At 72.4% G+C, this 114,300-nt stretch carries 102 protein-coding genes, 1 tRNA gene and 2 pseudogenes (2 of these 105 only partly in view); 50 read left to right on the top strand and 55 right to left on the bottom strand.

Annotated elements, in window-relative coordinates:
- Positions 1-352 carry the 5' portion of a tetratricopeptide repeat protein gene (locus IF655_RS01030; RefSeq protein ID WP_307814833.1) on the bottom strand. 2,066 nt of this gene lie to the left of the window's left edge, so only the first 352 of its 2,418 coding nucleotides appear in the window; it begins with the start codon at positions 350-352; its stop codon lies off the left edge, out of view.
- A gap of 192 nt (positions 353-544) precedes the next feature.
- Here IF655_RS01030 and IF655_RS01035 point away from each other — a divergent pair, with 192 nt between their 5' ends.
- The 3 genes from IF655_RS01035 to IF655_RS01045 all read left to right on the top strand — a co-directional run bounded on the left by IF655_RS01035 (position 545) and on the right by IF655_RS01045 (position 5,365).
- On the top strand, positions 545-3,616 hold the full coding sequence (locus IF655_RS01035; protein ID WP_199581478.1) for a tetratricopeptide repeat protein: 3,072 nt from the start codon (positions 545-547) through the stop codon (positions 3,614-3,616).
- A gap of 318 nt (positions 3,617-3,934) precedes the next feature.
- Entirely contained in the window at positions 3,935-4,384 is a 450-nt protein-coding gene (locus IF655_RS01040) for a hypothetical protein (protein ID WP_199581479.1), read from the top strand.
- 195 nt (positions 4,385-4,579) lie between these two features.
- Entirely contained in the window at positions 4,580-5,365 is a 786-nt protein-coding gene (locus IF655_RS01045; protein ID WP_277952643.1) for a putative protein N(5)-glutamine methyltransferase, read from the top strand.
- 221 nt (positions 5,366-5,586) lie between these two features.
- Here IF655_RS01045 and IF655_RS01050 read toward each other — a convergent pair whose 3' ends face one another.
- Both IF655_RS01050 and IF655_RS01055 read right to left on the bottom strand, forming a co-directional pair.
- Positions 5,587-6,339, bottom strand: coding sequence for a hypothetical protein (locus IF655_RS01050; protein ID WP_199581480.1), 753 nt, complete (start codon positions 6,337-6,339; stop codon positions 5,587-5,589).
- A 116-nt stretch (positions 6,340-6,455) separates the two neighbouring features.
- The gene (locus tag IF655_RS01055) at positions 6,456-6,755 is read right to left on the bottom strand and encodes a hypothetical protein (RefSeq protein ID WP_199581481.1); all 300 of its coding nucleotides are present in this window, start codon (positions 6,753-6,755) and stop codon (positions 6,456-6,458) included.
- A 214-nt stretch (positions 6,756-6,969) separates the two neighbouring features.
- Between IF655_RS01055 and IF655_RS01060 the strand changes: the two genes are divergently transcribed.
- The 7 genes from IF655_RS01060 to IF655_RS01090 all read left to right on the top strand — a co-directional run bounded on the left by IF655_RS01060 (position 6,970) and on the right by IF655_RS01090 (position 14,606).
- Positions 6,970-8,538, top strand: a complete 1,569-nt coding sequence (locus tag IF655_RS01060) for an XRE family transcriptional regulator (protein ID WP_242488480.1) — start codon at positions 6,970-6,972, stop codon at positions 8,536-8,538.
- Between the two features lie 443 nt (positions 8,539-8,981).
- Positions 8,982-9,770 (top strand): ABC transporter permease, encoded by a 789-nt coding sequence (locus IF655_RS01065; protein WP_307814841.1) that lies wholly within the window; start codon positions 8,982-8,984, stop codon positions 9,768-9,770.
- Positions 9,771-9,826: 56 nt separating this feature from the next.
- Positions 9,827-10,876, top strand: coding sequence for an ABC transporter substrate-binding protein (locus IF655_RS01070; RefSeq protein ID WP_199581482.1), 1,050 nt, complete (start codon positions 9,827-9,829; stop codon positions 10,874-10,876).
- Positions 10,863-11,672 carry an ABC transporter ATP-binding protein gene (locus tag IF655_RS01075; RefSeq protein ID WP_199581483.1) on the top strand — a complete coding sequence of 270 codons (810 nt, stop codon included), beginning with the start codon at positions 10,863-10,865 and terminating at the stop codon, positions 11,670-11,672. Before IF655_RS01070 ends, IF655_RS01075 begins: the two co-directional genes overlap by 14 nt.
- A gap of 81 nt (positions 11,673-11,753) precedes the next feature.
- On the top strand, positions 11,754-12,671 hold the full coding sequence (locus tag IF655_RS01080) for a TauD/TfdA family dioxygenase (RefSeq protein WP_199581484.1): 918 nt from the start codon (positions 11,754-11,756) through the stop codon (positions 12,669-12,671).
- 123 nt (positions 12,672-12,794) lie between these two features.
- Positions 12,795-13,541: a GltA gene (locus tag IF655_RS01085; RefSeq protein ID WP_199581485.1), complete on the top strand. Its 747-nt coding sequence runs from the start codon at positions 12,795-12,797 to the stop codon at positions 13,539-13,541.
- 75 nt (positions 13,542-13,616) lie between these two features.
- Positions 13,617-14,606 carry an NAD(P)-dependent oxidoreductase gene (locus tag IF655_RS01090; RefSeq protein WP_199581486.1) on the top strand — a complete coding sequence of 330 codons (990 nt, stop codon included), beginning with the start codon at positions 13,617-13,619 and terminating at the stop codon, positions 14,604-14,606.
- A 2-nt stretch (positions 14,607-14,608) separates the two neighbouring features.
- Here the strand turns inward: IF655_RS01090 and IF655_RS01095 are convergent, their stop codons facing one another.
- Together IF655_RS01095 and IF655_RS01100 are read right to left on the bottom strand one after the other, a co-directional pair.
- Positions 14,609-15,721, bottom strand: coding sequence for a sensor histidine kinase KdpD (locus IF655_RS01095; protein ID WP_199581487.1), 1,113 nt, complete (start codon positions 15,719-15,721; stop codon positions 14,609-14,611).
- Between the two features lies 1 nt (position 15,722).
- Positions 15,723-16,673 carry a response regulator transcription factor gene (locus IF655_RS01100; RefSeq protein ID WP_199581488.1) on the bottom strand — a complete coding sequence of 317 codons (951 nt, stop codon included), beginning with the start codon at positions 16,671-16,673 and terminating at the stop codon, positions 15,723-15,725.
- A 105-nt stretch (positions 16,674-16,778) separates the two neighbouring features.
- Here IF655_RS01100 and IF655_RS01105 point away from each other — a divergent pair, with 105 nt between their 5' ends.
- From IF655_RS01105 to IF655_RS31720, 3 genes and pseudogenes are all read left to right on the top strand, one after another.
- Positions 16,779-17,483: a glycosyltransferase family 2 protein gene (locus IF655_RS01105; protein ID WP_199581489.1), complete on the top strand. Its 705-nt coding sequence runs from the start codon at positions 16,779-16,781 to the stop codon at positions 17,481-17,483.
- Positions 17,480-18,097 carry a DUF2064 domain-containing protein gene (locus IF655_RS01110; protein WP_199581490.1) on the top strand — a complete coding sequence of 206 codons (618 nt, stop codon included), beginning with the start codon at positions 17,480-17,482 and terminating at the stop codon, positions 18,095-18,097. Before IF655_RS01105 ends, IF655_RS01110 begins: the two co-directional genes overlap by 4 nt.
- Positions 18,094-18,531: pseudogene (locus IF655_RS31720) on the top strand (methyltransferase domain-containing protein); the annotation flags it as partial. The gene IF655_RS01110 and the pseudogene IF655_RS31720, both read left to right, overlap by 4 nt.
- Positions 18,532-18,710: 179 nt before the next feature.
- Here IF655_RS31720 and IF655_RS31725 read toward each other — a convergent pair.
- The gene (locus IF655_RS31725; RefSeq protein WP_374100154.1) at positions 18,711-19,184 is read right to left on the bottom strand and encodes a hypothetical protein; all 474 of its coding nucleotides are present in this window, start codon (positions 19,182-19,184) and stop codon (positions 18,711-18,713) included.
- Positions 19,184-20,560 carry a molybdopterin-dependent oxidoreductase gene (locus IF655_RS01120; protein ID WP_374100155.1) on the bottom strand — a complete coding sequence of 459 codons (1,377 nt, stop codon included), beginning with the start codon at positions 20,558-20,560 and terminating at the stop codon, positions 19,184-19,186. The genes IF655_RS31725 and IF655_RS01120 overlap by 1 nt, the downstream gene beginning before the upstream one ends.
- Before the next feature lie 65 nt (positions 20,561-20,625).
- Between IF655_RS01120 and IF655_RS01125 the strand changes: the two genes are divergently transcribed.
- Positions 20,626-21,975, top strand: a complete 1,350-nt coding sequence (locus IF655_RS01125) for a hypothetical protein (protein ID WP_199581493.1) — start codon at positions 20,626-20,628, stop codon at positions 21,973-21,975.
- Position 21,976: 1 nt separating this feature from the next.
- On the opposite strand, the gene murJ is transcribed toward IF655_RS01125, so the two are convergent.
- The 8 genes from murJ to IF655_RS01165 form a co-directional block, all read right to left on the bottom strand.
- Entirely contained in the window at positions 21,977-23,785 is a 1,809-nt protein-coding gene (gene murJ / locus IF655_RS01130) for a murein biosynthesis integral membrane protein MurJ (protein ID WP_307814834.1), read from the bottom strand.
- Positions 23,786-24,011: 226 nt separating this feature from the next.
- Positions 24,012-25,064, bottom strand: coding sequence for an LAETG motif-containing sortase-dependent surface protein (locus tag IF655_RS01135; protein ID WP_199581494.1), 1,053 nt, complete (start codon positions 25,062-25,064; stop codon positions 24,012-24,014).
- 101 nt (positions 25,065-25,165) lie between these two features.
- A complete protein-coding gene (locus tag IF655_RS01140) occupies positions 25,166-27,070 on the bottom strand; it encodes a hypothetical protein (protein ID WP_199581495.1) in 1,905 nt (634 codons plus the stop codon).
- 194 nt (positions 27,071-27,264) lie between these two features.
- Positions 27,265-27,414, bottom strand: coding sequence for a hypothetical protein (locus IF655_RS01145; RefSeq protein WP_199581496.1), 150 nt, complete (start codon positions 27,412-27,414; stop codon positions 27,265-27,267).
- Between the two features lie 23 nt (positions 27,415-27,437).
- Positions 27,438-28,388, bottom strand: coding sequence for an MIP/aquaporin family protein (locus IF655_RS01150; protein WP_199581497.1), 951 nt, complete (start codon positions 28,386-28,388; stop codon positions 27,438-27,440).
- A 104-nt stretch (positions 28,389-28,492) separates the two neighbouring features.
- Complete coding sequence (locus tag IF655_RS01155) at positions 28,493-29,194, bottom strand: DUF4328 domain-containing protein (protein ID WP_307814835.1); 702 nt, start codon at positions 29,192-29,194, stop codon at positions 28,493-28,495.
- Between the two features lie 52 nt (positions 29,195-29,246).
- Positions 29,247-29,672, bottom strand: coding sequence for a hypothetical protein (locus tag IF655_RS01160; protein WP_199581498.1), 426 nt, complete (start codon positions 29,670-29,672; stop codon positions 29,247-29,249).
- 162 nt (positions 29,673-29,834) lie between these two features.
- A complete protein-coding gene (locus IF655_RS01165; RefSeq protein WP_199581499.1) occupies positions 29,835-30,521 on the bottom strand; it encodes a DUF6445 family protein in 687 nt (228 codons plus the stop codon).
- Between the two features lie 195 nt (positions 30,522-30,716).
- Between IF655_RS01165 and IF655_RS01170 the strand changes: the two genes are divergently transcribed.
- Positions 30,717-31,529, top strand: a complete 813-nt coding sequence (locus IF655_RS01170) for a DUF4142 domain-containing protein (protein WP_199581500.1) — start codon at positions 30,717-30,719, stop codon at positions 31,527-31,529.
- On the opposite strand, the gene IF655_RS01175 is transcribed toward IF655_RS01170, so the two are convergent.
- Positions 31,526-33,184 (bottom strand): alpha-amylase family glycosyl hydrolase, encoded by a 1,659-nt coding sequence (locus IF655_RS01175; protein WP_199581501.1) that lies wholly within the window; start codon positions 33,182-33,184, stop codon positions 31,526-31,528. The two genes, IF655_RS01170 and IF655_RS01175, sit on opposite strands and share 4 nt — an antisense overlap.
- Positions 33,185-33,444: 260 nt before the next feature.
- On the opposite strand from IF655_RS01175, the gene IF655_RS01180 reads away from it, so the two are divergent.
- Positions 33,445-34,419 (top strand): LAETG motif-containing sortase-dependent surface protein, encoded by a 975-nt coding sequence (locus tag IF655_RS01180; protein WP_199581502.1) that lies wholly within the window; start codon positions 33,445-33,447, stop codon positions 34,417-34,419.
- A 503-nt stretch (positions 34,420-34,922) separates the two neighbouring features.
- Here the strand turns inward: IF655_RS01180 and IF655_RS01185 are convergent.
- Positions 34,923-35,891, bottom strand: coding sequence for a nucleoside hydrolase (locus IF655_RS01185; protein ID WP_199581503.1), 969 nt, complete (start codon positions 35,889-35,891; stop codon positions 34,923-34,925).
- Between the two features lie 154 nt (positions 35,892-36,045).
- On the opposite strand from IF655_RS01185, the gene IF655_RS01190 reads away from it, so the two are divergent.
- The gene (locus IF655_RS01190) at positions 36,046-36,858 is read left to right on the top strand and encodes a hypothetical protein (RefSeq protein WP_199581504.1); all 813 of its coding nucleotides are present in this window, start codon (positions 36,046-36,048) and stop codon (positions 36,856-36,858) included.
- Positions 36,859-36,864: 6 nt separating this feature from the next.
- On the opposite strand, the gene IF655_RS01195 is transcribed toward IF655_RS01190, so the two are convergent.
- Positions 36,865-38,019, bottom strand: coding sequence for a tetratricopeptide repeat protein (locus IF655_RS01195; RefSeq protein ID WP_199581505.1), 1,155 nt, complete (start codon positions 38,017-38,019; stop codon positions 36,865-36,867).
- 111 nt (positions 38,020-38,130) lie between these two features.
- Between IF655_RS01195 and IF655_RS01200 the strand changes: the two genes are divergently transcribed.
- Both IF655_RS01200 and IF655_RS01205 read left to right on the top strand, forming a co-directional pair.
- Entirely contained in the window at positions 38,131-38,337 is a 207-nt protein-coding gene (locus tag IF655_RS01200; protein ID WP_199581506.1) for a hypothetical protein, read from the top strand.
- A 292-nt stretch (positions 38,338-38,629) separates the two neighbouring features.
- A complete protein-coding gene (locus IF655_RS01205; protein ID WP_199581507.1) occupies positions 38,630-40,204 on the top strand; it encodes an LCP family protein in 1,575 nt (524 codons plus the stop codon).
- On the opposite strand, the gene IF655_RS01210 is transcribed toward IF655_RS01205, so the two are convergent.
- Both IF655_RS01210 and IF655_RS01215 read right to left on the bottom strand, forming a co-directional pair.
- The gene (locus IF655_RS01210) at positions 40,194-41,267 is read right to left on the bottom strand and encodes a hypothetical protein (protein ID WP_199581508.1); all 1,074 of its coding nucleotides are present in this window, start codon (positions 41,265-41,267) and stop codon (positions 40,194-40,196) included. The two genes, IF655_RS01205 and IF655_RS01210, sit on opposite strands and share 11 nt — an antisense overlap.
- Positions 41,268-41,401: 134 nt before the next feature.
- Positions 41,402-42,574 carry a PP2C family protein-serine/threonine phosphatase gene (locus tag IF655_RS01215; protein ID WP_199581509.1) on the bottom strand — a complete coding sequence of 391 codons (1,173 nt, stop codon included), beginning with the start codon at positions 42,572-42,574 and terminating at the stop codon, positions 41,402-41,404.
- A gap of 218 nt (positions 42,575-42,792) precedes the next feature.
- On the opposite strand from IF655_RS01215, the gene IF655_RS01220 reads away from it, so the two are divergent.
- The 3 genes from IF655_RS01220 (at position 42,793) to IF655_RS01230 (ending at position 45,087) form a co-directional block, all read left to right on the top strand.
- On the top strand, positions 42,793-43,281 hold the full coding sequence (locus IF655_RS01220; RefSeq protein WP_199581510.1) for a hypothetical protein: 489 nt from the start codon (positions 42,793-42,795) through the stop codon (positions 43,279-43,281).
- 228 nt (positions 43,282-43,509) lie between these two features.
- The gene (locus IF655_RS01225; RefSeq protein WP_307814836.1) at positions 43,510-44,460 is read left to right on the top strand and encodes a hypothetical protein; all 951 of its coding nucleotides are present in this window, start codon (positions 43,510-43,512) and stop codon (positions 44,458-44,460) included.
- A gap of 117 nt (positions 44,461-44,577) precedes the next feature.
- Positions 44,578-45,087: a hypothetical protein gene (locus IF655_RS01230; protein ID WP_199581511.1), complete on the top strand. Its 510-nt coding sequence runs from the start codon at positions 44,578-44,580 to the stop codon at positions 45,085-45,087.
- Here the strand turns inward: IF655_RS01230 and IF655_RS01235 are convergent.
- The gene (locus IF655_RS01235) at positions 45,047-46,432 is read right to left on the bottom strand and encodes a PLP-dependent aminotransferase family protein (protein ID WP_199581512.1); all 1,386 of its coding nucleotides are present in this window, start codon (positions 46,430-46,432) and stop codon (positions 45,047-45,049) included. The genes IF655_RS01230 and IF655_RS01235 overlap by 41 nt on opposite strands.
- An 89-nt stretch (positions 46,433-46,521) precedes the next feature.
- Between IF655_RS01235 and IF655_RS01240 the strand changes: the two genes are divergently transcribed.
- The 7 genes and pseudogenes from IF655_RS01240 to IF655_RS01265 all read left to right on the top strand — a co-directional run bounded on the left by IF655_RS01240 (position 46,522) and on the right by IF655_RS01265 (position 54,952).
- Positions 46,522-47,310, top strand: a complete 789-nt coding sequence (locus IF655_RS01240; RefSeq protein ID WP_199581513.1) for an alpha/beta fold hydrolase — start codon at positions 46,522-46,524, stop codon at positions 47,308-47,310.
- Positions 47,311-47,413: 103 nt separating this feature from the next.
- Complete coding sequence (locus tag IF655_RS01245; protein ID WP_199581514.1) at positions 47,414-49,348, top strand: FUSC family protein; 1,935 nt, start codon at positions 47,414-47,416, stop codon at positions 49,346-49,348.
- A 101-nt stretch (positions 49,349-49,449) separates the two neighbouring features.
- The gene (locus IF655_RS01250) at positions 49,450-51,576 is read left to right on the top strand and encodes a VWA domain-containing protein (RefSeq protein ID WP_199581515.1); all 2,127 of its coding nucleotides are present in this window, start codon (positions 49,450-49,452) and stop codon (positions 51,574-51,576) included.
- 127 nt (positions 51,577-51,703) lie between these two features.
- Positions 51,704-53,419, top strand: coding sequence for a methionine--tRNA ligase (gene metG / locus IF655_RS01255; RefSeq protein ID WP_199581516.1), 1,716 nt, complete (start codon positions 51,704-51,706; stop codon positions 53,417-53,419).
- Positions 53,420-53,477: 58 nt separating this feature from the next.
- A pseudogene (locus tag IF655_RS30950) lies at positions 53,478-53,684 on the top strand (hypothetical protein); the annotation flags it as partial.
- A gap of 76 nt (positions 53,685-53,760) precedes the next feature.
- A complete protein-coding gene (locus IF655_RS01260; RefSeq protein ID WP_199581517.1) occupies positions 53,761-54,171 on the top strand; it encodes a hypothetical protein in 411 nt (136 codons plus the stop codon).
- A 100-nt stretch (positions 54,172-54,271) separates the two neighbouring features.
- Positions 54,272-54,952 (top strand): hypothetical protein, encoded by a 681-nt coding sequence (locus tag IF655_RS01265; protein WP_199581518.1) that lies wholly within the window; start codon positions 54,272-54,274, stop codon positions 54,950-54,952.
- Between the two features lie 51 nt (positions 54,953-55,003).
- Here the strand turns inward: IF655_RS01265 and aspS are convergent, their stop codons facing one another.
- Entirely contained in the window at positions 55,004-56,767 is a 1,764-nt protein-coding gene (gene aspS / locus IF655_RS01270) for an aspartate--tRNA ligase (RefSeq protein WP_199581519.1), read from the bottom strand.
- 173 nt (positions 56,768-56,940) lie between these two features.
- Here aspS and IF655_RS01275 point away from each other — a divergent pair, with 173 nt between their 5' ends.
- Positions 56,941-59,145: a SpoIIE family protein phosphatase gene (locus IF655_RS01275; RefSeq protein ID WP_199581520.1), complete on the top strand. Its 2,205-nt coding sequence runs from the start codon at positions 56,941-56,943 to the stop codon at positions 59,143-59,145.
- Here IF655_RS01275 and IF655_RS01280 read toward each other — a convergent pair.
- From IF655_RS01280 to IF655_RS01295, 4 genes are all read right to left on the bottom strand, one after another.
- On the bottom strand, positions 59,142-60,176 hold the full coding sequence (locus IF655_RS01280) for an AI-2E family transporter (protein ID WP_199581521.1): 1,035 nt from the start codon (positions 60,174-60,176) through the stop codon (positions 59,142-59,144). The genes IF655_RS01275 and IF655_RS01280 overlap by 4 nt on opposite strands.
- 181 nt (positions 60,177-60,357) lie before the next feature.
- On the bottom strand, positions 60,358-61,335 hold the full coding sequence (locus tag IF655_RS01285; RefSeq protein WP_199581522.1) for a pirin family protein: 978 nt from the start codon (positions 61,333-61,335) through the stop codon (positions 60,358-60,360).
- A 113-nt stretch (positions 61,336-61,448) separates the two neighbouring features.
- Positions 61,449-61,925 (bottom strand): SseB family protein, encoded by a 477-nt coding sequence (locus IF655_RS01290; protein ID WP_018547734.1) that lies wholly within the window; start codon positions 61,923-61,925, stop codon positions 61,449-61,451.
- Positions 61,926-61,961: 36 nt separating this feature from the next.
- Positions 61,962-62,162 (bottom strand): hypothetical protein, encoded by a 201-nt coding sequence (locus IF655_RS01295; RefSeq protein ID WP_242488481.1) that lies wholly within the window; start codon positions 62,160-62,162, stop codon positions 61,962-61,964.
- Between the two features lie 124 nt (positions 62,163-62,286).
- Between IF655_RS01295 and IF655_RS01300 the strand changes: the two genes are divergently transcribed.
- The 3 genes from IF655_RS01300 to IF655_RS01310 all read left to right on the top strand — a co-directional run bounded on the left by IF655_RS01300 (position 62,287) and on the right by IF655_RS01310 (position 65,836).
- Positions 62,287-64,113: an acyl-CoA dehydrogenase gene (locus IF655_RS01300; protein ID WP_199581523.1), complete on the top strand. Its 1,827-nt coding sequence runs from the start codon at positions 62,287-62,289 to the stop codon at positions 64,111-64,113.
- An 87-nt stretch (positions 64,114-64,200) separates the two neighbouring features.
- Entirely contained in the window at positions 64,201-65,511 is a 1,311-nt protein-coding gene (locus IF655_RS01305; protein ID WP_199581524.1) for a M18 family aminopeptidase, read from the top strand.
- 67 nt (positions 65,512-65,578) lie between these two features.
- Positions 65,579-65,836, top strand: a complete 258-nt coding sequence (locus tag IF655_RS01310; protein WP_199581525.1) for a DUF6458 family protein — start codon at positions 65,579-65,581, stop codon at positions 65,834-65,836.
- A 42-nt stretch (positions 65,837-65,878) separates the two neighbouring features.
- On the opposite strand, the gene IF655_RS01315 is transcribed toward IF655_RS01310, so the two are convergent.
- The 3 genes from IF655_RS01315 to IF655_RS01325 all read right to left on the bottom strand — a co-directional run bounded on the left by IF655_RS01315 (position 65,879) and on the right by IF655_RS01325 (position 68,721).
- The gene (locus IF655_RS01315; protein ID WP_199581526.1) at positions 65,879-67,699 is read right to left on the bottom strand and encodes a thioredoxin-like domain-containing protein; all 1,821 of its coding nucleotides are present in this window, start codon (positions 67,697-67,699) and stop codon (positions 65,879-65,881) included.
- A gap of 102 nt (positions 67,700-67,801) precedes the next feature.
- Complete coding sequence (locus IF655_RS01320; protein ID WP_199581527.1) at positions 67,802-68,302, bottom strand: NUDIX hydrolase; 501 nt, start codon at positions 68,300-68,302, stop codon at positions 67,802-67,804.
- A gap of 23 nt (positions 68,303-68,325) precedes the next feature.
- Positions 68,326-68,721, bottom strand: coding sequence for a cupin domain-containing protein (locus IF655_RS01325; RefSeq protein WP_199581528.1), 396 nt, complete (start codon positions 68,719-68,721; stop codon positions 68,326-68,328).
- 51 nt (positions 68,722-68,772) lie between these two features.
- Between IF655_RS01325 and IF655_RS01330 the strand changes: the two genes are divergently transcribed.
- A complete protein-coding gene (locus IF655_RS01330) occupies positions 68,773-69,825 on the top strand; it encodes a GlxA family transcriptional regulator (RefSeq protein WP_199581529.1) in 1,053 nt (350 codons plus the stop codon).
- Complete coding sequence (locus IF655_RS01335; RefSeq protein WP_199581530.1) at positions 69,822-70,316, top strand: LURP-one-related/scramblase family protein; 495 nt, start codon at positions 69,822-69,824, stop codon at positions 70,314-70,316. Before IF655_RS01330 ends, IF655_RS01335 begins: the two co-directional genes overlap by 4 nt.
- Positions 70,317-70,338: 22 nt before the next feature.
- Here IF655_RS01335 and IF655_RS01340 read toward each other — a convergent pair whose 3' ends face one another.
- Complete coding sequence (locus IF655_RS01340) at positions 70,339-71,133, bottom strand: carbon-nitrogen family hydrolase (RefSeq protein ID WP_199581531.1); 795 nt, start codon at positions 71,131-71,133, stop codon at positions 70,339-70,341.
- A gap of 217 nt (positions 71,134-71,350) precedes the next feature.
- Between IF655_RS01340 and IF655_RS01345 the strand changes: the two genes are divergently transcribed.
- The gene (locus IF655_RS01345; protein WP_199581532.1) at positions 71,351-72,175 is read left to right on the top strand and encodes a maleylpyruvate isomerase family mycothiol-dependent enzyme; all 825 of its coding nucleotides are present in this window, start codon (positions 71,351-71,353) and stop codon (positions 72,173-72,175) included.
- 547 nt (positions 72,176-72,722) lie between these two features.
- On the opposite strand, the gene IF655_RS01350 is transcribed toward IF655_RS01345, so the two are convergent.
- Together IF655_RS01350 and IF655_RS01355 are read right to left on the bottom strand one after the other, a co-directional pair.
- Positions 72,723-74,039 (bottom strand): nitrate/nitrite transporter, encoded by a 1,317-nt coding sequence (locus IF655_RS01350; protein ID WP_199581533.1) that lies wholly within the window; start codon positions 74,037-74,039, stop codon positions 72,723-72,725.
- Positions 74,036-74,686 carry a GntR family transcriptional regulator gene (locus tag IF655_RS01355; RefSeq protein ID WP_199581534.1) on the bottom strand — a complete coding sequence of 217 codons (651 nt, stop codon included), beginning with the start codon at positions 74,684-74,686 and terminating at the stop codon, positions 74,036-74,038. The genes IF655_RS01350 and IF655_RS01355 overlap by 4 nt, the downstream gene beginning before the upstream one ends.
- Before the next feature lie 211 nt (positions 74,687-74,897).
- Between IF655_RS01355 and IF655_RS01360 the strand changes: the two genes are divergently transcribed.
- Both IF655_RS01360 and IF655_RS01365 read left to right on the top strand, forming a co-directional pair.
- Positions 74,898-75,794, top strand: a complete 897-nt coding sequence (locus IF655_RS01360) for a D-alanyl-D-alanine carboxypeptidase family protein (RefSeq protein ID WP_199581535.1) — start codon at positions 74,898-74,900, stop codon at positions 75,792-75,794.
- A gap of 208 nt (positions 75,795-76,002) precedes the next feature.
- Positions 76,003-76,950 (top strand): Bro-N domain-containing protein, encoded by a 948-nt coding sequence (locus tag IF655_RS01365; protein ID WP_199581536.1) that lies wholly within the window; start codon positions 76,003-76,005, stop codon positions 76,948-76,950.
- Between the two features lie 73 nt (positions 76,951-77,023).
- On the opposite strand, the gene IF655_RS01370 is transcribed toward IF655_RS01365, so the two are convergent.
- The 3 genes from IF655_RS01370 to pdhA (IF655_RS01380) are packed head-to-tail and all read right to left on the bottom strand — an operon-like array spanning position 77,024 to position 80,631.
- Positions 77,024-78,430, bottom strand: coding sequence for a dihydrolipoamide acetyltransferase family protein (locus IF655_RS01370; RefSeq protein ID WP_199581537.1), 1,407 nt, complete (start codon positions 78,428-78,430; stop codon positions 77,024-77,026).
- Between the two features lie 10 nt (positions 78,431-78,440).
- Positions 78,441-79,418, bottom strand: coding sequence for an alpha-ketoacid dehydrogenase subunit beta (locus tag IF655_RS01375; protein WP_199581538.1), 978 nt, complete (start codon positions 79,416-79,418; stop codon positions 78,441-78,443).
- Position 79,419: 1 nt separating this feature from the next.
- Positions 79,420-80,631 carry a pyruvate dehydrogenase (acetyl-transferring) E1 component subunit alpha gene (gene pdhA / locus IF655_RS01380; RefSeq protein ID WP_199581539.1) on the bottom strand — a complete coding sequence of 404 codons (1,212 nt, stop codon included), beginning with the start codon at positions 80,629-80,631 and terminating at the stop codon, positions 79,420-79,422.
- Between the two features lie 601 nt (positions 80,632-81,232).
- Here pdhA (IF655_RS01380) and IF655_RS01385 point away from each other — a divergent pair.
- Positions 81,233-82,249, top strand: a complete 1,017-nt coding sequence (locus tag IF655_RS01385; RefSeq protein WP_199581540.1) for a phosphotransferase — start codon at positions 81,233-81,235, stop codon at positions 82,247-82,249.
- A gap of 147 nt (positions 82,250-82,396) precedes the next feature.
- Here IF655_RS01385 and IF655_RS01390 read toward each other — a convergent pair whose 3' ends face one another.
- Positions 82,397-84,082: a protein kinase gene (locus IF655_RS01390; RefSeq protein WP_199581541.1), complete on the bottom strand. Its 1,686-nt coding sequence runs from the start codon at positions 84,080-84,082 to the stop codon at positions 82,397-82,399.
- Between the two features lie 357 nt (positions 84,083-84,439).
- On the opposite strand from IF655_RS01390, the gene IF655_RS01395 reads away from it, so the two are divergent.
- Positions 84,440-86,023 (top strand): protein kinase, encoded by a 1,584-nt coding sequence (locus IF655_RS01395; protein ID WP_199581542.1) that lies wholly within the window; start codon positions 84,440-84,442, stop codon positions 86,021-86,023.
- A gap of 122 nt (positions 86,024-86,145) precedes the next feature.
- Here the strand turns inward: IF655_RS01395 and IF655_RS01400 are convergent, their stop codons facing one another.
- Positions 86,146-86,682, bottom strand: coding sequence for a bacterial proteasome activator family protein (locus tag IF655_RS01400; protein WP_199581543.1), 537 nt, complete (start codon positions 86,680-86,682; stop codon positions 86,146-86,148).
- Between the two features lie 232 nt (positions 86,683-86,914).
- Between IF655_RS01400 and IF655_RS01405 the strand changes: the two genes are divergently transcribed.
- Complete coding sequence (locus tag IF655_RS01405) at positions 86,915-87,490, top strand: hypothetical protein (protein ID WP_199581544.1); 576 nt, start codon at positions 86,915-86,917, stop codon at positions 87,488-87,490.
- Positions 87,491-87,497: 7 nt separating this feature from the next.
- On the opposite strand, the gene IF655_RS01410 is transcribed toward IF655_RS01405, so the two are convergent.
- From IF655_RS01410 to pdhA (IF655_RS01440), 7 genes are all read right to left on the bottom strand, one after another.
- On the bottom strand, positions 87,498-88,478 hold the full coding sequence (locus IF655_RS01410; protein WP_199581545.1) for an NAD(P)H-quinone oxidoreductase: 981 nt from the start codon (positions 88,476-88,478) through the stop codon (positions 87,498-87,500).
- A 113-nt stretch (positions 88,479-88,591) separates the two neighbouring features.
- Entirely contained in the window at positions 88,592-89,689 is a 1,098-nt protein-coding gene (locus IF655_RS01415; protein WP_199581546.1) for a TrkA family potassium uptake protein, read from the bottom strand.
- Positions 89,686-91,077 (bottom strand): molybdopterin molybdotransferase MoeA, encoded by a 1,392-nt coding sequence (locus IF655_RS01420; protein ID WP_199581547.1) that lies wholly within the window; start codon positions 91,075-91,077, stop codon positions 89,686-89,688. The genes IF655_RS01415 and IF655_RS01420 overlap by 4 nt, the downstream gene beginning before the upstream one ends.
- Positions 91,074-92,000: an NTP transferase domain-containing protein gene (locus tag IF655_RS01425; RefSeq protein ID WP_374100156.1), complete on the bottom strand. Its 927-nt coding sequence runs from the start codon at positions 91,998-92,000 to the stop codon at positions 91,074-91,076. Before IF655_RS01425 ends, IF655_RS01420 begins: the two co-directional genes overlap by 4 nt.
- A gap of 112 nt (positions 92,001-92,112) precedes the next feature.
- A complete protein-coding gene (locus IF655_RS01430; RefSeq protein ID WP_199581548.1) occupies positions 92,113-93,600 on the bottom strand; it encodes a 2-oxo acid dehydrogenase subunit E2 in 1,488 nt (495 codons plus the stop codon).
- Positions 93,600-94,604: an alpha-ketoacid dehydrogenase subunit beta gene (locus IF655_RS01435; protein ID WP_199581549.1), complete on the bottom strand. Its 1,005-nt coding sequence runs from the start codon at positions 94,602-94,604 to the stop codon at positions 93,600-93,602. The genes IF655_RS01430 and IF655_RS01435 overlap by 1 nt, the downstream gene beginning before the upstream one ends.
- Positions 94,601-95,746, bottom strand: a complete 1,146-nt coding sequence (gene pdhA, locus IF655_RS01440; RefSeq protein ID WP_199581550.1) for a pyruvate dehydrogenase (acetyl-transferring) E1 component subunit alpha — start codon at positions 95,744-95,746, stop codon at positions 94,601-94,603. Before pdhA (IF655_RS01440) ends, IF655_RS01435 begins: the two co-directional genes overlap by 4 nt.
- A 175-nt stretch (positions 95,747-95,921) precedes the next feature.
- Here pdhA (IF655_RS01440) and IF655_RS01445 point away from each other — a divergent pair, with 175 nt between their 5' ends.
- Complete coding sequence (locus IF655_RS01445; protein ID WP_374100157.1) at positions 95,922-96,422, top strand: Lrp/AsnC family transcriptional regulator; 501 nt, start codon at positions 95,922-95,924, stop codon at positions 96,420-96,422.
- 75 nt (positions 96,423-96,497) lie between these two features.
- On the opposite strand, the gene IF655_RS01450 is transcribed toward IF655_RS01445, so the two are convergent.
- A complete protein-coding gene (locus IF655_RS01450; protein ID WP_199581551.1) occupies positions 96,498-97,085 on the bottom strand; it encodes a TetR/AcrR family transcriptional regulator in 588 nt (195 codons plus the stop codon).
- Positions 97,082-98,596 (bottom strand): 3-hydroxyacyl-CoA dehydrogenase, encoded by a 1,515-nt coding sequence (locus IF655_RS01455; RefSeq protein ID WP_199581552.1) that lies wholly within the window; start codon positions 98,594-98,596, stop codon positions 97,082-97,084. The genes IF655_RS01450 and IF655_RS01455 overlap by 4 nt, the downstream gene beginning before the upstream one ends.
- A 186-nt stretch (positions 98,597-98,782) precedes the next feature.
- Here IF655_RS01455 and paaN point away from each other — a divergent pair, with 186 nt between their 5' ends.
- Positions 98,783-100,474: a phenylacetic acid degradation protein PaaN gene (paaN, locus tag IF655_RS01460; RefSeq protein WP_199581553.1), complete on the top strand. Its 1,692-nt coding sequence runs from the start codon at positions 98,783-98,785 to the stop codon at positions 100,472-100,474.
- A gap of 34 nt (positions 100,475-100,508) precedes the next feature.
- On the opposite strand, the gene IF655_RS01465 is transcribed toward paaN, so the two are convergent.
- Genes IF655_RS01465 through IF655_RS01475 form a run of 3 tightly spaced genes read right to left on the bottom strand, consistent with a single transcriptional unit; the run spans position 100,509 to position 103,443 of the window.
- On the bottom strand, positions 100,509-101,267 hold the full coding sequence (locus tag IF655_RS01465; protein ID WP_199581554.1) for an RNA methyltransferase: 759 nt from the start codon (positions 101,265-101,267) through the stop codon (positions 100,509-100,511).
- Entirely contained in the window at positions 101,264-102,478 is a 1,215-nt protein-coding gene (locus IF655_RS01470; RefSeq protein WP_199581555.1) for an HTTM domain-containing protein, read from the bottom strand. The genes IF655_RS01465 and IF655_RS01470 overlap by 4 nt, the downstream gene beginning before the upstream one ends.
- Positions 102,475-103,443, bottom strand: a complete 969-nt coding sequence (locus tag IF655_RS01475; protein WP_199581556.1) for a DUF5819 family protein — start codon at positions 103,441-103,443, stop codon at positions 102,475-102,477. Before IF655_RS01475 ends, IF655_RS01470 begins: the two co-directional genes overlap by 4 nt.
- A 422-nt stretch (positions 103,444-103,865) precedes the next feature.
- On the opposite strand from IF655_RS01475, the gene paaA reads away from it, so the two are divergent.
- From paaA to paaE, 5 genes are read left to right on the top strand one after another with little or no spacing between them, the layout of a single operon-like run.
- Positions 103,866-104,885: a 1,2-phenylacetyl-CoA epoxidase subunit PaaA gene (gene paaA / locus IF655_RS01480; RefSeq protein ID WP_199581557.1), complete on the top strand. Its 1,020-nt coding sequence runs from the start codon at positions 103,866-103,868 to the stop codon at positions 104,883-104,885.
- The gene (gene paaB, locus IF655_RS01485) at positions 104,882-105,169 is read left to right on the top strand and encodes a 1,2-phenylacetyl-CoA epoxidase subunit PaaB (RefSeq protein ID WP_161179987.1); all 288 of its coding nucleotides are present in this window, start codon (positions 104,882-104,884) and stop codon (positions 105,167-105,169) included. Before paaA ends, paaB begins: the two co-directional genes overlap by 4 nt.
- Positions 105,166-105,885, top strand: a complete 720-nt coding sequence (gene paaC, locus IF655_RS01490) for a 1,2-phenylacetyl-CoA epoxidase subunit PaaC (RefSeq protein WP_199581558.1) — start codon at positions 105,166-105,168, stop codon at positions 105,883-105,885. The genes paaB and paaC overlap by 4 nt, the downstream gene beginning before the upstream one ends.
- Complete coding sequence (paaD, locus tag IF655_RS01495; RefSeq protein ID WP_199581559.1) at positions 105,879-106,424, top strand: 1,2-phenylacetyl-CoA epoxidase subunit PaaD; 546 nt, start codon at positions 105,879-105,881, stop codon at positions 106,422-106,424. Before paaC ends, paaD begins: the two co-directional genes overlap by 7 nt.
- Complete coding sequence (gene paaE / locus IF655_RS01500) at positions 106,424-107,488, top strand: 1,2-phenylacetyl-CoA epoxidase subunit PaaE (RefSeq protein ID WP_199581560.1); 1,065 nt, start codon at positions 106,424-106,426, stop codon at positions 107,486-107,488. Before paaD ends, paaE begins: the two co-directional genes overlap by 1 nt.
- A 43-nt stretch (positions 107,489-107,531) precedes the next feature.
- On the opposite strand, the gene IF655_RS01505 is transcribed toward paaE, so the two are convergent.
- The 5 genes from IF655_RS01505 to IF655_RS01525 form a co-directional block, all read right to left on the bottom strand.
- Positions 107,532-107,861 (bottom strand): rhodanese-like domain-containing protein, encoded by a 330-nt coding sequence (locus IF655_RS01505; RefSeq protein WP_199581855.1) that lies wholly within the window; start codon positions 107,859-107,861, stop codon positions 107,532-107,534.
- A gap of 73 nt (positions 107,862-107,934) precedes the next feature.
- Positions 107,935-108,747, bottom strand: coding sequence for a hypothetical protein (locus tag IF655_RS01510; protein WP_199581561.1), 813 nt, complete (start codon positions 108,745-108,747; stop codon positions 107,935-107,937).
- Between the two features lie 130 nt (positions 108,748-108,877).
- A complete protein-coding gene (locus IF655_RS01515; protein WP_199581562.1) occupies positions 108,878-109,342 on the bottom strand; it encodes a hypothetical protein in 465 nt (154 codons plus the stop codon).
- 37 nt (positions 109,343-109,379) lie between these two features.
- Positions 109,380-110,795 carry a DUF2252 domain-containing protein gene (locus IF655_RS01520; protein WP_374100159.1) on the bottom strand — a complete coding sequence of 472 codons (1,416 nt, stop codon included), beginning with the start codon at positions 110,793-110,795 and terminating at the stop codon, positions 109,380-109,382.
- A gap of 215 nt (positions 110,796-111,010) precedes the next feature.
- Positions 111,011-112,489 carry an MATE family efflux transporter gene (locus tag IF655_RS01525; protein WP_199581564.1) on the bottom strand — a complete coding sequence of 493 codons (1,479 nt, stop codon included), beginning with the start codon at positions 112,487-112,489 and terminating at the stop codon, positions 111,011-111,013.
- 132 nt (positions 112,490-112,621) lie between these two features.
- On the opposite strand from IF655_RS01525, the gene IF655_RS01530 reads away from it, so the two are divergent.
- The gene (locus tag IF655_RS01530) at positions 112,622-113,155 is read left to right on the top strand and encodes a PadR family transcriptional regulator (protein WP_199581565.1); all 534 of its coding nucleotides are present in this window, start codon (positions 112,622-112,624) and stop codon (positions 113,153-113,155) included.
- A gap of 206 nt (positions 113,156-113,361) precedes the next feature.
- Here IF655_RS01530 and IF655_RS01535 read toward each other — a convergent pair.
- Positions 113,362-113,445: transfer RNA gene (locus IF655_RS01535), tRNA-Leu, on the bottom strand.
- A gap of 497 nt (positions 113,446-113,942) precedes the next feature.
- Between IF655_RS01535 and IF655_RS01540 the strand changes: the two genes are divergently transcribed.
- Positions 113,943-114,300, top strand: partial view of a DUF3662 and FHA domain-containing protein gene (locus tag IF655_RS01540; RefSeq protein WP_199581566.1) — the 5' end (the start) only. It continues 491 nt past the right edge of the window; only the first 358 of its 849 coding nucleotides appear in the window; it begins with the start codon at positions 113,943-113,945; its stop codon lies off the right edge, out of view.

Genomic DNA, 114,300 nt, shown 5'->3' on the forward strand with positions numbered 1-114,300 from the left:
GGATGTCGCGGGACTGCACGCTGGGCCCGTGGAGTGATGCCTGATCGCCGATGGTGTTCAGGGTGCCGGTGGACTGCGCGGCACGGGTATCGGGACGCGTCGCATGGCGAGCGAGCCAGTCCGTCACCGCGGTGTCCGTCTCGGTGTCGCACAAGGCCAGCACATGCAGAAGACGAGCCAGTTGACACCACGCGGGTGATGCTCCGACCGGACCGACGTCCTGAGGCGGCCAGAGACCCGCCAGCCTCGCGTCCGAACGGCCGGCGATCCGTACGACGTGAGCCAGCTCTTGCCACGCGGCGGACCGCGGATCATCCGCGCATGCGGCCATGGCCGACAGCAGTGCGTCCACCCTGTCCGGTTCCGGAGTGCACACGGCGCCTTCCCTTTCCCGGGCGACCTCACCGCGGACAGTAGACGAAAGAAACAGCTCGTTTATCGGTCAATTTCGCGATTGCGCAGCCCACATATAGCCAGCATAAACAGGTTCATGACACGCTCGAATGCCCGGCCAGCACAGGCCCTACCGGCGGGAGGAACGCTGGTGGACTTCGAGATCAGGCTCTCAGGATCGGTCGACATACGGGTCGCCGGCCGGCGAAGTCATCTTGGCTCCACCAAGACGCGGCTGGCGCTGGCCGCCCTGGCCTGGGACGCGGGCCGGACCGTGAGTGTGGACAGCCTGATCCACCGCATCTGGGACGAACATCCGCCGGTCAAGGCCCGGGAAGCGCTGCATGTCCATGTGTCGCGGATTCGCCGGGCCCTGCGCATCGCCCTGGGCGAGGCCCCGACGATCGTCAGCCGGACGAACTCCTACGTGCTGCATGTGGACCCCGACCGAGTGGATCTGCGGGCCTACACGAGCTGTGTCGATCAGGCGCGTGCGCTGAAGGGCAGCGCCGACGACGAAGCCGCGTTCCGATTACTCGGCCGGGCGGACGCTCTCTGGCGCGGCGAACCGCTTGCCGGGATCTCCGGCTCCTGGCCCGACCATCTCCGCTCCACCGTCGCGGAGACCAGCCTCATCGCCGCCATGACCCGTGCGGAACTCCTCATGGACGCGGGCAGATTCACGGAAGCCGTACCGGTCCTCGTTCCGCTGACCGCCGGCCACCCCGCCGACGAGGCGCTGGCCGCGCTCCTGGCCGTAGCTCTCCACGGCAGCAGCCGGACGGCCGACGCCACCCGGCTGCTGCAACGCACGCGGCAGCGCGTCATCCGGGACATCGGCCTGGACGCCGGGCACCGGCTCCACCGGATCCAGGAAGGGATCCTGTCCGGCTCGACGGCGGCGGCACTGCACGAGCTGGGCACCGGCAGGAAGGCCGCCGCCCGGCCGCGGCGCGCGGTGCCGGACAACCTGCCGCGCGACGTTCCCTGGATCGGCCGACGGGACGAATTGCGACGGCTCGGCTCGGCGTTGTCCGAAGGCGGTGGCGGCTCGGGGGCGGTGGTCACCGTCGAGGCGATCGAGGGGATGGGCGGGGTCGGCAAGACCTCCCTGGCCGTGCATCTCGCGCATCAGATGCGCGACCGCTACCCGGACGGCTGCTGCTTCGTCCGTCTGGGCGACCACTCACCCGACCGTGCGAGTACCTCCCCCGACCGCGCGCTCACCACGCTGCTGCGCTTACTGGGCGTCGACGGCAAGGAGCTGCCGCACGACACGGACGAACTGATCGCGCTGTGGCGCTCCATGGCCCGGAACCGGCGGATGCTGGTGATCCTGGACGACGCCGCGGACTCCGACCAGGTCCGACCGCTGCTGCCCGGGGATTCCCCGACGGCCGTGGTGGTGACCAGCAGAAGGCGGCTTCCCGGGATGCCGGGCGTCAGACCGCTCACGCTCGGCGTGCTCCCTCGCGACGACGCGATCGCACTGTTCGTGCGGCGGCTGGGGACACGCAGCCGGACCAAGGAATCGGAGATCGCGGACATCGTCCGTATCTGCGGACACTTGCCCCTGGCGATCGAGATAGCCGCCAGCCGTCTGCTCGCGCGGCCGTCCTGGACCACAACCGATCTGCTGGACCGACTGGCCGCCGACGGTGCGCACGTGGCTGAACTCCGCGACGGCGAAAGGACGATGGAGCATGTCTTCGCTCTGTCGTACCGGGCGCTGACCGACGAGCAGCAACTGGTCTTCCGGCGACTCGGCCTGCACGTCGGAACGGAATTCGGCCCCCATGCGGTGGCGGCGCTGACCGGCCTGTCGCCTCGCGCAGCCGAACGAATCCTGGAGGAACTTCTCACCCAGCACCTGGTTTCGGAGCCTTCCCCCCATCGTTTCACCATGCACGATCTTTTGCGGAGATACGCAAGATCGCTGATCGATAACGACAGAATCGAACCAGCGGAACAGGCCCGGGCGGCCACGGAGCGCATGACGGACTTTTACGTGCGGGCAGCGGACCGCGCCGACCGTCTGGCGCACCCGTACCGCTCACGCATGACCTTGGACTCGACCCCCCTCAGCGCGCTCCCCGAGATCGCCGACGCCCGCGCCGCGGAACACTGGCTGAGCATCGAGGGTGCCAACCTTCTGGATACGCTGGGATGGATAACTCAGAACGGTTCTGAACGGCAACTTGCAGTCTGTATACATGTTTTGACCGAGTTCCTCGACATGCAAGGACATCTCGCCATGGCGGAGCCTCTCCTGCGACGGGCCGCCGACCACTGGAGCACGACCCACGACCGTACGGCCCAGGTCAAAGCCCTGCTCGACCTCAGCATCGCGCGGAGCCACCGCTCCCGCTACGAGGAGGCGATCGCGGCCGCGCGCGAGGCACTGGAGCTGGCGCGCTCCCTGTCGGACCCGGAACTGGAGAGCGAATGCGTGCACCAGCTCTCCATCCCGCTCTGGCAGACAGGGCAGTACGCGCTCGTCCAATCTCTCCAGAAGACGTTATTGAATTCCCTGTCGCAAACAGGCGAAGAGTTACACATGGCGCGCAGCTACAACTTCCTGGGCATCACACATCTGCACCTCGCCGACAATGACGCGGCACTGGAATTCTTCACCATCGCCCTGGAGAAGTTCACGGGCGTCAATAATGAGCGCGGAATATTCAACACCCTGAACAATCTGGGGGAACTCTCCACACGACTGGGAGATCTCGAAGCCGCCGAGCGCGCCTACCGGAAAGCGATTTCCATCGCTTCGGAGAGGTCCGACAAAAGGGAGTGCGCCACGCTGCAGATGAATTTGGCGAACGCCCTCGTCGGTCTTGGCAGATCAGATGAAGCTCTCGCTCTCCTCGAAGATAGCCTCGAGGTCCTGCGCGCGGTGGGGGATGCACGGGGTGAGGCCATCGCCCTCAACGGGATGGGCCGGGCGCACCGCGCGGCAGGACGCAGCGAGCAGGCTCTGCCGCTGCACATCGCGGCACTCTCCGTGGCCCGGCGCATCAACGCCGTCGGCGAGGTGGCCGAGATCGCGTACGACGCGGCGCAGGCCGAGCGGGACACCGGCCGGGTGGAACAAGCCGTGGTGCATTCGACGGAAAGCTGGACAATCAGCACGGCTATTGGAGCCGCAGCCGAGGCGGAGCGCGCCTTGCGGATGCTGACTGCTCTGCGCGAAGCGCCGGAACGACGGCACGGCAGTTGAGAGCCCATTATCGACTGGCTGTAGATTCTACGCGCGTGGGTCGCTCCTGACGGGAGCCTGGTGTACAAACGATCACCACAGAGCTGATCACTGGCGTCTCGGCGCCTCTTCAGCCACACCCACCCAGAAATGCCGACCAGTCACCTAGGGAAAAATGCGCACCATATCCGAGATCGCCACCTTTACCTGCATGGCTTTTCTCTTCACAGATTACCTTTCGCCAATTATTTCCCTCGCATAGCTTCGGTGGCCAGTAGCGAAATGTCCGTGGGCGGCTCGCTACTGGCCCCTGCCCAAGCAACGGACTGCTCTGAGAACATGGCTTTCGTCAACAGGGCTTGGCGGCAGGGGGCGGGCGTGGAGGCGATCTCGGCAGGGCTGCTCGTGGCCATGGCAACCGGAGCGGCCGGTGCGGCGGGGCAGCAACTCTGGGCAGCGTTGACCGACCTGCTACGGCGACAGCCCCGGGCAGGGACGGCAGCGGGCGCGGACCCGCTCCCCACCGGTGAAGCAGAACTGGCCGCCTTGAGTGAGGCGTCCCATGACATCGAACGTGCCCGCGCACTGAGCGAGGCGATGCGTCAACGCGCCGCGCACGACGCTCAGTTCCGCTCCGGCCTGATCCAGTGGCAGCGGTCGGCCGAAGCCCTGCGCCCCGCCGACGGCGCGGTGACCAACACCATCAGCGGTGGCAACCAGAAGGGTCCGGTTCTGCAAGGGCGCGACTTCTTCGGGGTCACCTTCACCGATCGCGGCGAGGGCGAGTAGCCCCAGGGGAACGTCGTTATAGTGGGCGCGCGTATGCGTCGGCACGGGGTCGGCGGCGGTCCGAGGAGGTGAGTCCCATCAACGCGGTGATGGTCGGGATTCCCTGCTGGAGGGCTCGTCGTGGACGACACGTTGTTGGATGCCGCTCGCGCGGCTGCTGATGCTTCTTCTTTTTCCGTAGGTTCTGCCTCTGCTCTGTCCTCCGTCGCCTCGCGGCTGCGTGCCGCCGGGTGTGTGTTCGTGGAGGAGGAGGCGCGGATGATTCTCGACGCCGTCGAGCCTGGTGCGTCCGGTGGTCTCGTCGAGGGCATGGTCGAGCGGCGGTGTGCCGGGGAACCGCTGGAACACGTCGTGGGGTGGGCCGCGTTCGGGGGGCTGCGGATCGCCGTCGGTCCGGGGGTGTTCGTGCCGCGGCGGCGTACCGAGTTCCTGCTGGAGCAGGCGCTGCGGGTCGGGCGGGACGCGGGGGTGGTCGTGGACCTGTGCTGCGGGGCGGCGCCGCTGGCCACCGCGCTGGCCGTGCGGCTGCCGCGCGCCGAGCTGCACGCCGCCGACATCGATCCGGCGCAGACGGCGTACGCGCGCCGCAATCTCGCGCTCTTCGCGGATCGGGCGTCCGTCCACGAGGGCGACCTCTACGACGCGCTGCCGTCCGCCCTGCTCGGTCGCGTCGAGCTGCTCGTGGCCAACGCGCCCTACGTTCCCTGCGACGCCCTCGCCACGCTGCCTGCCGAGGCCCGGGACCATGAGCCGGTGCGGAGTCTGGACGGCGGGACTGATGGGCTGGCCGTGCAACGGCGGGTCGCGGAGGGGGCGTTGGAGTGGCTGGCGCCCGGTGCGCATCTGCTCGTGGAGACCAGTGCTCGTCAGGCGCCGCTCACGCGCGGGGTGTTCGCCGGGGCGGGGCTTGACGCGTGGGTGGTGGAGTGCGAGGAGCGGGAGGCGAGTGTGGTGGTGGCGCGGCGGCGATCCGCCCGCTGACGGTCGGGGCGCGGCGTGACGGTCGGGGGAGCGGCGTGACCGTGGGGGGAGCGGCGCGTGGTGGCGGTGCTCCCCCGTGGCTCCGCCGTGGTCCACCCGTGGTCCCCGTGGCTCCGCCGTGGTCCACCCGTGGTCCCCGTGGTTCCGCCGTGGCTTCCGCCGGTTCCGCCGTGGCTCCTCCTGGTTTCGCCGGGTGCGCGCCGCTCCCCCTGTCTGTGGGGTCAGGTCAACTGAGGCAGCCGGGTGAGGTGGTCGGCTGTCAGGTAGTCGCGCACGTGGGGGGCGCGGGCGGTCGTGAGCGCCCAGGACGTGACGGTGGGGCGGGCCCGGTGGGTGGCGGTGCGGGGGTCGTCGAGCCATACGAGGCAGGAGCTGACGAGGCTGCGGTAGTTCGTGCGGGCGGCGTTGTCCTGCGCCAGGTCGGTGCCGTACCCCGGAGCCTGGGTGTGGGCCAGGGTGACCCAGGGGTCCAGGGCGGTCAGGGCGATGTCGGGGTCGCCGCTGCGCAGGGCGCCGAGGACGAGCAGGTGGCGGAACGAGCCCTCGGTGAGGAAGCGGTCCTCCTTCATCTCCCCGCGGAGGCGGGCGTCCGCCTCGGTCAGGAAAGCGAGGGCGGTGGCCCGGTCGCGGCGCATCAGGTGGTCCTCGAACGTCCAGCACATCAGGTGCAGCCGGACCATCGGCGCGAGGTACTTGTCCCCCTCCTCCTCCGCCCGCTCCAACAGGGCGTCGAGTTCCGCCCGGCGCTCGTCGTGCTGCCAGGGCCAGGCGTGGCGGGGGTGGGTGCCGCTGCCGCACAGGTCGCAGCGGCGCGGGATCGACGGCCTCGGGTCCGGGAAATACCCCGCGCCCTCGCACTCCGGGTCGTCGCAGGACCAGCCGGTCGCCAGGGCGCCGGGGGGTGCCTGGTAACCGTCCAGGGTGGGCGGGAGCTGTCCCGGTCCGACGCCGAAGAGTCTGCGGAGGATGTCCATGGGTTCCCCTGGGTGCGTGCGTGCGGACGTGCCTGGGTGGTGCGGACGTGTGCGGGCGGGCGTGTGTGCGGGCGTGTGTGTGCGGGCGTCCGTCGGGGGTCCGCTCGCGCGGGCGGTCAGCGCGTGGCGGCGCGGTCGCGGGCGGCGCGTTCGGCCGGGGTCAGCCGGGTGACGCGGCCGGAGCGGCTCTCGGCGCGGACGCCCCAGGGCGAGGAGGGCTGGCCGTTGAGCAGCCAGACGATCAGCGTGACCTCCCAGAGGAACGCCTTGCCGATGCTCACCGCCGTCCACTCCGGGCTGATCAGCAGCAGCCGGGGCGGTACCCCGTGCCAGAAGGAACCGCCGGCCCGCGCGTTGAAGGTCCACATCGCGACGGCGAACCCGAGAAAGTGCGCCAGTACGAGCACCGATCCCATCGGTTTTCCTCCCCTTGTCCCGCCCGCCCCCAGGTCGTCGTCGCGGCGGGTGCCTCCTTCGTACCGCCCGGCCCGCGCCCGGTACCGGGGCGTTGCACAGCTCGCCGGGTGCTGCAATACGCGCGCCCGGCAGGCGGGACCTGGAGTAGCGCCGGTCGGCAAAGGTTCGTCGTCCCTGGTCCGTTGTGGCCGTACTCCTGCCAAACTGTCCGACATGAGCACGCTGGGGGGCGGGAGCACGGCGGGGGTGCCGGGGCGCCGGATGCGGGTCGCGTGGCTGTTGCGGGTGAACCGCCTGCTCGGGCAGGACACCGCCCTGCGGTCGCTGCCGGGCTTCGCGGCGGCGTTCCGGGGCGGGGCGTACGCGCGCGAGGTGAGCGTCAGCACCGTCTCGCGGTGGGAGACGGGGGTGACTCCGGTCCCCTGGGCGGCCGTCCGGCGGTACGAGGAGTTACTGGGGCTGCCCCGCAACCTGCTCACCGCCACCGCGCGCACCGTCTGGCGCTATCTCGCCCCCGGTCCCGTCCTCGACACCGCGCCCGCCGGACCCGCCGCCCGCGACCTGGAGGACCTGCTGGAGCAGGCGGTGTCCGACGACGTGATGAGCGGCGACGACTGGGACCAGTTGGCCGAGGGGATCTGCGTACGGCCGGACGTGGTGCTGATGCCGTCCGGGACCTGGTACCGGCTCGCGGAGCGGCTCGTCGAGGAGATGGTGATCGCGGACGGGCTGCCGTGGCTGCTGCGCTTCGAGTCCCTGAACCGGCTGCTGAACCATCCGCGCGGCGCCCGTACGGTCATCGCGGCGTGCGCGGAACTCGCCGCCGGAAGAGCGCGGTTGACGGCGGTCGAGATCGTCTGCGCGCTGGACAACTGCGGGCACCCGGACGCCGCCGCCCGGGTCCTGAGCGAACTCACCTCCCCGAGCGGGCGGCTGGCGCACCGCGGCGCCGTGATGGCCTGCTTCCGCAAGGTCAGCTACCGGCACTTCGACCCCGGGCAGGTACGGCTGCTGACCCGCGCGCTGCGCGACATCGAGGACTCCGGACCGGTCGGTGACCAGGTCGAGCCGCTGCGCCGCCATGTCGCCGCGGCGCACCCGGAACACCACCGGGCGCTGCTGGGCCGGACCCCCGCGCGGGCTGCCCCGCCGGGCGCCGTACCGGCGTCGCTGGAGGCGGCGGTGCGGCGGGTGACGGCGCGGGTGCGGTCCGTCGAGCCGGACGGGGCGGGCGGCACCGGCGTGCTGTCCGCGCTGGTCGGGGAGGCGCTGACCAGCCCCGTCTTCGACGTACGGCTCTACGCCGCGTTCCTCCTCGCGGCCACCCCCTACCGCGCCGCGCTGGCCGACGCGTGCGCCGCCGAGCTGGCGCGGCCCGCGGCGATCCGGGACGAGGAGGTCGCGGTGCCGCTCCTCGAAGCGCTGCGCGTGGTCGGCGACCAACGGCACCGGGCGCTGCTCCAGACGCTGGCGGTGCGTCCGGGTGTGCCGCGCGGCACCGCGTACGCCGCCGTGCGCGCCCTCGGCCATGTCGCCGCCGGACACGCCACCGACGCCTTCCTGCGCGAGGCGGTCGCCCTCCACCAGGCCACCTGGCTGCGCGGGCGCGACCCGGTGACCGCCGCCACCCTGGTCAGCCTGGTCTACGCCCTCGGCATGGGCGCCCGCGACGACCTCCTGACCGAGGTCCGTGTCCGGCCCGACACCCTTCCGGAGGCGCGGACGGCGGCGGACCGGTGGCTGGGGATCGCGGGGCATCTGCGGGCGAGCGCGCTGCTCTGACGTGGGACGTGTCCGCCAGAGGACGCCGGTCATGTCCACAGAGTGGGCGCGCTGTTGATGGGCGGGGGCGGCTGCTGTACAAATGGGCGCCATGAATCACGAGCCGTTGGTGCGACGCCTGGTCATCGACCTGTGCCGACGCCCGGCCGCGTGTTGTCGCTGAACCCGCCTCCCCGACGCGGATGTCCCTGATTCCCGCGTAGTCGGCGTTCTTCTCCTTTCCTTTCCTTGCCGTTGAGCGGCCCGTCTCCGTGCGGGTGCCGTCCGGCTCTGTTCCGTTGATGTCCCGTTGATCTCCAGCGCCGGTGACCGGTGCCGTGTGGAGGTTTCCCGTGTCCACTTCCCTGTCCGACGCCGTCCCCGTCGGGACACCCGACGCGTCCGGCGGCGCATCCGGCGCACCTGGCGTACCCGGCGCTCCCGGTGGCGGGCGGGCGCGTGCCGTGTGGCCGCGCCTGCGGCGGCTCGCGCTGCCGGTCGGTTCGCTGGTGCTGTTCCTCGTCCTGTGGCAGGCGGTGGCGGCGACCGGGACCTGGAGCGAGACGCTGGTTCCGCCGCCCGCGAAGGTGTGGGACGCGTTCGTCGACGTCTCCACCACGCACGACGGCACGCGCGGCTACAACGGCACCACGCTCATCGAGCACCTCGGCATCAGCCTGCGGCGCATCGCGCTGGGCGCCGGGCTCGGCATCGTCGCCGGAGTGGTCTTCGGGCTGCTCATGGGCACCGTCGGACCGCTGCGCGCGCTGTTCGAGCCCTGGATCACCTTCCTGCGCACGCTGCCGCCGCTCGCGTACTTCTCGCTGCTCATCATCTGGCTGGGCATCGACGAGGAACCCAAGATCACGCTGCTCGCGGTCGCCGCGTTCCCACCGGTCGCGGTGTCCACCACGGCGGCCGTCGCGGCCGTACCGCGCGCGCTCGTGGAAGCCGCCCGCGCGCTCGGCGCCTCGCGGTGGGACGTGGTCAAGGACGTGATCGTGCCCTCCGCGCTGCCGGAGACCTTCACCGGCGTCCGGCTGGCGGTCGGCGTCGCCTACTCCTCGCTCGTCGCCGCCGAACTGGTCAACGGACTGCCCGGGATCGGCGGCATGGTCAAGGACGCCGCCAACTACAACAACACCCCCGTCGTGCTCGTCGGCATCATCACCATCGGGGTGTCCGGGCTGCTCATCGACACCCTGCTGCTCCGACTGGAACGCGCCGTCATGCCGTGGCGCGGGCGGGACTGAGCCCCTCTCCTTCTCCTCCGATCCGCTGTCCCCTCCCCGTCAGAAACGGTCGTCCCATGGCGTCTTCCCTCTCCCGCCCCTCCCGTCGGCTGCTCCTCGCCGGTGCGCTCGGCACCGCCGCCCTCGCCGTCACCGGCTGCTCCTCGTCCAGTGACGCCTCTTCGGGGAAGAGCAAGCGGCTGCGCATCGGCTACTTCGCCTTCCCCAGCGGCGATCTGCTGGTCAAGCACAGAAAGCTGCTGGACAAGGCGCTGCCCGACTACTCGGTGAGCTGGGTCAAGTTCGACTCGGGCGCGAGCGTCAACCAGGCGTTCCTCGGCAAGTCCCTGGACATCGCGGCGCTCGGCTCCAGCCCCTTCGCGCGCGGGATATCGGGGAGTTCGCCGATCCCCTACAAGGTCGCGTTCGTGCTCGACGTGGCCGGGGAGAACGAGGCGCTGGTCGCGCGCAGGAAGCTCGGCATCAAGGACGTGGCGGGGCTCAAGGGGCACACCGTGGCGACACCGTTCGCCTCCACCTCGCACTACAGCCTGCTCGCCGCGCTGGACAAGGCGGGGCTCAAGGCGTCCGACGTGAAGCTGGTCGACCTCCAGCCGCAGGCGATCCTCGCCGCCTGGCAGCGCGGGGACATCGACGCCGCGTACGTCTGGCTGCCGACGCTGGACGAGCTGCGCAAGACCGGCACCCAGCTCACCAGCAGCAAGGAGATCGGCGCCGGGGGCAAGCCCACGCTCGACCTCGCCGTGGTGTCGGACGACCTGATCGCCAAGGACCCGAAGGTGATCGACGCCTGGCGCAAGGCGGAGGCGGAGGCGCTGCGGCTGCTCAAGTCCGATCCGGACGGCGCGGTCGAGGACGTCGCCGCCGAGCTGGGCATCAGCACCGCCGACGCCAAGGCGCAACTCTCCCAGGGCGTGTTCCTCACCCCGGAGCAGGTCGCGTCCGCCGACTGGCTCGGCACCGAGGACCACCCCGGCAAGCTGCTCGACTACGTCATCGACACCGGCCGGTTCCTGGCCGGACAGAAGCAGATCGACGCCGCCCCCACCGAGCGCGCCGTCCGCTCCGCCTTCTATCTGAAGGGACTGCCCGATGGCCTCAAGTGAGCTGACCGAGAACGACGTCCGCACCGAGGCGACGGAGGCGGTACTGCTGGAGAGGGTCAGCCATCGCTACGGCCAGGGGCGCGACGCCTTCACCGCCGTCGGACCCGTCGATCTCACCGTGCCCGCCGGGGAGTTCCTGGTGCTGGTCGGCGCCTCCGGCTGCGGCAAGAGCACGCTGCTGCGGCTGATCGCCGGGTTCGAGCAGCCCACCGACGGCTCGGTGCGGGTGGCGGGCGCCGCGCCCCGCCCCGGGCACGCGGCGGGCGTGGTGTTCCAGACGCCCCGGCTGTTCCCCTGGCGCACCGTCGGCGGCAACGTCGACCTGGCGCTGCGCTACGCGGGCGTCGAGCGGGAGCGCCGGGCCGAGCGGCGCGCGGAGCTGCTGGAGCGGGTCGGGCTCGGCGGCACCGAGCGACGGCGGGTGTGGGAGATCTCCGGCGGGCAGCGCCAGCGCGTCGCCATCGCCCGCGCGCTCGCCGCCGAGCACCCGCTGTTCCTCCTCGACGAGCCGTTCGCCGCGCTGGACGCGCTGACCCGGGAACGACTCCAGGAGGACGTGCGCGAGGTGACCGCCCGCACCGGGCGGACCACCGTGTTCGTGACCCACTCCGCCGACGAGGCGGTGTTCCTCGGCTCCCGCATCGTCGTGCTGTCCAAGAGCCCCGGGACCGTCGCCCTGGACCTGCCGGTGCCGCTCCCGCGCGCGGGGGTGGACGCCGACGCGCTGCGCGAGTCACGGGAGTTCGCCGAGCTGCGCGCGCGGGTCTCGCACGCCGTCAAGTCCGCCGCCGCCTGATCCCGACCGCACGGAGACCCGGGAGCCGTGCGTCACGGCAGCCCTCCGGAACCCCTCTGAACCTCAGGAAGGAAGCCCCCGTTGAGCATCACCAGCGACCGCTCCCCCGCCACCGCCGTCCAGCTTCCGCTGACCAAGCTCGGTCCGAGCTTCGGCGCCGAGATCGACGGCATCGACCTGGCCCGTCTCACCGACGACGAGGTGACCGCCGTCCGCGCGGCCCTGGTCGAGCACAAGGTGCTCTTCGTCAGCGGCCAGAACCTCGACGACGCCCAGCAGATCGAGTTCGGCCGGCGCCTCGGTGAGGTCACCGCCGGGCACCCGGTGCACGACTCCGGTGACGTGGCGCCGGAGGTGTACGCCCTGGACAGCCAGGACAACGGCTTCTCCGACGTGTGGCACACCGACGTCACCTTCGTCCGGCGCCCGCCCGCGATCTCCATCCTGCGCGCGGTCGTCCTGCCGCCGCACGGCGGCGACACCACGTGGGCGGACAGCCAGTTGGCGTACGAATCGCTGTCGCCTGGCCTGCGCGCCCACCTCGACACCCTCACCGCCGTGCACGACGGCAACCGCGCCTTCGGCTACTACCTGGCCCAGCGACGGCAGGGTCAGGGCAACCTCTGGGACGGCGAGGTCGTCACCGAACTCGTCCCCGTGGAGCACCCGGTGGTGCGCGTCCACCCCGAGAGCGGGCGCAAGGGTCTGTTCGTGAACCCGGGTTTCACCTCGCACATCGCCGGGGTCTCCGAGTACGAGAGCCGGGGGCTGCTGGACATCCTCTACGCCCACCTCACCAAGCCCGAGCACATCGTGCGGCACCGCTGGCGGGCGGGCGACGTGGCGCTGTGGGACAACCGCAGCACGGCGCACTACGCCAACCGCGACTACGGCGACCAGCACCGGGTGATGCACCGGATCACGCTGGCCGGGGATGTGCCGTTCGGTGTTTCACGTGAAACCTTGTCCGTTTCACGTGAAACATCCCCGCTCGGCTGACCGCCGCTTCGGAGGGCACGATGGGGTCGGCGGAACCGCTGCGGTTCCGCCGACGTCGTCCGTAGAGCCGTAGGCCCACCAGGCCGTCGCGCCACCGAGCCCGCCGAAGGGAAGCGCCGTTCCATGCCGACGCTCACCGTGCTGACGCCCGTCCACGACGGCGGGGACGCCTATCTGCGCGAGCTGCACGACTGTCTGGCCGGGCAGCTACTGCCCGGGGGCTGGCGTCTCCAGTGGGTGCTCCAGGAGGACGGACGCACCGGCACCCCGCTCGCCGCCGTGCCGGACGCGCCCTGGATCTCGAAGGGCACCGGTCGCCAGGGCGGCGCCGCCCGCGCCCGCACCCTCGGTCTGGCCCGCGCCACCGGCGCCCTGCTGCGCTGCGTCGACGCCGACGACCTGCTGCCCGACCCCGGCGCCCTCGCCCGCGACATCGAGGTCCTCACCGACCACCCCGCCTACGGCTGGACCGTCGCCCCCTGTCTGGACCTGTTCCCCGACGGCAGTCTGGTCCCGGGTCCGTACGACCCGCCGCCCGGTGCGCTGCCCGCCCGCGCGCTCCTCGACGGTGCCAAGCGCGGCGAGATGCCGGTGGTGGGCACGACGCTCACCGCCCGTACCGCCCTGGTCCGGCTGCTCGGCGGCTGGCCCGCGCTGCCCGCCTTCGAGGACGGCGCCCTGGTGCTCAACTGCGAGGCGGTGAGCCCCGGCTGGATGCAGTCCGCGCCCGGCACCCTCTACCGCAAGCACCCCACCCAGCACACCGCGACCGCCGACTTCCGCGACGAGGAGGAGGCGCGGCTGCGCGTGGAGATCGCCGTCGAGCGGGCGGAGGCGCTGCACGCCTCGGGGTGGCGGTGGACGCCCTGAGCCGCGGTCTTACGGAGTCGTGACGTGCGGGCGTCACGACGGGAGCGGAGCGGTGCGCGGGCCTAGCGTGACCGTATGCGTGTACTGGTCACCGGCGGTGCCGGGTTCATCGGGTCCCATGTCGTGGACGCCCTGCGGGCGCGCGGGCACGAACCGGTGGTGTACGACGTGCGGGACGACCCCGCCGCCGACGTCCGCGACCCCAAGGCGGTGTCCCGGGCGCTGACCGGCGTGGACGCGGTCTGCCACCAGGCGGCGCGGGTGGGTCTGGGCGACGGGGTGTCCGACGCGGCGGAGTACGTCTCCCGCAACGACCTCGGCACCGCCGTGCTGCTCGCCGCGATGGCCGCGGCGGGCGTGGACCGGCTGGTGCTCGCCGGGTCGATGGTGGTGTACGGCGAGGGACGGTACGCCTGCCCGGTCCACGGTGACGTACGTCCCGGTCCGCGCGCGGAGGGCGATCTGGCGGCGGGGCGCTTCGAGCCGCCGTGCCCGCGCTGCGGCGAGGCGCTGCTGCCCGGACTCGTCGGTGAGGACACCCCGGCCGATCCGCGCAATGTGTACGCCGCGACCAAGCTGGCCCAGGAGCACCTGGCCGCCGCGTGGACCCGCGCCACGGGCGGTACCGCCTTCTCGCTGCGGTACCACAACGTCTACGGACCCCGGATGCCCCGCGACACCCCCTACGCCGGGGTCGCCGCGTTCTTCCGCTCGGCGCTGGAGCGCGGTCAGGCGCCGCGTGTCTTCGAGGACGGGGGACAGCGGCGCGACTTCGTGCATGTGCGGGACGTGGCCGCCGCCAACGTGACCGCGCTGGAGGCGCCGGAGCGGCCGGGCACGCTGAGCGCGTACAACACCGGCAGCGGTGAGCCGCGTACGGTCGGCGGGCTGGCGCGGGCGCTGGCCGCGGCGTACGGCGGTCCCGAGCCGGTGGTCACCGGCGAGTACCGGCTCGGGGACGTACGGCATGTCACCGCCGACTCCTCGCGGCTGCGGGCGGAGCTGGGCTGGAAGCCGGAGGTCGGGTTCGCGGAGGGGATGGCGGAGTTCGCGCACGCCCGCTGACCTCAGTGGGCCGGGGCGGGCAACGTCACCTCGAAGCGGCAGCCGCCGGGGATGTTCCGGACGCTCGCCCGGCCCTGATGAGCCTCCACGATGCCCCGCACGATGGCGAGCCCGAGCCCCGCGCCCGCCGGAGGTGTCCGCGCGTCGGTGCCGCGCCAGCCGGTGTCGAAGACGCGCGGCAGGTCCGCCTCGGGGATGCCGCCGCAGCCGTCGGTCACGGTGAGCACCACACCCTCGGGGTCCCGGCGGGCGGCGACGGCCACCGTGCCGTCGGCGGGGGTGCGGCGGATGGCGTTGACGAGCAGGTTGGCCAGGACACGGCTCATCTCCTTGCCGTCCACCTCGACCGGCACCGGCTGCACCCCGTCACCCACAAGGCGTACCCCGTGCTCGCGGGCGAGCGGACCGACGCCGTCGAGGGCGTCGCCGACCAGGTCGTACAGCGAGACCCGCGCCGGGTTGAGGGGGAGCGTCCCGGCGTGGATGCGGGACAGCTCGAAGAGGTCGCCGACCATGTCGTTGAGGCGTTCCACCTCGGTGCGGATCTGGCGGAGGTAGCGGGCGGGGTCGGCGGCGACGCCGTCCTCCAGCGCCTCCGACATGGCGCGCAGTCCGGCGAGCGGGGTGCGCAGATCGTGCGAGATCCAGGCGACCAGCTCGCGCCGGGACGCCTCCAGGGCGCGCTCGCGTTCGCGGGAGGCGGCGAGCCGGGCGCTGGTGGCGGCGAGTTCGCGGCTCAGCTCGTCGAGTTCGGCGGTGGCCGGGGCGGCGGGCGCGGCGAAGGCGCCGTCGTCCCCGAAGTTGCGCGCCGCGTCGGTCAGTTCCCGGCTGCGCGCCACCACCCGGCGACCGAGCAGCAGGGCGGTGAGCAGGGAGACGACGGCGGCCATCGCGACGACGGTGGTGACCACCCTGAGGTCGTGCGGGGACAGGAACATCGCCCAGGCCACCGCCATGGTGCCCGCCAGCATCGCGAACACCCCGACGCCCGCCACCACGGCGAGGGACGCGGTCAGCGAACGGCGCCGGACCAGCCGCAGCACGCCCGCCCCGGCGAGACCGGTGGCCGCGGCGGCGAGGAAGGCGTAGAGGGCGATGAGGAGCATGTCGCGCATGTCAGCCCTCCTCGCGAGCGGCGGACCCTGCGACACCCGGACCGGACCCGTCGGCGCCCGGACCCGACTCGTCGACGCCCCGACCGGACCCGTGGACGCCCGGACCCGACTCGTCGACGCCCCGACCGGACCCGTGGACGCCCGGACCCCACGCGTCGGCGCCCCGACCGGACCCGTCGGCGGTCGGGTCCTCCGGCTCGCCGGACCCGACCGGCTCGAACCGGTACCCCACCCCCCACACCGTCCGGATGAGCCGGGGGTTCGCCGGATCGTCCTCGACCTTGCCCCGCAGCCGCCGGACGTGGACGGTGACGGTCGACAGGTCGCCGAAGTCCCAGCCCCACACCTCGCGCATCAGCTCCTCGCGGCCGAAGGCGCGCCCGGGGTGGCGCAGGAAGAAGGCGAGGAGGTCGAATTCGCGCAGGGTGAGCGCGAGTTCCGTGCCGTCCTTGGTGGCGCGGCGGGCGGCCGGGTCGACGGCGAGTCCGGCCGAGGCGAGCGGGGCGGGCGCGGGCACGGCGGTGGGCGCGGGGCGGGTGCGGCGCAGGACCGATTCCACCCGGAGCACCAGCTCGCGGGGGCTGAACGGCTTGGTGACGTAGTCGTCCGCGCCGACCTCCAGACCGAGGACGCGGTCGTCCTCGTCACCGCGCGCGGTGAGCATGATGACCGGCACCGGACCGCGTTCGCGCAGCTTCGCGCACACCTCCAGTCCGTCCATGCCGGGCAGCATCAGGTCCAGGACCACGAGGTCGGGACGGTGGGCGGCGGCGCGGGCGAGGGCGGCGGGACCGTCGTCGGCGCGGTCCACCAGGTGTCCGGCGCGGACCAGGTAGCCGGTGACGATCTCCGCGACGGTCGGGTCGTCGTCGACGACCAGGATCCGTCCGGTGGCCTCGGGCGGTCGCGTGGCGGCGGGTCCGGGGCGGTGGGCAGGGTACGGCTGCTGCATGTCCTCCAGCCTCGCACCGCGCCGCCGGACGGGGCGCGGTGCGGTCCCGACGTCCGCGTTTCGTAAGGAGCCGAAGTCCCCTTTGCCCCGGTTCGGGTTCGTAGGGTGAAAGCCGTGACCAACTCCCCCTCCCGTCCCGGCGTGGACGTCGTGCTGCCCTGTCTCGACGAGGCCGGGGCGCTGCCCTGGGTGCTGGAGCGCGTCCCGGCGGGCTGGCGCGCGCTCGTCGTGGACAACGGCTCCACCGACGGCTCCGGCGACATCGCCCGCTCCCTCGGTGCCACGGTCGTCCGCGAGGAGCGGCGCGGTTTCGGCGCCGCCTGCCACGCCGGGCTGCTCGCGGCCACCGCCGACGTCGTCTGCTTCTGCGACTGCGACGCCTCCCTGGACCCCGCTCTGCTGGTGCCCTTCGTCGAGGAGGTACGGACCGGGCGGGCCGACCTGGTGCTCGGCAGGCGGCGCCCGCAGGGGCGGGGCGCGTGGCCCGCGCACGCCCGCGCCGGGAACCTCGCACTCTCGCTGCTGCTGCGCCGCCGTACCGGACTCGCCCTGCGCGACCTCGGTCCGGTGCGCGCCGCCCGCCGCGAGGCGCTGCTCGGGCTCGACCTCACCGACCGGCGCAGCGGCTACCCACTGCAGATGGTGGTGCGCGCCGCCGACGCGGGCTGGCGGGTCACCGAGCACGACGTGCCGTATCTGCCGCGCACCGGCGCCTCCAAGGTGACGGGCACCTGGCGCGGAACCTGGCACGCGGTACGGGACATGAGCCGCGTGCTGCGCGAGACCCCGGCGGCGGGAGGAGAGCGGTGACCACGCTGCTCGTCATCGCCAAGGAGCCGCGACCCGGGCGGGTCAAAACGCGGCTCACCCCGCCGTTCTCGCCCGCGCAGGCGGCGGCGCTCGCCGAGGCGGCGCTCGCGGACACGCTGCGCGCGGTGGCGGCGACGCCCGCCGTACGACGGCTGCTGGTGCTGGACGGCCGTCCCGGACCCTGGCTGCCGGACGGCTTCGAGGTGGTGCCGCAGTGCGCGGGCGGTCTCGACGAGCGGCTCGCGGACGCCTTCGCCCGCTGCGCGGGACCCGCGCTGCTGATCGGCATGGACACCCCGCAGGTCACCCCGGAGCTGCTGACCGTGGGCTTCGCGGACTGCGACGCGTGGTTCGGACCCGCCGAGGACGGCGGCTTCTGGGCCCTCGGACTCGCCCGTCCCGAACCCGCGCTGCTGCGGGGCGTGCCCATGTCGGTGCCGGAGACCGGTGCCGTGCAGCGCGAGCGGCTGCACGCCGCCGGGCTGCGGGTACGGGAGCTGCCCCGGCTGCGGGACGTGGACACCGCCGACGACGCCCGCGCGGTCGCCGCCCTCGCCCCGCACGGCGCCTTCGCGGCGCGGCTCGCGGACTGTACGCGCGGCGGTGCGTCATGAGCGCCACGACCGCGCCGCCCGCCTGGGCCGCCTCCGACCCGTACGCCACCGCGCTGCGCACCGGCCGGGGTCCGCTGTTCCTGCGCCGGGACGACGGCTGGCTGCTGCCGCTGGAGGTCGAGCGCTGGTGCGCGGACGCCGACGCGGTCGACCGTGCCGTACTGGACCGCTGCGAGGGTCCGGTGCTCGACATCGGCTGCGGTCCGGGACGGCTGGTCGCGGAACTCGTCGCGCGCGGTCTCCACGTGCTCGGCGTCGACGTGAGCGCGGCTGCCGTGGCCCGCACGCACCGGCTCGGCGGACGCGCCCTGCGCCGCTCGGTGTTCGACCCGCTGCCCGGCGAGGGCGGCTGGGGCACAGTCCTGCTGATGGACGGCAACGTGGGGATCGGCGGCGATGTGGCCGCCCTGCTGCGGCGGACCGGCGAACTGCTGCGACCGGACGGCTTGCTGATCGCCGAGACGAGCCCCGCCGAGGTCGACGAGCGCGCCCTGGTGCGGGTGGTGGACCTGGTCCACGGCCGGTCACCGGTGGGCGAGCCGTTCCCCTGGGCGCGGATCGGCGCCCCGGCGCTGCTGCGGCTCGCGCGGGGCGCCGGGTGGCGGGCGGAGGCTCAGTGGGCGGCGGGCGAGCGGTGCTTCGTCGCCCTGCGCAGGTGGAGGACGCACACCAGCGCCGAGCCGCCGAAGAGGGCGGCGGTGATCAGCAGCCAGCGGGTGAGGAAGCCGTCCGGGTCGAGCCCGGTGGCCGAGCGGTAGCGGTCGGCGGACAGACCGAGGATCAGCGGCGCCCACACCAGCAGCAGCAAGCCCGACAGCAGCGCGGGCACGCGGACGTACGGCACGAGCGAGCGCCGCCCCGCCGCACCGCACCCCGCCACCAGCGCGCGGTCCAGCGCCGAGTACAGCGGCAGCAGCACCAGGTCGTGCAGCAGAGCCGCGCCGACGATCCACAGGACGACGCCGAGCCAGTCACCGGCGAGCAGCCGGATCCCCGCGTAGACGGCGAGCGCGAACGAGCAGCCGAGCAGCAGCAGTTCCAGCGGGCTGCCGACGGGGAAACGCAACCGGGCCATCGGTCGGGGCATCACAGGTCTCCGAAGGTCAGCCGGGCCACCCACTTGGTGTTGTGCACGCCGGGCAGCGCGGGCACGATGATCCGCGCCGGATAGCCGTGGTCGAGGGACAGCGGCTCGCCGTTGACGTACAGGGCGAGCAGGGAGCGCGGGTCGGACACCTGGTTGGCGCGCAGCGCCGCGCGGCGGAAGGCGCCGTGCCGTTGCAGCGACTCCACGAGCAGGTCCACCGCCCCCGTGTCGTACCCGGCGAGCGCGGCGAGGTCCCGCAGCCGGACCCCGCGCCACCACTGGTCGGCGGTGGACCAGCCCTCGACGCAGGCGATGGGCAGCGAGGAGCTGTGCTGGGGCAGGCGGAGCAGATCGGCGCGGCCGAGCCGTACGGTCCCGGCCGGCCCGGTGACGACCAGCCGCCAGGCGTCCGCGCTCGTCTCGGACTCGGTGATCCCGGCGTAGGCGGCCGTCTTGTTGATCTGGAAGCCGTTCGGTCCGCCGCCCGGGTCGGCGCCGCCGTGCGGCGCGAGCAGCGCGGTACGGCGCAGGGGACCGCCCAGGCTCTGCCCGACCGTGGTCAGGAACAGCAGCAGCGAGGACGCGCCGACCAGGCGCAGCGCGCCCCGGCGCGAGACGGTGGGCTCGGCGGGACGGGCGGAGGCGAGACCCGCCTCGTCGGCAGGGTGCGCGGAGACCACGCCCGCCGCGTCGGTGGGACGCGCGGAGACCACCCCCGCCTCGTCAGCCGGACGCCCCGCAGCCACCCGCTCCCCCTCGCGCGGCGACCGCACCGCCCGCAGCGACCGCACCGACCGCACCGCCACCGGCGTCTTCAGCGCCGCGTGGACGACGAAGGCGGACAGGAACACCCACGCGCCGTAGAAGTGCAGCGGGTAGAAGGAGCCCGGGAAGACGTACTCCAACTGGATGTTGAGCAGTCCGGTGGTGAACTCGAAGAGTCCGCCGCCGACCAGGAGCAGCAGCGAGAGCCGTTCCAGGGCGTGGGCGAGGGAGCGGGCCGGGGGCAGCGCGAACAGCTTCGGCACCACCGACCACAGCTTGGCGAGCAGCACCGGGACCAGGGTGACGCCGAGCGTGACGTGGACGCCCTGGGTGAGCCGGTACAGCCAGGACGGACCGGCCGGCCAGGCGAAGAGGTAGAAGCCGAGCAGCCCCTTGTCCGGGGTCGTGTCGTTCACCGGCGACAGATCCGGGTTGTAGGCGGCGTACGACACCAGACCCGTCACGAACAGGACGGTGATGCCGCCGAGCAGCACCAGCCCGAGCACGGCGGTGAAGCGGGTGCCGCGCAGCGGGCTGCGCCAGAGGCGAGGACGGTCGCGCATGTCCCGACCGTAGGGCGGGAGACCCCCCAAAACGGGTGCGCGACCCATGACGAAACGCTGACGTCCGGCCCGTACGGCGGCGTCCGCGCACGCGGGCGGCCTAGCGTGCCGGTGTGACCGACCGCTCCCCCCGCCCCTCGTCCCCCGTGGCGCGCCGCGATCTCCTCGCCGCCCTCGCCGCCGTCCTGCTCGTGACGGCCGCCGTGCTGGTGGGCCGCCACCTCCAGGACACCCGGCACACCCTGTTCGTGCACTGGCCGCCGCTGTTCGCGGAGTGGGACCCGCACGTGGGACCCGGCACCCCGGCGGCGCTGCTGCTCGCGGCGGGCGCGGTGGCGTACGGTCCCGCGCTCGCGGCGCGGCTGTCCTGGCGGGTGCTGCCGTGGGCGGCGTGGGCGGTGTCGGCGGCGTGGATCTTCTCGCTCGCGCTGGTCGACGGCTGGCACACCGGGATCGCCAACCGGCTCACCACGCACAACGAGTACCTGCGGGTGATCGGCCGCTTCCACGACATCCCGGCGACCCTGCGCGACTTCGACCAGCACATCGTCAGCGGGGTGCCCGGCAACTGGCCCGCCCATGTCGCCGGGCATCCGCCCGCCGCCACGGTCACCTTCGTGCTCCTGGACCGGATCGGGCTCGGCGGCGGGGGCTGGGCGGGGACCTGGTGCGTGGTCCTCGGGGCGTCGGCGAGCGCCGCCGTCCTGGTCGCGCTGCGGGCCCTGGTGGACGAGCCGACGGCGCGCCGCGCGGCGCCCTTCCTGGTGTTCGCGCCCGCCGCGGTCTGGCTGGGCGCCTCGGCGGACGCCTACTTCGCGGCGGTCGCCGCCTGGGCGCTGGCCTGCCTCGCCCTCGCGGTCACCCGGCGCTCCCCGCTGTGGGCCACCGCCTCGGGTCTGCTGTTCGGTCTGACCGTCTATCTGTCCTACGGTCTGACGCTGATCGCGCTCGTCGCGCTCGCGGTGCTGTGGCTCGGGCGCGCGGGGGCGCGGGCGCGCCCGGTGCTGCTCGGCGCGCTGGTGGGCGGAGTGGCCGTCGTCCCGGTGGTGTTCACGCTGCTCGGCTTCAACTGGTGGTCCGCCTATCACCTGCTGGTGATCCGCTACTACCAGGGAGTCGGCGGTATCCGCCCCTACGGCTACTGGATCTGGGCCAACCTCGCCTGCGCGGCGGTCATCACGGGACCGGCGACGGCGGCGGGGCTCGGGCGCGCGGGTTCGTCCCTGGTGCGCCGCGGCGACCCGGCGGGGACCCGGCTCGCGCTCCTGGTGGGCGCCGCGCTGCTGGCGCTGCTCGTCGCGGACGTCTCCGGGATGAGCAAGGCGGAGACCGAGCGCATCTGGCTGCCGTTCGCGCTGTGGCTGCTCCCGGCGTGCGCGTACCTGCCCGGACCCCGGGTGTGGCTCGGAGCCCAGGCGGTCACGGCGCTGCTGGTCAACCATCTGCTGCTGACCGGCTGGTGAGTCAGCGGCCGAGGCGTCCCTTCACCATGGCGAGGGCGGCGTTCACCTCGTCCACGCGGAAGAGGCGGGCGAAGACGGCGAACAGCACGAGCAGGACCACGCCTCCGGCGGTCAGGGCGACAGCCGAGGAGAGAACGGGATTCGTCGTGATGCCGGAGAGCCGGCGAACGAGGAAACCCGCCGCCGCCGTCGCCGGGACGCAGGCGGCGATCAGGCGGACGTAGGTGCGGGTGACGCGGCGCCCGTCGAGGTCGCCGCCCAGGCGCTTGCGCAGCCGGGTCCAGGCGACGCGGACACCGGTCGCGTAGGCGAGACCGTACGACAGCGCCATGCCCGCGACCGCCCAGCGGGCGGGAAGCAGCAGGTAGGAGGCGACGGACCCGGCGGCGTTGACCGCGGCGACGATCACCGTGTTGTAGAAGGGCGTGCGGGTGTCCTCGAAGGCGTAGAAGCCGCGGAGCACGACGTACTGCACGGAGTAGGGGACGAGTCCGAGCGCGAACGCCATCAGCACGAAGCCGATGTTGCGGGCGCCCTCCTCACCGGCACCGGCGTAGAGCAACTGGATCAGCGGGACGCCGAGGGCGAGGAAGGCGAAGGCGCACGGCACGATGAAGACCGCCGAGGAGCGCAAGCCCTGGGAGAGGTCGTCGCGGACGCCCGCGAAGTCCTCCTCGTGGGCGGCGCGGGAGATGCGCGGCAGGATCGCCGTCATGATCGAGACGGTGATGATCGCCTGCGGCATCTGCCAGAGCAGCAGGGCGTAGTTGTAGGCGGTGATGCCGGTGCCGGGGTGACCGGTCTTCTCGGCAGCCGCGCCCGCCGCCGTGGCGAGCCGGGTGACGACCACCATGCCCGCCTGGTTGACCAGCACGAACAGGAACGTCCACTTGGCCAGCCCCAGCGCCTTGCCGAGCCCCTGGCCACGCCAGTCGAAGCGCAGCCGGATACGGAAGCCGGAGTCGCGCAGGTACGGCATCATCGCGAGCGACTGCACGGCGAGTCCGAGCAGGGTGCCGATGCCGAGCAGCCGTACGCCCTCGGGGCTGATGGAGGCGGCGGAGATGCCGGAGTGCCCGGCCGAGCCGAAGACCCAGACGAACGAGCCGAACGCCACGATGATCAGGATGTTGTTGAGGACCGGCGTCCACATCATGGCGCCGAACCGGCCGCGCGCGTTGAGGATCTGGCCCATCACCACGTGCAGCCCCATGAAGAACATGGTGGGCAGGCACCAGCGGGCGAAGGTGACCGCCACGTCCAACTGGTCGGGGTGGGACGCCATGGACGGCGACATCAGGCGGATCAGCCAGGGCGCGGCGACCACACAGACCACGGTGACGGAGCCGAGGAGCGTGATGACGAGGGTCATCAGCCGGTTGGCGTAGGCGACGCCGCCGTCGTCGTCCTCCTTCATGGACCGCACGAGCTGCGGGATGAAGACGGAGTTCAGCGCGCCGCCGCCGACCAGGACGTAGATCATCGTCGGCAGGGTGTTGGCGACCTGGTAGGAGTCGTTGAGGGTGCCGACGCCGAGGGCGGCGCCCATCACCAGGGTGCGCAGGAAGCCGGTCAGCCGGGAGACCAGGGTGCCTGCTGCCATGACGGCGCTGGACTTGAGGAGCCCGGCCGCCTTGCCGCCGGACTTCTTCGCCGCCGGGGCCGGAGCGGCTTCCGGGGCGGCGGCGGGGGGCGCGTTGTCCACCAGCCGGATCTGCAGGGTGGCCGGATCGGTCCCGCCACCCGGCGTCCCGCCTCCCGTCAACCCGCGTCCCGCCGCGCCGACTTCGCTCTCGCTCCTGGAACCCACGCTGATCCTCTCCCGGCGGCACGCCGAGCCACACGACGACGACCACGCTGCCGACGGCTGCGCGCCACGTCCGGCCAGGTCTGATGAACGCCGGAACCAGGGGCACGAAGGCGCGGGTCACGGCGGAGGGAAGAGTACCGGTCGTACGGCACGGGGCCTCGCCCACCGGTGGGTGGACGAGGCCCCGGGTGCGCGTACGGCGGCTGCCGGACGCCGGTATGGACCGTTACGCGACGATGCCGGAACCCGCGGCCTTGCGGCGGCGGACGACGAAGACGGCGCCCGCGCCCAGGGCGACGGCGGCGCCGCCGCTCAGCGCGATGGCCGGCAGGACCGAGCTGGCGCCGGTCTCGGCGAGGTGACCCTGCGGGGCGATCTCGGTGTTGCCGGACGGCTTCGCCGGGAGCGGCTTGTGACCGCCCTGCGGCTTGGCGTCACCCGGCTTGCCGGGGGCGGTGCCCGCCTTGAGGATGTCGAACTCGTAGTAGCTGTCGTCGCTGGAGTAGACGCAGTTGCCCTTGTCGTCCGCGTACATGCCGATGCTGATGGCGAAGCCGTAACCGGCCGGAGCCTTCGCGTCGACGGCCAGGCGCAGGTCGACGGAGAAGGACTCCTTGGCCTTGACGTCGGTGTAGCCGAGGTAGCCCGCGCCCTCGTCGTTCTCGTCCAGGGAGATGTTCGTCCACGCGCCGGTGGACGGGTCCTTGTACTGGAGGGTGAGGTGGTTGGTGTCGGAGAAGAAGTCGTCCTCGTCCACGCTCGCGGCGAACACACCGAGGTCGACGCGCTTGTAGGCGTGGCCACCGGTGTTGCTGACGTTCAGCTTGAAGTTGTGGTAGCCGCTGCCCGCCACGATCTTCGACGGCAGACCGGAGAGGCTGGTGTGCAGGTCGTCGTCGAACTTCGGCCGGGAGCCGTCGTTGCACTCGGTCGGGAACGTGGACTCCGAGGCGGACGGCGAGGCCGACACGCTCGCCGAGGGCGCGGCGGACTCGGAGGCGGAGGCGGAGGGCGAGGCGGTCGTGGACTCGGAGGTCTCCGCGGCCGGGGTGGTGTCCTCGGCGGCGGGGGTCGTGTCCTCGGCGGCGGGCGTGGTGTCCTCGGCGGCCGGAGTCGTGTCCTCGGCGGCGGGGGTGGTGTCCTCCGCGGCGGGCGTCGACTCGGAGGCGACCGCCGCCGGAGCCTCCTCCGAGGCGTACGCGACCGGGGCCGCCAGCAGCACAGCGGGGGCTATGGCAGCCGTCGCTGCGGCCAGAGCCAGGGAACGGCGAAGCTTCATGCGAACCTCGGATGCGTGAGTGATCGGTGTGTTCGCAGAGATGACCGGTTACGCGGGTAAACAGTTGCCCAAGGACTTACGGGATTCTTAAGTGATCTGAATCACAGATCCGGGCTGTCCGTGCGCGGACCCGGGACCGCCGAGCGCACCCCCGAAGGCGCCGAGGACTCGATCTCCGTCAGCAACGAGCGCAGTGCTGCCCTGACTTGAGGCATGTCGGGCGCGGTGTCGAGCGGGGCGGGGTGCGGGTCGAGACCGGCCAGCGCGCGGCGCGCCCGGTGCCAGGCGCGGGCGGTCCGCCCCCGGTGGTGGTCGGCGTAGGCGCGGGCGTAGCGGGCAAGCGCGGTGGCCCAGGCGTCCTCGCGGACCCCGGGCTGGGTGAGGGCGCGGCGGGCGTCGCGCTGGGCGGAAGCCGGGGTCAGCGGCGCCCGGAGCACGGCCAGGGCGGCGAGGCTGACGGCCGGGGCGGGACCGCCGGGGGCGTACGGCGGGACGGTGTCCGCCGCCTGGCGGAAGCAGTCGGCGGCGGCGCGGGTGTCGCCGCGCTCCCAGGCGAGGACGCCCTCGACATGGCTGACCCGGCCGATCAGCGCGTCGTCACCGGCGAGCACGGCGGCGGGCCAGACCTGTCCGAGCAGCTCGCGGGCGGTCGCCGGGTCGCCGGGGGCGCTGAGCCAGGCGGCCAGCCAGCGGGCGCGGGCGGCGAGGTGGTCGTCGGCGCGGTGGTGCGCCAGCAGCCTGGCCAGATGACGGCGCCCCTCCTCGGCGTGGTCGTGCACCGCCCACCAGAACCACAGGTCCACCACCCCGGCCAGCGCCGCCGCCACCTGCCCGGCGGGCGGCTCGGGCAGCGCGAGGGCGTGGTCGACGAGTGCGGCCAGGTCGGCCTCGTTGTCCCGCACCAGCCGCGCCGCCTGCCGCTGCTCGCCCGCGCTCCACAGGTTCCCGGCGATCTCCGCCAGCCGCCGGTGGTGCAGCACGTGCCGGGTGACGGCGACCTTGAACTCCCCGGCGGCGCGCAGCCGTTCGGCGCCGAAGTCGCGGGCGGCGCGGGTCATCACGTAGCGCGGCGGGCGTACGCCACCGGGCTCGCCCAGGGTTCGCAGCACCCCGGCCGCGGTCAGCCGGGCCAGGCACGCCGGGACCTCGTGCGGGGCGATTCCGGCGCCGGAGCACAGATACGCGGCGGACGGTTCGGTGAACGGTCCGGCGAAGACGGCGGCCCTGCTCCACACCGCCCGCTCGGCGCGGTCGCACAGCAGATAGCCCGCGCCGACGGCCGACCGCAGCGAGCGGTGTCGGCGCAGCGCGGGTGAGGGCGCGGACAGCCAGCACTGGTCCCGCTCCAGGCGGTCCGCCAGCTCCTCCACCGCCACGCCCCGAGTGAGCTGCTCGGCGGCCAGCTCCACGGCGAGCGGCACGCCCTCCACCAGTCGGCAGATCCGGGCCACCACGCCGTACTCCGCCACCGTCCTGGGCAGCGCCCGCGCGAGGAACAGCTCGACCGCGTCCGCCTCCTCCAGCGGGGCGAGCCGTACGACGCGTTCGTCGCCGAGCCCGAGAGCCTGCCGGGAGGTCACCAGGACGCGTACGGACGGCAGTCGCATCAGCAGGCGCTGGACCAGACCCGCGCACTCGGTGCGGACGGCGTCGGCGTCGTCGAGCAGGAGCAGGGTGGGACGCCCGCCCGCGCCGAGTCCCCGCTCCAGCGTCTCCAGGGGTCCGCCGCCCGTCGCCTCGGCCACGCGCTCGGCCAGCGCGCCCGGCGCCGTACCGCTGCCGCCGGGGCAGCGGACGCGGACCACCGGACCCCAGGCGCCGCAGGCGGCGACCGCGGTGGCGAGACTGCTCTTGCCGACACCGGCGGGTCCGGTCACCGTCACCAGGCGCCCCCGGGCCAGCCCCTCCCGCAGCGCGGCCGTCTCCGCCGCGCGGCCGATGAGCACGCCCGGTTCCGGGCGGCCCGTCGTGGCCGCCCGGTCGGTGCCCGAGGCGTAAGACCTCACTGCGTCAGTGCTCCAAAACCCTCGCGCGGGTCCGCCGACCCGGCGCTGTGCACGGGGAAATCGTTCCTGCGGAACCGCTACGGGAACTCCAACGCCCCACCGGAACGCGGGGTGGCGCACCCGCGCCGGGTATCACACGGCACGACGAACGCCCGAACACGTGTCCAGCGCAGAAGCCTTCAGCCGTGGGCGCCTCAGCGGCGTATCCGCGCCCCGGCGCGCCCCCCGACGCGGATCCGCACCGACACCCGCAGCCCGCGCACCCGCACCCCGACTCGCACCCGCACCGTCACCCGGACACGCAGCCGGACCCGGGCGACGGCCCGGGCCCGGCAACTGCCCATCGGGTTCTCCTCGCGCGGTCCGGCTACTCCTCGCCCTCGTCCACCCGGGTCGGGCGGCTGCGGCCGGGCTCGGGCAGTTCGCCCATCTCGTGGCGCAGGTAGAGCACGTCGCCGACGAACAGGTCGTAGAGGAAGATGCCCACCAGACCGCCGATCAGCGGGCCGACGATGGGCACCCACCAGTACCCGCTGAACTGGCCCGCCACCGAACCGGGGAACGCGAGGCTGTCCCAGCCCGCCGCCCAGGTGAACAGGCGGGGTCCGAAGTCGCGGGCGGGGTTGATGGCGTACCCGGCGTTCGCACCGTAGGACATGCCGATCGCGGCGACCGCGAAGCCCACGATGAGCGGGGCGAGGTTCGCCTTCACCGCCTGGTTGCGCAGGTCGAGGATGGCGACGACGAACATGACCAGGAAGGCGGCGCCGACGATCTGGTCGATCAGCGGACCCCAGATGCCGCCGTGGAAGTAGGGCGCGGGGAACGTCGCGAAGATGGAGAACGAGGCGAGGGTGTGCCCGTTGGTCTTGGGACCCGAGACCGCGGCGTCGAAGGTGTCGATCGCGTTGTGGTAGACGAGATAGACCAGCGCGGCGCCCACGAAGGCGCCCACGACCTGCGCGAACCAGTACGGCAGCACCTTGATCCAGGGGAAGCCGCGGCGCACGGCCACCGCGAGGGTGACGGCGGGGTTGAGGTGGGCGCCGCTGACGCCGCCCGCGACGTAGACGCCGAAGGTCACCGCCAGCGCCCAGCCCCAGGCGACCAGCAGCCAGTCGCCCGCCGCCAGGAAGATGGTCGTGGTGGTGGCGGCCCGGCCGGAGCCCGGCAGTGCCGCCACGGCCATGGCGACCACACCGCAGCCGAACGCGATGAGGACGAAGGTCCCGAGGAACTCCGCCATCATCTCGCCCGCCAGACCGCCCCGGTGCCTGAGCCGGGACGGCTTGATGAGCGGGGGAATTTCGACAGCCATTGAGGCCCCCTCTAAGAGAGCGAATGCGGCAAACAGCCTCATAGTGGCCCACCGTCACTCACTCCGCAGAGCGGGTTACTGCCTTTGGGTTACCCCCGGCCGGGTCACCCCTCGGCGCGCGGCTGTGCCGTGAGCGAGGCGACGCGCTCCGTCTGAGCCGCCGTCACCGCCCGCACCATGAGGAAGCCGGTGACCGCCGCCGCCACCATCGCCGCCTCGCTGAACAGCAGGGGCCACACGCCGGTGTACGCGCGCTCGATCAGCTTGTCCGCGCTGTCGCGGTAGATCAGACCGGTGCCGCAGGCCATGCCGAACACCCACAGCACCCACCACGCCGTGACCACGGCGGGCAGCTTCCGCCCCGGCACCGACTTGCGGTACGCGTCGGCGATCACCCCGCGCGGAATCCACAGGTTGGCGACGGGCAGCACCCAGCCGAGGTAGACCCAGAACCCGGCGTGCTTCGGCCGCTCGCGCGACAGGGCGACGGAGTTGTCCCGCACCCGCCACATCCAGGAGATGAAGAACACCGCGCAGATCACCATCGTGACGCCGACGAGGAAGGTGACCAAGTGGTACGAGTTCTCCAGGGAGTTCAGCGGTCTGTGCACGCCCTCGCCCTGGTCCGGGGGTCCGGAGGCGGGCTCGCCCGCCGTCCACAGCCGTATCTCCCACACCGCGCGCAGCACATGACCGAGCCCCGCGAGCAGCAGGGCCCAGCCGGTCAGCCGGGCCGCCGTCTCCACGGGGCGCAGTCCGTGCACCTGGGGCGCGGGGGCGGTCGGGATCGTCTTCTGTTCGCTCACGACGCGATTCTGACCGGGTAAATCCCCCCGCACCAGGGGCTTTTACGATGGATCAGACCGTGCGGCGCTGCGGGTGGTACGTCGCCAGCGCCCAGATCACGAAGAAGTCGATGCCGATCATGATCAGCGACCAGATCGGGGAGTACGGCAGGAACAGGAACTGGGCGATCATGCTCAGCGAGGCCAGCAGGATGCCGACCAGCCGCGCCCACTCCAGTCCCATGAGGATGCCCACACCGGTGATGACGGCGATGACGCCGAGCACCAGCAGGATCCAGCCCCAGCCGGTGAGGTTGATCTTGTAGACGTAGGCGTCTATGCGGGCGTACACGTCGTCCGCGGCGATCGCGGAGATGCCCTGGAGGATCGCGAGGATGCCGTTCATCAGCATCAGCACACCCCCGAAGATCGCACCGCCCTCCGCGAGCCCTCCGTGGGACGGAGAAGGTGCCGATTGCGTCTGCTGCTGCTGGGTCATGGCCGTACCTCCGCCGTGTCGCCCCGAGAGGGTCGTTGCTACGACGATCACGCGGGCACGGCGGGGGGACCACGGGGGCTACGCCGAACGGGTGAACGACCCAGGGCGTGAACCGACCCGGGGAGGGTGGCTCACGCCCTGTTCAGCGGGGGCGCGCGGGTCTCACGCCATCCAGAAGAACACCGCCGTCATCCGCTTCTCCTCCAGCGTCCGGCCGAAGTAGCCGGTCGCGCTGTGCACGAGGTTGGCGTGGTAGAGGAGCAGGCGGTTGTAGCGGTGGGGGACGTCCACGTCCTCCTCGAAGGCGTCCGGGGCGACGAAGCGGGTGCCGAGGGCGTCGACGAGGTTGTTGTGCGGTGCCTGGACGACGTTGCCGCCGAGCCGGCCGCCGGGCAGGGACTGGCGGTAGAAGCTGGTGCCGCAGGACTTCGGCACGTGCGGGTTGAGGTAGAGCACGGCGGCGTACCGGCACAGCGCGCGCGAGTCGGCGTGCGGGCGGGGTTCGCTCTCGCCCTCGCCGACCACCTGGACGCAGTTGTGGTTGAGGGTGCCGCCGCCGGGCGCCCGCTGCACCCACAGTTCCTCGGCGCCGGTCGCCTTCTTCACCAGCCGCTCTATGCGGGCGAGTTCACCGGGTTCGAGACCGGGCATCGCGCGCAGTCCTGGCCAGGTCTCGGAGGTGTACGGGTACCCCTTGGCCCAGTCGTCCTTGGCCAGACACCGCGTCCGCACCGCGTCCGGGTCGGGCAGGGCGTCGTCGATGACCCAGTAGTCGCGTCCCCGGGTCGGCTTGCGGTAGGGCAGCACGGGAAGGACCGCCGGGCGTCCGGCGGGGGGCTGTGGGGGCATGGGGCGAATCTAGGGGCGGGTTCCTTCCCGCTTCTCCCGGCGAACGGTCAACATCTGGCGAGGAGGGTCAACGTTTGACCAATCCCGGTCGAGCGGAAATCGTTACCCCGACCATCGAGACGAACGGCGCCCGCATCCGTACTGCTGTGCGTCCCAACCGCCTGTCGGCGGAACCACGACCGGGCAGGAGGCACGGTGCGCATTTCGCGGAACGCGACGGGAACCATCTTCGTGGGCGGTGCGATGACGCTGACACTCGCGGCGCTCGCCTACCCCAGCATGCTCGGACTGAACACCGTCACGGCGTCGCAGACGCGGGTCGTCGCCAACACGCAGTGGGGTCCGCTCACCGAGCAGGACCGCGACTTCGTGGTCCGGGTGCGCGCGGCAGGGCTGTGGGAGTACCCGCTCGGGCAGATCGGGCTCCAGAAGGGCACCACGGCGGGCGTCAAGGAAGCCAGCAAGCACCTGATCGACGGGCACGCCGCGCTCGACGCCTCCTGCCGCAAGATCGCGCCCATGCTGAACATCACGCTGCCCAACGTGGCGAGCCCCCAGCAGGAGGGCTTCGTGACGCAGTTGAAGGGCGAGAGCGGCAAGCAGTTCGACACCGACTTCGCCAACATCCTGCGGATGACGCACGGTTCGATCTTCAACACCATCGCGAAGATCCGGTCCACCACCAAGAACTCGCTGGTGCGGGCGCTGGCCGACCAGGCGAACGACACGGTGCTCGACCACATCACGGTGATGGAGAAGACCGGTCTGGTCGACTTCGACCAGACCATCTTCCAGCAGACCACCCCGCCCAAGCTGCCCACGGACGACCTGACGCCCCCCGCGCCGCCGCCGGGCCAGCCGGAGGTGGTCCTGACCCCGCCGCCGAACCCCACCTCCTCCACGCTGAACATCGACGGCATCAACGGACCCAACGACACCCGCAAGGACGGCAGTTCGGGCGTCCCCGGCGCTACTCCGGAGCCCTCGCCGACGCCTACGGTCGGCTAGGCGAGCCACACGGCCGTGTCCGGCGGGAGGCTGCCGGACACGGTCAACGGCTCGCTCGCGAGCAGGAGTTCGCCGGGTGGCAGCGGTACGGAGGTGCCGCCCAGGTTCGTCAGGCAGCGCCAGCCCGGGGTGCGCCTGAACTCCAGTACGTCCGGGGCGGTTTCGGGCACCCAGGTCAGCTCCTCGCCCTCCAGAAGTTTCCGACGCAGCTTCAGGGCGGCGCGGTACAGCTCCAGGGTCGAGCCCTCGGCGCCGGTCTGCGCCCCGGCGGCGTACGCCGCGAAGGACGGGGGCTGCGGGAGCCATCCCGCGCCGGGTCCGAAGCCGTACGAGGGTCCGGTGGTCGTCCAGGGCAGCGGCACCCGGCAGCCGTCCCGCCCCTTGCGGGTGTGGCCCGACTGCTGCCACACCGGGTCCTGGAGCACCTCGGCGGGCAGGTCCGCGACCTCGGGCAGCCCCAGCTCCTCGCCCTGGTAGAGGTACGCCGAGCCGGGGAGCGCCAGCATCAGCAGGGTCGCGGCGCGCGCCCGGCGCAGCGCCGCCACGGGGTCGAGCGGGGGCTCGGTGCCGCCGGAGAGCAGCCAGGCGTCGAGGTCGGTGCCGGGCGGGAGCGACAGGCGCGAGGCGTGGCGGACCACGTCGTGGTTGGAGAGCACCCAGGTGGCCGAGGCGCCCGCCGAACGGGCGGTGGCGAGCGAGCGGGTGATGACCGCGCGCAGCTCCTCCGCACCCCAACCCGCCTCCAAGTACTCGAAGTTGAACGCCTGACCCAGTTCGTCCGGGCGGGCGTACAGCGCGCGGCGCTCGTCCGGCACCCAGGCTTCCGCGACGGCGGTGCGGGGCGGGTCGTAGGAGTCGAGGAGGCGGCGCCAGTCGCGGTAGATCGCGTGCACCTCGTCGCGGTCCCAGTAGGGGTGCGAGCCGGGCTCGACCAGGGGCAGGGAGTCCTCGCCGGTGGCGCCGACGCCGCCCACGTCGCGCAGCGGCTCGGAGAGATCCTTGGCCAGACCGTGGGCCACGTCGACGCGGAAGCCGTCCACACCCCGGTCGGACCAGAAGCGCAGCGTGGCGAGGAGGTCCTCGCGCACCTCCTCGTGGCGCCAGTCGAGGTCGGGCTGTTCGCGGGCGAAGAGGTGCAGATACCACTCGCCGTCCGGGACGCGTTCCCAGGCGCTGCCGCCGAAGACCGACTGCCAGTCGGTGGGCGGGAGTTCACCGCGCATGCCCTTGCCGGGGCGGAAGACGTAGCGGGCGCGGGCCGGGGAGCCGGGTCCCGCCGCCAGCGCCTCCTGGAACCAGGGGTGCTGGTGGGAGGTGTGGTTGGGGACGATGTCGACGATCACCTTGAGACCGAGCCGGTGGGCTTCCGCGACCAGGGCGTCGAAGTCGTCCAGGGTGCCCAGGCGCGGGTCGGTGTCCCGGTGGTCGGCGATGTCGTAGCCCCCGTCGGCCAGTTCGGAGGGGTAGAACGGGCTGAGCCACACCGCGTCCACACCGAGCGCGGCCAGATGGTCCAGGTGAGCGGTGACACCCGCGAGGTCGCCCAGCCCGTCGCCGTCGGCATCCGCGAAGCTGCGGGGATAGACCTGGTAGATGACGGCCTGGCGCCACCAGTCGGGGTTCCGGGAGGAGAGATCGGCGGACGGCTGTGCCATGCGGGCTCCGTTCGGGCGGGGTGCGCCGGGGTCCGGCGGGGCTTCGACAGGAATCTGTCCACATCGCCCCGAAACGGAAACCGGGCGGGACCGGAAACCCGAACACCCGGCGCGTTAGCGCAGGTTGACAGCTTTCGCAAGGACGATCACCATGTCTCCACACTGTGGCGCACGGGACCGATGAGTCCGTGGAGGCCACGGTTCTCTCCTGTGATCTCTCCGCGCCCTGCGCGAGCCTGCCCCGAACCGATGGGATCTCCATGTCCATAGCCCGACGTGTCACCGCGCGCCGCCTGCTGGGGACGGGCGCCGCGTCGCTCGCCCTGTGCGCCGCCTCCGTAGCCGCCGCCTCCGGGGCGTGGGCCCACGGCGCGCCCGGCGGTGACGGCTGGACGTCCGGCGGTCACCTCGCCCCGGGCACCGGCGCCGGTACCGAGACCGGCACCGACGCGTGCGAGTTCTCGCTGGACGGCACCCGCTTCTTCGCCTCCGTCAAGGTGGACGACCAGAACCTGAAGCCCACCGAGGACGGCAAGGTCCACATCAAGGTCCGTGCCGCCGGTGGCGCCGCGAGCTGCACCGCCTCGCTCGCCTCCTACCTCGCCCACGGCGCCACCTGGGCCACCTCCGGGCAGCAGGCGCTGGTCGGCTTCGACACCGTGACCGTCAAGCAGGGCGCGACCGACACGCTCGACATCGCGGTGCCGGACGCGGGCTGCTTCGCGCAGGTCGACCTGTACCGGGGCGCGGTCAGGTTCGACGGCGACCTCGACGCGAACGACGGTCTGGTCCATGGCGACCTGCCCAAGGGTCCGGACCACGCCGTCATCAAGGACAAGCTGATCGCCGCCTGGAACGGCGGCACCAAGGAGTGCTCGATCGAGGCGCAGCCGACCCCGGCCGCCCCGACGACGCCCGCCGGGGACACCTCCCCCTCGGCCACCGCCCCGGCGTCGGACTCGTCCTCCGCGTCGGCTCCGGCGCCCGTGTCGTCCGCCTCCGAGTCCGCCTCGCCGAGCACCAAGGCGGACTCCGGTTCCTCCGCGTCGCCCTCGGCGAGCGTGAAGGACACCGCCGCGGCAGCCTCCCCGTCCGCCAACGGCGGCTCCGGCGACCTCGCCGAGACCGGTGGCGGCAACGGCTCCGGGCTGATCGCGGGCGCCGCGGCTGCCCTGGTCGCGGCGGGCGCCGCCGCCGTGGTCGTCTCCCGCCGCAAGCGCGCGGCGCGGCACTGACGTCCGTGACGCGGTACGTCCGCGACACGGCACCGACCTCATGGGGCGCCCCAACGCCCCCGGCGTGAGGCGAGCGCGCCGGACGCCCACCCGGACGACGGGGTCAGGGCCGACGACCGGGCCCGGCGCGCCCCCGCCTCCACCCCCGCCCCCGGCGGCCCCACGGCTGCCGGGGGCGGGGGCGCGGGCGCGCTCCGCTGCGGACGGGAGGGCTACGGCCGTCCGGACCTGTGCCTGGCGGTCACAGCCACCCCGCCACCGGCCGAACGGCCACGGCTGCGCCGTAAACGGTCCGGAAAGCGCGGCTGCTTGGCCAGGAGTGAGCGTCCAGGCCACTCCGCCACCGGCCGGGCAGCCATGGCCACTCCACCAGCGCCCCGACGGCCACAACCGCCCCGCTCAACAGCCCGGACCGTCACGGCAGTTCCGCCCCCGGCCGGACGACTGCACCCACTCCGCCACCAGCCCGGACGACCACAGCAGACCCGCCAACGGCCGGACGGCTACCCCCGCTCCACCGTCGACAGATACAACTCCACGTACCGCTTCACCTCCACGTCCACCCCCACGTCCACCAGCGCCCGTTCCCGCTCCCCGTCGTGCAGTTCCGACTCCCCGAGGCGACCGCGCAGGTCGACGACCGTCTGACCGCGGGCGGGACCCGGGGCGAGGGCGATCTCGACCGGGACGTGGCGGGTGGTGAGTCCCTCCGGGTCGGCCACCGCGCAGACCGCGCCCGCGTCGCCGAGCCCGCCCGCCGCCGCGTCCTGGGGGGCGGTGCCCCGGGCCGGGGGGCGGTGGGCGAGGAGGTCACCGGCGAGCCGGGTGCCCGGTTCGGCGCTCGCGCGCAGCCTGAGCACGTCCGCGCCGGGCACGACGACCCGGGTGAACACGTCGAGCCCGTACATCGTGATCGGCACCCCGGCGGTGAGCAGCACGGCCGCCGCCTCCGGGTCGTGCCAGACGTTGAACTCCGCGACCGCCGTGGCGTTTCCGGGACCGACCGCGCCGCCCATGAACACGATCCGCTCGATGTTCCGGGTCACCTCGGGGTGGGTGCGCAGCAGCAGGGCGATGTTGGTCAGGGGCGCGGTGGGGATCAGGGTCACCGGGCGCGGGGAGGCGAGGATCTCGCGGCGCAGCAGGGTGACGGCGTCCATGGGGACGGGGGCGCGGGCGGGGGCGGGCAGTCCGAGGTCGCCCATGCCGTCGGTGCCGTGCCAGTGCGCGATGCGGGCGGGCTCCAGGAGCGGGCGTTCGGCGCCGCGCGCGACGGGGACGTCGGCAGCGCCCGCCCGTTCCAGCACGGTCAGCGTGTTGCGGACCACGCGGTCCACGTCGGTGTTCCCGGCCACGCAGGTCACCGCCCTGAGGTCGAGCCCGGGGTGCCGGACGGCGAACAGCAGCGCCAGCGCGTCGTCCACCCCGGTGTCGCAGTCGATGATCACGGGAACGGCGGGCCGCTCGGCCACGTCGGGCTCCTCTCGGTCGCGGGTACCGAACCTACCCGCGCCGCCGGGGCGGCACCCCGCGCTCACCCGGACGGACCGGAGCGCTGGTGAGAGGGGGCGCGGGGTGATGCCGTGAGGGGAAACAGCCCTTCCGGTACGAGCAGGAGGCACCCCGATGACCGCACGCGCCCGTGGCGCCCTGCCGACGCGGACCGGTGCGATACCCGTGCGCGGCGCCCTCCTCGCCTCCTGCGCCCTCACCCTCGCGCTCGGCGGCTGCGCCACCCTCGGTCTGGAGCACCCCCCGACCGCCCGCCAGCCGCTGCCGACGATCGAAAAGCCGCCTCCCTCCTCCAAGTCCGCCCCCGGCACCGACAAGGCGCTGCTCACCGACGCGCAGGCGCAGAACGCGCTCCTGACCGAGACCGACCTGGGCGCCCCCTGGACCGCCACGCACGGCGCCGCCACCTGGCGCGACGGCATGCTGAAGGCCACCACCGACGCGGGCCAGTGCCAGCCGCTGCTCGACGCCCTCTACGCCGACACCCTGCTGCGCGCCCCCGCCCGCGTCGCCGTCGGTCTGGACGACCCCGACAGCGGCGCCCAGTTGCGCTACCAGATCGCCGCCCGCCGCCCCTCCGACGTGGACGCCGCGCTGACCTGGCTCGGCACGATGCCCGCCGACTGCGCCCGCTTCACCGCCAGGACGCAGACCGGTCTGGTCGAGGACGTGCGGGTGAACTCCGCCCCGCTGCCCGAGGTCGGGGACAAGCGCCAGGGTCTGCGCGTCACCGTCGCCACCACGACCGACGACGACCAGGATCTGCTGCTCACCCTGGACGTGGCCGCCGTCCGGGTCGGTCAGGACGCCTTCGCGCTGACCAACGGCGGTCTGGGCGACGTGCCGAACGACGCGACACAGGCAGCCGTCCAGATCGGCGCCCTGCGCCTGGCGGACGTGCGCAAGCAGGGGCGCGTCCAGGTCTGAGCGCGCTCAGAGCCTGCCAGGTCCGAGCGTGGTGCTCCCCGGCGCCGTGCGGTGCCCGAGCCCGGTGCGGTACGCGTCCAGCGCCGCCTCCGTACGACCGCCGCGGCGCAGCAGATCACCGAGCAGCCGGCACAGATCGGCCAGATCTCCCGCCGCCCCGGCCCGCTCCAGCAGGCTGAGCGCGCGGACGTAGTGCTCCTCGGCCGCCTCGGTGTCGTGGGCGTCCTCCGCGATGATGCCGAGCAGCCGGTGGGCGGCGGCGGCGTGGACCGCGCCGCGCTCGGAGGAGAAGTCCCCGAGCACCCCGGCCAGCAGCTCGGCGGCGTCGCCCGAACTGCCGCGCCGGTGCAGCACGTCGGCCAGCTCGACGGCGACCTGGCTGCGGTAGAGGGCGGCACGGGTCTCCCCGAGCATCAGCAGCGCCCGCCGCAACTCATCCTCGGCGCCCGCGAGTTGTCCTGCCTGGGCGCGGACGTAGCCGCGCATCCAGTGGCAGTGGGCGAGTTCGGTGCGCAGTCCGAGCCGGTCGTACAGCTCGGCGGCGGTCGCGAGGGAGGCGTCCGCCTCGGCGTGCCGCCCCTGGGCGAGCAGCGTGCGGGCGACCGAGCGGTGGGTGCGGGCGAGCAGCGCGGGGTCGGACACCCGGGGCGCGAGCGCGAGCGCGGACTCGGCGGCGCGGGCGGCGCGGTGGTGGGCGCCCATGTCCATGTACGGCCCGATGGCGGCGGCGTGCAGCAGCACCAGGGCGTCGGGGTCCTGCGGTGCGGCGCGGGCGAGTTCGTCGACGCCGGTCTCCAACAGGTGCACCGCGTAGCGGAGTTCGCCGGAGAGGTAGTGGGCGACGGCGCGACCGCGCAGGACCGGGGCGCGGAGCGGGGCGGGCGCGTCCGCGAGCAGCTCCGCGGCACGCTCGAAGTGACCGAGGGCGTCGGTCAGTTCGCCGGTCTCCAGGGCGCTCTCCCCGAGCCCGAGCAGGGCGGCGGCGTGCTCCGGCGCGAACCCGCCCTGCTCGCCCTCCCCCTGCTCCTCGATCTCCGCGAGCAGCGCGGCGAAGCGGGTTCCTGCCTCCTCGGCGGCGCCGTCGTCCAGGGTGCGGCGGGCTTCCGCCAGGCGTCGCCCCAGTCCGTCCGCGACGGCGGCCGGATCCTTCCGCTCGCGCATCGGGCGTCCTCCCCAACTCCCTTGGGCCCCCTTGTCGTTGGGAGCGCGCAGCCCTAGGTTAATCGGCGGCTCACGCGTATCCGACTCGTCACCCGCCGTAGCGAGGTCACCGTGCCCGGACGTACATCAGCCGCCCCTGGACGCACCGGCGCGAACCCCCGCCCCCGGCTGCGCCGGACCGCGGACGACCCCTCCCTCACCCGGGGTGTCGTGGCGGCCGTGGTGGCGGTCGCGGCGCTGGTCGTGGCGGCGAACGCGGGTCCCGCGCCCACCCCGGACACTCCTTCCGCGCCCCCGGTCCGCTCCGCTCAGCGGTGACCCAACACCCGTACGCGCAAGGCGTTTTCAAGCGCCGGTAGGGGAACTCCGAGTAAAACTGTGGCCAAGGCCAACCGCGCCTTTCCCAACAAACAGGCTCAATCCACCGGTTGTACAAGAGTGGAATATCTCACCGGCGACGGTTGACACCGAACCGCGCGGCTAGGGTGAGCGCTCCCGGACCGGTGCGGCCCAGGGCCCCTCCGAGAGGTCCAAGCACGCACCGCTTGACCGGCGATGGGCGATTCTTTCGGTGGCCCCGGGGTCCGGGCCAGGGGTGGGAGGTCACGGGATGACGGCGAACAGCCTGCGCGCGGAGGAGTTTCCGGCAGGACCCGCGGACCGGTCGGGCGACGAGGGCGGCAAGGGCACGACCGCCCCCCGCCCCCGGCGCGGGCGCCGCATACTCAAGTGGTCCGCCGCCACCCTCGCGCTGCTGGTCATAGGCACCGCGGGCGCGGGCTACGTCTACTACGAGCACCTCAACGGCAACATCAGGAAAGCCCGGCTCAACCTCGGCGACTCCCCCGTACCGGTGGCCACCCCGAACGCCCAGGGGCAGACCCCGCTGAACATCCTGCTGATCGGCTCCGACAGCCGGAACACCGCCAAGGACCTCAAGCTCGGTGGCTCCAAGGGCGACGTGGGCCGCCCGCCGCTCGCGGACGTGCAGATGCTGCTGCACCTCTCCGCCGACCGCAGCAACATGTCGGTCATCAGCCTCCCCCGCGACACCATGATCCCGATCCCCAAGTGCACGGACGCCGACACCAAGAAGGTGTACCCGGCGCTCTCCCTGTCCATGGCGAACGAGTCGCTCGGTCGCGGCGGACCCGGCTGCACCGTCGCCACCTGGCAGCAGCTCACCGGGGTGCACATCGACCACTTCATGATGGTCGACTTCTCCGGCGTGGTCGCCATGGCGGACGCGATCGGCGGCGTCCCGGTCTGCGTCGAGGACAACGTCTGGTCGCACACCTCCTCCGGCCACGGCTCGGGGCTCAAGCTGGAGAAGGGCACCCACCCGGTCAAGGGCAAGCAGGCGCTGCAGTGGCTGCGCACCCGCTACGGCTTCGAGGACGGCACCGACATCGGCCGCACCCACGCCCAGCACATGTACATGAACTCGATGGTCCGCCAGTTGCGCGCCAACGCCCGGCTCGGCAACCCCGGCGAGATGCGCAAGCTCGCCGAGGCGGCGACCGACGCGCTCACCGTGGACGACGGGCTCGGCACGGTCAAGAAGCTCTACGACCTGTCGATGGAACTCCAGAAGGTGCCCACCAAGGGCATCACCATGACCACCCTGCCCACCGTGCAGTGGACCCAGGACCACAACCGGCTCGTGCCCGCCCCGAACGACGCCGAACAGCTCATCTCCATGGTCCGCGACGACGACTCGCTGACCTCCCTCGCGGGCAAGAAGCCCACGCCCGACCCCACGTCCACCGACCCGGCAGCCCCGCCCGCCGAGATCGCCGTACGGGTCCGCAACGGCACCGGCACCGCCATGGAGGCGCCCGCTCCCCAGCGCGCCTCCGCCATCGCCCAGGTGCTCCGGACCAACGGGTTCACCAGCGCCTCGACCGACACCACCCCCGCCGCCGAGCCCGACACCGAGGTGCTCTACTCCACCGCCGACCAGGAGGGCGACGCCCAGGCGGTGGCCGACGCCCTGCACATCCCGCTGAAGCGGGCGCGGCAGTCGGACGAGGTCCAGGGCGTGACGCTCGTCGTCGGCGAGGACTGGCGCACCGGGGACACCTTCCCCAAGACCAAGCCCAAGAAGGTCCCGGAGAGCGCCGCCGTGCTGAACGGCGAGAAGACCGACGCCTGCATGAAGATCCAGCCGGGCTTCACCTGGTGACGTCCGCCTGACGCTCCGTCAGCCGCTGGAGCTGCCGCTGGACGTGGTCCAGGGCGCCGTCCCGCCGCCCCGGCACCCGGAGCCTCAAGTCGGCCAGCGCGGGACCCAGTTCACGAGCCCGGGCGGGGTCCTCGATCCTGCCCCACTGGTGGTGGGCACGGTCGGCGGCTGCCTCGACCGCAGGCGCGTCCGGCGCCTGTCCCGCCGCGAGCCGCACCCCGGCGACGTCCAGCCAGGCACGGCAACTGCGTGCCGGGTCGCCCGCGAACATCGCGAGGTCGGCGCGTACCTCCGCCCAGTGCAGCGCGTCCTCGGACGCCGGACCGCGCGCGTGCGCCGCCGCCTGCTGATGGCGGGCGGCGAGCGCGTCCGCCTCGGCGTGCCGCCCCGACCGTACGGCCGCGGTCAGCTCGGCGTGCGGGTCGCCCGCCGGACGCGGCGGCGCGGTGAGCACCAGGTTCGTGGGCAGCTCGTCCGCGATCCGGTCGAGCGCCGCCCGGTGCAGCTCCGCCAGCGGCGGCCGGTGCCCGCTGCGCAGCAGGGTGGCGACCGCCCTCATGTACGTCGGCTGCGCGATCCCGCGCCGGGCGCCCGACGGCGCGATCCGGCCGTACACCTCGGTGCCGCGGCCCGAGTCCAGAGGGTGCGCGAGCAGACGGTCCCAGGTCTCGGCGTCCGCGTGCAGATCCGCGACGAGCGTGGTGGCACCGGCCGGGCGCAGCCGCAGCTCCTCCCTGATCCAGTGCCAGGGCAGCGCGGTGTAGCGCACGGTGGCCGCCGTGGTGCGGGCCAGCGCCAGATGGGGCAGGTGCTGGCGGCGGTCGAGGTGCAACTGCCCGGTGACGTACACCGTCAGCGGTCCCGGCGCGGCAGCGGCGGCGCGCAGCCGTGTCAGCACGGCCTGCGGGTCCAGCGGGTCGGCCAGTTCGACCACGTTCGCGGTCTCGGTGCCGGACAGCACCGCCGGTGCGACGGCGGCCAGTATCGGCAGCACCCCTGCCGCGTCCACCTGCCGCCCCCTCCCCAGCGGCGCGGCCGCGAGCAACAGCACGGTTCCGGGCATCGCGCCTCCCCTGTTCGCCCTGACTCCAGCGAGCACCGTAACCGGTGGGACGGCCGGGGCACGCCGGGGACGGGGAAGGTACCCCCCTGGGAGGGGCAGGCGTTCGCCTAGGGGACGTCTCCCCGAGACACCCCCTAGTCCGGCACGTCCGGCAGCCGCCGTACCGCGAACACCGTGGTGTCGTCGGCCAGCCGTCCCCGGGTGTGCCGCAGCACCCCGTCCCGCACGGTCCGCACCAGCCGGTCCGGCGCCGCCCGCCCCGGGTCCCGGCTGACAGCCCGGTCCAGCTCGCGCACGAGCGTGTAGAACTCGCCGTGCCGGTCCCGCGCCTCGGTGACCCCGTCGGTGACGACGAGGAGGGTCTCGTCGGAGTGGAGTTCGGGGACGAGAGCTTCCGCCGGTGCCTGTGCGGGGGTGTCGGCCGCGCCTCCGGCCAGGTCGCCCGTCAGATGCCCGAAGCCGATCGGGAGGCGTTCGGCGCCGGGGAGGGGGCGTACACCGCGGGGACCGACGGCGAGGGGGGACTCGTGGCCGAAGTTGATGACCTCGACGGTGTCGCCGTCGCGCTGCGGGAAGCTCAGCAGGACGGCGGTGGCGAACCGCTCGCCGTCGTAGCGGCCGAGCGCGGCGGTGTGACCGCGGTGGCGGTACATGCGAATCTCCAGCCGGTCCGCGACGGTCGCGAGGTCGGGCTCGTGGTACGCCGCCTCGCGGAACGTGCCGAGCAGCGCCGCCGCCGTCTCCACCGCGCCGAGCCCCTTGCCCTGCACGTCGCCGACGAGGACCCGGGTGCCGTGCGGACCGGGCTGGATGTCGTAGAAGTCGCCGCCCACCCGCGCGTCGGTGTCGGCGGCGAGATACACCCCCGCGTGCTCCAGACCCGCCCACCCCGGCGGCAGCGGGCGCAGCACCGTACGGCGCGTCGTCTCCGCGATGTCCCGCATGTGCCCCTCGCGCCGCTCCCGGCGAGCCCGCGCCTCCGCGGCGATCACGGCCAGCGCGCCACCGAGCGCGACCAGCACGAAGTCGGCGTTCCCCGCCCGGTACTGGTTCGGGTACAGCGTGTCCACGGCGACGTACGTGACCAGCGACAGCAGCGCGAACACGACGGTCGTCCCCACCCCGCACAGCGCGGCGGCGATGCTCGGCACCAGGACGATCCAGGAGACGATCCGGAACTGCTCACCGGTGAGGAGATCGACCCCCGCGATGCCGATGAGCAGCAGCAACGGCACCAGCCACGCCACATCGCAGCCGCCGACGCGGAACCACTCCCACTGCCGCTTCCGGCGGTCGATCCGCTCCACGAGGCCCTCTCCGTCACGAACCCGTCCGCGGCAGGGCGGCCGGACCCTTCCGTCGCTTCAGCGAAACACGCGCGCACGCCCCGCGCATCCGGGCCACGGGAGGTCCCTGCGCCCGCCGAGTTGCCGCGCCGCCGCCCCCGGTGTGATCTGGAGTGTGGGGCGACATCAGACGACGTCACGCGATGTCCCGCGCGATGTCAGGCGAGAGGAGCGCTCTCATGGCTCACGCGGCACCCGCACCCGGCGCGCGGACCGGCGGCGCCCGAACCTCAGGCGAGGGCGAAGGCGAGGGCGACCGGCTCCGCACCGGTCCCACGCCCGACGTGTTCGACGCCCGCGCCCACCGGATGCTCAGGATCGTCGTACCGGTGCTGCTGGCACTGGTCTACGGCTACTGGGCAGCCGCCAACCGGCGTTCCGGCGGTCCCATCACCGGCTGGAACCTGCTCTTCGGGTTCCTCACCGCGCTCGTGTTCGCGGTGGTGCTCATCGCGCTGCTGACCGTGGCGCCGAGGCTGCCCCGCGAACTGCACGCCGCCGCCTGGACGGTGTTCATCGGCTGCTCGTTCGGCTTCCTCTACAGCCAGACCGGCGACTCGATCTACCGCTCGGTGGGCAACTCGATCGCCATCGGGGTGGTGACGTTCATCGTGTTCTTCTACCGCTTCTACACCCGCGAGGACGCCGCCGGGCATCGCATCCACTGACCCCGCGGCGACCTCGTACGACCCGTACGCGCCATGGACCCCGGCCCGCCCGCCGGGGTCCACGCGTCGCGCGCCCGCCCGTCCGACGCACGCACCGTCCGACGCGACCCCCCGACCGGCGCGCCCACCCGTCCGGCGCGACCCCCCGCCCGGGTGTGCACCCGTCCGGATTCCCCCGTACGCCCGCCCCCGCTCGCGCGCCACCCCCAGCAGCCCTTGCCTGGAAGGGTGTCCCCTCGTTTCCGGAGCGTCGTGTCGGCCGCGCTGATCGCGCTGGCCTGCCTCCTCGTGCCGTTCGGCGCCTCGGCGGCCTGGGCGGCGTACACGCTCACCGACACGAGCCGCTACGTCACCACCATGGCGCCGCTCGCCACCGACCCGGACGTGCGGGAAGCCGTCGCGCAGGCGGTCGGGGACGGCATCCTGCGCGAGGCGGACCAGCGCATGGACATGACCCCGGTACGCGCCTCGGTACGTCCCTTCGTGCGCGACGCGGTCCGCTCCTTCACCCACACCCGCGCCTTCCGGCTCGCCTGGGACACCGGCAACCGGATCACCCACGACGCGGTGCTGCGCGCCCTGCGCGAGGACGACCCGACCGCCGGGGCGCCCGGCGCCGCCGTCACCGTCGACCTCGCCCCCGTCACCGCACGGGTCAAGCAGCAGCTCACCCAGGACCACGTCCCGCTCGCCGCCCGCATCCCGGTCCAGCACACCGTCGTCCCGGTGCTCCCGGCGGGCGACCTGACCCGGTTCCGCAAGGGGTACCACATGCTGGAAGTCGCCGGTTTCTGGCTGCCGGTGGCGGCCGTCGTGTTCGCCTCCGCCGGGATCGCGCTCGCCGTCCGCCGCCGCCGCGCCATCGTCGCGACCTCGCTCGGCACGGCTCTCGGCGGCGCCGTCCTCGCCCTCGCCCTCACCGTCGGCCGCGCCCTCACCCTGGCCGACCTCCCGCCCGACGTCCCCCACCCGGTCGCCGCCGCCGTCTACGACACCCTCACCGCCACCCTGCGCACGGTCTCCTGGCTCCTGCTCACCCTCGGCGTGACGGTGGCCCTGACGACCTGGCTGACCCGGCGCCGGGCGCGTCCGGAGGAACCCCGCAAGCCGGAGGCGAAGCGGAAGGACCGGACCACCGGACCGGACTCCGTGCAGGAGGACGGGCGGGCGCAGGTCTGAGCGCCGGGCGCAGGTCTGAGCGCCGGGCGCAGGTCTGAGCGCCGGGCGCAGGTCTGAGCGCCGGGCGCTGTCCGTGCCCGGGTCCCGCTGTCAGTGCCCGGGTCTACCGTGCCCGGCATGAGGCACTGGATAGCAGGTCCCCTCGGCTGGACACACGGGCGCCGGTTCGGCGACGAGGAGACCAACGTCGTCTTCTTCCGCGGCACCACCCTGGACGCGCTCACCCGCGGGCTGCTCGACCGGCACCGGCGCCCCCGCGCCTACGCCAAGGGCGACGACTGGGGCGTCCTGATGCACGACATGCTCGCCTGGGACTGCGCGGACACCGGCGACTACGAGGGCGCCGACTACGCCGCCCTGTGCCCGCCCGGCGCCGAACTGGCGGTCTTCGTCACCGAACCCTGCGTCGCCAAGGCTCACGGACCCTTCTTCGCGTACTACCGCGACGGCAGCCTGCACACCGCCTTCAGCTTCGAGTCCCCCACCGACGGGGTCGGTCCCGCCCCGGACCACTTCCTGCCCGCCGTCACGGAGGTCGAGGAGGACGGGGACGGCGACGACCGCGAGGAACGCCTGGTGGCGGCGATCACCCGCTTCCTCGACCTGCCCGAGCTGGAACTCCCGTAGCGACCGCGCCGGGACCCTCCGCCACGATCTCCGCCAACACCCCCAGCGCCCGCACCAGTTCCCCCTCCGGCACCGAGCCGAGTCCGAGGCGTACCGCGTCCGGGGTGTGCGACGGCGCCGTGGCGAACGCCGTGCCCGGCGTGACCGCGACGCCCCGGGCGCGCGCCGCCGCCGTGAAGGTGTCCGCGCGCCAGGGGGCGGGGAGGGACCACCAGGTGAAGTACGAGGTCGGTGCCGAGAGGAGCGGGACGCCGGACAGGGCGTCGGCAGCGAGGAGTTGGCGGTGCCGGGCGTCCGCGCGCTTGGCCGCCGTCAGCCGGTCCACCGTGCCGTCGGTGATCCACCGCACCGCCGCCTCCAGGGCGAGCGACCCCGCGCTCCAGCCGCCGGACCGCACCGCCCGCGCCACCTCACCGGACCGCGCGGGCGGCACGGCGGCACAGCCGACGGTGAGACCCGGGGCGATCCGCTTGGACAGGCTGTCGACGAGGTGGCCGAGTCCGGGGAGGAGCGACGTGAACGGCGGCTCGTCGCCCTCGTGCAGGAAGGACCACACCCGGTCCTCCACCACCGGTATCCCCAAGTCGCTGATCACGTCCGCCAGTTCGGCTCTTCGTCCCGCGTCCAGCGTCCGCGAGGTCGGGTTGTGCAGCGTCGGCTGGAGGTAGAGCGCCGCCAGGGGAGCCGAGCGGTGGGCGGTCGCGAGGGACGCGGGGAGGGGTCCGCGGTCGTCCGCGGCGAGCGGTACGAGCGTGCCGCCGAGGCGGGCTGCCACCTCTCTCACCAGCGGATACGTCAGCGGTTCGACGCCGATCCGGTCGCCGGGGCGCACCAGGGAGGCGAGGGTGGCGGCGATGGCCTGGCGGGCGTTGCCGGTGAAAACGATGCCGTCGGGGTCGAGGGCGGGGTCGGGAGCGCCCAGCAGTCCGGCGAACACCTCGCGCGCCACGCCCGTCCCCGCCGCCGGTGCGGGCAGACGCAGCGCCTCGAACAGGGCGTCGGGGCGCAGGAGTTCAGCGAGGACGGGGGCGAGCAGCTCCGACTGACCCTCCACACAGGGGTAGTTCAGCTCCAGGTTCACCGTCGCGGGCTCGCAGGACGCCTCCGTCAGCGCGTGCCCCGGCTGCGCGTCCGGTGTCGTGGCGCGCACGAAGGTGCCCCGCCCGACCTCGCCCACCACCAGTCCCCGGCGGGCGAGTTCGCCGTAGACCCGCTCGGCGGTGGACGCGGCGATGCCGTGTCGGCGGGCGAACGCCCGTTGCGGAGGCAGGCGTTGACCGGTCCGCAGGCGACCGCGCGCGATGTCGGCGGCGATCCGGTCCGCGATGCGGCGGTAGTCGTCCACAACTCCCCCTGTTCAGCAGGTCTTGCACATTGCACCGAGGGCAAAGATTTCATTGCACCGAGCGAGGGGCGACTCCTAGGGTCGGTTCCATGCCGCCCTTCCTCGCATACGATGACAAAGGTCCCGAAAACGGCCGCCTCCCGCTCGTCCTCGTCCACGGTCACCCCTTCGACCGCACGATGTGGACCCCGCAGTTCACGGAGTTCTCCGCCGGGCGCCGGGTGATCGTCCCCGATCTGCGCGGGTACGGCGCCTCCCCGGTGACCCCCGGCACGGTCACGCTCGCCCGGCACGCACGCGACCTGGAGAGCCTGCTCGACCACCTCGGCGCGAGCGTCTTCGTGCTCGCCGGGCTCTCCATGGGCGGGCAGATCGCCATGGAGTGCGCGGGGCGGTTCGGCGCCCGCGTCCGGGGTCTCGTCCTCGCGGACACCTTCCCCGAGCCCGAGACCCCCGAGGGCGTACGGACCCGGCACGCCCTGGCCGACCGGCTGCTCGCGGAGGGCATGTCCGGGTACGCCGACGAGGTGCTGGAGCGGATGGTCGCGCCGTACGCCGACCCCGCCGTCAAGGCGCACGTGCACCGGATGATGACCGGCACGGACCCCGAGGGCGCCGCCGCCTCCCTGCGCGGGCGCGCCGCCCGCCCCGACTACCGGCCGCTGCTCGCCCGGCTCACCACGCCCGCCCTGGTGGTGACCGGCGCCGACGACACGTACACCCCGGTCGCGGACGCGGAGGCGATGCACGCGGCGCTCACGGACTCCCGGCTGCACGTCGTCCCCGGCGCCGCCCATCTGCCGAACCTGGAGCGCCCCGAGGAGTTCAACCGGGTGCTGGGGGCGTTCCTGGACGAGGTGGACGGGATGACGGGATGACGGGATGACGGGATGACCGGGTGACGGGGTGCCGGGGTGACCGCCGAGGCGCGGTGAGCGGCGTGCGACGGGCCTCATCGGGCGAAGCGCCCATAATGGGCGCATGTCCCGAGAGTTCCCGATCGGCCTCACCCCTCCCGACTGGCTGGTACGGAACCTCCGCGCGCAACCCGCGCCGGTCAACTGGGCCGCCGTCGCCCGTGCCTCCGTCGCGCTGGCGCTGCCGCTGGCGATCGGGTTCGCGGTGGGACAGCCCGCGTACGGCGCGCTCGCCTCCATGGGCGCGCTCAACGGCGTCATCGGTGACACCGCCGACGCCTACCGGATGCGCGTCATCACCATCGCCGTACCCCAGCTCACCGGCGCCGTCGGCGTCATCCTCGGCACGCTCGTCTTCGGGCAGGGCTGGGCGGCGGTCGGCGTGGTCACCGCCGTCGCGCTGGTCTCCGGGATGATCTCGACCATCGGCACGGTGGCGTCCGTGTCGGGACTGCTGCTCCTGCTCAACTGCGTCGTCGGCGCGGGGCTCCCGCTGCCCCGCCCCTGGTGGCTGGCGCCCCTGCTGATGACCGGCGGCGGACTGCTGGTCCTGGCGCTCGCCCTGCTCGCCTGGCCGCTGCGTGCCGGGGTGCCCGAACGCGGCTCCGTCGCCCTCGGCTACCGCCGGGTCGCCGACCTCCTCGCCGCCTGCGGCGGACCCCCCGAGCAGTACGTCGCCGCCCGCTTCGACGTCACCCGCGCCCTGAACCAGGCGTACGACGTCCTCCTCGGCCACCGCGCCCTGCACCACGCGCGCAGCCCGGAACTGACCCGGCTGATCGCCCAGTTGAACGCGATCACGCCCGTCATCGAGGCGGCGCCCGCCGTCGACCTCACCGGAAAACCGCTGCCGCCGGAGATCCCCGACACGGTGCGCCGCCTCGCCGACGACGTGGCGGCGGGTCGCACCGGACGGCTGGACCTGCCCGCGCTGCCCGCGCCGGTCACGGAGACCACCCGCGCCCTCGACCACGCGCTGCGGCACGCCGCCGAGGTGGTCGCGTCCCCCGACGTGGACCCGCTCGGCGCGGACGACCACGCCGTACCGCTGCGCTCCCGCGTCACGCGCGCCACGCGCAACGTCGTGATGTCCGCCACCTCCTGGCGCTACGGACTGCGTCTGGCCCTGTGCATCGGCATCGCGCAGGCGCTGGTCTCGCTGGTCCCCGTACCGCGCTCGTACTGGGTCGCCCTGACCATCACCTTCGTCCTCAAGCCCGACTTCGGCTCGGTGTTCTCCCGCGCGCTGCTGCGGGCGCTGGGCACGGTGGTGGGTCTTGTCCTCGCGGCGGCGGTCCTGGCCGAGGTACCGCTCGGCTGGTGGGACGTGCCGGTGATGATGGTCCTTGGCACCCTGGTCCCGGCGCTCACCCCGCGCGGCTACGGCTACCAGACCGCCGCGATCACCCCGGTGATCCTGCTCCTCTCCGACATCCTGAACCACCAGGGCGTCGACCTGCTCCTGCCCCGGCTCCTCGACTCCCTGATGGGCTGCGGGATCGCGCTCGTCGCCGGGTATCTGCTGTGGCCGGAGAGCTGGCACAGCCGGGTGGGCGACCGGCTGGCGGACGCGGTGGCCGACACGGCGGCGTACGTCGAGGCGGCGTTCGGCACCGGCACGGCACCCACCGCCCGCACCCGGATGCGGCGCCGTCTCTACCGCGATCTGTCCACCATCCGGACGGAGTTCCAGCGCGCCCTCACCGAACCCCCGCCCACGGGACGCCGTGCGGCCGCCTGGTGGCCGCTGGTGGTGGCGGTGGAACGCATCGTCGACGCGACGACCGGAGCGCGGGTCCGCGTCCGCCACGGAGCCCCGCCCCCCTGCCCCGCCGAGGTCCAGCACGTAGCCCGCCAACTCCGTGAACTGGCCGAATCCGTACGGCGGACCGACACCCTCACCGCCGTCCGCACCGACCTCACCGGACCCTCCGAAAGCGTCCTCGAGCCCCTGCGCCAAGAGGTCGCCGCCGCCCGCGCGATCGCGACACCCCACTGACGACACCCCGGGTGCGGCCGGAACCCGTGCCTCAGGGCCGCTAACCTTACGTGTCCGTCCTGGCCAGCGATCGGCATCAACTCACGCGAAGGGTTGCGCACATGGGCATTCTCACTCTCCTGAGGAACGCGTTCGGCCGCCGCAAAGAGCGTCCCACCGACCCAGAGAATGCCCCCACCGTCCCGGAACCCCGCGAACACGAGCTGGTCTCCGCAGCCTTCGACGACGTAACGGTCCCGCGCCAGCAGGCGGCGGAGTCGGGCGCGTCCGAGACCCGGGGGACGACTACGGCGGAGCCGGAGAAGACCGAGGCAGCGGTTGCGGCGAAGCCGGACGAGGCTGAGGCTGCGGAGACGGCTGTTGCGGCGGAGCCGGAGAAGGCTGCGCCTGCTGAGGCGGCGGTCACGGCGGAGCCGGACGAAGCTGAGGTCGCCGGGACGGCTGCTGTGGCGGAGCAGGAGAAGGCTGAGACGGCCGAGGCAACGGTCACGACCGCGCCGGACAAGGCTGAAGCAGCGGACACGGCTGTGACGCCGGAGCGGGAGAAGGCTGAGGCGGCCGAGGCAACGGTTACGGCGGAGCCGAGCGAGCCCGAGACGGCGGTTACGGCGGAGCCGGAGAAGGCTGAGACCGCTCAGGCGGCGGTTACGGCGGAGCCCGACGAGGCTGAGGTCGCAGAGACGGCTGTTACGGCGGAGCCGAGCGAGCCCGAGGAGGCGGAGGCAACGGTCACGACCGCGCCGGACGAGGCTGAGGCAGCGGACACGACTGTTACGGCGGAGCCGGCGATTACGACCGCGCCCGACGAGGCTCAGACCGCTGAGGCGGCGGTTACGGCCGAGCCCGTCGAGGCTGAGGTCGCGGAGACGCCTGTTGCGGCGGAGCCCAGCCAGCCCGAGGTCACCGAGGCGTCGCTGGCCCCGGTGGAGTCGAGCGAGGCTGAGGTCACGGAGCCCGAGGGTGCCGAGCAGCGGGTCGAGACCGGCGAGCCCGAGGACGTAGAGGCAACGGTCACGGCCGAGATCGAGGCGCCGGAGCCGGAGGCAACGGCCGAGCTGGATGAGCCCGAGGTGCCCGAGCAGCGGGCGGAGCCGGAGACCACCGAGGTCGCTGAGCCGCAGGCGGAAGCCGAGGCGACGGAGCCGGAGACCCCCGAAGCCACCGCCCAGGTCCCCGCGCAGCGCACGGAGATCGAGGCGAGCGAACTCGACATCACGGCGGTGTCCGAGACGGCGGACGCGGAAGCACAGCCGGAGAACGAGCCGCTGACCGAAGCGACGCCGCCCGAGCCCACAGCGCCGGTGACCCCGTCGGCGGAAGCCACCCCCGCCCCCGAGCCGGAGACGGCCACTCAGCCCGAGCCGACCCAGAACGCGCAGCCTGAGCCCGCCGAAGCCACGACGGCACCCGAAGCCACCACGGACCCGGCGCCCGCCGACGGCGAGACCGCCCCCCAGGGGCCACCCGCACCCGACAACGAAAGCCGCACGGGTGGTGCGGGTGGGAACCGGACCGCCGCCGAAGGCGAAGCCGAGGCGGACCGAGCTCAGCCCCCCGCTCCCGCCGAAGGCGAACCCCGCGAAGCCGAGGCGGACCAGGCTGACGCACCCCCCGCCAACGACACCCCCGCCGCCACCGCCCTCGCAAAAGCCGACCTCACCAAAACCCCCGCAAAGACGTACCTCGTCCTGGACCGCTCCGCGAGCATGCGCCCGTACTACAAGGACGGCTCCGCCCAGGCACTCGCCGACCAGACCCTCGCCCTGGCGACGGAGCTGGACAAGAACGCCCCCGCAGTCCACGTCGTCTTCTTCTCCACGGAAGTGGACGGCACCACGGACCTCACCCCCGGCACCACCGACACCGTCGACGACATGCACGCCACCCTCGGCCGCATGGGCCGTACCAGCTACCACGCCGCCGTGGAAGCCGTACTCGCTCACTACGACCAGCACCACACCCCCGCCGACAAGGCACTCGTGATCTTCCAGACGGACGGCGCCCCCGACGCGAAGACCCCCGCCACCCAGGCCCTGACGAACGCCGCGAAGACCCACCCCAACGTCTTCTTCTCCTTCGTCGCCTTCGGTGAGCACGACAACAAGGCGTTCGACTACCTCCGCAAGCTGAAGACCCCGAACACGTCCTTCTTCCACGCGGGCCCGACCCCCCGCGAGCTGACGGACACCGAGCTGTACGAGGGCGTCCTGGCAGGCTGGCGCCCGTAAGGGAACCACCACCACGAGCTCCCCGTATGCCGCCCGCGTCCACCCCGTAAAACGGGAGGCGGGCGGCATACACACGTCGGCTACGATTTCAAGGTTCGTACCCGTAGCGACCTGGGAGCAGCCCCCGATGGCTCGACACCTCATCACCAGCGCCCTTCCGTACATCAACGGGATCAAGCACCTGGGCAACATGGTGGGGTCCATGCTCCCGGCGGACGTGTACTCCCGGTACCTCCGCCAGCGCGGCCACGACGTCCTGTACATCTGCGCGACCGACGAGCACGGCACCCCCGCCGAGCTGGCCGCCAAGGAGCGCGGTCTCGCGGTGGACGAGTTCTGCGCGCAGGCGCACGACGCGCAGAAGGCGGTCTACGACGGCTTCGCGCTCGCCTTCGACTACTTCGGCCGCAGCTCCTCCGCCGAGAACCGCGACATCACCCAGCACTTCGCCCGGAAGCTGAACGAGAACGGCTTCATCGAGGAGCGGGCGATCCGCCAGGTCTACTCCCCGGCCGACGGCCGCTTCCTGCCGGACCGCTACGTGGAGGGCACCTGCCCCCACTGCGGCTACGACAAGGCGCGCGGCGACCAGTGCGAGAACTGCACCCGCGTGCTGGACCCGACGGACCTGATCAACCCGCGCTCGGCGATCTCCGGCTCCACGGAGCTTGAGGTCCGCGAGACCAAGCACCTCTTCCTGCTGCAGTCCAAGCTCCAGCACGAGGTCGAGGAGTGGGTGGCCCGGCACGAGCAGGACTGGCCGCAGCTCGCCTCCTCCATCGCCCGCAAGTGGCTGACCGAGGGTCTGCACGACCGCGCGATCACCCGTGACCTGGACTGGGGCGTGCCGGTCCCGGCGGACACCTGGCCGGAGCTGGCCGCCGAGGGCAAGGTCTTCTACGTCTGGTTCGACGCCCCGATCGAGTACATCGGCGCGACGAAGGAGTGGGCGGACCAGGACCCGGAGAACCGGGACTGGAAGTCGTGGTGGTACGAGGCGGACGACACCGTGCGCTACACGCAGTTCATGGCGAAGGACAACGTCCCGTTCCACACGGTGATGTTCCCGGCGACCGAGCTGGGCGTGCGCGAGCCGTGGAAGAAGGTCGACTACGTCAAGGCGTTCAACTGGCTGACGTACTACGGTGGCAAGTTCTCCACCTCGCAGAAGCGGGGCGTCTTCACCGACCAGGCGCTGGACATCCTGCCCGCCGACTACTGGCGCTACTTCCTGATCGCCAACGCCCCCGAGTCGGACGACTCGTCCTTCACCTGGGAGCACTTCACCGCGACGGTCAACAAGGACCTGGCGGACACGCTGGGCAACTTCGTCAACCGCGTCCTGTCGTTCTCCCGCAAGCGCTTCGGCGACGAGGTCCCGGCGGGCGGCGAGCCCGGCGAGGCGGAGGCGCGCCTGGGCGAGGAGATCGCCGGGCTGCTCGCGGAGTACGAGACCCAGATGGAGGCGCTCCAGTTCCGCAAGGCGGCGTCCGCCCTGCGCGCCCTGTGGTCGGCCGGCAACTCCTACCTGGAGGAGAAGGCGCCCTGGCTGGAGATCAAGACCGACAAGGACGGCGCCGCCCTCACCCTGCGCACCGCGATGAACCTGATCCACCTCTACTCGGTGGTCTCGGAACCCTTCATCCCGTCCTCCTCGGCCGCGATGCGCGCCGCCTTCACCCTCCCGGACGACACCGCCACCTGGATCACCGAGCCCGAGGCCAAGTCCCTCACCACGGTCCCGTCGGGCACCCCCTTCACCGTCCCCCCGGTCCTCTTCGCCAAGCTGACGGACGACGACCTGGAGGCATACAAGGAGCGCTTCGGCGGCACGGAGGCGTAACACCACTCGGACGGGCACGGGTCCGCGGGAGCGATACGGCTCCCGCGGACCCGTGCCCGCGTTCGCCAAGGCCGTCGAATGGCAGTCCCTGAGCCCCGTAAGGAGCCGGGCCCTCCTCTGGGCCCGGGACATCGAGATCGCCCGCCGCCCCGACCTGTCCTCCCGCTTCACCCGCGCGCAGAACACGCTGGAACACGAGAACCCCGCCATCGCCCAGGAAGCTCTGCAGGAGCTGCACTCGATCCTGGACGAAGCCATGAGGGCAGCAGCCCTGCTGCTCGGAAGAGTGAACGCCCCCTGTTACCCAGACCGCGTCGCCACAGGGCTCCTAGCTTGCCCGTGTGAACACCGAGGTGGAGGAAGAGCTCGCGGGGGAATTCCGGATCATGGCCCTGCAGCTCGCATGGGGCATTGATCCGGTCAAGATCTCGCACTTCTTTTGCGCGAGTCTGAGGGAACGCGCGCAGAGGGGCGAGATCTCGGCAGAAGAGTTGGCCGACATGCACGCCCGAATCCAGCGCTGGAGCGCCGACCACAAGGCCGGCTGGACCCAGGGGTACGCCGAGGGCTGGGCCTTCGCGATCCTCAGGATTCTTGAGCAGCGTGACGTCCCCATGTCCGACGAGATCCACGGCTACATCGCCACTCGGACCGATCTGAAGGTCCTGGCCCGCTGGCTCGACCTCGCTCCCACGGTCACCCGTGCGGAAGAGCTGATCACTACGGTCTCCGAGGACGCGCCCGGAGGATGAAATCCAGGTCCGGAACCGAGCCCCGGAGGGTGATGGCAGGGCGGGTCTGGGAAGGTTCAGGCTGTCAGAGCAGCACAGGAACGCTCCCCTTGGCCAGGCCGTGAACGTCCCCGAACCCCACCGCCGTCTCCTCGCCGATGTCGTCGGCGCCGGGATGGCGTATCCGCTCGTGCTCGCCGGTGGGTACGCCCTCCAAGCGCACGGGGTCGTCTCCCGGGCGCACCGGAACCTGGACTTCGCCACCGAGAGCGCGGTGGGTCTGGAGACGATCGTGCGGGAGCTGACCGGGGTGCTGGAGGCGCGGGGGCGGGGTGTGCGGGGCGGGGGCGTGTCCGCGTTCAGCGCGCAGCTCACCGTGAGCGATCCGCCGACCGGGGAGGAGATCGCGCTCGCGCTGCACAAGGAGGCGCTCTGGCAGCCCGCCGCGCTGACGGAGTACGGTCCCGCGCTGTCGCTGGAGGACGCCGTAGGGACGAAGGTGCGGGCGCTGTACGACCGGGGCGCTGCCGTCGATCTCGTGGACGCGCGGGCGGCGGCGGAGCGGTTCTCGCTGCCCGAGCTGGAGGAGCTGGGGCGGCGGCACGCCTACGACGTGTTCGATCTGCCCACGCTGCAGGAGCGGCTGACCGGGACCGATTTCTACCCGGACGGCGACTTCACGCGCTACGGGCTTCCCCGCGACGAGGTCTCCGCCCTGCGGGCCTGGGCGCAGCACTGGTCCGACGACATCGGTGAGCGGCTCCTGGAGGACGGCGCCGACCCCGATCAGACGGAGGAGTAACGGAGACGGCCCGGCTCACCAGGAGCCGGGCCGTCTCGCGCGCATCGCCTGCTACTTCGGCTGCGGCTTCCTGATGTTCAGGTGCAGCTCCCGCAGGCGGGACTCGTCCAGCTCGGTCGGGGCGCCCATCATCAGGTCCTGGGCGTTGCCGTTGAGCGGGAAGGCGATCGTCTCGCGGATGTTGGGCTCGTCCGCGAGGAGCATGACGATGCGGTCGACGCCGGGGGCGATGCCGCCGTGCGGCGGGGCGCCGAAGCGGAACGCGCGGAGCATGCCCGCGAACTTGTCCTCGACCGTGTCACGGTCGTAGCCCGCGATCTCGAACGCCTTGAGCATGATCTCGGGCTCGTGGTTCCGGATCGCGCCGGAGGACAGCTCGACGCCGTTGCAAACGATGTCGTACTGCCAGCCCAGGATGTCCAGCGGGTCCTGGGTCTCCAGGGCTTCCAGACCGCCCTGGGGCATCGAGAACGGGTTGTGGGAGAAGTCGATCTTCCCCGTCTCCTCGTCCTTCTCGTACATCGGGAAGTCGACGATCCAGCAGAAGCGGAAGACGCCGTCCTCGAACTGGTCCGCGCGCTTGGCCGCCTCGACGCGTACCGCGCCCATGATCTTGGAGACCTCGTCGAACTCGCCCGCGCCGAAGAACACCGCGTGACCGGGAGCCAGCGACAGACGCTTGGTCAGCTCGGCGACGTTCTCCTCGGTGAGGAACTTGGCGATCGGACCGGTCAGCGAACCGTCCTCGCCGACGCGGACCCAGGCCAGACCCTGCGCGCCCTGCGAGACGGCGAACTCGCCCAGACCGTCGAAGAACTTGCGGCTCTGACCCGCGACGTCCGGCACCGCGAGGGCGCGCACGTGCTTGCCCGCGAACGCCTTGAACGCCGAGCCCTCGAACACGTCGGTGATGTCGACGAGCTCCAGCTTGGCGCGCAGGTCCGGCTTGTCGGAGCCGTACTTGAGCATCGCCTCGCGGAACGGGATGCGCGGGAACGGCGAGGTGACGTGACGCCCGCCGCCGAACTCCTCGAACAGCTCGGTCATGAGCTTCTCGATCGGCTGGAAGACGTCCTCCTGCTCGACGAAGCTCATCTCGACGTCGAGCTGGTAGAACTCGCCCGGCGAACGGTCGGCGCGGGCGTCCTCGTCGCGGAAGCAGGGCGCGATCTGGAAGTACCGGTCGAAGCCGGAGATCATCAGGAGCTGCTTGAACTGCTGCGGCGCCTGCGGCAGGGCGTAGAAGCGGCCCGCGTGGACGCGCGAGGGCACGACGTAGTCGCGGGCGCCCTCGGGGGAGGTGGCGGACAGGATCGGCGTCGCCATCTCGTTGAAGCCCATCGCGGACATCTTCTGGCGCATGGTGGAGATGACCGCGGTGCGCAGCATGATGTTGCGGTGCATCCGCTCACGGCGCAGGTCCAGGAAGCGGTACTCCAGGCGCCGCTCCTCGTTCACGCCGTCCTCGGCGTTGATGGTGAAGGGCAGCGGAGCCGCGGCGCCGAGCAGCTCGACCTCCGTGACCTCGACCTCGATCTCGCCGGTGGGCAGCTCGGGGTTCACGTTCTCGGTTCCACGTGAAACAACGCGGCCGTCGACGCGGACCGTGGACTCCTTGGAGAGCGTGTCCAGCGCCGCGTAGGCGGGGGTGCCGGGGCGGGCGACCAACTGCGTGATGCCGTAGTGGTCACGCAGATCGATGAAGAGGATGCCGCCCAGGTCGCGACGATTGTGCAGCCAGCCACTCAGCCGGACGTCGGTGCCGACGTCAGAGGCGCGGAGCTGCCCGCAGGTGTGGGACCTGTACCGATGCATCGTCGTTCATCGTCCTTTGCGCTTCGGGTCTGCCGGGGTTGCTCTCCCCGGCGAGAACGGGCACGGGGCCCGGACCCATCAAGGGTACCGGGCACGCCAAGATCGGCTCCCCACCATTACCGTCCGCCGATCCTCGGTGGCAGTCCCGGGCCACCTCTTCTTAAAGTGGGGCAATGCGTACAGGCGAGCCGCTTCCGGGCACCGGGGACATCCTCGCCGCTCTCGCGACCGGACTGTGGCACTGGGACACGGCGACGGCACTGGTCACCGTGGACGCGGAGGCGGCGCGGCTGCTCGGGCTCCCCGCGCGCCCCACCACGCTCACCGAGGACCAGACCCGCGCCCGGCTGCACCCCGCCGACTGGAACGAGATCACCGGGGTGGTGCCGCTCGCGGTGGCCGAGGGCACGCTGGCCGAGGTGCGCATCCGGATCATCGACGAGCAGGGGAACGTGCTGCGCACCGTGCGCAGCCGCTCCAAGCCGTCGTACGACCGCGACCGGCGCGCGTACGAACTGATCGGCACCCTCCAGGAGGTCACGGAGCCCGCGCCGGGCACGTCGTCGGCGCGCAGCGCGGTCACCGGCGACTGGCGGCGCTCGCGGGAGGCGTTCCTGCTGGACGCGGGGCGGGCGCTGGCGGAGGCGCGCTCGACGGAGGAGGTGCTGCGGGTCGCGGCGGGGCTGTCGATGCCGGGGTTCTCGCCGGACGGTCTCGCGGTGTTCGGGGTGGAGGGCGAGCGGCTGACGATCATCGGTCACCACGGCTACGCCCCCGGCGACGACGGTCCCTTCACCCATATGCCGCTGAGCACCAACTATCCCGCCGCCGAGGTCGTGCGCACGGGCCGCGCCGTCTATCTCTCCTCGCCCGGCGACTACCGCGAGCATTATCCGGCCGCCTGGCCGCTGGCCGAGCGGTTCGGGCGCCGCTCGTGGGCGTTCCTGCCACTGACGGCGGGCGGGCACACGATGGGCGCCTGGATGGCGGCGTTCAGCCATCCGGTGGCGTTCACCCCGGACGAGCGCGCCGTGCTGACCACGGTGGCCCGGATGCTCGCGCAGGCGCTGTCGCGGGCGAGCGCCGCCGAGACCCAGCGGGAGCTGACCGACAGCCTCCAGCGCTCCATGCTGCCCTCGCTGATCGCCGGGATACCCGGCATGAACGTGGCCGCCCGCTACATACCGACCGGCGGCGGACTCCAGGTCGGCGGCGACTGGTACGACATGATCCCGCTGCCCGGCGGAGCCACCGGGCGCGGCTCCGACGGCGGCAGGTTCGCGCTGGTCATCGGGGACGTCCAGGGGCACGACGTCCGGGCGGCGGGGCTGATGGGCCAGTTGCGCATCGCCCTGCGCGCCTACGCCGCCGAGGGGCACCGCCCGGACGCCGTGCTCTCCCGCGCCTCCCGCTTCCTGCACGGCATCACGCACGACGAGGACCTCGCCCATCTGCGCTTCGCGACCTGTCTGTACGCGGAGGCGGACGCGGCGACGGGGCGCCTGGAGGTCGCCCGCGCGGGGCACCCCGATCCGGTGGTCCGGATGGCGGACGGCACGGTGATGACGCGTCCGACGGCGGGCGGGCCACCGCTGGGCGTCGACCCGGATGCCGACTATCCGACGACCCGGTTCACCCTGGAGCCGGGCGAGACGATGATGCTGTGCACCGACGGGCTGATCGAGACCGGCGGCCACGACATGGAGAGCGGCTGGCGGCGCGTGCGCGCGATCCTGGAGGAGCACGCCGTCCCGGACGAGGACCGCGAGCACGGTCTGGAGCAACTGGCGGACGCGCTGGTGCAGGGCGTGCACGGACCCTCCTCCCACCACACCACCGGTCCGCTGACCGACCGCCGCGAGGACGACATCGCGGTCCTGCTGCTGTACCGGGGCGGGGAGCCCGAGCGGGAGGAGGCGGCGACCGCGCGCACCCGGGTGCGCAGCACGCTGCTCTCGGTCGCGCAGGACGAGCCCGAGCGGATCGCGGAGGCACGGCAGTATCTGCGCGAGCTGCTGCACGACTGGGCGTCCCCGGACCAGGTGGACTCGGCGGTGCTGCTGGTCTCCGAGCTGTGCACCAACGTGCTCGTGCACACCGACGCGGACGCGCTGCTGCTCGCCGAGGTCTTCGGGCAGAGCGGGGCGCGACGGCTGCGGGTGCAGGTCACCGACACCGGTGACGACCTGCCGCACAAGCGGCGCCCGGGTGAGCTGGCGTCCTCGGGGCGCGGTCTGATGCTGATCGAGCTGCTGGCGGACGCGTGGGGGGTCGAGCCGCAGGGGAAGGGCAAGAGCATCTGGTTCGAGCTGTACGAGAAGGAGGGGGAGGGCGGGGACGCGGCGGCGATCGACTGGGACCTGGTCGACCCGCTCTAGGACCGCTCCTCGTACCGTGTCCGCAGCTCGCCCACGACTCCGAAGAACGCCGCCGTGAGCGGCACCGCGAGCAGCATGCCGAGGATGCCGGCGACCGAGGCTCCTGCGGTGATCGTCAGCATCACCACGGCCGGGTGCATCTGGACGGTACGGCTCTGGATGGCGGGCTGGAGCACATGCCCCTCCAGGACCTGTACGGCGAGGACGACCCCGAGCGCCCACAGCGCGATGACGAAACCCCGGTCCGCGAGCGCGACCAGGACGGAGACCGCGCCGGAGAGGAAGGCGCCGAGGTAGGGGATGTAGGCGCTGACGAAGACGAGCGCGCCGAGCCCTACCGCGCCGGGGACGCGCAGGATCAGCAGACCGATGGTGATGCAGACGGCGTCGATGAGCGCGATGAGCGTCGTGCCGCGCATGAACCCCTCGATCGCCTCGAAGGCGCGGCGCGCCATCGCTTCCATCAGGTCGGCGGTGTCGCCGGGGGCAAGGGTGCGCAGGGCGGTGAGGGCGCGGTGGGAGTCGCGCAGGAAGAAGAAGACGAGGAGCAGGGCGAGGACGGCGATGGCGATGGTCTCGCCGACGATGCTGACGCCGCTGATGACGTTGGAGACCGCCGTGCCGCCGAACTTCTCCAGCAGTTTGCGGGAGTTGGCGGCGAGGTCGTCCAGTCCGGTCCCGGCGGCGCCGAAGTGCCGGGCGACCGCGTTGGCGGCGTCTCTCAGCGAGGCGATGATCTGGTCGCCGGTGTCCACGAGGGCGGCGACGACGATGTAGACGGCGCCCCCGACCACGGCGACGACGGCCACGCAGGTGAGGGCGGCGGCGAGGCTGGCGTTGAGCTTGGCGCGGACCATCCACCGGTACAGGGGGCCCAGGAGGGCGGTGCCGAGAAGCGCGAGCAGTACGGGTACGACCGCTGTGCGCAGCTCGCCGCAGAGGCGGATGGCCACCCAGCCGACCCCGGCGACGAGGAGCAGTACGACGCACCAGGCCGCGAAGCGGCGGACGGGGTCGGGCAGTAGCGGCACCTTTTCAGCGGATCACGCCGTGAGGTCGGCTGTCGTGCTGCGGCGGGCCGGGTGGGTGAGTGACCGTCCCCCGGCGCACCGTCCCAGGGGGCTCCGCCCCCTGGACCCCCGACCTGTGCCCACACGCCACCGCCCGGCAGACTCCGTTGTCTGCCGGGCGGCGGGGTTCACAGCCGGAGGCTTACGCCTCCGGGCCCGCCTGGGTCATGCCGTGGACCGCGGGGACCGTGCCGAGGCGGCCCTTCTGGAAGTCCTCGAAAGCCTGCATGAGCTGTTCCTTGGTGTTCATGACGAACGGGCCGTAGTGGGCCATGGGCTCGCGGATGGGCTGTCCGCCGAGGAGGACGACCTCGAGGTCGGGGGTGTGGGCGTCCTGCTTCTCGTCGGCGCGGACCGTCAGCGAGGAGCCGGTGCCGAAGACGGCGGTCTGACCGGTGTGGACCGGGCGCCGCTCGGTGCCGACCGACCCGCGTCCGGCGAGCACGTACGCCAGACCGTTGAAGTCCTCGCGCCAGGGCAGGGTGATCTCGGCGCCCGGTGCCAGGGTCGCGTGGACCATGACGATCGGGGTGTGCGTGATGCCGGGCCCCTCGTGACCGTCCAGCTCACCGGCGATGACGCGCAGCAGCGCGCCGCCGTCCGGGGAGGTGAGGAGCTGCACGCTGCCCGCGCGGATGTCCTGGTAGCGCGGGGCCATCATCTTGTCCTTGGCCGGGAGGTTCACCCAGAGCTGGAGCCCGTGGAAGAGACCGCCCGAGACGACGAGCTGCTCCGGCGGAGCCTCGATGTGCAGCAGACCGGAGCCCGCCGTCATCCACTGGGTGTCGCCGTTGGTGATGGTGCCGCCACCGCCGTTGGAGTCCTGGTGGTCGAAGACGCCGTCGATGATGTACGTCACGGTCTCGAAGCCCCGGTGGGGGTGCCAGGGGGTGCCCTTGGGCTCGCCCGGCGCGTACTCCACCTCGCCCATCTGGTCCATCATGATGAACGGGTCGAGGTGACGGTAATTGATGCCGGCGAACGCCCGGCGCACCGGGAAGCCCTCGCCTTCGAAACCGCTCGGAGCGGTCGTGACGGCCAGCACCGGACGCGCTACGGCGTCGGCGGGAGCGGTCACACGGGGCAGCGTCAACGGGTTCTCGACGGTCACTGCGGGCATGGTCGGTACCTCCTTGTGGGACCACTTTAGTTGAGCGTTGAACTTTCTGCCACCCACAACAGAGCGGGCCCGGAGGAAATTCCCTCCGGGCCCGCCACGGGACGACGCACTCGTCAGCCGCCATACATGCGGCGCATCGCGAACTCGACCATCTGCTCGACGGCCTTCGCGTCGAACACCATCCGGTGCTCGCCCTCCATGTCGACCACGAAGCCGTAGCCGGTCGGGAGGAGGTCGATCACCTCGGCGCCGGTGATCACGAAGTACTTGGACTCCTTGCCCGCGTACCGCCGCAGCTCCTTGAGCGAGGTGAACATCGGGATCACCGGCTGCTGGGTGTTGTGCAGGGCGAGGAAGCCAGGGGTGTCGCCGCGCGGGCAGTACACCTTGGACGTGGCGAACACCTGCTGGAAGTCCTCGGCGGACATCGAGCCCGTGGTGAACGCGCGCACCGCGTCCGCGAGGGAGGGCGGGGACGGCTCGGGGTAGAGCGGCGGCTGCTGGCCGTATCCGCCGACACCGCCGGGCATCTGCTGCTGCGGTGGGACGTACTGCTGCTGAGCGCCCACGTTCTGGTCGTAGCCGTACATGCGCGTTAGCGTACCGAGCCGCCTCGCCCGTGTGGCCTACGGAGCCTGAACCTCACGCGTCAGACGAGAACTCCAGGGGCACCAGACGGCCCCCGGCAGGAAGGCGCCGCCCGCCTCGTCGAGGTTCTCCTCCACGTAGGGGAGGGTGGCGTCGCAGACCTCGATGGCCACGTCGAAGAAGTTCACCGTCTCGGGGTTGTAGTGGAAACTCCACCCGGGGTTGTACGAGGCGGCCAAGAGCACGGAGGGGGGCGGCGGGGTTGCTTCTTATTACCGACGGGTAGCATCATCGGAGCTACTAGTTGGTACGTGAACCAGATGCGAGGAGTCAGTGCCTCGCCGAGACCTGACGGAGTCACCAATGGGGCACTACAAGTCCAATCTCCGCGACATCGAGTTCAACCTCTTCGAAGTCCTCGGCCGCGACAAGCTCTACGGCACCGGACCGTTCGAGGAGATGGACACCGACACCGCCAAGTCCGTCCTGGCGGAGCTGACCCGGCTCTCGGAGAACGAGCTGGCGGAGTCGTTCGCCGACGCCGACCGCAACCCCCCGGTCTTCGACCCCGAGACGAACACCGCGCCGGTCCCCGCGACGTTCAAGAAGAGCTACAAAGCCTTCATGGACTCCGAGTACTGGCGGCTCGGTCTGCCCGAGGAGATCGGCGGCACCAACACCCCGCCGTCCCTGATCTGGGCGTACGCGGAGCTGGTGCTCGGCGCCAACCCGGCGATCTGGATGTACTCCTCCGGTCCGGCGTTCGCGCGCATCCTCTTCGAGGAGGGCACCGAGGAGCAGAAGCAGTGGGCGAAGATCGCGGTCGAGAAGACCTGGGGCTCCACCATGGTCCTCACCGAGCCGGACGCCGGTTCGGACGTGGGCGCCGGGCGCACCAAGGCGGTCCAGCAGGAGGACGGCTCCTGGCACATCGAGGGCGTGAAGCGCTTCATCACCTCCGGTGAGCACGACATGGAGGAGAACATCCTCCACTACGTCCTCGCCCGTCCCGAGGGTGCCGGTCCGGGCACCAAGGGTCTGTCCCTCTTCCTCGTCCCGAAGTTCCTCTTCGACGGCGAGTCCGGCGAGCTGGGCGAGCGCAACGGCGTCTACGCGACCAACGTCGAGCACAAGATGGGTCTCAAGGCGTCCAACACCTGCGAGATGACCTTCGGCGACCGCCACCCCGCCAAGGGCTGGCTGATCGGCGACAAGCACGACGGCATCCGCCAGATGTTCCGCATCATCGAGTTCGCCCGCATGATGGTCGGCACGAAGGCGATCTCCACGCTGTCGACGGGCTACCTCAACGCGCTTGAGTACGCCAAGGAGCGCGTCCAGGGTCCCGACCTCGCGAACTTCATGGACAAGGCCGCGCCCAAGGTCACCATCACGCACCACCCCGACGTGCGCCGCTCGCTGATCACGCAGAAGGCGTACGCGGAGGGCATGCGCGCCCTCGTCCTCCACACCGCCTCGGTCCAGGACGCGATCGCGGTCAAGGAGGCGAACGGCGAGGACGCCTCCACCGAGCACGCGCTGAACGACCTGCTCCTGCCGATCGTCAAGGGCTACGGCTCCGAGAAGGGCTACGAGCAGCTCGCCCAGTCGCTGCAGACCTTCGGCGGCTCCGGGTTCCTCCAGGAGTACCCGATCGAGCAGTACATCCGCGACGCCAAGATCGACACCCTCTACGAGGGCACCACCGCGATCCAGGGCCAGGACTTCTTCTTCCGGAAGATCGTCCGCAACCAGGGCGCCGCGCTGAACTCCCTCGCCGAGGACATCAAGAAGTTCCTCGCGCTCGGCACCGGCGGCGAGGAGCTGGCGGGCGCCCGCGAGCACCTGGCCAAGGCTGCCGTGGAGCTGGAGGCGATCGTCGGTCTGATGCTGACCGACCTCGCCGCCACCGAGCAGGACGTCAAGAACATCTACAAGGTGGGCCTCAACACCACCCGCCTGCTGATGGCCTCCGGTGACGTGATCGTCGGCTACCTGCTGCTGCGCGGTGCCGCCGTCGCCGCCGAGAAGCTTCAGACCGCCTCCGCCAAGGACAAGGCGTTCTACACCGGCAAGATCGCGGCGGCGAAGTTCTTCGCGGCGAACGTCCTGCCCGGCGTGACCCTGGCCCGCAAGGTCGCGGGCTCCGTCGACCTGGACCTGATGGAGCTGGACGAGGCGGCGTTCTAGGCTCTCGCAGTCCGGCACCGCCAACTGCCGCGGGCCCGCTCCCCTCTTGCCGGGAGCGGGCCCGCGCACGTCGTTAAGGTAAACGCCATGAGCGCACCGTCCCGCTTCGACCGCGGCCACACCGACGACCTGATGAGCTTCCTCGCGGCGAGTCCCACGCCGTACCACGCGGTGGCGAACGCCGCCGCGCGGCTGGAGAAGGCGGGCTTCCGTCAGATCGCGGAGACCGACGCCTGGGACACCCCGGCGGGCACCGGCACCGGTGGCCGGTACGTGCTGCGCGGCGGCGCGATCATCGCCTGGTACGTCCCCGAGGGCGCCGAACCGCACACCCCGTTCCGGATCGTGGGGGCGCACACCGACTCCCCGAGCCTGAGGATCAAGCCGCAGCCGGACAGCGGCGCGCACGGCTTCCGGCAGGTCGCGGTGGAGATCTACGGCGGCCCGCTGATGAACTCCTGGCTCGACCGCGACCTCGGCATCGCCGGGCGGCTCAGCCTCCGCGACGGCAGCACAGCCCTGGTGAACGTCGACCGGGCGCTGCTGCGCGTGCCGCAGCTCGCCATCCACCTGGACCGCACGGTGAGCACCGACGGTCTCAAGCTCGACAAGCAGCGCCACCTCCAGCCCGTGTGGGGTCTCGGGGACGACGTCCGCGAGGGCGACCTGATCGCCTTCCTGGAGGAGGAGGCGGGGCTGCCCGCCGGTTCGGTCACCGGCTGGGACCTGATGGCGTACCCCGTCGAGCCGCCCGCCTACCTGGGCCGGGACCGCGAGCTGGTCGCCGGTCCCCGCATGGACAACCTGCTGTCCGTGCACGCCGGTACGGCCGCCCTGATCGCCGCCGCGAGCTCCGGCGAGCCGCTCCCGCACATCCCCGTGCTCGCCGCCTTCGACCACGAGGAGACCGGCTCGCAGTCCGACACCGGCGCCGACGGCCCGCTCCTCGGCACCGTCCTGGAGCGCTCCGTGCTCGCCCGGGGCGGCACCTTCGAGGACCGCGCCCGTGCCTTCGCCGGGACCGTCTGTCTCTCCTCCGACACCGGTCACGCCGTGCACCCCAACTACGCGGAGCGGCACGACCCGACGCACCACCCGCGCCTGAACGGCGGACCGATCCTCAAGGTGAACGTCAACAACCGCTACGCCACGGACGGTTCGGGGCGCGCCCTGTTCGCCGCCGCGTGCGAGCGGGCCGGAGTGCCGTACCAGACCTTCGTCTCGCACAACTCGATGCCCTGCGGCACCACCATCGGACCGATCACCGCTGCCCGGCACGGCATCGCCACGGTCGACATCGGCGTGGCGATCCTGTCCATGCACAGCGTGCGCGAACTGTGCGGCGCCGACGACCCGTTCCTCCTCGCGAACGCCCTCGCGGCTTTCCTGGAGGGCTAGTTGGGGTAATGCCGGGTACCCGAGCGGGACCGGAGATTCCGGAACCGTGAAGGGGAGGCGAGTCCTCATGGGCCTCGGAGGCTGCATCATCCTGATCGCCGTCGGCGCGATCCTCACGTTCGCCACCGACTGGCACATGAGCGGGGTCAACCTCGACCTGGTCGGCGTCATCTTCATGGCCGTCGGTCTGATCGGTCTGGCCACGTTCAGCGGCATCGCGCGCCGTCGGCGCGTGGTGATGCCCCCGGCGACCCCCATCGTCGAGGAGGAACCGCACCACCACCACGCGCACCGCGACGGGTACAACGACGGCTACGGCGTCTGAGCGGCCGGGACGTGAGAAGTCCCGGCCCGAACCCGCCTGTTCCTAGCGCTCGTCCATCCCGGCAAGGACCAACGGCAGCCGGTCCGCGCCCGCCTCGGTGAGGCGGACCGGAACACCCCAGTCCTGCTGGTGGACATGGCAGGCGGGGTACTCGTTGGCCGGGTCGTCGTCGCAGGACGCGGCCATCGCCGAGACGTGCAGCACACCCTCGGTGACGGCCGGGTTCAGCTCCAGCTCGCGGCTCAGGTCCGTGTCCGCGCCCTCGCCCTTGAGCAGCAGCTCGGGCGGGGTGGAGGAGACCAGGAGCCGGGTCGAGGGACCGTAACGCAGGTCCAGCTTCTGACCCGCCGGCGCCTGGAAGATCACGTCCAGGAGCAGCCGCCCGGGAGCCACCTCGGTCGCGGCGCGCCGGGTGCGGTGGGCGACCGCCTCCACCCGGACCGCCTCCTCGGGCAGCCGCAGCCGGGTCAGCCGGTGCCGCGCCGACTCCACGACCACGATGTCCTCGCCCACCAGCACGGCGTCGCTCGGCTCGCGCAGATCGGTCGCGAGCGTGGTGACCTCGCCGGTGGCGGGGTCGTAGCGGCGCAGGGCGTGGTTGTAGGTGTCCGCGACGGCGACCGAGCCGTCCGGCAGCGCGGTGACGCCCAACGGGTGCTGGAACAGCGCCTGTTCGGCGGCGCCGTCGCGGTGTCCGAAGTCGAAGAGACCGGTGCCGACCGCCGTGTGGACATGACCGTCCAGGTCGACCCAGCGCAGCGCGGAGGTCTCGGCGTCCGCGAGCCAGAGCCGGTCCTCGGTCGCGGCGAGACCGGAGGGCTGCGCGAACCACGCCTCGGTGCCGGGACCGTCGACCAGACCCTCGTTGGTGGTACCGGCGGCGACCTCGACGGTGCCCGACCGCGGGTCGTACGTCCAGAGCTGGTGGACGCCCGCCATCGCGATCCACACCTTGCCGCCGAAGACGGCGACGTCCCACGGGGAGGACAGCGCGGTCTCGCGCGCCGGTCCCGAGGTCGGGTTGCCCTGCATCCACTGCTTGCCGGTACCCGCCAGGGTGGTCACCTCGCCGGTGGTGAGGTCGAGGCGGCGCAGCGCGTGGTTCACGGTGTCCGCGACGACCACGGCGCCGTCGTCGAGGAGCGCGAGACCCTGCGGCTCGTTGAAGGACGCCTGCGCGGCGGCGCCGTCCGTCAGACCCCGGTCGCCGGAGCCGATGCGGCGCACGACGGACTCGCCGTCCGCCGCCAGCTCGACCAACTGGTGCCGCGTGGTGTCGCTGACCAGGAAGTTCCCCGAGGGCAGCAGCAGCGCCTTGCCGGGGAAGCGGAGCACGGTCGGCTCGGGCTCGGGCGCGACGTACGGTCCGTCGCCCCGGCGCAGGGTGCCCTTCGCCTCGTGCTCGGTCTCCAGCTCCTCGACCAGCTTCTCGATCGCGTGCGCGTGCCCCTCACCGGCGTGCTGCGCGACGACGTACCCCTCGGGGTCGATCACCACGAGCGTCGGCCAGGCGCGCACCGCGTACTGCTTCCAGGTGGCCAGCTCCGGGTCGTCCAGGACCGGGTGCTCCACGCCGTACCGCTCGACCGCGTCCACCACAGCCTGGTGCTCGGCCTCGTGGACGAACTTCGGGGAGTGCACGCCGATGATCACCACGGTGTCCCGGTGCCGCTCCTCCAGCTCGCGCAGCTCGTCCAGGACGTGCAGGCAGTTGATGCAGCAGAAGGTCCAGAAGTCCAGGACGACGATGCGTCCACGCAGGTCGGCAAGGGTGTACTGCTGGTCGCCCGTGTTCAGCCAGCCACCCTTGCCGATCAGCTCGGGGGCGCGGACACGGGTACGACGAGGTGCGGAGTCGGTCATGTGTCAAGGGTGCCACTCGCGTGCGAACACCCCGTAACCGCCGTACGACGTCACACCCGGCGCGCGTCCGGTCACCGGCGGGCGGGGTCCCGGGCGCGCCGGTCACCAGCGGGCGAGCAGGGTCTCCTCGCCGTCCCGGTAGCGGTACATCCAGGTGCTCCCGGGCGCGACCGTCCCGCTGAGATAGCCGACGACGGGCTCGCGCTGCACGGCGCTGTCGAGGTCGCCGAGCAGCCGGAGCGCCTCAGCGACGGGGAAGAAGGCGGCGCGCTCGATGTCGCTGTCCTCCGGCGCGACCTCCCCCTCCCACCGGTCGACCTCGAAGGCGACGGCCAGCGCGGAGGGGTGGCTCTCGGAGTCGATGTGCAGGAGGAACGCGGTGCGCACCGGGTCGCCCACCGTGAGCCCGGTCTCCTCGCGCAGCTCGCGCCGGAGCGCCTCGTGCATCAGCTCGCCGTCCTCGACCCCGCCGCCGGGCAGCGACCAGAGCTGCTCGCCGTGGGCGCCGAGAGCCTCCCGGACGAGCAGGACCTCCCCGCCCCGGCGGACGATGCCGATGACGAGCTGCACCCGGGGCGCCGGAGCCTTCGACTTCGCTGTCATACCGCCGACCGTACGGGACCGGGTCAGTCGAGCGCGTGGCCGATCGTCGCGTCCACGTGGTCCGGGATCTCCTCGTGCCGGTCGCCCACGCTGAGCGTGCCGGTGGGTTCGAGGAGCAGGATCTCGGTGGGGACGGGGGCGTACGGCTTGTGCTCGGTGCCGCGCGGGACGGTGAAGACGGAGCCCCTGGGCAGCTTCACGGTGCGCTCACCCGCGGGCTCGCGCAGGGCGATGTGCAGCTCGCCGGAGAGCACGAGGAAGAACTCGTCGGTGTCGTCGTGCGCGTGCCAGAGGTGTTCGCCCTCGACCTTGGCGACCCGGACGTCGTAGTCGTTGACCGACGTGACGATGCGCGGGCTCCACTGGTCGGAGAAGGAGGCGAGGACCGTCTCCAGGGACTGGGGTTCGCTGGTTGCCATGGCTCCATGCTGCGGCGCGCGCCGGTGCCGCACGAGTGCTAGAAATCGCACATGGCGCAAGAATCCTCTCAGTCTCCGGTGCCGGGGCGCCCGCACCGGGTCGCCGTGATCGTGGACGAGGGCACCAACCCCTTCGAGGTGGGCGTCGCCACCGAGCTGTTCGGACTGCCCCGCCCCGAGCTGGGTCTGCCCGGACCGCTGTACGAGGTCACGCTGTGCGCGCCCGACCCCGAGGTGCGGATGAACCACGGCTTCTTCACGCTGGCCGGGGTGCCGGGTCTGGAGGCGGTCGCGGAGGCGGACACCCTGATCGTGCCGGGGCGCCCGGACAACGTGGTCCCGCGCCGCCCCGCCGTCCTGGACGCCATCCGCGACGCGCACGCGCGCGGCACCCGCGTCGTCAGCTTCTGCACCGGCACCTTCGCGCTCGCGGAGGCGGGTCTGCTGGACGGGCGCCGCGCCTCCACCCACTGGCGCTGGGCGGACGCCTTCCGGGAGCTGCACCCGAAGGTCCTGCTGGAGCCGGACGTGCTCTACGTCGACGACGGCGACGTGCTCACCGCGTCCGGCAGCGCCGCCGCCCTCGATCTCGGTCTGCACATCTGGCGCCTCGACCACGGCGCGGAACTGGCCAACGCCGTCTCCCGCCGTCTGGTCTTCGCCGCCCACCGCGACGGCGGGCAACGGCAGTTCGTGGAGCGCCCGGTGCCCGAGGTCCCCGACGGCTCGCTCGGTCCGCTGCTCGCCTGGGCGCAGGAACGGCTCGGCGATCCGTTGACGGTGGCGGACCTCGCCGCCCGCGCGGCGCTCTCCCCGGCCACCCTGCACCGCCGCTTCCGCACCCGGCTCGGAACGACCCCGCTGGCGTGGCTCACCGGCGAGCGGGTGGCGCTTGCCTGCCGGCTGATCGAGCGGGGCGAGCTGCGCCTGGACGTGGTGGCGGCGCGCAGCGGGCTCGGTACGGCGGCGAACCTGCGGGCGCGGCTGCGGCGCGAGACGGGGCTGAGCCCGTCGGAGTACCGCAGGCGCTTCGGTCCGCCGGGCGGGGCAGTGCCGGACGGGGCAGTGAGGAACGGTCCCCACCGGGGAACCGTTCCGTCATGAGATTCCTCGTACGCGACCGCATCTTCGGCATCGGTGACGACTACTGGATCGAGGACGACCAGGGTCGCAAGGTCTACCTCGTCGACGGCAAGGCGCTCCGGCTGCGCGACACCTTCGAACTGAAGGACGCCGAGGGCCGGGTACTGATCGACATCCACAAGAAGATGTTCGCCCTGCGCGACACCATGGTCATCGAACGGGACGGCGAGGGCCTGGCCACCGTCAAGCGCAAGCATCTCTCCCTGCTGCGCAACCACTACCGCGTCCGCCTGGCCGACGGCACCGAACTCGACGTCAGCGGCAAGATCCTCGACCGCGAGTTCGCGATCGAGTTCGACGGCGAACTCCTCGCCGTGATCTCCCGCCGCCTGCTGACGGTACGGGAGACCTACGGCGTGGACGTCGTACGGGACGACGCGGACCCGGCGCTGCTGATCGCGGTGGCGGTGTGCGTGATCCACCTGGCGGAGAAGGAAAGGGAAGAGGACTAGGGCCTGTCCGGCGGGACCGGGTTCAGCGGCGCGGGGGCTCCAGACCGAGCACCCGGTCCTTGAGGGCGGGGAACTGCTCGCGGGTCTCCGCGACCTTCGTGGGGTCGAACTCGACGGTCAGGACCTCCTCGTCCGCGCCCGCCTCGGCGAGCACCTCGCCCCACGGATCCACCACGATCGAGTGACCCGCCTGCGGAACTCCGGCGTGCGTCCCGGCCGTTCCACAGGCGAGCACGAACGCCTGGTTCTCGACCGCCCGCGCTTGGGCCAGGAGCGTCCAGTGCGCGCGCCGCCGTTCGGGCCAGCCCGCCGGGAGCACCAGGGTCTCGGCACCGGCGGCGGTCAGGGAGCGGAAGAGTTCGGGGAAGCGGAGGTCGTAGCAGGTGCCGAGACCGAGGGTGGTCTCCGGCAGCCGGACGGTGACCAGATCGCTGCCCGCGCCCATCAGCACCGCCTCGCCCTTGTCGAAGCCGAAGCGGTGGATCTTGCGGTAGGCGGCGGCGAGGTCGCCGGAGGGGGAGAAGACGAGCGAGGTGTTGTAGAGGGGTCCCTCGGGGTCGCGCTCCGGGATCGACCCGGCGTGCAGCCACACGCCCGCGTCCGCCGCTGCCTTGGCCATCGCCTCGAAGGTGGGACCCTCCAGCGGCTCGGCCTCGGTACCGAAGTCCTCGTAGGCGAAGGCGCCGGTGGTCCACAGTTCGGGCAGGACCACGAGGTCGGCACCGGCTTGCTCGCGCACCAGTGCGACCGCGCGTTGTCGCCGGTCAGCGACCGATTCACGCTCGTCCACAGCGATCTGGATCAGCGAGGCGCGCACACTACCACCGTCCTGGCATTCGAGTCGTTCCCACGGGCCTACGATCGTCACACGAAAGCACTGCCGGGGGGTATCGGAGCAGCGTAACTTGGGGGTCTCCCCCGCTCGTGCGAAGCCGCGGGCACGGGGAGTTTCCAGACCGCCGAGTGCAGCCGCCGCCCGCTGGCAAAGCCGTTCGATTCTGCCCGTGTACCGACCGCCGAGGGGTTCCCGTTCCGTGAGTCTGCATCCCACCCTCCAGCCCTACGCCGATGCCTGGACCCACTCCGTCGACGCGATATCCGAGCTGGTCAATCCGCTGGCCGAGGGGGAGTGGAACCGGCGCACGCCGTGCCCCGGCTGGTCGGTGCGGGACGTGGTCTCGCACGTCATCGGCCTGGACTGCGAGATGCTCGGCGACCCCCGGCCGATCCACGCGCTGCCCCGCGACCTCTTCCACGTCACCAACGAGCAGCAGCGGTACATGGAGATGCAGGTCGACGTCCGCCGCCATCACACGGCGCCGGAGATGACGTCCGAGCTGGAGTACACGATCATCCGGCGCAACCGGCAGCTCCGCAACGAGTCCCGTGAGCCGGGCACGCTGGTGCGCGGACCGTTCGGCAAGGAGATCACCCTCGAAGAGGCCATGCGGCGGCGGGCGTTCGACGTCTGGGTCCACGAACAGGACCTGCGCACCGCCCTCGGACGTCCCGGCAACCTCGACTCCCCGGGCGCCCACGTCACCCGCGACCTGCTCCTCCTCGCGCTCCCCAAGGTCGTCGCCAAGCACGCGGAGGCGCCGCGCAGTTCGGCCATCGTCTTCGACGTCCACGGACCGCTGGAATTCCTCCGCACGATCCGCGTCGACATCCAGGGCCGGGGCACCCTCGAAACCTCCCCCGCCCTCGGTCCCGCCGCCTCCTTCACCCTCGACTGGGAGACCTACTTCAAACTCGCCTGCGGTCGCGTGACCCCGGAGTCGGTCGCCGACCGCCTGAAGACGGAGGGCGACCCGGAGCTGGTGTCGGCGATCCTGCGGAACTTCTCCGTGACGCCGTAGCCTCCGGCGGTCCGGCGGGGCGTCGTCGGGGTGGCGCGGTGGAGCTGCCTCGGCGGGGCGGTGATGACACGGGAGGGGGCTAACGGGGCTGTTGCTGCCGGAGTTGGAGGCCGTCGGCGGTTCGGCGGGATCCTCCGGTGATGCGACTCGGCCGCCCCGGCGACACGGTGATCACTCGGCGCGGACCAACGGACCTTTCGCTGCCGGGGGTTGGGCGCCGCTGGCCAGCCGACCGTTGCCGGACGCTGATGCGCGTGCCCCTCTCCCCCCGCCTCGTCAGCGTGCCGCGCCGACGCGCCCCCGCACCGTGCTCGACATCGGCGGGCGCCGCGTGTGGGACCGCGCCTGATCAGGTGCCCGGCGGGTCGGCTCAGGTTCCAGAACCCGCGCGCGATCCCCACGCCTGGTCGTAGACCGTACGCGGACACCTGCTCCCGGCTGCGCCACCTCGTCACGCCACCCGTGCGCGGGACAGGCTCCCCTCACCGAGCCACCGGCTCACGCCGTAGCCGTGCCCCGTCACACCGCCGGAGGTCGACCCCGCCCCTCACGCCGCGGGCACGTGCACCGTCTCCACCCGGCTCGCCACCAGCCGCTCGCGCTCGCGGCGGGCGGCGCGCCCCCGCAGGCGGAGGATCTGGACGATGCCGATCGCCTGGAGGACGAAGACCGCGGAGAAGGCGATCGCGTAGTCGTCGCCGGTGGCGTCGAGGAGGACGCCGACGGCGAAGAGGGTGGTCATGGAGGCGATGAAGCCGCCCATGTTGGTGATGCCGGAGGCGGTGCCCTGCCGCTCGGGCGGGTTCGCGGGGCGGGCGAAGTCGAAGCCGAGCATCGAGGCGGGACCGCAGGCGCCGAGGACGACACAGAGGAGGAGGAGCAGCGCCATCGGGGCGTGATCGCCGGGCCAGGCGAGGGTGAGCGCCCAGAGCAGGGCGGTCGCGGCGACCGTGCCGAGGGCGAGCGGCAGCCGGGCCGCGTGGTGCCGGGCGACGATCTGACCGTAGACGAGACCGACGACCATGTTGGAAAGGACGACCAGCGTGAGGAGTTCACCGGCCACGGCACGGCTGAGCCCCTGCGCCTCGACCAGGAACGGCAGCCCCCACAGCAGCAGGAACACCATCGCCGGGAACTGGGTCGTGAAGTGCACCCACATGCCGAGCCGGGTGCCCGGCTCCCGCCAGGACTCGGCGATCTGGCGGCGGACGTAGGCGGCGCCGTGGTGCGAGGACGGCTCGGGCTCGTGCCCCTCGGGGTGGTCCTTGAGGAACAGCAGCGTCAGGACCAGCACGACCACACCCGCGACCGCGCTGCCCGCGAACGCCGGGGTCCAGCCGAGCCCGTGCAGCAGCCGGGCGAGGACGAGCGTGGAGACGAGGTTGCCCGCCATCCCGGCAAGCGCCGCGAGCTGGGCGATCATCGGACCGCGCCGCGCCGGGAACCACCGCGTGCCAAGGCGCAGCACGCTGATGAAGGTCATCGCGTCGCCGCAGCCGAGCAGGGCGCGGGAGGCGAGCGCGGTGCCGTAGGAGGGGGAGAAAGCGAAGCCGAGCTGACCGGCGGTGAAGAGGACGGCGCCGATGCACAGCACCTTCTTGGTGCCGAGGCGGTCGACCAGGAGACCGACGGGTATCTGCATCCCGGCGTACACCAGCAACTGCAGGATCGAGAACGTCGACAGCTCGGAGGCGCCGACATGGAAACGGTCGGCCGCGTCCAGACCCGCGACGCCGAGCGAGGTGCGGAAGATGACGGCCACGAAGTAGACCGCCACGCCTATGCACCACACCGCGACCGCGCGCCCGCCGCCCGGCGGATCACCCGGCAGGACACGGCTTCCCGCGTCGGCCCGCGTGCTCATCGCACCTCCCCGCGCGCCAGGTGGGAGAACCACCCCACGTGCCGGTGCACGATCCCGACCGCCGCCTCCGCGTCGCCGGAGCGCAGCGCGTCCAGGATCTCCGCGTGCTCGGTGAGGGTCTTGGCGATGCGGTCCGGGTGGGAGTGCATGACGGCGACGCCCATCCTCAACTGCCGGTCGCGCAACTGGTCGTAGAGGCGCGAGAGGATCTCGTTCCCCCCGCTGCGCACGATCTCGGCGTGGAAGCGGCGGTCGGTGACGGCGGCGGCGGCGAAGTCACCGGCGGCGGCCTGCTCCCGCTGCCGCTCCAGCAGCTCGGTCAGCCGCTCCACCAGAGCGGGCGGGGCGGGTACGGCCTTGCGCGCGGCGTGCTCCTCGACGAGCAGCCGGGTCTCCACCACGTCCGCGATCTCCTGCGCGGAGACCGGCAGCACCAGCGCGCCCTTCTTCGGATACAGCCGCAGCAGCCCCTCGGCTTCCAGGCGCAGCAGCGCCTCACGGACGGGGGTGCGCGAGACACCCACCGCCTCGGCCAGCTCCCCCTCGGTGAGAAGGGTGCCGCCCTCGTAGCTGCGGTCGAGGACGCCCTGCTTGACGTGGGCGTAGACGCGTTCGGCGGCGGGTGGCTGCCTGGTGGCCGTTTGCATGTCCACAGGATAGATACAACAGGCGCACGCCAGGGAGGGCCGTCCATCATGCGGACCGGATCGCGGCGCCCGGAAAAGTCGGCGGAAAAATCTCTCCGTGTCGCGCAACCATTCACGCCCCACGGGTGTCACACACGTGCGGCCCCACTTTCATGCCACCTCAACCAGGCCGCTTTTTATAGGGCATTCAAGACAATCGAGGTATTCCGCTTTGATTACCGGCATCAAGGGCTCCCGCCTCCGCAAGGCCGCCGCCGTCGCCGTGACGTCCGGCGCCCTGCTCACCACCGGTGCCCTCACCGCTGCCCCCGCGCAGGCCGTCACCAAGCCCTCGATCGTGGCCAAGGGCGGCTTCGTGATGAACAACGCGACGGGTACGTCGCTGTTCACCAAGGCCGCGGACACCCGGCGTTCCACCGGTTCCACCACGAAGATCATGACCGCGAAGGTCGTGCTGGCGCAGCCGAACCTCAACCTGGACACCAAGGTCACGATCCCGAAGGGCGCCAGCGACTACATCGTCGCCAACAACGCGTCCTCGGCCGGTCTGATCGTCGGCGACAAGGTCACCGTCCGTCAGCTCCTCTACGGGCTGATGCTGCCCTCCGGCTGCGACGCCGCCTACGTCCTCGCCGACAAGTTCGGCTCGGGCAGCACCCACACCGCCCGCGTGAACTCCTTCCTCGGCAAGATGAACGCCGCCGCGAAGAGCCTGAAGCTGACGAACACGCACTTCGACTCGTTCGACGGCATCGGCAAGGGGTCCAACTACTCGACGCCGCGCGACCTGACGAAGATCGCCAGCAGCGCGATGAAGAACTCCACGTTCCGCTCGATCGTCAAGACCAAGTCGTACACGGCCAAGACGACCACCAAGACCGGCAGCACGCGCACGATGAAGGCGTGGACCAACACCAACACGCTGCTCAGCAACTACAGCGGCACCATCGGCGTGAAGACCGGCTCCGGTCCCGAGGCCAAGTACTGCCTCGTCTTCGCCGCCACCCGCAACGGCAAGACGGTCATCGGCACGGTCCTCGCCTCCACGTCCGTCCCCCAGCGCGAAACGGACGCCAAGAAGCTCCTGAACTACGGCTTCGCCAAGTAACGCCACCCACAGACCGGGGGGAGGGGCCCGCCGCAGCCGACTCGGCAGCGGCGGGCCCCTGGCATATGCGGGTAACTTCCCCCTAGCACGCCCGACCACGCCGAAACCCGGGAATCACGCCGCCTTCCCTCGCAATCGTGAACATCCCGTCCCCCAACTGGCATATGCGAATTCCTCCGCCCTACGTTCCGGCTCGGAGGTGACGCACATGAACGAACCCAGCAACCGCCCCGACGCGTCCGCACACCACGAGGCCATCGACATCAGCGACTTCGTGTACGCGGCGACGGGAGCCCGCGTACGGAGGCTGACGATGCCGGACGGGAGTCATTGGTTTCCGGCAGTGGATGTGTGCCGGCAACTGGGCCACACGAACGCCCGCAAAGCTCTCTCGGACCATGTTCCCGAGGCCCATCGAGAGACGATCGAGAGCGTAACTGGAGGTTACGCTCTCAGCGTTCCCGCAGGTAGAGAGTGGCGCCGAGACATGAATCTGATCGACCTCCAAGGTCTGATTCTCTTGGTGAACGCCTGCACCAAACCCGCCTGCGCCCCCTTCAAGGAGTGGGTCGCGGAAGTGATCGAGACCGTACAGCGAGAGGGTTCGTACTCTCTCGAAGAAGCCGAGGTGCAGCCGACCGCCCCCGGCTCTCCCCTCGCCTACGCGATGCCGGATCAGGTCGCGGAAGCGATCGTCCGTCTGGAGGCGCACAACCTCCATCTGGACGCGGAGTTGGCGAGCGCACAGCGTGAATCACTGGCGCTGCAAAGGGAGATGCTCGCCGCGCAGCACGCCACGCTGACGGCGCAGCAGACCATCGCCGAGGCGATGGGACGGATCGCGGACCGGCTCGACGGTCTGACCCTCACCCGCGTCACCGCCCCAGGCGGCCACACCACCACCGCCACCGTCCTGGCCGACTGGCGCGAGCGGCTGTCCGTGACGGAAGACGTCTGGACCGTGGCCGTCGTCATCGCCCCGGTCCTCGTCGAAAAGGGAGAACTCCGCGAGCCCCTCGAATCCCTCGCGGCCCGCACCGGTTTGACGGTCCGCCGGGTCAACGAATGTCTGCGCCTGCTCCGCAAACACGCCTGCATCCGCTCTCGTGGAGGAGCGGAGAACGGGGCGCCGGTGTACGTACTCAGTCAGAGCTGACCGGTGCCGAGAAAATGCCGAGAGAGTGACTGGAGGTCACTCTCTCGGCATTTCCGCAGGTCAAAAGGGCACACTATGCCCAGGTCAGCAACCGCTTCGGCTGTTCCAGGATCGCCGCCACGTCCGCCAGGAACTTGGAGCCCAGTTCGCCGTCGACCAGGCGGTGGTCGAAGGAGAGTGCCAGGGTGGTGACCTGGCGGGGCTTGATCTTGCCCTTGTGGACCCAGGGCTGGAGCTTGATCGCGCCGACCGCGAGGATCGCGGACTCACCCGGGTTCAGGATGGGCGTGCCGGTGTCGACGCCGAAGACGCCGACGTTGGTGATGGTGATCGTGCCGCCCTGCATGGCCGCCGGGGAGGTCTTGCCCTCGCGGGCCGTCGTCACCAGGTCGCCCAGCGCCTCGGAGAGCTGCGGGAGCGTCTTGGTGTGGGCGTCCTTGATGTTCGGCACGATCAGACCGCGCGGGGTGGCCGCGGCGATGCCCAGGTTGACGTAGTGCTTGAGCACGATCTCCTGAGCCGCCTCGTCCCAGGACGCGTTGATGTCCGGGTTGCGGCGGATCGCCACCAGGATCGCCTTGGCGATCAGCAGCAGCGGGTTGACCCGCAGCCCCGCGAACTCCTTGTCCTGCTTGAGTTCCTCGACCAGCTTCATCGTCCGCGTCACGTCCACCGTCACGAACTCCGTGACGTGCGGCGCCGTGAACGCCGAGCCGATCATCGCCTGCGCGGTCGCCTTGCGGACGCCCTTGACCGGGACGCGGGTCTCGCGAGCCGTGTCGTACGTGGCCACGGGCGCCGCGGGCACGGTGGGCGCGGCGGGAGCCGCGGGCGTCTCGGTCACCGGCTCCGCCGGGGCGACCGCCGCGTGCACGTCCTCGCGGGTGATGATCCCGTCCGGGCCGGACGGCGTCACCGCGGCGAGGTCGACGCCCAGGTCCTTGGCCAGCTTGCGCACCGGCGGCTTGGCCAGCGGGCGCTCCTTCACGGGCGCGGACGCGGACGGCGCCGCACCGTGCCCGTTCAGCTCGGACTGCACCGCCTGTGCCGCCGCCGACACCGTCACCTCGGGACCCTTGCGCGGGCGCCGCTTGGTGGAGGACGTCGCCACGCCGTACCCGACGAGCACCGGCTGACGCTTCTGCGGCTCGGCCTCCTCGGCGGCAGCGGGAGCAGCGGCGGCCACCTCGGGCTCCGCGACCACGGGCGGTGCCTCACCGCCCGACACGTCCACCGCGATGATGGACGTGCCCACGTCCACCGTCGTCCCCTCGGGGAAGCGCAGCTCGCGCACCACCCCGTCGTAGGGGATGGGGAGTTCGACGGCCGCCTTGGCGGTCTCGACCTCGCACACCACCTGGCCGTCGGTGACCCTGTCGCCCACCTGCACGTACCACTTGAGGATCTCCGCCTCGGTGAGCCCCTCGCCCACGTCCGGCATCTTGAACTCGCGCACGGAAGCTTCCGTCATCGTCGTCACGAAACCTTCCTCAGTACGCCAGGGCGCGGTCGACGGCGTCGAGCACCCGGTCCAGGCTCGGCAGGTACTCCTCCTCCAGGCGGGCCGGCGGGTACGGGGCGTGGTAGCCGCCGACCCGGAGCACCGGTGCCTCCAGGTGGTAGAAGCAGCGCTCGGTGATGCGCGCGGCGATCTCCGCGCCGGAGCCGAAGAACACCGGCGCCTCGTGGACGACCACCAGACGGCGGGTCTTCTCCACCGAGGTCTGGATCGCGTCGAAGTCCATCGGGGAGACCGAGCGCAGGTCCAGGACCTCCAGGGACTTGCCCTCCTCGGCGGCGGCGTCGGCCACCTCCTGGCAGAGCTTGACCATGGGACCATAGGCGACCAGCGTCAGATCGGTGCCCTCGCGGACCACGCGCGCCTTGTGCAGCGGGGCGGGGATCGACTCGACGTCGACCTCGCCCTTGTCCCAGTAGCGCCGCTTGGGCTCGAAGTAGATCACCGGGTCGTCGCTCTGGATGGCCTGCTGCATCATCCAGTAGGCGTCCGAGGCGTTGGACGGGCTGACGATCTTCAGTCCGGACACGTGCGCGAACAGCGCCTCGGGGGACTCCGAGTGGTGCTCGACCGCGCCGATGCCGCCGCCGTAGGGGATGCGCACGACGACGGGCATCTTGACCTTGCCCAGCGAGCGCGCGTGCATCTTGGCGAGCTGGGTGACGATCTGGTCGTACGCGGGGAAGACGAAGCCGTCGAACTGGATCTCCACCACCGGGCGGTAGCCGCGCAGGGCAAGACCGATCGCGGTGCCGACGATGCCGGACTCGGCCAGCGGGGTGTCGATGACCCGGCTCTCGCCGAAGTCCTTCTGGAGACCGTCGGTCACCCGGAACACGCCGCCGAGCTTGCCGACGTCCTCACCCATCACCAGGACCTTGGGGTCCTCGTCCAGGGCGCGCCGCAGCGACTCGTTGATCGCCTTGGCCAGAGCCATCTTCTCGGCCATGTCAGTTGCCCCCTTCCACGTCCGCGAACGACGCCTGATAGGCGGCGAACTGGGCGCGCTCCTCGTCGACGAGCGCGTGCCCGTCCGCGTACACGTTCTCGAAAATGGCGAACCGGTCCGGGTCGGGCATGGCGCGGACCGCTTCGCGCACTCGTTTGCCCAACGCCTCGGACTCGGCCTCCAGTTCCTCGAAGAATCCCTCGTCCGTGTGGTTTCCGGCCTCCAGGAACCGGCGCAGGCGCAGGATCGGGTCCTTCGCCTCCCACGCCTGGCGCTCCTCGTCGCCCCGGTAGCGGGTGGGGTCGTCGGAGGTGGTGTGGGCGCCCATCCGGTAGGTGAACGCCTCGACCAGGGTCGGTCCCTCGCCCTGGCGGGCGCGCTCCAGCGCCCAGCGGGTCACGGCGAGGCAGGCCAGCACGTCGTTGCCGTCGACGCGGACGCCGGGGAAGCCGTAGCCCTGCGCGCGCTGGTAGAGCGGCACACGGGTCTGCTTCTCGGTGGGCTCGGAGATCGCCCACTGGTTGTTCTGGCAGAAGAACACGACGGGGGCGTTGTAGACCGCGGAGAAGGTGAAGGACTCCGCCACGTCGCCCTGGCTGGAGGCGCCGTCGCCGAAGTAGGCGATCACGGCCGAGTCCGCGCCGTCCTTGGCCACGCCCATCGCGTAGCCGGTGGCGTGCAGCGTCTGGGAGCCGATGACGATCGTGTACAGGTGGAAGTTGTTGCCGTTGGGGTCCCAGCCGCCGTTGTTCACCCCGCGGAACATGCCGAGCAGGTTGGTCGGGTCGACCCCGCGGCACCAGGCGACGCCGTGCTCGCGGTAGGTCGGGAAGACGTAGTCGTCCTCGCGGGTGGCACGCCCCGAGCCGATCTGGGCGGCCTCCTGGCCGAGCAGCGAGGCCCACAGACCCAGCTCGCCCTGGCGCTGCAGGGCAGTGGCCTCGGCGTCGAAGCGGCGGGTGAGCACCATGTCGCGGTAGAGACCGCGCAGCTCCTCGGGGGTGATGCCGTCGACGTACGCGTCGAACTCGGCGTGCGCCACACGCTCGCCCTCGGGCGTCAGCAACTGCACCAGCTCGGGCTCGGTGTTCTTGCGCGCGGCGGTGCGGGTGGTGCTCCTGGTGCCGGTGGTGCCGGTGCTGGCGCCGGTCTTCCCGGTCTTGCCTGCGGCGCCGCGTCGCGGCTTGCGCGCGGCACTGCTGTCCACGGTCACGTGTGCTCCTCCGTCGTTCCGGCTCCCGGGGTTGCCGGTGAGCCTGGGGTCCCCCTTGCTCGGTCGGAGCCGGGGGAGCGGCCACCTGTTCACGACCACCGGGCACGGGGTGGGTGCCACTCGGCCGGGAACAGGCGTGACAGGTGCCCCGGCGAGCGCCCTGCGACATTTACGTTACCCAGTGCTCCACATTTCTGTGAAACCCCACCTGACCTGCGATTTTGCTTGGATTTCCAAGTAAATCGACAGAGTCCGGAAGTTCCCTGGTCACAGCCTTGCAGGAGGCCGGAGCAACGGCACGTTATCCCGCTCACCCAGGTCACGGGAAGACTCCGGGCACGAGTGCGCACGGGCGTGGCGCGGGGTTCGGCGCCCGGTTCGGCACCTGCTCGGCGCCTGGTTCGGCGCATGGTTCTTCGCCGCCGTGGTGACTCCTTTTCGGAATTCCCCGGACGCCTTCGGAAAACCGCCCCGGAGTTCACGGCGGTACATCGTGTGACCGAATGCGATCGGCGGCGACTGCCTGTGACAAGGCCCAGCTCACGGCCGCTTTTCGTGCCCTAGCATCTGCCGCGTGCAGCGCCTTTGTGTACCACCCCTCGTGCCCCACGCGCCCCCACTTGGCGCCTTGTTACGTCTCTACGGAGCCGGTACGGCCCTCGCCTGCGAACCGGTCGACCAGGGGCTGCTCAACCGGGGGTACCGGGTGCGCACCACCCGGGGCCACTACTTCCTCAAGCACCATTTCGACCCGGACACCGCCGACCCCGCCGCCATCGAGCGCCGCCACCGCGCCACCGGGCGCCTGGCCGCGGTCGGCGTCCCGGTCGCCCAGCCGCTGACCCACCGCGAGGGCCGTACGGTCGCGGTGATCGGCGGGCACGCCTACGCCCTGCACCCCTGGATCGACGGCGGCCACCGGCACGGCGGTCAGCTCACCCGCGCCCAGAGCGCGCGCCTGGGCGCACTCCTGGGCGCCGTGCACGCCTGTCTGGAGCGCGTGATGCCGCCCAAGGGGCGCACCCGCCCGGCGACCAGCCCGCACCCCGTGGAGAGCGCCGACCCGGCCGACACCTACGCGCTCATCGACGACCTGCTCGGCCGCGTCAGCCGCCACCGCCCCGCCGACACCTTCGACGAACTGGCCAGACGCCGCCTGCTGGAACGCCGTGACCTGCTGGAACAGCACGCGGGACGGCGTCCGCCGCGCGGCGGTCCGGTGGGCTGGGTGCACGGCGACTTCCACCCGTTCAACCTGCTCTACGTCGACGACGCCCCCGCCGCCATCGTCGACTGGGACCGGCTCGGCGTGCAGCCCCGCGCGGAGGAGGCGGTCCGCGCCGCCGCGATCTTCTTCCTGCGCCCGGCGGGCACGCTGGACCTGCCGAAGGTCAGGGCGTACGCCCGCACCTACCGGCGCGCGGCCCGCGCCACGCCCTCGGAGCTGGCGGCGGCCGTGCACCGGGTGTGGTGGGAGCGCCTGAACGACTTCTGGATGCTGCGCTGGCACTACGAGCGCGACGACACCCGCGCCGACTGCCAGTTCCCCGCCGCCTCGGCGCTCGTGGTGTGGTGGACCCGCGAGTACGAGGCGGTCTGCGACGCCTTCACTGGCTGAGACGCCGTCACGGGCAGGGGCGTCCTTCACAAGCCGGGCGGGGCACGCTTCACCGCCCGGACAGGGCGCGCTTCACGAGCCGGGTGTCCGGCTCCGGTGACCCGGGACCCGTCACGGTGACGTCGTGGGGCCCAGGGTCGGCGGGCTTCAAGTCCCGCTGTCGCCCGCGCTGCCCTCGGTCGTGGCGCCCTGGTCGGTGGTACCGGTCGTGGTGCCCGTGTTCGTGCCGCCGGTGTTCGTGGTGCCGGTGCTGGTACCGCCGGTGTTCGTGGTGCCGGTGCTGGTACCGCCGGTGTTCGACGTGCCCTGGCTCGCGCCCCCGTTGCCGGTGTTCGTGCCCTCGTCGTCCCCGCCGGTCGTGCCCTGGTCCGAGCCGCCGTCCGTGGTGTCGGAGGGGTCGTCCGTCGGGCCCGAGGTGGTGGGCGCGGTCTGGGTGTTCGACGGCGTCCGGTAACCGCCGCTGTAACCGCCCGAGCCGCCGCCCTGCGTGCCCGTGTTCTGGTCGGGCGCGTCGGTGGTGCCGTCGTCGGGGGTCTCGCTGGACTTGTCGTCCTTGTGGTGGGTCTTGGAGTGGCTCGGCGACGGCTTGTTCGTCGGGGTGTCGTCGCCGCCCGACTTGTTGAGCGCGAGCGCGACACCGGCCACCACCGCGACCACCGCGAGCGCGGCAAGGAGCCACAGCTTGCCGCGACCGCTGCCCCGGTTGCCGCTGCCCTCGAAGCCGCCGTCGTCACCGCGGCCGTAGCCGCCGGGCAGGATCGGCTGCGGGATCTGCGTGGTGCCGCCGCCGTACCCGCCGGACTGGGGCATCACGGTGGTGCCCGCGAAGCCGCCGGGCGGGGTGTGCCGGGCCTCGGGCGCGTCCACCGGACCGGTGTTCCAGGTGCCGGTGTGGCTGCCCTGGTCGTACAGCATCTGCAGGCCGTACTGGATCAGACCGCGCATCTCCTCCGCCGTCTGGAACCGGTCGTCCGGCTCCTTGGCGAGCGAGCGCATGACCAGCCCGTCCAGCTCCGGCGGGGCGCCGTCGGCGACCTGCGAGGGCGGCACCGGCATGTCCTGGACGTGCTGGTAGACCACCGAGAGCGGGGTCTCGCCGGTGAACGGGGGGCGCAGGGCGAGGAGTTCGTAGAGCAGGCAGCCGGTCGCGTACAGGTCGGAGCGGTGGTCGACGGCCTTGCCGAGCGCCTGCTCCGGGGAGAGGTACTGGGGGGTGCCCATGACCATGCCGGTCTGGGTCATCGTGGACTGCGCGCCGTGCAGGGCGCGCGCGATGCCGAAGTCCATCACCTTGACCGCGCCGTTGTCGGTGATGATGACGTTGGCCGGCTTGATGTCACGGTGCACGATGCCGTGCTGGTGCGAGTAGGCGAGCGCGTCGAGGACGCCGGAGACGATGATCAGCGCCTGCTCGGGACCCGGCGCCTCGGCGTCGATCAGCAGATCACGGATGGTGCGCCCCTCGACCAGCTCCATCACGATGTACGGCACGGCCTGGCCGTTCACCTCGTCCTCGCCGGAGTCGTACACGGCGACGATCGAGTGGTGGTTGAGCCCGGCGACCGACTGGGCCTCACGCGTGAAGCGCGCCTTGGACACCGGGTCCTCGGCGAGGTCGGCACGGAGCAGCTTGACCGCGACGGTGCGACCGAGACGGATGTCCTCGGCGGCGAACACCTCGGCCATGCCACCGCGGCCGAGCCGGTGCGTCAGCCGGTACCGGCCGTCGCCGACGAGGCCGCCGTTGCCCCACGCCTCCGGCGCGTCCGCCATGCCGCCCGCGGCCACCTCGGGGTCGTCGGACGGGCCTTGGGCGCCGTGCGTCTGTGCCATCGGTCCTCGCCGTCGTTTCTGCCCGCATTTCGCGCGGTGTTGTTACGGTCTCCGTCGGCCACGCTACAGCCTTCGCGGTGGCCGCCGGTCCCGATCCGGGACGGGGCCGACCCGAGACGGACCGGCCATGAAACCGGTACCCCGCGCCCTCGTGCAAATTCCGTGCGGCCTCCGTACACCTGCTGTAACGCTTCCGCGACGCTTCCTTCGCGTACGGTCACGGAACGGGCACCGCGCTTGACGTGTCACTGCCCTGGGGCAGACTTGGCCGGGAATGACACATTCGATCAAGGCAGGTCCGCACACGGCGCGTTCGCTCTGCGGCGGCCCGCGCAGGCCAGTGGGGGACACGGAGAGATGAGCCAGGACGGCGCACAGGGCCGGTACTCGGGGCGGGCGCTCGCCGGTGGCCGCTACCAACTGCGCGACCTGCTCGGCGAGGGCGGCATGGCCTCCGTGCACCTGGCCTACGACGCGGTGCTCGACCGTCAGGTCGCGGTCAAGACCCTGCACACCGAACTCGGCCGCGAGCAGGCGTTCCGCGAGCGGTTCCGCCGCGAGGCGCAGGCCGTGGCCAAGCTCACGCACACCAACATCGTCTCCGTCTTCGACACCGGCGAGGACGAAGCGGACGGTATGCCGTACATCGTCATGGAGTATGTCGAGGGCCGCCCCCTCGGCTCCGTCCTGACCGAGGACGTACGGCAGTTGGGCGCGATGCCCGCCGACAGGGCACTGAAGATCACCGCCGATGTGCTCGCGGCGCTGGAGATCAGCCACGAGAAGGGGCTCGTCCACCGCGACATCAAGCCCGGCAACGTGATGGTGACCCGGCGCGGCGTGGTCAAGGTGATGGACTTCGGCATCGCGCGGGCGATGCAGTCCGGGGTCACCTCGATGACCCAGACCGGCATGGTCGTCGGCACCCCCCAGTACCTCTCCCCCGAGCAGGCCCTCGGCCGGGGCGTGGACGCCCGCTCCGACCTCTACTCGGTCGGCATCATGCTGTTCCAGCTCGTCACCGGGCGCCTGCCGTTCGACGCGGACTCGCCGCTGGCCATCGCGTACGCGCACGTTCAGGAGGAGCCGGTCGCGCCCTCCTCCATCAACCGCGCGCTGCCCCCGGCGGTGGACGCGCTGGTCGCCCGCGCGCTGAAGAAGAACCCCAACGAGCGCTTCCCCACCGCCGAGGCGATGCGCGAGGAGTGCCTGCGCGTGGCGTCCTCGCTCCAGCCGGCGGCGCCGAGCATCGTGCCGGGCGCCGGTCCTGTGCAGAGCGGGGCGGGCGTCGGCTCGACCGTGTTCCCGCCGGTGGACCAGACGAGCCCCGCTCCGCCGCCCGGTCCGGTCCAGCAGCCGTACCAGCCGGTCGCGCCGCAGACGCCGTACGCCAATCCCGCCTACGGGTATCCGCAGCAGGGTGGCTACCCGACCACGCCGGTCGGGTACGGACAGTCCGGTTACGGCACCGCCCCCTCGGCTCCCCCGGCGTCCGGCAAGGGCAACCGGACCGTGGTGATCGCCTCGGTCGCCGTGGCCCTCGTCGCGGTCGCCGGGCTGCTCGTCGCGCTGACGGTGCGCGGCGACGGCGACAAGGAGGGCGGCAAGGGCGGGAGCAGCGCCTCCGCCTCCGCCACCACCGGGCACGCGGCGGGCTACCGGGGTCCCGACACCAGCAAGACCATCGACAAGACCGAGTGCACCGAGCCCGACGAGTCGTACAACGACCCGGACAAGGTGCGGCTCCCGGACTTCCGCTACAAGTACGTGAAGTCCGTCAAGGAGTGCGCGCGGGCGGCGGGCTGGCGGGTGAAGGAGGTCCACGTCGACGAGAACACCTACGGCGAGGGGGCCGTCACCGACCAGTTCCCCAAGCCCGACACCGACGTCGACCCCAAGGACGTGGAGATCCAGCTCAACGTGTCCACGGGCAACCCGTGACCGGGCGATGAGCCCGTGACCGAGCGGTGAGAAGGGCCCGGCGGAGTGTCCGCCGGGCCCTTCCGCGTGTCAGGTGTCGTCACGGGGTGCCGCTCGCGGGGCCCCGGAGGTCTCGCGGGGCTCTAGAGGTACGGTCCGCCCGAGCGACCGCCCGGGTGCTCGTCGTCGCCCTCGGGGGCCATGCCCGGCGGCAGGGCGCGGCGCATCTGCTCGAGCTGGGCCCGCGCGGCCATCTGCTGGGCGAACAGCGTGGTCTGGATGCCGTGGAAGAGACCCTCCAGCCAGCCCACGAGCTGCGCCTGGGCGATCCGCAGCTCCGCGTCGCTCGGGACGACCTCGTCGGTGAAGGGCAGCGAGAGCCGCTCCAGCTCCTCGACCAGCTCCGGCGCGAGGCCGTCCTCCAGCTCCTTGACCGAGCTGGCGTGGATCTCCTTGAGCCGCACCCGGCTGGCCTCGTCGAGGGGAGCCGCGCGCACCTCCTCCAGGAGCTGCTTGATCATGCTGCCGATCCGCATGACCTTCGCGGGCTGCTCGACCTGCTCCGTCACCGGAATCTCGCGGGAGCCCTCGTCCCCGCCGCCTCCGAGCGCGGTGCCGTCCTGGCCCACGACGAGGATCTGGGGATTCTCCGGCGACCGTTCGTTCCTCGGCATCTCCATGCCGTCATTGTCTCGCACGGCCCCACCCCATCACCGCCGCGCCCCCTCCCGCTGACGATCTCCCGGTCCGGACCGCCGTACGACGCCGCGGCGGAGCCGCCGTAGACCTGACGGCCCATTCCGAAATGCCCGCGACCGCGCCGGATGTGAGGCTTGATTCCGTCGGTTTTCCGCCGGTCACGGCAACGGGCACGCCGCCGGACACGGCAACTGGTTCCGGGAGGTCACCGACGTGACTCCAAGGCTGCGACTTCTGCTCCGCCTGGTGCGGCTGCTGCTCGTCCTCACGGCGGCGGCCGCGCCCGCAGGCGGTACCGCGACGGCGTACGGCGCCGAATCCGCCCCGCCGGGCTCCCCCGCGCACGCCGCGCCGCCGGGCACCTCCGCGTCGCCGTCCGCCTCGGGCGCCGTCACCGTCTCGCCCGCCGCGCGGACCCGCGCCTCCGCCTCGCCCACCGCCAGCCGCCCGGGTCCGTCGCGGGCGGGGAGCCTGGCCGGTGAGGGGCGGCTGCGCCCGGGACGCCCTGACGGTCCGGCGGCCGAGGAGGAGGGCACCGACACGGCGAGCGCCCCGGCTGCCGCCACGACCCGAGTCGCCTATCCGGAGGAACCGGAGACCGCCGACATCCCGGCGAGCGCCCCGGCCGCCTCCGCCCCGGCGAGCGCGCCCGCCTCCCTGCCCGCCGCCGTGAACCAGGGTCAGCCCCCGGCCGAACCGGCGGACATCCTGCCGCTCGGCAGCGGTCTGATGCTGGTCGGCCTGGGTCTGGCGCTGGCGTTCGTCGGGCTGCGGGTGCGCCGGGACTGACCGGGTTCTACGGAGCGACCAGCAGCACCTTGCCGATGTGGCCGCTGCCCTCCACCACCCGGTGCGCCTCGGCGGCGTCCGTCATGGGCAGCTCGCGGTCCACGACCGGGCGCACGACACCCGAGGCCAGCAGCGGCCACACGTGCTCGCGCACGGCGGCCACGATGGCCGCCTTCTCGCTCAGCGGCCGGGCGCGCAGCGAGGTCGCGCTGACCGCGCCGCGCTTCATGAGCAGGGCGCCGATGTTCAGCTCGGCCTTGACGCCGCCCTGCATGCCGATGATGACGAGGCGTCCGTTGACGGCCAGCGCCTGGACGTTGCGGTCCAGGTACTTGGCGCCCATGTTGTCGAGGATCACGTCGGCGCCCGCGCCGTCCGTGGCCCGCTCGATCTCGGCGACGAAGTCCTGCTCGCGATAGTTGATCAGGATGTCGACGCCCAGCTCGGCGCAGAAGTCCAGCTTCTCCTTGGACCCCGCCGTCACCGCGACGCGCGCTCCGACCGCCTTGGCCAACTGGATCGCCATGGTGCCGATGCCGCTGGAGCCGCCGTGCACGAGCAGCAGCTCACCCGGACGCAGATGGGCGAGCATGAAGACGTTGGACCAGACGGTGCACACCACCTCGGGCAGCGCGGCCGCCCGGTCGAGGCTGATCCCGGCGGGAACGGGCAGCAACTGCCCGGCCGGGACGACGACCTTCTGGGCGTAGCCGCCGCCCGAGAGCAGCGCGCACACCTCGTCGCCGACGGACCAGCCGGAGACGCCGGGACCGAGGGCGGCGATCCGGCCGGAACACTCGAGCCCGGGGTAGGGGGAGGCGCCGGGCGGCGGGTCGTAGAAGCCCTGCCGCTGCATGATGTCGGCGCGGTTCACGGCGGTGGCCACCACGTCGACCAGCACCTCGCCCTCGCCGGGCGCGGGATCGGGCACCTCCTCCCACACCAGCTTCTCGGGACCGCCGGGTTCGGGAATGGTGATCGCATACATGCCTGCGACGCTACTCCCCGGTGCCGTCGCCCGGCGCCCGCCCCGCGCAGTCGCCGCTCAGCCTCCGGGGCAGCCGCCGGACAGCGGGTGCTCAGCCGCCGGGCAGCGGGTGCTCAGCCGCCGGGCAGCGGGCGGGGATGCGGGGCGACCGGGGTCGCCGGGGTCGCGCGGGCGATGGTGATCAGACGGTCCGTGAGCTGGAGGGTGCCGACGGACGGGTCGTCGTAGCCGAGCACCCGATGACCGCGCAGGACGCTCACCACCAGGTCCTCGACCTCGCGCGGGGTCTTGCCCGCCTCGGCGCGGACCACGGGGCGTTCCACGATGTCCATCCCGCTGCCCTGCTGGATCAGGTCCTCCATCACCATGCCGGCGGCGGGGCTGAGCACCGAGAGACCGAGCAGCCGCCCCGCAGCGGCGGAGCTGGTGATCACGGCGTCGGCGCCGGACTGCTTGAGCAGCGGGGCGTTCTCCTCCTCGCGCACGGCGGCCACGATCTTGGCGCCCCGGTTGAGCTGCCGGGCCGTCAGGGTGACCAGCACGGAGGTGTCGTCGCGCTGCGGGGCGATGATGATCTGCCGCGCCTTGTGCACCTCGGCGCGGCGCAGGACGTCGCTGCGGGTGGCGTCGCCGACCACGCCCGCGTACCCCTCGGCGGTGGCCGCGTCGATGGCCTTGGAGCTGGGGTCGATCACGACGACCTGCTCGCTCTTGAGTCCCGTGGCGCACACGGTCTGGATCGCCGAGCGGCCCTTCGTGCCGAAGCCGATGACGACGGTGTGGTCGCGCAAGGTGGACCTCCAGCGGTTCAGGCGCCATTCCTCACGGGTGCGTTCGGTGAGGACTTCCAGCGTGGTGCCGACCAGGATGATCAGGAACAGCACGCGCAGGGGCGTGATGACGAGGATGTTGGTGAGCCGGGCGCTGTCGCTGACCGGCGTGATGTCGCCGTATCCGGTGGTGGAGAGGGTGACCGTGGCGTAGTAGAACGCGTCGAGCAGATCCACCGGGCCGTCGGAGTTGTCGTGGTAGCCCGCGCGGTCGGCGTAGACGACGAAGGCGGTCCCGACCAGCACCAGCAGCGCCATGACCAGCCGTTTGGCCACCTGGCGGATCGGACGCTCCACCGCTTTTCTGGGGAGCTTGATCCGATGGGTCACCAGATGGTCGCCGGTCTGGCGGGCTATGGCGTCATGGCCCGGAAGTTTCACGTGAAACACACCCCGATTCCGCCCGCCGCCCACGGCAGATCGAGCAGTTCCGCCCCGGCGCCCTGCGGGGAGCCGCCCGGCGGTACGACGGCCAGCGCGTCGGCGGCGGCGATCCCGCGCAGCATGGCCGGGCCGTTGTAGTGCAGCGGTACGGCGTGGTCGCCGCGCAGCGCCACGGGGGCCAGCTTCGTGTCGTGCGGGTGCCCCGGCACGGGTTCCGGCAGCGGCAGCGCGTACGGCTCGGGTGCCGGACGGGCCGCCAGGGTGCGCAGCAGGGGCTCGGCGAGCGTGATCAGTCCGGAGACCGCCGCGAGGGGGTTGCCGGGCAGCCCGACGAGGTGCCGTCCGTCCTTGATCCGCGCCAGCAGCATGGGGTGGCCGGGGCGTACCGCGACCCCGTCCACGAGGAGTTCGGCGCCGAGGGCGGCGAGGGTGGGGTGCACCTGGTCGACCGGTCCTCCGGCGGTGCCGCCGGTGGTGACGATCAGATCGGCGCGCGAGGAGGTGATCGCCTTGCGCAGCGCCTTGGCGTCGTCGCCGAGCCGTCGTACGGCGGTCACCTCCGCGCCGAGCGCGCGCAGCCAGGGGGCGAGCATCGGACCGAGCGCGTCGCGGATCAGTCCGTCGTGCGGCAGTCCCTCGGTGAGCAGTTCGTCGCCGAGGACCAGGATCTCGACGCGTGGACGCGGGACGACGGCGAGGGTGTCGTACCCGGCCGCCGCCGCGAGACCGAGCACCGCCGGGGTGACCAGGGTGCCGCTCGGCAGCAACCGGTCACCGCTGCGGCACTCCTGACCGCGCGGCCGGATGTCCTGACCGTGGCTCATTTCCTCGGTGGCGTGCAGCCGTCCCTGGGTGTCCGTGCGGCCGTGCTCGCTGCGCAGGACGGCGGTGACCCCGGCCGGGATGCGGGCGCCGGTCGCGATGGACACGGCTTCGCCGTCGGTGAGCGCCTCGTGCGGGGCGTGCCCGGCGAGCACACCGGACTCCCGCACCTGCCAGGGTCCGGGTCCGGCGACCGCCCAGCCGTCCATCGCGGAGGTGTCGAAGGAGGGCAGGTCGCTGAGCGCGTCCAGCGGAGCCGCCAGGACCTTGCCGAGGGCGTCGGCGAGGGACACCGAGACCGGTTGGCGGCGGCTGGTGGCGCGGACAGCCCGGGCGGCGATCTCGCGGGCGCGGGGCCAGGAGGTGGCGTCGGCGTGTCCGCCGTGGGACCGGTGCCCGGCGCCGGAAGCGGAGGGGGTGTCCGGGGTGGAGGGGTGCGTGGCGGCGGGCGGGTGCGCGGGGGTCGTCGGCGCGGGCCGTACGAGGGCCAGTGCCTCCTCCACGTCCAGGTCGTCGAGTTCGTCCCCGGCGGAGGACCCGGCGCGGGTGCCGGGGGCGGTCATCCGGCGTCCGGAGCGGTGTCGCTCCCGCTGTGCTCGGCCTCCCAGCGCAGGGCCAGGGAGGCGACCTTCCCGGCGGCTTCGGCGATGGCCTCGGCGTCGCCCTTGCCCTGGGCGGCGGCGTATCCGACGAGGAAGGTGGTGAGCGGGGCGGCGGGGCGGGCCACGCCGTGCGCGACGTCACGGGCCACGTCGAGCAGGACCCGGGTGTCCACGTCCAGGTCGATACCGAGTTCGTTCTTGACTGCGGTGATCCATTCGTTCAGCACGTGCCCATGCTCCCTGATGCGCGCCCTGGCGCGGGAGATGTCGTCCCAGGTGTCGCAGTCGAAGGACGCGAGCGCGTCCGGGACCCGGGTGACGCGCAGCGCGGCGGTCAGCCTGCGCAGCGGCAGCCCGGTGAGGCCGTCGTGCTCGACGGCGAGGGCGTCGAGCGCCTCGCGCAGCGCGGCGGTGCGATAGGCGGCCACGAGCGGCTGGTCACGCCCGTCGGCGTCGGTGAGCAGCGCGGCGTCGGCACCGCTCTCCCGCAGCTCGGTCAGCAGCCGCAGCACGGTTCCCTCGTCGAGGAAGGGCAGGTCGGCGGAGAGGACCACCGCGCACCCGGCGTCCGTGAGCCGCAGTCCGGCGTCCAGCGCGGCGACCGGTCCGGCGCCGGGCGGCTCCTCACGCGTCCAGCGCACCGGCCGCGCGGTGGGGCGCGGCTCGGCGACGACGACGGTCCCGGCAGCCCCGGCGCAGGCGGCGAGCACCCGGTCGAGCAGCGGACGGCCACCGACCCGCACGCCCGGCTTGTCGGCACCGCCGAGCCGCCGCGCGGCACCCCCGGCCAGCACGACGGCGTCGTACGGGATGCCGGTCCCCGGGGCGGAGGACGGGGCGGGACTCGGGTCGGGGCTCGGGTCGGCGGGGGCGTTGTCGGTCACCCTCCGAGTATGTCCTGTTCGAGTGACCGGTGGCCTCGTACGTCCGCTGGGGCGTACGAGGCCACCGGTCACAGCTCAGCTCGGGCGTGCTCGGAGCCGAGTCCCGCCGGGCTCAGAGGGTGCGCAGGAGCACCGCCGGTTGTTCGACGCAGTCCGCGACGTACCGCAGGAAGCCGCCCGCCGTGCCGCCGTCGCACACCCGGTGGTCGAAGGTGAGCGAGAGCTGCACGACCTGGCGCACCGCCAGCTCGCCCTCGTGCACCCACGGCTTGGGGACGATCCGGCCGACGCCGAGCATGGCCGCCTCGGGGTGGTTGACGATCGGGGTGGAGCCGTCGACCCCGAAGACGCCGTAGTTGTTGAGCGTGAAGGTGCCGCCGGTGAGGTCTGCCGGGGTGAGCGTCCCCTCGCGGGCCAGCTCGGTGAGCCTGGCGAACTCGCCGGTCAGCCCCTCGGCGTCCCGCGCGTGGGCGTCCCGGACCACCGGCACGACCAGTCCGCGCGGGGTCTGCGCGGCGAACCCGAGGTGCACCTGGTCGAGCTGGACGATCTCGCGCGCCTCGGTGTCCACGTACGAGTTCAGCTCGGGGTGGCGGGCGAGCGCGGCCGTGCAGATGCGGGCGAGCAGCGCGAGCAGGGAGATCTTCGGAGCCCCGGCCGCGTTCATGGCGGCCCGCGCGCGCATCAGCTCGGTGGCGTCGGCGTCCACCCAGCAGGTCGCGTCCGGGATCTCACGGCGGCTGCGCGCGAGCTTGTCCGCCACGGCACCGCGCACGCCCTTGAGCGGGATGCGGAGCCCGCCGGGAGGTGCGGACGGGGTGACCGGCGCGATGGTGGTGTCCCGAGCCGCCGCCGGGCGGTCCGGTGCCGCCGTCCTGGCCCGCAGCACGTCCTCCACGTCCGCGCGCAGGATCAGCCCGTCCGGTCCCGAACCGTGCAGCGTGCGCAGGTCCACGCCGTTGTCGCGGGCGATGCGGCGGACGAGGGGGGAGATGACGGCGACCGGGCCGTCGGGGTGGACGGGGGGCGCGTCCGCTCGATCCGGGGCGGGCGGCGCGGAGGTGCGCGATGCGACAGGGAAGGCGGGCGGGCGGGGCGCGTCGGTGCGGGACACGTCGCGACGAGACCCGTCCGTGCGGGACACGTCCGTGTGGGACTTGGACCCGGGGCGGGTCTCCGGCGAGCCGTCCGCGGCGGGCACGCTGCCCGGGCCCGCGCCGATCCCCACGCCGATTCCCGTGCGCACCCTGCGGCGGCGCCCCGAGGACGCCCGGGTGCCGTAGCCGACCAGGACGTTGCCCGACTCCTCGCCCGCGGCGTCGGTGGGCTCCGCGGACTCGGATCCCGGCTCGTCCGAGCCGACGGCGACCGTGATCAGGGGCGCGCCGACGGGCAGTTCGGTGCCCTCCTCGCCGTAGCGCGCGGTGACCACGCCGCCGTAGGGGCAGGGCACCTCGACCATCGCCTTGGCCGTCTCGACCTCGACCACCGGCTGGTCCACGGCGACCACGTCGCCCACGTCCACCAGCCAGCGCACGATCTCCGCCTCGGTCAGTCCCTCGCCGAGGTCGGGCAGCTTGAACTCCAGTACCTGTGCCATCAGCCCTCGGCCTCCCACTGGAGCCGGGCCACGGCGTCCAGCACGCGGTCGACGCCGGGCAGGTGGTGCCGCTCCAGCATCGGCGGCGGGTAGGGGATGTCGAACCCGGCGACGCGCAGCACCGGCGCCTCCAGGTGGTGGAAGCAGCGCTCGGTGATCCGGGCGGCGATCTCTCCGCCCGGCCCGCCGAACCCGGTCGACTCGTGCACGACGACCGCGCGTCCGGTGCGGCGCACGGAGGCGCACACCGTCTCGTCGTCGAAGGGCACCAGTGAGCGCAGGTCGACGACCTCCAGGTCCCAGCCCTCCGCTTGGGCGGCCTCGGCGGCCTCCATGCAGACCGGGAGGGAGGGGCCGTAGGTGACGAGGGTGGCGCTGCGGCCGGTGCGGCGGACCACCGCGCGGCCGATGGGCGCGACCTCCTCCGGCTGCTCGGGGTTCCAGGCGTCCTTCGACCAGTACAGGCGCTTGGGCTCCAGGAAGACCACCGGGTCGTCGGAGGCGATGGCCTCGCGCAGCATGCCGTAGGCGTCGGCGACGGTGGCCGGGGTGAGGACGTGCAGGCCGGGGGTGGCCATGTAGTACGCCTCGGAGGAGTCGCTGTGGTGCTCGACGCCGCCGATGCCGCCGCCGTAGGGCACGCGCACGGTGATCGGCAGGGGCATCCGGCCCCGGGTGCGGTTGCGCGTCTTCGAGACATGGCTGAGCAGTTGCTCGAACGCCGGGTAGGCGAACGCGTCGAACTGCATCTCCACCACCGGCCGCAGGCCGTACATGGCCATGCCGACGGCGGTGCCGAGGATGCCCGCCTCGGCGAGCGGGGTGTCGGTGCAGCGGTCCTCGCCGAACTCCTTGGCGAGTCCGTCGGTGACGCGGAAGACACCGCCGAGGGTGCCCACGTCCTCGCCCATGACGTGCACGTTCGGATCGGCGGCCATCGCGTCGCGCATCGCGCGGGTGAGCGCCTGCGCCATGGTGGCGGGCTTGACGGCCACAGTGGTCATCGACGACCGCCTTCCGGGCCGTCCTGCTCGGCTTCCAGCTCGGCGCGCAGCAGCTCGCGCTGCTCGCGCAGTTGCGGAGTCGGTTCGGCGTACACGTGGTCGAAGAGTTCCATGGGGTCGAGCGGGGCGTCCTGGTTCATGCGTTCGCGCAGGTCGGCGGCCATCGCCTCGGCGTCCTGGCGTACAGCCTCGATCGCTGCCTCGTCGAGCAGTCCGCGCGCGGCGAGGTCGTGCTCCAGCAGCCGGACGGGGTCGTGGGCGCGCCACGCCTCCACCTCGGCCTCGCCCCGGTAGCGGGTGGCGTCGTCGGCGTTGGTGTGCGCCTCGACGCGGTAGGTCACCGCCTCGACCAGGGTGGGTCCGCCGCCCGCACGCGCGTGGCGTACGGCGTCGCTCAGCACCTCGTGCACCGCCGCCGCGTCGTTGCCGTCCACCAGGCGGCCCGGCATGCCGTACCCGACGGCCTTGTGGGCCAGGGAGGGGGCGGCGGTCTGCTTGGCGAGCGGGACGGAGATGGCGAAGCCGTTGTTCTGCACGAGGAAGACGACCGGCGCCTGCCAGACGGCGGCGAAGTTCAGCGCCTCGTGGAAGTCGCCCTCGCTGGTGCCGCCGTCGCCGACCATGGCGAGCGCGACCACGTCGTCCCCCTTGAGCCGGGCGGCGTGCGCGAGACCGACCGCGTGCGGCAACTGGGTGGCGAGCGGGGTGCTGAGCGGGGCCACGCGGTGGGCGTGCGGGTCGTAACCGCTGTGCCAGTCGCCGCGCAGCAGGGTGAGGGTCTCCACCGGGTCGACGCCCCGGGCGACCACGGCGAGCGTGTCGCGGTAGCTGGGGAAGAGCCAGTCGCGGTCCTCCAGCGCCAGGGCGGCGGCGACCTCGCACGCCTCCTGACCGGTGCTGGAGGGGTAGACGGCCAGGCGGCCCTGCTTGGTCAGCGCGGTGGCCTGCGTGTTGTACCGGCGGCCGCGCACCAACTGGGCGTAGAGCCGGAGCAGCAGGTCCGGGTCGGCCTTCGCGGCGGCCTCGGTGCCGAGGACGCGATAGGGCTCGGCGTCGGGCAGCAGCGGCGCGGGGTCCATACGGGGCTGCCAGGCGGGCGGCGGCGATGGCCGGTACGCGCCCCGCTGCTCCATGACCGTCATGACGGCACCTCCTCGTGGGAGTGGCTACGGGAGACGGGTCGGCTGTGACTCGTCTCACCTACCGATTGTTCGGTCGCCGGTGCATTTTGGCTACTGGCCCCTCCAGGCTGTGGACAAACGGTTCTCCACAGCCTGGAATGAACGCAGGACGTCCACGGCGATGAAGCGGGGGGACATGACACCTGAACAAATGGCCCAGGCGCCGGAGGCGGGCACGGCGCTGCCCCCGGCGCGACCACTGGACGCCATAGATCAGGACATCCTGAGAATCCTCCAGGCGGACGGCCGCGCCTCGATACGCTCCGTCGCCGACCGCGTCCACGTCTCCCGCGCCAACGCCTACGCGCGGATCAACCGCCTGGTCGAGGACGGGGTGATCCGGGGCTTCGGGGCGCGGGTCGACCACGAGCGCGCCGGGCACGGCACGTCGGCGTACATCACGCTGAACATCGTCCAGAACACCTGGCGCACGGTCCGCGAGGAGCTGCGGCAACTGCCGGGCGCCTCGCACATCGCCCTGGTCGGCGGCGACTTCGACGTCCTCCTCCTGGTGCACACCCCGGACAACCGGGCGCTGCGCGAGCTGGTGCTCACCCGGCTCCAGGCGATCCCGGAGGTGCTGAGCACCCGCACCCTGCTGGTCTTCGAGGAGGAGGACGTGGGACCGGAGGCGTGAGGGAGGGGCGCCCCGGCCGGGTGGCTCAGTCCGCGCTCCGGCCGGGTGGCTCAGTCCGCGCTCCGGCCGGGTGGCTCAGTCCCCCCGCAGCCCCGAGAACACCAGTCGCACCACCGCGTCCGCCACCTCGCGCCCGTTCGCCCCGCGGGCCTCGGGCCGGTACCACTCCACGATGGAGTTGATCATGCCGAAGACGAGCCGGGTCGCGAGCCGCACCTCGACGTCCGCGCGCACGTCCCCCTCGTCGGCCGCCGCCCGCAGCAGATCCGCCACCCGGTGGTCGAACTCGCGGCGCCGCTCCAGCGCCCACCGCTCGGCCTCGGTGTTGCCGCGCACGCGCAGCAGCAGCGTCACGTAGGGCAGCTCGGATATGAGCACCTCGACCATGCGCCGTACGACGTACTCCAGTCGGTCGACGGCGCGCCCCTCGCGCGCGTGCTCCTCGGCGAGGATGGCGAACAGACCGTCCAGCGCCCGCGACACCGCCCGGCGCAGCAGCTCCTCCTTGCCGCTGACGTGGTGGTAGATCGAGGACTTGGAGATGCCGGCCGCCCGGGAGAGGTGCTCCATGGACGTGCCGTCGTAGCCGCGCTCGTTGAAGACGCCCACGGCGACCGAGAGCAGGGTCTCGGGGGTGTACGTGTCGCGCTTGGCGGTCGTCATGAGGTGCCCTCCCGCTTGTCGGTGGCGTAGGCGTGCCGGTAGAGGGCGAGGGACGGCGCGTACCGCCCGCAGGGGTCGCACGCGTGCAGTTGGTCGAGCAGGTCGTAGGCCCAGCCCCGGCCGAGGGCGCGGCTCCACTCGAAGGGACCGAGCGGGTAGTTGACGCCGAGCTTCATGGCGGTGTCGATGTCCTCCTCGGTGGCGACGCCCTTGGCGAGGGCGTCGTGCGCGAGGTCGACGATCCGGGCCACCGTGCGCGCGACGATCATGCCGGGCACGTCCCTGAGGACGCTCACGTCCTTGCCGAGCGCCTGGAAGAGGCCGACGGCCTCGGCGAGGGTGCGCGGCGAGGTGTCCTGGGAGGCGGAGAGGGCGATGCGGGTGGCCGCGCGGTAGTCGAGGGCGAGGTCGAAGTGGACGACGTCGCGGAACTCCACGGAGGTCTGGCCGTCGGCGAGGATGAGCTGGCCGCCGCTCGGCAGGACGAGCAGGGCGCCGTTCTCCTCCTCCTGCTCGTGGACCGGGATGCCCGCCTCGCGGATCAGCGCGAGCAGGGGAGCCGCCGGACCGAGGTCGCCCTCGACGGTGACATGGGCGGGCGGCTGCTCCTTCTCGGCGGTGTGCGGCTCGGGGCGCTCGGCGCCCTCCGCGTAGTCGTACCAGCCGTGGCCGCTCTTGCGGCCGAGCCTGCCGGACTCCACCAGCCTGCGCTGGCCGAGCGAGGGCGTGAAGCGCACGTCCTGGAAGAAGGACTGCCACACCGAGTGGGTGACGGACTCGTTGACGTCCTGCCCGATCAGGTCGGTCAGCTCGAAGGCGCCCATCCGGAAGCCGCCGCTCTCGCGCAGCACCGCGTCGATGGTGGCGGGGTCGGCGCCCTGGGACTCCAGGACCGCGAACGCCTCGGCGTAGAAGGGGCGCGCGATCCGGTTGACGATGAACCCGGGGGTGTCCGCGCAGGCCACCGGGGTCTTCCCCCAGGCGCGGGCGGTCTCGTACGCGCGCGTGGCCGACGTGACGTCCGTGGCGAACCCGGAGACGACCTCGACCAGGGGCAGCAGCGGCGCGGGGTTGAAGAAGTGCAGCCCCACCAGGCGGCCGGGGTTGCGCAGCGCGCCGCCGATGGCCGTCACCGACAGGGAAGAGGTGTTGGTGGCGAGCAGGCAGTCGTCGCCGAGGATCTCCTCCAGCTCGGCGAAGAGCCGCTGCTTGACGTCGAGGCGCTCCACGACCGCCTCCACCACCAGCGCGCAGCCGGCCAGGTCCTCGATGGGACCCGCGGCGGTGAGCCGGGCGCTCGCCGCGTCCCGGTCGGCGGCGGCGAGCCGGTCCTTGGCCACCAACCGGTCCAGCCGGGCGCGGATCGCCCCGGCGGCCTCGTGGGCGCGCCCGGGAACGGCGTCGTAGAGCCGCACGGGGTGGCCGGCGACCAGCGCGACCTGGGCGATGCCCTGGCCCATGGTGCCGGTGCCGACCACGGCCACGGGGCTGCTGAGGTCCAGTGCTGTCATGTGCGCGATCCTCCCGCACGGGGTTGTCCACAGATGCGCCGGACCCCCTTGTCCCGACCGATCGTTCGGTTACTCTAGCTCTGACCACCCATGGCCCACCACCGCCTTCGACGGGCGCGCACCGGGCCCCACCCGCAGCCGGTCGGAGCTCGACGACGAGTTCCCGAGATGAGGAGTTGGTCCCGCATGGCCGCCCCACTGACCGCCCACGAGCTGATCGCGAAGCACCGGCCCACACTGGACCAGGCTCTGGAAGCGATCCGCACGCGCGCGTACTGGTCCCCGCACCCCGAGCACCCCAAGGCATACGGCGAGCACGGCAGCCTGGACGCCGCCGCGGGCAAGTCCGCCTTCGACGCCGTCCTCGGCACCCGCCTCGACCTGGACCAGCCGGGCACGGACGACTGGGTGGGCGGCGAGATCTCGCCGTACGGCATCGAGCTGGGCGTGACCTACCCGCACGCGGACCTCGACGTGCTGCTGCCCGCCATGAAGGCCGGTCAGACCGCCTGGCGGGACGCGGGTCCCGAGGCGCGCGCGGCGGTCTGCCTGGAGATCGTCAAGCGGATCAGCGACCGCACCCACGAGTTCGCGCACGCCGTCATGCACACCAGCGGACAGGCGTTCATGATGGCGTTCCAGGCGGGCGGTCCGCACGCGCAGGACCGCGGTCTGGAGGCGGTGGCGTACGCGTACGCGGAGCAGGTCCGCACCCCCGGGACGGCCGAGTGGTCCAAGCCGCAGGGCAAGCGCGACCCGCTGAACCTGGCCAAGACGTTCACCGCGGTCCCGCGCGGCATCGGCCTGGTCATCGGCTGCAACACCTTCCCGACGTGGAACGGCTACCCGGGTCTGTTCGCCTCCCTGGCCACCGGCAACGCGGTCCTGGTCAAGCCCCACCCGCGCGCGGTGCTGCCGTTGGCGCTCACCGTGCAGGTGGCCCGCGAGGTGCTGGCCGAGGCGGGCTTGGACCCCAACCTGGTCGCGCTGGCCGCCGAGCGCCCCGGCGAGGGCATCGCCAAGACGCTCGCGACCCGCCCCGAGATCCGCATCGTCGACTACACCGGCTCGACCGCCTTCGGCGACTGGCTGGAGACCAACGCCCGCCAGGCGCAGGTCTACACGGAGAAGGCCGGCGTCAACACGGTGCTCGTCGAGTCCACCGACGACTACCAGGGCATGCTCTCCAACCTGGCCTTCTCGCTGTCCCTGTACAGCGGCCAGATGTGCACCACCCCGCAGAACCTGCTGATCCCGCGCGAGGGCATCCGCACCGACCAGGGCCACAAGTCCTACGACGAGGTGACCGCCGACCTCGCCCGCGCGGTCGACGGGCTGCTCGGCGACGACGCGCGCGCGAACGCCCTGCTCGGCGCGATCGTCAACCCGGACGTGAAAGCCCGCCTTGAGGCCGCCGCCGAGCTGGGCGAGGTCGCCCTCGCCTCCCGCGAGATCGCCAACCCGGACTTCCCGGACGCGGTCGTGCGCACCCCGGTGATCGTCAAGCTCGACGCCGCCAAGCCGGACGACGCGGCCGCGTACACGAGCGAGTGCTTCGGCCCGGTCTCCTTCGCCGTCGCCGTCGACTCGACCGCCGACGCGGTGGAGCTGCTGCGGCGCACGATCCGCGAGCAGGGCGCGATGACGGTCGGCGCGTACACCACCGACCCGGAGGTGGCACGTGCCGTCGAGGAGGTCTGCCTGGAGGAGCCCGCGCAGTTGTCCCTCAACCTCACCGGCGGGGTGTACGTGAACCAGACCGCCGCCTTCTCCGACTTCCACGGCTCGGGCGGCAACCCGGCGGCGAACGCCGCCCTCACCGACGGCGCCTATGTGGCGAACCGCTTCCGGGTGGTGGAGGTGCGGCGGCAGGCGTGAGCCCTCGCGGCTCGCTCCCTGCGCTCGGAAAGGCTCAGGACTCCGCGGGCGCGGCGCCCCCGAAGGCGCTCCAGTGGTACAGCGTCATGGCCACGCTGGTGGCGAGGTTGTAGCTGGAGACCTGGGGGCGCATGGGGAGCGCCAGCAGGTGGTCGGCACGCGCGCGCAGCGCCGCCGACAGCCCGCTGCGCTCCGAACCGAAGGCGAGCACGGCGTCGTCGGGCAGCACCGTCCCGCGGATGTCCTCGCCCTCGGGATCGAGGGCGAACAGCGGCCCTGCGGGCAGCTCGTCGACACCGAGCCGCTCGACGGCGGTCGCGAAGTGCAGTCCTGCGCCGCCGCGCACCACGGTGGGGTGCCACGGGTCCAGCGTGCCCGTGGTGACCACGCCGGTGGCCCCGAACCCGGCGGCCAGCCGGATCACGGCACCGGCGTTGCCGAGGTTGCGCGGCTCGTCCAGGACCACCACGGGGGCGGTCCTGGGCGTACGGGCCAGCGCCCGCAGGTTGGTCTCCCGGGCGGGTCGTACGGCGAGCGCGGCCACGCCGGTCGGATGCGGGCGCGGCACCAGCGTGGCGTACGCCGTCGCGGGCACCTCCGTGAGGAGCGCGTCCAGCGTGTCCGCGAGGTCACCGGCCAGCTCGTCGGCGAGGGCGAGGGTCGCCTTCCGGTCGGTGGTGACCGCCACCGGCACCTCGGCGCCGAAGCGCAGGGCGTGCTTGAGCGCGTGGAAGCCGTCGAGCAGCACGGCGTCCCCGGCGCGCTCGCGCCAGCGGATCAGGGGGTCGGTCATGCCGTGAACCCTACGCGGCCCGCCGAGTCCTCCTCCGGGGCGCGGGGTCCGGGCACGGTGGGACGTCCGCCGCGCCGGAACAGCCGGTCACGCGCGCGTGCCACGCCCCCGCCGACCAGCAGCAGGAAGGCGGTGGGCAGGAAGACGGCGTCGGCCGCGATCATCGCCAGCGAGAAGAACGGCAGTCCGAGGACGACGGCGATGGCGGCGTGCTCCATCATCATCAGCACCAGGAGCACGTTCTTCACCCGCCGGTTGAACAGGGTGAAGGGGAAGGCGACCTGCATCATGACGGTGCCGTAGGCGACGAGCATCATGAGCGTGCCGCTCGCGGACATCAGACCGGCGAGTCCGGGCCAGGGCGAGAAGTAGTCCAGGTGGAGCGGGTAGTAGACGGCGGTGCCGTCCTGCCAGCGCGAGCCCTGGATCTTGTACCAGCCGGCCGTGGCGTAGATCAGGCACGCCTCCGCCATGATCACGAGCAACGCGCCGTTGTGCAGCACGTTCGCGATCACGTCGAGCAGCATCCGGGGCTGCGGCGACCGCGCCCAGCGAGACGCCGCCCACCACAGACCGAGACCCGCCCAGGTCGCCCACAGCAGCGTCGGCACCGGCCAGGCGGACCCGAACCCGCTGGTCAGCGCCACGACGACGAGCGCCGCACCGGACACCGTCCACAGCACCGGACCCACCCGGTCGACGGGAACACGCCCGTCCCGCGCGCGTGCCGACTCCGCACGGGCGGCCCGTCGCGCGTCGAGCGACCAGACCTGTCCGCAGCGCGTGAACACCAGGTAGAGGGACATCAGGTGCAGCACGTTGTCGCCGCCGTCGCCCACGAAGACGCTGCGGTTCTGCAGGGACAGCACGCCCACCATGAACAGCACGGACGCGGTACGGGTGCGCCAGCCGAGCAGCAGCGCGGCACTGGCGAGCACCGCGAGCACATAGAGGACCTCGAACCAGGCGCCGCTGTCGGACCACATCAGCGCGGTGAAGGCGTGGTTCTCCCCGATCAGCCGGTGGGCGAGTTCCCAGCTCCAGGGGCCGTCGGGACCGTACAGCTCCTGGCGGTGCGGGAACTCGCGCAGCAGGAACAGCAGCCAGGTCGCCGCGAACCCGATCCGGATCACCGCGCTCTGGTACGGTCCGAGCGCCGAGCCGGTGACCTGGGCGACGCCGCGCGAGAGCAGCAGGGAGAGCCGGTTCACCGCACACCTCCGGCGGCCTCGTCGGCCGTCACGTTCCACCAGGGCAGCTCGCGGTAGACGGGGCGGGTGGAGATGCGCTCACTGCTCCACGAGGGCGGCGGCACGTTGACGGTCTCCGAGCGGACCTGGACGCGCTGGACGACACCCTGGCTCCTGACGTCGGCCTCGCGCCCCAGGCGCATCGCCACGATGCGGCGCACGTACTCCTCGGAGAGCGCGCCGCGCGTGCCCACCGGGCGGCTGTCCGCGTTGTGCGTGGAGACGAGGAAGTCCCAGGCCCGGCGCAGCTCGTTCTGCTGGGTGTGGCTCGGCACCGGGTTGTGGTCGATGGCGGCGCCGTCCTCCGCCGACAGGTCGACCCAGCCGGTGGTGCGCACCCCGCCGTCCTTCGTCCGCACCTCCGCGCGCGCCTGCACGGCGATGTTCTGCTGCAACGGGTTCGGCGCGAACAGCTTCCAGTTCTGCTCGAACTCCGGATACACCCACGCCTCGACCGCCTTCCCGTGCCGCTTGCTCACGGTGTTCGCGGGCGCGAGGCTCAGGAACACCATGCCGAGGTGCACACAGACGACGACCGCGACGACCCCGAGCGCCACGGCGGCGACGAGGCGATAGGCGGGGGAGAGGGCGGCGACGCCCGAGGGTGCGGTGGCGGGGGGTGCGTAGGGGGGGCTTGCGGGGGTGAGGCTTGACGGGCTGAGGTGGGTGGCGCCGAGGTCGGCGGCGTCGGGGCGGGCCGTCCCGCCGCGCGCGGCCCGCGCCGCGGCACCCTCGGAACCGGCGCTCGCGGAACCGACGACCTCGTCGCCCCCGCCCGGACGGCCGCCGTCCTCCCGACCGTCCGCCCGCTCGCCAGCCGCCCCGTCGACCGTCCCGCCGTCCGGCGCCGGGGCCTCCGCGCGACGCGCACCGGTCGGCCCGTCCGGCCCGCGCGGGGCTCCCGAGTCCTCGTCGTACGCGTCCATTCCGCCCCGTCCCCCGCTTCGCCGCTTCGTCGGAGCACCCGGCACGGGCGCCCCATGGTCAACGGGCGTCCCGTCCCGACGCCCGCACGGAACGGTACTCAGCCCCGCCCGCCGGGCGCAGCCCCGGGTACGGCCCCCGCCCCCGGACCCCGGCCCACGACCGATCGCTCCCACCGTGCCCGGAATGCTCCCCCGCACCCGTCACACCCGCCGCCACCTCCCCTTCCTCACGTCCCGAGCCTCCGCCTGCGCCCCACCGAACCCGTTGTCCACAGACACCCGGGGCAGGTTTTCCACAGCGGTTGACACCCGACGACGGCCCGGCCCACCATTGATGCGCACGGACCGAACGATCGGTCGGGACACGTCCCGGCGGAACCCGAGGTCACTTCCCAGGCACAGCCCGAGGTCAGGGGGACCGCATGGCCACAGCAGCCGAGCACCGCACAGCCGGCCCGCCGTCGGACGGCGCACCCGACGCCGCCGACGACACGGCGGAGCGGCAGCGCGCCTTCGACACGGCCGTGGCGGCGGACGAGCGCATCGAGCCGCGCGACTGGATGCCGGAGCCCTACCGCGCCACGCTGATCCGGCAGATCGCCCAGCACGCGCACTCCGAGATCATCGGCATGCAGCCCGAGGCCAACTGGATCACCCGCGCCCCCAGCCTGCGCCGCAAGGCGATCCTGATGGCCAAGGTCCAGGACGAGGCGGGCCACGGCCTCTATCTGTACAGCGCCGCCGAAACCCTCGGCACCAGCCGCGACGAACTGCTCGACAAGCTGCACACCGGCCGCCAGAAGTACTCCTCGATCTTCAACTACCCGACGCTGACCTGGGCCGACGTGGGCGCGATCGGCTGGCTGGTGGACGGCGCCGCGATCACCAACCAGGTCCCCCTGTGCCGCTGCTCCTACGGCCCGTACGCCCGCGCGATGGTCCGCGTCTGCAAGGAGGAGTCCTTCCACCAGCGCCAGGGGTACGAACTCCTCCTGGCCCTGAGCAAGGGCACCGCCGAGCAGCACGCGATGGCCCAGGACGCGGTGGACCGCTGGTGGTGGCCCTCCCTGATGATGTTCGGTCCGCCCGACGCCGACTCGCCGCACTCGGCGCAGTCGATGGCGTGGAAGATCAAGCGCCACTCGAACGACGAGCTGCGCCAGCGCTTCGTGGACATCTGCGTGCCCCAGGCCGAGTCCCTCGGCCTCACCCTCCCCGACCCGGACCTGCGGTGGAACGAGGAGCGGGGGCACCACGACTTCGGAGTGATCGACTGGACCGAGTTCCAGCAGGTCCTCAAGGGCAACGGCCCGTGCAACGAACAGCGCATCACCCAGCGCAGGCGCGCCCACGACGAGGGCGCCTGGGTGCGGGAGGCGGCCGCCGCCTACGCGGCCAAGCACACCGGCACCGCCGGTGGGACAGGAGCGACTGAGGCATGACGAACACCGAATGGCCCCTGTGGGAGGTCTTCGTGCGCTCCCGCCGCGGTCTCTCCCACACCCACGCCGGCAGCCTGCACGCGCCGGACGCGGAGCTGGCCCTGCGCAATGCCCGCGACCTGTACACCCGGCGCGGCGAGGGCGTCTCGATCTGGGTCGTCCCGGCGACCGCGATCACCGCGTCCTCCCCGGACGAGAAGGACCCGTTCTTCGAGCCGTCCGCCGACAAGCCCTACCGCCACCCGACGTTCTACGAGATCCCCGAGGGGGTGCGGCACCTGTGACCGTCACCGTGCCCGCGACCGCAGCGCTCGCCCTCGGCGACGACGCCCTGGTGCTCTCCCACCGCCTCGGCGAGTGGGCGGGACACGCCCCCGTGCTGGAGGAGGAGGTCGCGCTCGCCAACATCGCGCTCGACCTCCTCGGCCAGGCCCGTGTGCTGCTCTCGATGGTGGGCGACGAGGACGAGCTGGCCTATCTGCGTGAGGAACGCGCCTTCAGCAACCTCCAGTTGGTGGAGCAGCCCAACGGCGACTTCGCGCACACCATCGCCCGCCAGCTCTGCTTCTCCACCTACCAGCACCTGCTCTACGCCGAACTCGCCACCGGGGACAGCCCGTTCGCCCCGCTGGCCGCCAAGGCGGTCAAGGAGACCGACTACCACCGCGACCACGCCGAGCTGTGGACCCTGCGCCTCGGTGACGGCACGGAGGTCAGCCGGGAGCGGATGCGGCAGGCCGTCGAGGCGCTGTGGCGCTTCACCGGGGAGATGTTCCAGCCGGTCGAGGGACTGGACGTCGACTGGTCCGCACTCGACCGGCGCTGGCTGGAGTCGGTGACGGACGTGCTCGGCCGCGCGGGCCTGTCCGTGCCCGAGGGACCGCGCACCGGTGCCTGGTCGGCGGGCGCGGGACGCCAGGGGCTGCACACCGAGTCCTTCGGCCGGATGCTCGCGGAGATGCAGCACCTGCACCGCAGTCACCCGGGGGCGACATGGTGACGGCCACCGCCCTGGAGGCGGAACTGCTGGAGCTGGCGGGTTCGGTGCCCGACCCCGAGCTTCCGGTGCTCACGCTGCACGAACTGGGCGTGGTGCGTGCGGTGCGCGTCGGTGACTCCGGCGCGGTCGAGGTCGAGCTGACCCCCACGTACACCGGCTGTCCGGCGGTCGAGGCGATGAGCGCCGACATCGAGCGGCTGCTGCACGAGCACGGCGTCCACGAGGTCAGGGTCCGTACGGTCCTCAGCCCCGCCTGGTCGACCGACGACATCACCGCCGAGGGCCGCCGCAAGCTGGAGAGCCACGGCATAGCTCCCCCGCGCCCGCACCGCGCCGCCGGTCCGGTCGCACTGTCCCTGGGCCCCACCCGCACCACGGGCCACGACACGGACGCGACCGGTGCCGCCGACCCCGTCCGCTGCCCGCACTGCCACTCCACGGAGACGGAGCTGCTCAGCCGGTTCTCCTCCACCGCCTGCAAGGCGCTGCGCCGCTGTCTGTCCTGCCGTGAACCCTTCGACCACTTCAAGGAGTTGTGATGGCGCGCTTCCACCCGCTCCTGGTGGCCGAGGTCGAGCGGCTCACCGACGACTCGGTCTCGCTGACCTTCGCCGTGCCGCCCGAACTGCGCGAGGAGTACCGGCACAAGGCCGGTCAGCATCTCACGCTGCGCCGCCGCGCCGACGGCGTGGACGTCCGCCGCACCTACTCGATCTGCTCCCCGGCCCCCGACCCGGCAGGCGAGGGTCCGGGCACGCTGCGGGTGGGGGTGCGCCTGGTCGACGGCGGGGCGTTCTCCACGTACGCGCTGAAGGAGATCGGCGTCGGTGACGTGCTGGAGGTCATGACCCCGGCCGGCCGTTTCACGCTGGACCCGGCGCCGGGTCTGTTCGCGGCGGTGGTCGGCGGCAGCGGCATCACCCCGGTGCTGTCCATCGCCGCCACGCTGCTGGCCCGCGAGCCCTCGGCCCGCTTCTGCCTGATACGCAGCGACCGCACAGCCGCCTCGACGATGTTCCTGGAGGAGGTCGCGGATCTGAAGGACCGGTACCCGGAGCGGTTCCAGTTGGTCACCGTGCTCTCCCGCGAGGAGCAGCAGGCGGGTCTGCCGTCCGGCCGCCTCGACCGGGCCCGGCTCGCGGAGCTGCTGCCCGCGCTGCTGCCGGTGGACCGGGTGGCGGGCTGGTTCCTGTGCGGACCCTACGGCCTGGTGGAGGGCGCCGAGCGGGCCCTGCACGGTCTTGGCGTGGACCGTACCCGCGTCCACCAGGAGATCTTCCACGTGGACGAGGGACCCGTCCCGGCGGCGGTGATACCGGCGGCAACGCACAGCACCGTGACCGCGCGACTCGACGGTCGTGCCGGGACCTGGCCGGTCGCGGAGGGGGAGTCCCTGCTGGACACGGTCCTGCGCAACCGCTCGGACGCGCCCTACGCCTGCAAGGGCGGCGTCTGCGGCACCTGCCGGGCCCTGCTGGTGACCGGTGAGGTCCGCATGGACCGCAACTTCGCCCTGGAACCGGAGGAGACCGAGGCGGGCTATGTGCTGGCCTGCCAGTCCCACCCGCTGACGGCGAAGGTGGAACTGGACTTCGACCGATAGGGACCGCGCCCGCGGTCAGAAGAGAAACGGGCCGCGACGGCGGTTAGACGACGAAGCCGTCCTTGCCGTCGTCGGTCACCACGGGACGGCCGGACGCCTGCCAGACCTGCATGCCGCCGTCGACGTTCACGGCGTCGATGCCCTGCTGGACCAGGTACATGGTGACCTGCGCCGAGCGACCGCCGGAGCGGCAGACCACGTGGACGCGGCCGTCCTGCGGGGCCGCCTCGGTCAGCTCGCCGTAGCGGGCCACGAAGTCGCTCATCGGGATGTGCAGGGCGCCCTCGGCGTGGCCCGCACGCCACTCGTCGTCCTCGCGGACGTCCAGCAGGAAGTCGTCGTCCTTGAGGTCCGCGACCGCGACGGTGGGCACACCAGCTCCGAAATTCATGTCCCCGACGCTACCCGAAGCATGCTCCGGCGCACTCCCGCGCCGGAGCGGGCGCTCATTCCTGGGTCAGCAGGGCGGCGAGGTCGTTCTCGCGGTGCTGGATGTCGCTCCTGAGGCGCTCGGCGATCTCCTCCAGGAGGCTGTCCGGGTCGTCCGGGGCCAGGCGCAGCATCCCCGCGATCGCGCCGTCCTCCAGTTCGCGCGCGACCAGGGTGAGCAGTTCCTTGCGCTGGCTCAGCCACTCCAGGCGGGCGTACAGCTCGTCGGCGGGGCTGGGCTGCCGCTCGGGCGGCACCGGGCCCGCGGCCCACTCCGCTGCCAGCTCCTGGAGCAGCTTCTCGTCGCCGCGGGCGTAGGCGGCGTTGACGCGGGTGATGAACTCCTCGCGCCGCTTGCGCTCGTTCTCCTCCTGCGCGAGGTCCGGGTGAGCCTTGCGGGCCAGCTCGCGGTAGAGCTTGCGGGCCTCCTCGCTGGGGCGCACCCGCTCGGGCGGCCGGACGGCCTGGTCGGTGAGCATCGCGGCCGCCTCGGGGAACAGACCGTGGCCGTCCATCCAGCCGTGCATCAGCTCCTCGACGCCCGGTATCTGCTGGAGGGCGGCGCGGGCCTCCTCGGCGCGGCGGATGTCCTCGGGGTCCTGCGTCTGGGCGGCGCGCGCCTCGGCGATGCGGGCGTCCAGCTCCTCGATGCGGGCATAGAGGGGACCGAGCCGCTGCTCGTGCAGCCGGGCGAAGTTCTCGACCTCGACGCGGAAGGTCTCCACGGCGATCTCGTACTCGATCAACGCCTGTTCGGCGGCGCGCACGGCCTTTTCCAGCCGTTCCTCGGGCCGCGATGCCTTGGACTGCTCAGCTTCCGGGGTCGTCACCCGACCAGCCTAGGCCACGGCCGGTCCGGCACACCCCCGACGACCGCACCGACCACACCAACCACACCAGCCGCACCTCCGGGACGGTCGCACCCGACCGCCCGCGCCCGACCGTCCGCGCCCGTCCGCCTCAGCCCTCCGGGCAGGCGGCAGGCACCCATTCCGCCTCCAGGTCCTGGCAGGCGACCACCAGGGTGCCGGGGCGGCAGGCGAGTTCATGGGTGCAGCCGCCGGGGCGCGGCAGGATCTCGTCGAGGATCACGTCGCCGAGGGAGGCGGGGTCGCAGACGCCGAGGACGTCCGACTGGAAGCGGGAGACGCCCTTGTAGCGGACGACCAGGTCCTCGTCGTGGCGGAAGCAGTTGTGGCGGAAGCGGATCTCCACGTCGCCGTCGCCGGTGCGGCGCACCCGGGCGGGCAGGAGATCGCTGACACAGCGTCTGTCGCCGGGGTCGTAGTGCGCGGGGTCGGTCGCGAACGCGCGGGCGCCCGGCGGCAGTCCGGCCGCGATACCCGGCAGCCTGGCCAGATAGGGCCGCGCGTCGGCGGACACCGGCTCCTCGCCCGCGCCACCGCTCAGTTCGACGTACTTCACGTCATCACCCCGGCCCCCGGCTGCCCGGCATCGACGATCACACTCCCGCTTCTGCCGCGATCCGCCCGGACCGCACCGCGGACAGCAGCCGCGCGTGGTCGGCCTCGGTGAGATCGGCGTAGGCGACGGAGAAGGCGGCGACAGCCTCGTCCAGCTCCTCGTTCTTGCCGCAGTAACCGGCGATCACGCGCGGGTCGGCGCTGTGGGAGTGGGCGCGGGCCAGCAGGGCGCCGGTCATGCGGCCGTAGTCGTCGAGCTGGTCGGCGGCGAGCGCGGCCGGGTCGACGCTGCCCTTGCGGTTGCGGAACTGCCGTACCTGGAAAGGACGTCCGTCGACCGTCGTCCAGCCCAGCAGGATGTCGCTGACGACCTGCATCCGCTTCTGGCCGAGCACCACGCGCCGTCCCTCGTGCTCCACCGGCGCCACCGGGAAGCCCGCCTCGGGCAGATGCGGGAGCAGCGCGGAGGGGCGGGCCTCCTTGACCTGGAGGACGAGCGGCTCGCCCCGATGGTCGAGGAGCAGGACGACATAGGAGCGAGTGCCCACGCTGCCCGTGCCGACCACGCGGAAGGCGACGTCGTGCACGGCGTGCCGGGCCAGCAGCGGGAGCCGGTCCGCCGAGAGCGTCGACAGATAGGGCTCCAGGGAACCGGCGACGGCGGCGGCCTCGGCGTCCGGCACGCGGCGCAGCACCGGGGGAGCGTCCACGAAGCGGCGCCCGCCCTCGGGCGTCTCCTCGGTCGACTTGGCGGCGAACCGCCCGCTGGTGTTGGCCCGCGCCTTCTCCGCGACCCGCTCCAGGGTGCCGAGCAGGTCGTGGGCGTCGGTGTGGGAGACCAGCTCCTCGTCCGCGATGGCGTTCCAGGCGTCCAGCGCGGGCAGCCTGGCCAGCAGCCGCATGGTGCGCCGGTAGGCGCCCACGGCATCCCGGGCGGCGGCACGGCAGGTGTCCTCGTCGGCACCGGCCTCGCGTCCGGCCAGCACCAGCGAGGTGGCGAGCCGCTTCAGGTCCCACTCCCAGGGACCGTGCACCGTCTCGTCGAAGTCGTTGAGGTCGATGACCAGGCCGCCCCTGGCGTCGCCGTACAGACCGAAGTTGGCCGCGTGGGCGTCGCCGCATATCTGCGCGCCGATCCCGGTGACGGGGGTGCGCGCCAGGTCGTACGCCATGAGCCCGGCCGAGCCGCGCAGGAAGGCGAACGGCGTCGCGGCCATCCGCCCCACCCGGATCGGCGTCAGCTCGGGTATCCGCCCGGCGTTGGACTCCACCACGGCGTCGACGGCGTCCGGACGCTCCGCGTCGACCTCCAGCGTGCGGTGGGCTTCGCGCGGCACCCGCTCGCGCAGCGCCTTGCCCCCGGCCTTGGCCGAACCGCTCGGCGGCCACTGGGCGAACCCGCGTATCCGGGGCAGCCTGGCCACGGTCTCCTCGCCGTCCGGCCCGGACACCACGTCCGCACCCGCTCCGGTCACCCCGACCGCCTCCCCCGCACACCGATCCCTCGCGCTCCCGCACGAGCGCTTCGAACATCAACTCGTGCAGACCGTACATGCGGCGACGTGATCGCGTCAGACCCTGTGGACAACTCGTCGGTTGTGGACACGGACCTGTCCCGACCGGAACGAACCCACCGACCCGCCAACGGACTTCGCGTCACGCCACCCCGTCACACACCCCTCCCGCCCCCGGCGGAGCCACCCCTCGGTCGCACCCACTTCCAGAACATCAGCGCCGTCATCCCCCACTGCACCCCCGTACCGAGGCTCATCGACAGCCACACCCCGCGCACTCCCAGCCCGCCCACCGAACTCAGCCAGTGCGCCAGCGGGAGCTGCACACACGCGCCCACCGCCGTCACCCACAGCAGCGCGCGAGCACGTCCGCCGCCCATGAACACCCCGCCCGGTCCGACGACTCCGGCGAGCGCCACCAGATACGGCAGCAGGAACCACAGCAGCACGGAACCGGAATCGACGACGCCGTCCGCGCTCGTGAAGAACCCCGTCACCACGCGCCCGCAGAGCGCGAGCACCAGCCCCGCACCCGCCCCCACCAGCACGGCGAGCAGCCCGCTCTGCACCCCGATCACCCGGTCGGCCACCAGCCCCGCGCCCCGCGCCCGGGCCGTGAGGATGCCGCCCGCCTGACGCAGGGCGTAGAACGCCATGGTGACGAAGAGGATCACCTTGGTGCCGATGCCGTAGGCGGCGAGCGGGTCCTCGCCGAACCGCGCGACCATGCCCAGCAGAGCCGCGCCGATCCCCATGCGCAGCATGAAATCCCCCGACGCGGGCAGCCCGACACCCAGAACGCGCCGCAGCGCCCCGGTCCAGCCCAGCCCCGCACCTCTCTCCGTGCCGGACCCCACCCAGCGCCCCGCAGTCACCTCCAGCACCACACCCCGCCTGCGCCACAGCAGCACCAGACTCACGCCGAGAGCGACCGCCCGCCCGAGCACCGTCCCCAGCGCGGCTCCCCGCACCCCCAGCGCGGGCAGCGCCCCCACCCCGTAGATCAGCAACGGGTCCAGGAGCAGCACGCACCCGTTGGCGATCAGCGCGGTCCGCATCGGTGTCCTGGTGTCCCCGAGCCCCTTGAAGATGCCGTCCACGACGTTCTGCGCGAAGAAGACGGCGAGCCCGGGAAAGGAGACGGAGAGGAACTCGCCCACCAGGTGCCGCACTTCGCCCGCGCCCCCGCCCACCAGCAGCCCCGCCACCTCGCCACGGAAGAGGAAGCCGCCCCCGGCGACCACGACCGTGACGACCAGCCACAGCACACCGACCGCCTTGATCACGGGTGGAATTTCAGCCAATCTTCCAGCCCCGACCGCATCCGCGAGCACCATGGTGACGCCGGTGCCGGCCATGAGGATGACCCCGAGCAGCAGGTTCTCCAGCGTCCCGGCGGCGGCCACCGCGCCGACCGCCGCCCCGCCCAGGCGCGCCACCCAGAGCGTGTCCACGACGCCGACGACCACGCCGGACAGCAACTCGCAGTAGACCGGCAGCCCCAGCCCGAGCAGCGCCCGCCGGACCTCCGCCGGACCGAGCGCCTCCGCCGGACCGAGCGCCCCCGCCCCGCCGGACCCCACCGCCGTACCGCCGCCACGCACAGCAGCCCGTCCCGATCCCCCGAACCGCACCAGAACTCCCCCCAAACCCACCGGAAAACAGCCCAGTTGATCCCGGGCGCCAAGGAGGCTACCTCGATTAGTGACACTCGAATAGAGGTAGCCCACACTGAGAGACGCCCGAACCTCCCGCGAAGGACCCCCGTGCTGCCCCTCTCGATCCTCGGTTTCCTGGCGGAACGCCCGCTGCACGCCTACGAGTTGCGCCGCCGCATCTCCGATCTGATCGGCCACAACCGCCCGGTCAGCGACGGCGCGCTCTACCCGGCCGTCAACCGCCTCCGCCAGGCCGGGCACGTCGAACGCCGGGCCGAGCCGGGCGAGAGCGCGCCCACCCGGCAGGTGCTGCGGATCACGTCCTCCGGCCGCGCCGAGCTGCTGCGCAGGCTGACCGAGCCGAAGGAGACCGAGATCACGGACGGCGGCGCCTTCTTCACCCTGCTCGCCTTCCTCGGCCAGGTCCCGGACCCCGCCCGCCGAGCCGCCGTCCTGCGCCGACGGCTCGACTTCCTGACCGCCCCGGCCGGCTTCTTCACCCGCTCCGGACAGCCGGTACGCATCAAGGACGAGGAGGACCCCTACCGCAGGGGAATGCTGATCATGGCTCGCGCGGCCCAGCGGGCGGAACGGGCATGGCTGGAGGAAACGCTCCGCGAACTGGAGACGAAGCTCCCCTGAGGGCGAATCGAAGAAGGCGCCCGCAGTGCTGAGACGTTACTCACAGAAGCCCTGCGCGGCGGCTCCCCCGCAGGGCGCGACGCGAAGCCGCTCGAAGCGAACGCACGTGACCCGCGGCACCTCGGAGCGAACCCGAGACGGCGTCACCACCGGCCCCGGACACGACAATGGGCGGCACCGTTTTCACGATGCCGCCCATTGGACTGTGCGCGAGGGGGGAGTTGAACCCCCACGCCCTTTCGGGCACTGGAACCTGAATCCAGCGCGTCTGCCTATTCCGCCACCCGCGCATTGGGTGTGTCTTCCGTTTCCGGCCCTTTCGGGCTGGCCCCTTCCGACATCGAGAACATTAGCACGCCGTCCGGGGTGGATTCACATCCCTTCCCGCGACCCCCTCCACCACCCCTCACCAGCGCACCTGTCCCTCACGAGGGCACACGCGCTCCCTCCCGTCCCGCCCGGCGCGACCCGACGCGCCGCCTCCCGCACGCCCGCACCGGCTCCCCCGTCCCGCCCGGCCCGGTCTTCCCGCACGGAGATGCCTTGTTCAGGTATCAACCTCGTACCGGTCCGGCCCGTCTTATCCACAGGGGGACCGGGCTCACCGCCACGTGCGGGACACTGGAGCCGAGCCGCCTCTACGATCCTTGCCTCAAGGAGTTCAGAAGGGGGCGGCTGGGGGAACCGGCTGATTGCCGGGCGCGTAGATACGATCAGTAAGCGGTACGGGCCGAGCGGCGGGTACCGAGCACGGCAAGCAGTACGGCAGCGACGGAGGAGGTGCCCCGTGGGAGTCCTGAAGAAGTTCGAGCAGCGTCTCGAAGGTCTGGTCAACGGCACCTTCGCCAAGGTGTTCAAGTCCGAGGTCCAGCCGGTGGAGATCGCCGGCGCGCTCCAGCGCGAGTGCGACAACAACGCCACGATCTGGAACCGCGACCGCACGGTCGTGCCCAACGACTTCATCGTGGAACTGAGCACACCCGACTTCGAGCGCCTCAGCCCCTACTCCGGACAGCTCGGCGACGAGCTGGCCGGCATGGTGCGCGACTACGCCAAGCAGCAGCGCTACACCTTCATGGGCCCGATCAAGGTCAACCTGGAGAAGGCCGAGGACCTCGACACCGGTCTGTACCGGGTGCGCAGCC

Source organism: Streptomyces sp. DSM 110735, from assembly GCF_016482685.1.
Taxonomy (GTDB): Bacteria; Actinomycetota; Actinomycetes; order Streptomycetales; family Streptomycetaceae; genus Streptomyces.

Excerpts from the sequence above, each read along its gene's own strand:
- IF655_RS01250 (WP_199581515.1), top strand. The coding sequence starts at position 49,450 with ATGGGCATTCTCACTCTCCTGAGGAACGCGTTCGGCCGCCGCAAAGAG.
- IF655_RS01290 (WP_018547734.1), bottom strand. The coding sequence starts at position 61,925 with ATGTACGGCTACGACCAGAACGTGGGCGCTCAGCAGCAGTACGTCCCA.
- IF655_RS01060 (WP_242488480.1), top strand. The coding sequence starts at position 6,970 with ATGAGCACGCTGGGGGGCGGGAGCACGGCGGGGGTGCCGGGGCGCCGG.
- IF655_RS01400 (WP_199581543.1), bottom strand. The coding sequence starts at position 86,682 with ATGGAGATGCCGAGGAACGAACGGTCGCCGGAGAATCCCCAGATCCTC.
- IF655_RS01355 (WP_199581534.1), bottom strand. The coding sequence starts at position 74,686 with ATGCAAACGGCCACCAGGCAGCCACCCGCCGCCGAACGCGTCTACGCC.
- IF655_RS01375 (WP_199581538.1), bottom strand. The coding sequence starts at position 79,418 with ATGGCCGAGAAGATGGCTCTGGCCAAGGCGATCAACGAGTCGCTGCGG.
- IF655_RS01190 (WP_199581504.1), top strand. The coding sequence starts at position 36,046 with ATGACCGCACGCGCCCGTGGCGCCCTGCCGACGCGGACCGGTGCGATA.
- IF655_RS01310 (WP_199581525.1), top strand. The coding sequence starts at position 65,579 with ATGGGCCTCGGAGGCTGCATCATCCTGATCGCCGTCGGCGCGATCCTC.
- aspS (WP_199581519.1), bottom strand. The coding sequence starts at position 56,767 with ATGCATCGGTACAGGTCCCACACCTGCGGGCAGCTCCGCGCCTCTGAC.
- IF655_RS01165 (WP_199581499.1), bottom strand. The coding sequence starts at position 30,521 with ATGCCCCCACAGCCCCCCGCCGGACGCCCGGCGGTCCTTCCCGTGCTG.
- IF655_RS01300 (WP_199581523.1), top strand. The coding sequence starts at position 62,287 with ATGGGGCACTACAAGTCCAATCTCCGCGACATCGAGTTCAACCTCTTC.
- IF655_RS01420 (WP_199581547.1), bottom strand. The coding sequence starts at position 91,077 with ATGACCGCCCCCGGCACCCGCGCCGGGTCCTCCGCCGGGGACGAACTC.
- IF655_RS01160 (WP_199581498.1), bottom strand. The coding sequence starts at position 29,672 with ATGACCCAGCAGCAGCAGACGCAATCGGCACCTTCTCCGTCCCACGGA.
- IF655_RS01135 (WP_199581494.1), bottom strand. The coding sequence starts at position 25,064 with ATGAAGCTTCGCCGTTCCCTGGCTCTGGCCGCAGCGACGGCTGCCATA.
- IF655_RS01050 (WP_199581480.1), bottom strand. The coding sequence starts at position 6,339 with ATGGACATCCTCCGCAGACTCTTCGGCGTCGGACCGGGACAGCTCCCG.
- paaA (WP_199581557.1), top strand. The coding sequence starts at position 103,866 with ATGGCCACAGCAGCCGAGCACCGCACAGCCGGCCCGCCGTCGGACGGC.
- IF655_RS01285 (WP_199581522.1), bottom strand. The coding sequence starts at position 61,335 with ATGCCCGCAGTGACCGTCGAGAACCCGTTGACGCTGCCCCGTGTGACC.
- IF655_RS01320 (WP_199581527.1), bottom strand. The coding sequence starts at position 68,302 with ATGACAGCGAAGTCGAAGGCTCCGGCGCCCCGGGTGCAGCTCGTCATC.
- paaE (WP_199581560.1), top strand. The coding sequence starts at position 106,424 with ATGGCGCGCTTCCACCCGCTCCTGGTGGCCGAGGTCGAGCGGCTCACC.
- IF655_RS01085 (WP_199581485.1), top strand. The coding sequence starts at position 12,795 with ATGCCGACGCTCACCGTGCTGACGCCCGTCCACGACGGCGGGGACGCC.
- IF655_RS01410 (WP_199581545.1), bottom strand. The coding sequence starts at position 88,478 with ATGTATGCGATCACCATTCCCGAACCCGGCGGTCCCGAGAAGCTGGTG.
- IF655_RS01210 (WP_199581508.1), bottom strand. The coding sequence starts at position 41,267 with ATGCCCGGAACCGTGCTGTTGCTCGCGGCCGCGCCGCTGGGGAGGGGG.
- IF655_RS01100 (WP_199581488.1), bottom strand. The coding sequence starts at position 16,673 with ATGCAGCAGCCGTACCCTGCCCACCGCCCCGGACCCGCCGCCACGCGA.
- IF655_RS01240 (WP_199581513.1), top strand. The coding sequence starts at position 46,522 with ATGCCGCCCTTCCTCGCATACGATGACAAAGGTCCCGAAAACGGCCGC.
- IF655_RS01395 (WP_199581542.1), top strand. The coding sequence starts at position 84,440 with ATGAGCCAGGACGGCGCACAGGGCCGGTACTCGGGGCGGGCGCTCGCC.
- IF655_RS01090 (WP_199581486.1), top strand. The coding sequence starts at position 13,617 with ATGCGTGTACTGGTCACCGGCGGTGCCGGGTTCATCGGGTCCCATGTC.
- IF655_RS01435 (WP_199581549.1), bottom strand. The coding sequence starts at position 94,604 with ATGACCACTGTGGCCGTCAAGCCCGCCACCATGGCGCAGGCGCTCACC.
- IF655_RS01195 (WP_199581505.1), bottom strand. The coding sequence starts at position 38,019 with ATGCGCGAGCGGAAGGATCCGGCCGCCGTCGCGGACGGACTGGGGCGA.
- IF655_RS01180 (WP_199581502.1), top strand. The coding sequence starts at position 33,445 with ATGTCCATAGCCCGACGTGTCACCGCGCGCCGCCTGCTGGGGACGGGC.
- IF655_RS01450 (WP_199581551.1), bottom strand. The coding sequence starts at position 97,085 with ATGACGACCGCCAAGCGCGACACGTACACCCCCGAGACCCTGCTCTCG.
- IF655_RS01150 (WP_199581497.1), bottom strand. The coding sequence starts at position 28,388 with ATGGCTGTCGAAATTCCCCCGCTCATCAAGCCGTCCCGGCTCAGGCAC.
- IF655_RS01055 (WP_199581481.1), bottom strand. The coding sequence starts at position 6,755 with ATGGGATCGGTGCTCGTACTGGCGCACTTTCTCGGGTTCGCCGTCGCG.
- IF655_RS01175 (WP_199581501.1), bottom strand. The coding sequence starts at position 33,184 with ATGGCACAGCCGTCCGCCGATCTCTCCTCCCGGAACCCCGACTGGTGG.
- pdhA (WP_199581550.1), bottom strand. The coding sequence starts at position 95,746 with ATGACGGTCATGGAGCAGCGGGGCGCGTACCGGCCATCGCCGCCGCCC.
- IF655_RS01335 (WP_199581530.1), top strand. The coding sequence starts at position 69,822 with ATGAGATTCCTCGTACGCGACCGCATCTTCGGCATCGGTGACGACTAC.
- IF655_RS31725 (WP_374100154.1), bottom strand. The coding sequence starts at position 19,184 with ATGCCCCGACCGATGGCCCGGTTGCGTTTCCCCGTCGGCAGCCCGCTG.
- IF655_RS01275 (WP_199581520.1), top strand. The coding sequence starts at position 56,941 with ATGCGTACAGGCGAGCCGCTTCCGGGCACCGGGGACATCCTCGCCGCT.
- IF655_RS01445 (WP_374100157.1), top strand. The coding sequence starts at position 95,922 with ATGACACCTGAACAAATGGCCCAGGCGCCGGAGGCGGGCACGGCGCTG.
- IF655_RS01365 (WP_199581536.1), top strand. The coding sequence starts at position 76,003 with ATGAACGAACCCAGCAACCGCCCCGACGCGTCCGCACACCACGAGGCC.
- IF655_RS01430 (WP_199581548.1), bottom strand. The coding sequence starts at position 93,600 with ATGGCACAGGTACTGGAGTTCAAGCTGCCCGACCTCGGCGAGGGACTG.
- IF655_RS01475 (WP_199581556.1), bottom strand. The coding sequence starts at position 103,443 with ATGGACGCGTACGACGAGGACTCGGGAGCCCCGCGCGGGCCGGACGGG.
- IF655_RS01230 (WP_199581511.1), top strand. The coding sequence starts at position 44,578 with ATGAGGCACTGGATAGCAGGTCCCCTCGGCTGGACACACGGGCGCCGG.
- IF655_RS01305 (WP_199581524.1), top strand. The coding sequence starts at position 64,201 with ATGAGCGCACCGTCCCGCTTCGACCGCGGCCACACCGACGACCTGATG.
- metG (WP_199581516.1), top strand. The coding sequence starts at position 51,704 with ATGGCTCGACACCTCATCACCAGCGCCCTTCCGTACATCAACGGGATC.
- paaB (WP_161179987.1), top strand. The coding sequence starts at position 104,882 with ATGACGAACACCGAATGGCCCCTGTGGGAGGTCTTCGTGCGCTCCCGC.
- IF655_RS01070 (WP_199581482.1), top strand. The coding sequence starts at position 9,827 with ATGGCGTCTTCCCTCTCCCGCCCCTCCCGTCGGCTGCTCCTCGCCGGT.
- IF655_RS01390 (WP_199581541.1), bottom strand. The coding sequence starts at position 84,082 with ATGGCACAGACGCACGGCGCCCAAGGCCCGTCCGACGACCCCGAGGTG.
- IF655_RS01465 (WP_199581554.1), bottom strand. The coding sequence starts at position 101,267 with ATGACCGACCCCCTGATCCGCTGGCGCGAGCGCGCCGGGGACGCCGTG.
- IF655_RS01120 (WP_374100155.1), bottom strand. The coding sequence starts at position 20,560 with ATGGGTCGCGCACCCGTTTTGGGGGGTCTCCCGCCCTACGGTCGGGAC.
- IF655_RS01325 (WP_199581528.1), bottom strand. The coding sequence starts at position 68,721 with ATGGCAACCAGCGAACCCCAGTCCCTGGAGACGGTCCTCGCCTCCTTC.
- IF655_RS01330 (WP_199581529.1), top strand. The coding sequence starts at position 68,773 with ATGGCGCAAGAATCCTCTCAGTCTCCGGTGCCGGGGCGCCCGCACCGG.
- IF655_RS01220 (WP_199581510.1), top strand. The coding sequence starts at position 42,793 with ATGGCTCACGCGGCACCCGCACCCGGCGCGCGGACCGGCGGCGCCCGA.
- IF655_RS01075 (WP_199581483.1), top strand. The coding sequence starts at position 10,863 with ATGGCCTCAAGTGAGCTGACCGAGAACGACGTCCGCACCGAGGCGACG.
- IF655_RS01350 (WP_199581533.1), bottom strand. The coding sequence starts at position 74,039 with ATGAGCACGCGGGCCGACGCGGGAAGCCGTGTCCTGCCGGGTGATCCG.
- IF655_RS01040 (WP_199581479.1), top strand. The coding sequence starts at position 3,935 with ATGGCTTTCGTCAACAGGGCTTGGCGGCAGGGGGCGGGCGTGGAGGCG.
- IF655_RS01245 (WP_199581514.1), top strand. The coding sequence starts at position 47,414 with ATGTCCCGAGAGTTCCCGATCGGCCTCACCCCTCCCGACTGGCTGGTA.
- IF655_RS01205 (WP_199581507.1), top strand. The coding sequence starts at position 38,630 with ATGACGGCGAACAGCCTGCGCGCGGAGGAGTTTCCGGCAGGACCCGCG.
- paaN (WP_199581553.1), top strand. The coding sequence starts at position 98,783 with ATGGCCGCCCCACTGACCGCCCACGAGCTGATCGCGAAGCACCGGCCC.
- paaD (WP_199581559.1), top strand. The coding sequence starts at position 105,879 with ATGGTGACGGCCACCGCCCTGGAGGCGGAACTGCTGGAGCTGGCGGGT.
- IF655_RS01145 (WP_199581496.1), bottom strand. The coding sequence starts at position 27,414 with ATGGGCAGTTGCCGGGCCCGGGCCGTCGCCCGGGTCCGGCTGCGTGTC.
- IF655_RS01315 (WP_199581526.1), bottom strand. The coding sequence starts at position 67,699 with ATGACCGACTCCGCACCTCGTCGTACCCGTGTCCGCGCCCCCGAGCTG.
- IF655_RS01095 (WP_199581487.1), bottom strand. The coding sequence starts at position 15,721 with ATGCGCGACATGCTCCTCATCGCCCTCTACGCCTTCCTCGCCGCCGCG.
- IF655_RS01455 (WP_199581552.1), bottom strand. The coding sequence starts at position 98,596 with ATGACAGCACTGGACCTCAGCAGCCCCGTGGCCGTGGTCGGCACCGGC.